114 protein-coding genes, 1 pseudogene and 1 riboswitch (2 of these 116 running past the window's edge) are annotated in these 109,571 nt (G+C 72.0%); of the genes and pseudogenes, 58 read left to right on the top strand and 57 right to left on the bottom strand.

Annotated elements, in window-relative coordinates; all coding sequences use genetic code 11:
* From RI578_RS33745 to RI578_RS33715, 7 genes are all read right to left on the bottom strand, one after another.
* On the bottom strand, positions 1-425 hold the start of the coding sequence (locus RI578_RS33745) for a carbohydrate ABC transporter permease (protein ID WP_383557469.1). 547 nt of this gene lie to the left of the window's left edge; the window shows 425 of its 972 coding nt (coding positions 1-425); the start codon lies at positions 423-425; its stop codon lies off the left edge, out of view.
* Between the two features lie 22 nt (positions 426-447).
* Positions 448-1,392, bottom strand: a complete 945-nt coding sequence (locus RI578_RS33740; RefSeq protein WP_310874592.1) for a sugar ABC transporter permease — start codon at positions 1,390-1,392, stop codon at positions 448-450.
* Between the two features lie 79 nt (positions 1,393-1,471).
* Entirely contained in the window at positions 1,472-2,806 is a 1,335-nt protein-coding gene (locus tag RI578_RS33735) for an extracellular solute-binding protein (RefSeq protein ID WP_310874591.1), read from the bottom strand.
* Between the two features lie 717 nt (positions 2,807-3,523).
* Positions 3,524-5,575: a beta-galactosidase gene (locus RI578_RS33730; protein ID WP_310874590.1), complete on the bottom strand. Its 2,052-nt coding sequence runs from the start codon at positions 5,573-5,575 to the stop codon at positions 3,524-3,526.
* Positions 5,576-5,627: 52 nt separating this feature from the next.
* On the bottom strand, positions 5,628-6,965 hold the full coding sequence (locus tag RI578_RS33725) for a sugar ABC transporter substrate-binding protein (RefSeq protein ID WP_310874589.1): 1,338 nt from the start codon (positions 6,963-6,965) through the stop codon (positions 5,628-5,630).
* A gap of 88 nt (positions 6,966-7,053) precedes the next feature.
* The gene (locus RI578_RS33720; RefSeq protein ID WP_310875926.1) at positions 7,054-7,995 is read right to left on the bottom strand and encodes a carbohydrate ABC transporter permease; all 942 of its coding nucleotides are present in this window, start codon (positions 7,993-7,995) and stop codon (positions 7,054-7,056) included.
* Between the two features lie 11 nt (positions 7,996-8,006).
* The gene (locus RI578_RS33715; protein WP_310874588.1) at positions 8,007-8,933 is read right to left on the bottom strand and encodes a sugar ABC transporter permease; all 927 of its coding nucleotides are present in this window, start codon (positions 8,931-8,933) and stop codon (positions 8,007-8,009) included.
* A 261-nt stretch (positions 8,934-9,194) separates the two neighbouring features.
* Here RI578_RS33715 and RI578_RS33710 point away from each other — a divergent pair, with 261 nt between their 5' ends.
* Positions 9,195-10,187 carry a LacI family DNA-binding transcriptional regulator gene (locus tag RI578_RS33710; RefSeq protein WP_310874587.1) on the top strand — a complete coding sequence of 331 codons (993 nt, stop codon included), beginning with the start codon at positions 9,195-9,197 and terminating at the stop codon, positions 10,185-10,187.
* Positions 10,188-10,232: 45 nt separating this feature from the next.
* On the opposite strand, the gene RI578_RS33705 is transcribed toward RI578_RS33710, so the two are convergent.
* Positions 10,233-10,625: an SgcJ/EcaC family oxidoreductase gene (locus RI578_RS33705; protein ID WP_310874586.1), complete on the bottom strand. Its 393-nt coding sequence runs from the start codon at positions 10,623-10,625 to the stop codon at positions 10,233-10,235.
* Positions 10,626-10,659: 34 nt separating this feature from the next.
* Entirely contained in the window at positions 10,660-11,061 is a 402-nt protein-coding gene (locus tag RI578_RS33700) for a DUF2071 domain-containing protein (RefSeq protein WP_310875925.1), read from the bottom strand.
* Between the two features lie 303 nt (positions 11,062-11,364).
* Between RI578_RS33700 and RI578_RS33695 the strand changes: the two genes are divergently transcribed.
* From RI578_RS33695 to RI578_RS33670, 6 genes and pseudogenes are all read left to right on the top strand, one after another.
* Entirely contained in the window at positions 11,365-12,465 is a 1,101-nt protein-coding gene (locus RI578_RS33695) for a MerR family transcriptional regulator (protein WP_310874585.1), read from the top strand.
* A 127-nt stretch (positions 12,466-12,592) separates the two neighbouring features.
* Positions 12,593-12,778: pseudogene (locus RI578_RS33690) on the top strand (AAA family ATPase); the annotation flags it as partial.
* Between the two features lie 102 nt (positions 12,779-12,880).
* The gene (locus tag RI578_RS33685) at positions 12,881-13,918 is read left to right on the top strand and encodes a LacI family DNA-binding transcriptional regulator (protein ID WP_310874584.1); all 1,038 of its coding nucleotides are present in this window, start codon (positions 12,881-12,883) and stop codon (positions 13,916-13,918) included.
* Positions 13,919-14,142: 224 nt separating this feature from the next.
* The gene (locus tag RI578_RS33680; RefSeq protein ID WP_310874583.1) at positions 14,143-15,279 is read left to right on the top strand and encodes a GH12 family glycosyl hydrolase domain-containing protein; all 1,137 of its coding nucleotides are present in this window, start codon (positions 14,143-14,145) and stop codon (positions 15,277-15,279) included.
* Between the two features lie 161 nt (positions 15,280-15,440).
* Positions 15,441-16,538 (top strand): lytic polysaccharide monooxygenase, encoded by a 1,098-nt coding sequence (locus RI578_RS33675; RefSeq protein ID WP_310874582.1) that lies wholly within the window; start codon positions 15,441-15,443, stop codon positions 16,536-16,538.
* A gap of 135 nt (positions 16,539-16,673) precedes the next feature.
* Complete coding sequence (locus RI578_RS33670) at positions 16,674-17,063, top strand: luciferase family protein (protein ID WP_310874581.1); 390 nt, start codon at positions 16,674-16,676, stop codon at positions 17,061-17,063.
* A gap of 51 nt (positions 17,064-17,114) precedes the next feature.
* Here the strand turns inward: RI578_RS33670 and RI578_RS33665 are convergent, their stop codons facing one another.
* Both RI578_RS33665 and RI578_RS33660 read right to left on the bottom strand, forming a co-directional pair.
* Complete coding sequence (locus tag RI578_RS33665; protein WP_310874580.1) at positions 17,115-18,716, bottom strand: DHA2 family efflux MFS transporter permease subunit; 1,602 nt, start codon at positions 18,714-18,716, stop codon at positions 17,115-17,117.
* A gap of 124 nt (positions 18,717-18,840) precedes the next feature.
* Complete coding sequence (locus RI578_RS33660; protein WP_310874579.1) at positions 18,841-19,314, bottom strand: MarR family winged helix-turn-helix transcriptional regulator; 474 nt, start codon at positions 19,312-19,314, stop codon at positions 18,841-18,843.
* Between the two features lie 129 nt (positions 19,315-19,443).
* Between RI578_RS33660 and RI578_RS33655 the strand changes: the two genes are divergently transcribed.
* Complete coding sequence (locus RI578_RS33655) at positions 19,444-19,812, top strand: DUF779 domain-containing protein (protein WP_310874578.1); 369 nt, start codon at positions 19,444-19,446, stop codon at positions 19,810-19,812.
* A 45-nt stretch (positions 19,813-19,857) separates the two neighbouring features.
* Here RI578_RS33655 and RI578_RS33650 read toward each other — a convergent pair whose 3' ends face one another.
* The 6 genes from RI578_RS33650 to RI578_RS33625 form a co-directional block, all read right to left on the bottom strand.
* The gene (locus tag RI578_RS33650; protein ID WP_121750342.1) at positions 19,858-20,052 is read right to left on the bottom strand and encodes a hypothetical protein; all 195 of its coding nucleotides are present in this window, start codon (positions 20,050-20,052) and stop codon (positions 19,858-19,860) included.
* A gap of 116 nt (positions 20,053-20,168) precedes the next feature.
* Entirely contained in the window at positions 20,169-21,032 is an 864-nt protein-coding gene (locus RI578_RS33645) for a phosphatidylinositol-specific phospholipase C/glycerophosphodiester phosphodiesterase family protein (protein WP_310874577.1), read from the bottom strand.
* A 183-nt stretch (positions 21,033-21,215) separates the two neighbouring features.
* The gene (locus tag RI578_RS33640; RefSeq protein ID WP_310874576.1) at positions 21,216-22,304 is read right to left on the bottom strand and encodes an acyl-CoA dehydrogenase family protein; all 1,089 of its coding nucleotides are present in this window, start codon (positions 22,302-22,304) and stop codon (positions 21,216-21,218) included.
* Positions 22,301-23,482 carry an acyl-CoA dehydrogenase family protein gene (locus RI578_RS33635; protein WP_310874575.1) on the bottom strand — a complete coding sequence of 394 codons (1,182 nt, stop codon included), beginning with the start codon at positions 23,480-23,482 and terminating at the stop codon, positions 22,301-22,303. The genes RI578_RS33640 and RI578_RS33635 overlap by 4 nt, the downstream gene beginning before the upstream one ends.
* Entirely contained in the window at positions 23,479-24,459 is a 981-nt protein-coding gene (locus tag RI578_RS33630) for an NADPH:quinone oxidoreductase family protein (protein ID WP_310874574.1), read from the bottom strand. Before RI578_RS33630 ends, RI578_RS33635 begins: the two co-directional genes overlap by 4 nt.
* Before the next feature lie 86 nt (positions 24,460-24,545).
* Entirely contained in the window at positions 24,546-25,118 is a 573-nt protein-coding gene (locus RI578_RS33625) for an XRE family transcriptional regulator (protein WP_310874573.1), read from the bottom strand.
* Between the two features lie 62 nt (positions 25,119-25,180).
* Between RI578_RS33625 and RI578_RS33620 the strand changes: the two genes are divergently transcribed.
* The 8 genes from RI578_RS33620 (at position 25,181) to RI578_RS33585 (ending at position 33,015) form a co-directional block, all read left to right on the top strand.
* Positions 25,181-26,152, top strand: coding sequence for an NAD(P)/FAD-dependent oxidoreductase (locus tag RI578_RS33620; RefSeq protein WP_310874572.1), 972 nt, complete (start codon positions 25,181-25,183; stop codon positions 26,150-26,152).
* 104 nt (positions 26,153-26,256) lie between these two features.
* Positions 26,257-27,795 (top strand): ATP-dependent DNA ligase, encoded by a 1,539-nt coding sequence (locus tag RI578_RS33615; RefSeq protein ID WP_310874571.1) that lies wholly within the window; start codon positions 26,257-26,259, stop codon positions 27,793-27,795.
* Positions 27,792-28,253: an NUDIX domain-containing protein gene (locus RI578_RS33610; protein WP_310874570.1), complete on the top strand. Its 462-nt coding sequence runs from the start codon at positions 27,792-27,794 to the stop codon at positions 28,251-28,253. Before RI578_RS33615 ends, RI578_RS33610 begins: the two co-directional genes overlap by 4 nt.
* A gap of 112 nt (positions 28,254-28,365) precedes the next feature.
* Positions 28,366-29,751, top strand: coding sequence for an NADP-dependent succinic semialdehyde dehydrogenase (locus RI578_RS33605; protein ID WP_310874569.1), 1,386 nt, complete (start codon positions 28,366-28,368; stop codon positions 29,749-29,751).
* Positions 29,752-29,776: 25 nt separating this feature from the next.
* On the top strand, positions 29,777-30,013 hold the full coding sequence (locus RI578_RS33600) for a DUF6213 family protein (protein WP_193776641.1): 237 nt from the start codon (positions 29,777-29,779) through the stop codon (positions 30,011-30,013).
* A 100-nt stretch (positions 30,014-30,113) separates the two neighbouring features.
* The gene (locus tag RI578_RS33595; protein WP_310874568.1) at positions 30,114-31,268 is read left to right on the top strand and encodes a type III polyketide synthase; all 1,155 of its coding nucleotides are present in this window, start codon (positions 30,114-30,116) and stop codon (positions 31,266-31,268) included.
* Positions 31,265-32,485, top strand: a complete 1,221-nt coding sequence (locus RI578_RS33590) for a cytochrome P450 (RefSeq protein WP_310874567.1) — start codon at positions 31,265-31,267, stop codon at positions 32,483-32,485. The genes RI578_RS33595 and RI578_RS33590 overlap by 4 nt, the downstream gene beginning before the upstream one ends.
* Entirely contained in the window at positions 32,482-33,015 is a 534-nt protein-coding gene (locus RI578_RS33585) for a cupin domain-containing protein (RefSeq protein WP_310874566.1), read from the top strand. The genes RI578_RS33590 and RI578_RS33585 overlap by 4 nt, the downstream gene beginning before the upstream one ends.
* Positions 33,016-33,118: 103 nt before the next feature.
* On the opposite strand, the gene RI578_RS33580 is transcribed toward RI578_RS33585, so the two are convergent.
* Positions 33,119-34,345 carry an acyl-CoA dehydrogenase family protein gene (locus tag RI578_RS33580; RefSeq protein WP_310874565.1) on the bottom strand — a complete coding sequence of 409 codons (1,227 nt, stop codon included), beginning with the start codon at positions 34,343-34,345 and terminating at the stop codon, positions 33,119-33,121.
* A gap of 169 nt (positions 34,346-34,514) precedes the next feature.
* Here RI578_RS33580 and RI578_RS33575 point away from each other — a divergent pair, with 169 nt between their 5' ends.
* Entirely contained in the window at positions 34,515-35,171 is a 657-nt protein-coding gene (locus RI578_RS33575; protein WP_310874564.1) for a TetR family transcriptional regulator, read from the top strand.
* A gap of 148 nt (positions 35,172-35,319) precedes the next feature.
* Here RI578_RS33575 and def read toward each other — a convergent pair whose 3' ends face one another.
* Positions 35,320-35,859, bottom strand: coding sequence for a peptide deformylase (def, locus tag RI578_RS33570; protein WP_310874563.1), 540 nt, complete (start codon positions 35,857-35,859; stop codon positions 35,320-35,322).
* A 169-nt stretch (positions 35,860-36,028) separates the two neighbouring features.
* Between def and RI578_RS33565 the strand changes: the two genes are divergently transcribed.
* The 6 genes from RI578_RS33565 (at position 36,029) to RI578_RS33540 (ending at position 42,264) form a co-directional block, all read left to right on the top strand.
* On the top strand, positions 36,029-37,267 hold the full coding sequence (locus tag RI578_RS33565; protein WP_310874562.1) for a MurT ligase domain-containing protein: 1,239 nt from the start codon (positions 36,029-36,031) through the stop codon (positions 37,265-37,267).
* A gap of 23 nt (positions 37,268-37,290) precedes the next feature.
* Positions 37,291-38,019 (top strand): type 1 glutamine amidotransferase, encoded by a 729-nt coding sequence (locus tag RI578_RS33560; RefSeq protein ID WP_121750328.1) that lies wholly within the window; start codon positions 37,291-37,293, stop codon positions 38,017-38,019.
* 190 nt (positions 38,020-38,209) lie between these two features.
* The gene (locus tag RI578_RS33555; RefSeq protein ID WP_310874561.1) at positions 38,210-39,235 is read left to right on the top strand and encodes a 6-phosphofructokinase; all 1,026 of its coding nucleotides are present in this window, start codon (positions 38,210-38,212) and stop codon (positions 39,233-39,235) included.
* Between the two features lie 201 nt (positions 39,236-39,436).
* Entirely contained in the window at positions 39,437-40,387 is a 951-nt protein-coding gene (locus RI578_RS33550; protein ID WP_310874560.1) for a cytochrome c oxidase assembly protein, read from the top strand.
* 58 nt (positions 40,388-40,445) lie between these two features.
* Positions 40,446-42,080 (top strand): septum formation family protein, encoded by a 1,635-nt coding sequence (locus RI578_RS33545; RefSeq protein WP_310874559.1) that lies wholly within the window; start codon positions 40,446-40,448, stop codon positions 42,078-42,080.
* Between the two features lie 13 nt (positions 42,081-42,093).
* Positions 42,094-42,264 carry a hypothetical protein gene (locus RI578_RS33540; RefSeq protein WP_107291848.1) on the top strand — a complete coding sequence of 57 codons (171 nt, stop codon included), beginning with the start codon at positions 42,094-42,096 and terminating at the stop codon, positions 42,262-42,264.
* Positions 42,265-42,288: 24 nt separating this feature from the next.
* Here RI578_RS33540 and RI578_RS33535 read toward each other — a convergent pair whose 3' ends face one another.
* From RI578_RS33535 to RI578_RS33520, 4 genes are read right to left on the bottom strand one after another with little or no spacing between them, the layout of a single operon-like run.
* Complete coding sequence (locus tag RI578_RS33535; RefSeq protein ID WP_310875924.1) at positions 42,289-43,494, bottom strand: histidine kinase; 1,206 nt, start codon at positions 43,492-43,494, stop codon at positions 42,289-42,291.
* Positions 43,495-43,502: 8 nt separating this feature from the next.
* Complete coding sequence (locus tag RI578_RS33530) at positions 43,503-45,281, bottom strand: cation acetate symporter (protein WP_310874558.1); 1,779 nt, start codon at positions 45,279-45,281, stop codon at positions 43,503-43,505.
* A gap of 28 nt (positions 45,282-45,309) precedes the next feature.
* Entirely contained in the window at positions 45,310-45,669 is a 360-nt protein-coding gene (locus RI578_RS33525) for a hypothetical protein (protein ID WP_310874557.1), read from the bottom strand.
* 3 nt (positions 45,670-45,672) lie between these two features.
* A complete protein-coding gene (locus RI578_RS33520; protein ID WP_310874556.1) occupies positions 45,673-46,431 on the bottom strand; it encodes a LytTR family DNA-binding domain-containing protein in 759 nt (252 codons plus the stop codon).
* 77 nt (positions 46,432-46,508) lie between these two features.
* On the opposite strand from RI578_RS33520, the gene RI578_RS33515 reads away from it, so the two are divergent.
* The 3 genes from RI578_RS33515 to rocD all read left to right on the top strand — a co-directional run bounded on the left by RI578_RS33515 (position 46,509) and on the right by rocD (position 49,219).
* Complete coding sequence (locus RI578_RS33515; RefSeq protein ID WP_310874555.1) at positions 46,509-47,036, top strand: Lrp/AsnC family transcriptional regulator; 528 nt, start codon at positions 46,509-46,511, stop codon at positions 47,034-47,036.
* Between the two features lie 126 nt (positions 47,037-47,162).
* Positions 47,163-48,002: a dimethylargininase gene (gene ddaH, locus RI578_RS33510; protein ID WP_310874554.1), complete on the top strand. Its 840-nt coding sequence runs from the start codon at positions 47,163-47,165 to the stop codon at positions 48,000-48,002.
* Positions 47,999-49,219, top strand: coding sequence for an ornithine--oxo-acid transaminase (rocD, locus tag RI578_RS33505; RefSeq protein WP_310874553.1), 1,221 nt, complete (start codon positions 47,999-48,001; stop codon positions 49,217-49,219). Before ddaH ends, rocD begins: the two co-directional genes overlap by 4 nt.
* An 18-nt stretch (positions 49,220-49,237) precedes the next feature.
* On the opposite strand, the gene RI578_RS33500 is transcribed toward rocD, so the two are convergent.
* Positions 49,238-49,693: an RpiB/LacA/LacB family sugar-phosphate isomerase gene (locus RI578_RS33500; protein ID WP_310874552.1), complete on the bottom strand. Its 456-nt coding sequence runs from the start codon at positions 49,691-49,693 to the stop codon at positions 49,238-49,240.
* A 153-nt stretch (positions 49,694-49,846) separates the two neighbouring features.
* Here RI578_RS33500 and proP point away from each other — a divergent pair, with 153 nt between their 5' ends.
* From proP to RI578_RS33485, 3 genes are all read left to right on the top strand, one after another.
* Positions 49,847-51,361 (top strand): glycine betaine/L-proline transporter ProP, encoded by a 1,515-nt coding sequence (gene proP, locus RI578_RS33495; protein ID WP_310874551.1) that lies wholly within the window; start codon positions 49,847-49,849, stop codon positions 51,359-51,361.
* 182 nt (positions 51,362-51,543) lie between these two features.
* Positions 51,544-52,266, top strand: coding sequence for a 1-acyl-sn-glycerol-3-phosphate acyltransferase (locus RI578_RS33490; protein WP_210959636.1), 723 nt, complete (start codon positions 51,544-51,546; stop codon positions 52,264-52,266).
* Positions 52,267-52,580: 314 nt separating this feature from the next.
* Positions 52,581-53,615 (top strand): NAD-dependent epimerase/dehydratase family protein, encoded by a 1,035-nt coding sequence (locus RI578_RS33485; protein ID WP_310874550.1) that lies wholly within the window; start codon positions 52,581-52,583, stop codon positions 53,613-53,615.
* A 66-nt stretch (positions 53,616-53,681) separates the two neighbouring features.
* On the opposite strand, the gene RI578_RS33480 is transcribed toward RI578_RS33485, so the two are convergent.
* From RI578_RS33480 to RI578_RS33445, 8 genes are all read right to left on the bottom strand, one after another.
* Positions 53,682-55,295, bottom strand: coding sequence for an alpha/beta hydrolase (locus RI578_RS33480; protein WP_310874549.1), 1,614 nt, complete (start codon positions 55,293-55,295; stop codon positions 53,682-53,684).
* 128 nt (positions 55,296-55,423) lie between these two features.
* Positions 55,424-56,194 (bottom strand): urease accessory protein UreD, encoded by a 771-nt coding sequence (locus RI578_RS33475; protein ID WP_310874548.1) that lies wholly within the window; start codon positions 56,192-56,194, stop codon positions 55,424-55,426.
* A complete protein-coding gene (ureG, locus tag RI578_RS33470; RefSeq protein WP_310874547.1) occupies positions 56,182-56,856 on the bottom strand; it encodes an urease accessory protein UreG in 675 nt (224 codons plus the stop codon). Before ureG ends, RI578_RS33475 begins: the two co-directional genes overlap by 13 nt.
* Before the next feature lie 166 nt (positions 56,857-57,022).
* On the bottom strand, positions 57,023-57,697 hold the full coding sequence (locus RI578_RS33465; RefSeq protein WP_310874546.1) for an urease accessory UreF family protein: 675 nt from the start codon (positions 57,695-57,697) through the stop codon (positions 57,023-57,025).
* Positions 57,698-57,705: 8 nt separating this feature from the next.
* Complete coding sequence (locus RI578_RS33460; RefSeq protein ID WP_310874545.1) at positions 57,706-59,427, bottom strand: urease subunit alpha; 1,722 nt, start codon at positions 59,425-59,427, stop codon at positions 57,706-57,708.
* Positions 59,420-59,731: an urease subunit beta gene (locus RI578_RS33455; RefSeq protein ID WP_310874544.1), complete on the bottom strand. Its 312-nt coding sequence runs from the start codon at positions 59,729-59,731 to the stop codon at positions 59,420-59,422. The genes RI578_RS33460 and RI578_RS33455 overlap by 8 nt, the downstream gene beginning before the upstream one ends.
* A 15-nt stretch (positions 59,732-59,746) precedes the next feature.
* Positions 59,747-60,049, bottom strand: a complete 303-nt coding sequence (locus tag RI578_RS33450) for an urease subunit gamma (protein WP_310874543.1) — start codon at positions 60,047-60,049, stop codon at positions 59,747-59,749.
* Between the two features lie 164 nt (positions 60,050-60,213).
* Positions 60,214-60,867 carry a TetR/AcrR family transcriptional regulator gene (locus RI578_RS33445; RefSeq protein ID WP_310874542.1) on the bottom strand — a complete coding sequence of 218 codons (654 nt, stop codon included), beginning with the start codon at positions 60,865-60,867 and terminating at the stop codon, positions 60,214-60,216.
* Between the two features lie 106 nt (positions 60,868-60,973).
* Between RI578_RS33445 and RI578_RS33440 the strand changes: the two genes are divergently transcribed.
* Positions 60,974-61,966 carry an ABC transporter permease gene (locus RI578_RS33440; protein WP_310874541.1) on the top strand — a complete coding sequence of 331 codons (993 nt, stop codon included), beginning with the start codon at positions 60,974-60,976 and terminating at the stop codon, positions 61,964-61,966.
* 101 nt (positions 61,967-62,067) lie between these two features.
* Here the strand turns inward: RI578_RS33440 and RI578_RS33435 are convergent, their stop codons facing one another.
* The gene (locus RI578_RS33435; RefSeq protein ID WP_310874540.1) at positions 62,068-62,349 is read right to left on the bottom strand and encodes a type II toxin-antitoxin system Phd/YefM family antitoxin; all 282 of its coding nucleotides are present in this window, start codon (positions 62,347-62,349) and stop codon (positions 62,068-62,070) included.
* Between the two features lie 107 nt (positions 62,350-62,456).
* Between RI578_RS33435 and RI578_RS33430 the strand changes: the two genes are divergently transcribed.
* The 4 genes from RI578_RS33430 (at position 62,457) to RI578_RS33415 (ending at position 64,921) form a co-directional block, all read left to right on the top strand.
* Positions 62,457-62,825: a VOC family protein gene (locus tag RI578_RS33430; RefSeq protein WP_310874539.1), complete on the top strand. Its 369-nt coding sequence runs from the start codon at positions 62,457-62,459 to the stop codon at positions 62,823-62,825.
* A 152-nt stretch (positions 62,826-62,977) separates the two neighbouring features.
* Positions 62,978-63,613 carry an ATP-dependent Clp protease proteolytic subunit gene (locus tag RI578_RS33425; protein WP_310874538.1) on the top strand — a complete coding sequence of 212 codons (636 nt, stop codon included), beginning with the start codon at positions 62,978-62,980 and terminating at the stop codon, positions 63,611-63,613.
* A gap of 7 nt (positions 63,614-63,620) precedes the next feature.
* Positions 63,621-63,929 carry a hypothetical protein gene (locus RI578_RS33420; RefSeq protein WP_310874537.1) on the top strand — a complete coding sequence of 103 codons (309 nt, stop codon included), beginning with the start codon at positions 63,621-63,623 and terminating at the stop codon, positions 63,927-63,929.
* A 370-nt stretch (positions 63,930-64,299) separates the two neighbouring features.
* Positions 64,300-64,444, top strand: a riboswitch (cyclic di-AMP (ydaO/yuaA leader).
* Between the two features lie 3 nt (positions 64,445-64,447).
* Positions 64,448-64,921: a C40 family peptidase gene (locus tag RI578_RS33415; RefSeq protein WP_310874536.1), complete on the top strand. Its 474-nt coding sequence runs from the start codon at positions 64,448-64,450 to the stop codon at positions 64,919-64,921.
* 90 nt (positions 64,922-65,011) lie between these two features.
* Here the strand turns inward: RI578_RS33415 and RI578_RS33410 are convergent, their stop codons facing one another.
* Positions 65,012-65,503, bottom strand: coding sequence for an ATP-binding protein (locus RI578_RS33410; RefSeq protein ID WP_310874535.1), 492 nt, complete (start codon positions 65,501-65,503; stop codon positions 65,012-65,014).
* A gap of 214 nt (positions 65,504-65,717) precedes the next feature.
* Between RI578_RS33410 and RI578_RS33405 the strand changes: the two genes are divergently transcribed.
* Together RI578_RS33405 and RI578_RS33400 are read left to right on the top strand one after the other, a co-directional pair.
* Positions 65,718-66,578 (top strand): helix-turn-helix transcriptional regulator, encoded by an 861-nt coding sequence (locus RI578_RS33405; protein WP_121750303.1) that lies wholly within the window; start codon positions 65,718-65,720, stop codon positions 66,576-66,578.
* Between the two features lie 9 nt (positions 66,579-66,587).
* Positions 66,588-66,830: a DUF397 domain-containing protein gene (locus RI578_RS33400; protein ID WP_310874534.1), complete on the top strand. Its 243-nt coding sequence runs from the start codon at positions 66,588-66,590 to the stop codon at positions 66,828-66,830.
* A gap of 42 nt (positions 66,831-66,872) precedes the next feature.
* Here RI578_RS33400 and RI578_RS33395 read toward each other — a convergent pair whose 3' ends face one another.
* Positions 66,873-68,000 carry an 8-amino-7-oxononanoate synthase gene (locus tag RI578_RS33395; protein ID WP_310874533.1) on the bottom strand — a complete coding sequence of 376 codons (1,128 nt, stop codon included), beginning with the start codon at positions 67,998-68,000 and terminating at the stop codon, positions 66,873-66,875.
* 150 nt (positions 68,001-68,150) lie between these two features.
* On the opposite strand from RI578_RS33395, the gene bioB reads away from it, so the two are divergent.
* The 4 genes from bioB to RI578_RS33375 all read left to right on the top strand — a co-directional run bounded on the left by bioB (position 68,151) and on the right by RI578_RS33375 (position 72,861).
* On the top strand, positions 68,151-69,410 hold the full coding sequence (bioB, locus tag RI578_RS33390; protein ID WP_310874532.1) for a biotin synthase BioB: 1,260 nt from the start codon (positions 68,151-68,153) through the stop codon (positions 69,408-69,410).
* Positions 69,403-70,689, top strand: a complete 1,287-nt coding sequence (locus RI578_RS33385; protein WP_310874531.1) for an adenosylmethionine--8-amino-7-oxononanoate transaminase — start codon at positions 69,403-69,405, stop codon at positions 70,687-70,689. Before bioB ends, RI578_RS33385 begins: the two co-directional genes overlap by 8 nt.
* A gap of 1 nt (position 70,690) precedes the next feature.
* On the top strand, positions 70,691-71,407 hold the full coding sequence (gene bioD, locus RI578_RS33380) for a dethiobiotin synthase (RefSeq protein WP_310874530.1): 717 nt from the start codon (positions 70,691-70,693) through the stop codon (positions 71,405-71,407).
* A 764-nt stretch (positions 71,408-72,171) separates the two neighbouring features.
* Entirely contained in the window at positions 72,172-72,861 is a 690-nt protein-coding gene (locus RI578_RS33375) for a class I SAM-dependent methyltransferase (RefSeq protein ID WP_310874529.1), read from the top strand.
* Here RI578_RS33375 and RI578_RS33370 read toward each other — a convergent pair whose 3' ends face one another.
* Both RI578_RS33370 and RI578_RS33365 read right to left on the bottom strand, forming a co-directional pair.
* Positions 72,862-73,236, bottom strand: coding sequence for a fic family toxin-antitoxin system, toxin component (locus RI578_RS33370; RefSeq protein ID WP_310874528.1), 375 nt, complete (start codon positions 73,234-73,236; stop codon positions 72,862-72,864).
* Between the two features lie 33 nt (positions 73,237-73,269).
* On the bottom strand, positions 73,270-73,497 hold the full coding sequence (locus RI578_RS33365) for a toxin-antitoxin system HicB family antitoxin (RefSeq protein WP_310874527.1): 228 nt from the start codon (positions 73,495-73,497) through the stop codon (positions 73,270-73,272).
* A 108-nt stretch (positions 73,498-73,605) separates the two neighbouring features.
* Between RI578_RS33365 and RI578_RS33360 the strand changes: the two genes are divergently transcribed.
* From RI578_RS33360 to mug, 7 genes are all read left to right on the top strand, one after another.
* Positions 73,606-74,496, top strand: coding sequence for an LLM class F420-dependent oxidoreductase (locus tag RI578_RS33360; RefSeq protein ID WP_310874526.1), 891 nt, complete (start codon positions 73,606-73,608; stop codon positions 74,494-74,496).
* A gap of 80 nt (positions 74,497-74,576) precedes the next feature.
* Entirely contained in the window at positions 74,577-75,002 is a 426-nt protein-coding gene (locus tag RI578_RS33355) for a GNAT family N-acetyltransferase (protein ID WP_310874525.1), read from the top strand.
* Between the two features lie 144 nt (positions 75,003-75,146).
* Positions 75,147-76,493 carry a hemolysin family protein gene (locus RI578_RS33350; protein WP_310874524.1) on the top strand — a complete coding sequence of 449 codons (1,347 nt, stop codon included), beginning with the start codon at positions 75,147-75,149 and terminating at the stop codon, positions 76,491-76,493.
* On the top strand, positions 76,490-77,548 hold the full coding sequence (locus RI578_RS33345; protein WP_310874523.1) for a hemolysin family protein: 1,059 nt from the start codon (positions 76,490-76,492) through the stop codon (positions 77,546-77,548). The genes RI578_RS33350 and RI578_RS33345 overlap by 4 nt, the downstream gene beginning before the upstream one ends.
* A 78-nt stretch (positions 77,549-77,626) precedes the next feature.
* A complete protein-coding gene (locus RI578_RS33340) occupies positions 77,627-78,409 on the top strand; it encodes an SGNH/GDSL hydrolase family protein (RefSeq protein WP_310874522.1) in 783 nt (260 codons plus the stop codon).
* Between the two features lie 85 nt (positions 78,410-78,494).
* A complete protein-coding gene (gene purB / locus RI578_RS33335; protein ID WP_310874521.1) occupies positions 78,495-79,937 on the top strand; it encodes an adenylosuccinate lyase in 1,443 nt (480 codons plus the stop codon).
* Positions 79,938-79,990: 53 nt separating this feature from the next.
* On the top strand, positions 79,991-80,491 hold the full coding sequence (gene mug / locus RI578_RS33330; RefSeq protein WP_310874520.1) for a G/U mismatch-specific DNA glycosylase: 501 nt from the start codon (positions 79,991-79,993) through the stop codon (positions 80,489-80,491).
* A 19-nt stretch (positions 80,492-80,510) separates the two neighbouring features.
* On the opposite strand, the gene RI578_RS33325 is transcribed toward mug, so the two are convergent.
* The 3 genes from RI578_RS33325 to RI578_RS33315 are packed head-to-tail and all read right to left on the bottom strand — an operon-like array spanning position 80,511 to position 82,657.
* A complete protein-coding gene (locus tag RI578_RS33325) occupies positions 80,511-80,951 on the bottom strand; it encodes a hypothetical protein (RefSeq protein ID WP_310874519.1) in 441 nt (146 codons plus the stop codon).
* Between the two features lie 57 nt (positions 80,952-81,008).
* Positions 81,009-81,734 carry an ABC transporter permease gene (locus RI578_RS33320; protein WP_310874518.1) on the bottom strand — a complete coding sequence of 242 codons (726 nt, stop codon included), beginning with the start codon at positions 81,732-81,734 and terminating at the stop codon, positions 81,009-81,011.
* A gap of 2 nt (positions 81,735-81,736) precedes the next feature.
* Positions 81,737-82,657 carry an ABC transporter ATP-binding protein gene (locus tag RI578_RS33315; protein ID WP_310874517.1) on the bottom strand — a complete coding sequence of 307 codons (921 nt, stop codon included), beginning with the start codon at positions 82,655-82,657 and terminating at the stop codon, positions 81,737-81,739.
* A gap of 108 nt (positions 82,658-82,765) precedes the next feature.
* On the opposite strand from RI578_RS33315, the gene RI578_RS33310 reads away from it, so the two are divergent.
* The 3 genes from RI578_RS33310 (at position 82,766) to RI578_RS33300 (ending at position 85,855) form a co-directional block, all read left to right on the top strand.
* Positions 82,766-83,923, top strand: a complete 1,158-nt coding sequence (locus tag RI578_RS33310; protein WP_310874516.1) for a histidine kinase — start codon at positions 82,766-82,768, stop codon at positions 83,921-83,923.
* A gap of 14 nt (positions 83,924-83,937) precedes the next feature.
* Positions 83,938-84,600, top strand: coding sequence for a response regulator transcription factor (locus RI578_RS33305; RefSeq protein WP_310874515.1), 663 nt, complete (start codon positions 83,938-83,940; stop codon positions 84,598-84,600).
* Positions 84,601-84,700: 100 nt separating this feature from the next.
* Positions 84,701-85,855, top strand: a complete 1,155-nt coding sequence (locus tag RI578_RS33300; RefSeq protein ID WP_310874514.1) for an ROK family transcriptional regulator — start codon at positions 84,701-84,703, stop codon at positions 85,853-85,855.
* 65 nt (positions 85,856-85,920) lie between these two features.
* Here the strand turns inward: RI578_RS33300 and RI578_RS33295 are convergent, their stop codons facing one another.
* Positions 85,921-86,682, bottom strand: a complete 762-nt coding sequence (locus RI578_RS33295; protein ID WP_310874513.1) for a GntR family transcriptional regulator — start codon at positions 86,680-86,682, stop codon at positions 85,921-85,923.
* A gap of 197 nt (positions 86,683-86,879) precedes the next feature.
* Positions 86,880-87,764, bottom strand: coding sequence for an RNA polymerase sigma-70 factor (locus RI578_RS33290; RefSeq protein WP_310874512.1), 885 nt, complete (start codon positions 87,762-87,764; stop codon positions 86,880-86,882).
* A gap of 206 nt (positions 87,765-87,970) precedes the next feature.
* Here RI578_RS33290 and RI578_RS33285 point away from each other — a divergent pair, with 206 nt between their 5' ends.
* Positions 87,971-88,849, top strand: a complete 879-nt coding sequence (locus RI578_RS33285) for an alpha/beta fold hydrolase (RefSeq protein WP_310874511.1) — start codon at positions 87,971-87,973, stop codon at positions 88,847-88,849.
* Here RI578_RS33285 and RI578_RS33280 read toward each other — a convergent pair.
* The 9 genes from RI578_RS33280 to RI578_RS33240 all read right to left on the bottom strand — a co-directional run bounded on the left by RI578_RS33280 (position 88,801) and on the right by RI578_RS33240 (position 97,102).
* Positions 88,801-89,670 carry an alpha/beta fold hydrolase gene (locus RI578_RS33280; RefSeq protein WP_310874510.1) on the bottom strand — a complete coding sequence of 290 codons (870 nt, stop codon included), beginning with the start codon at positions 89,668-89,670 and terminating at the stop codon, positions 88,801-88,803. The genes RI578_RS33285 and RI578_RS33280 overlap by 49 nt on opposite strands.
* Before the next feature lie 283 nt (positions 89,671-89,953).
* Positions 89,954-91,222, bottom strand: coding sequence for a beta-ketoacyl-[acyl-carrier-protein] synthase family protein (locus tag RI578_RS33275; RefSeq protein WP_310874509.1), 1,269 nt, complete (start codon positions 91,220-91,222; stop codon positions 89,954-89,956).
* Entirely contained in the window at positions 91,219-91,476 is a 258-nt protein-coding gene (locus RI578_RS33270) for a phosphopantetheine-binding protein (protein WP_310874508.1), read from the bottom strand. The genes RI578_RS33275 and RI578_RS33270 overlap by 4 nt, the downstream gene beginning before the upstream one ends.
* A gap of 103 nt (positions 91,477-91,579) precedes the next feature.
* Entirely contained in the window at positions 91,580-92,698 is a 1,119-nt protein-coding gene (locus RI578_RS33265; protein WP_310874507.1) for a 2-oxo acid dehydrogenase subunit E2, read from the bottom strand.
* Positions 92,695-93,708 (bottom strand): transketolase C-terminal domain-containing protein, encoded by a 1,014-nt coding sequence (locus tag RI578_RS33260; protein ID WP_310874506.1) that lies wholly within the window; start codon positions 93,706-93,708, stop codon positions 92,695-92,697. Before RI578_RS33260 ends, RI578_RS33265 begins: the two co-directional genes overlap by 4 nt.
* Positions 93,705-94,676, bottom strand: coding sequence for a thiamine pyrophosphate-dependent dehydrogenase E1 component subunit alpha (locus RI578_RS33255; protein ID WP_310874505.1), 972 nt, complete (start codon positions 94,674-94,676; stop codon positions 93,705-93,707). Before RI578_RS33255 ends, RI578_RS33260 begins: the two co-directional genes overlap by 4 nt.
* A 10-nt stretch (positions 94,677-94,686) precedes the next feature.
* On the bottom strand, positions 94,687-95,649 hold the full coding sequence (locus RI578_RS33250; RefSeq protein ID WP_310874504.1) for a ketoacyl-ACP synthase III: 963 nt from the start codon (positions 95,647-95,649) through the stop codon (positions 94,687-94,689).
* Positions 95,649-95,921, bottom strand: coding sequence for an acyl carrier protein (locus RI578_RS33245; RefSeq protein ID WP_310874503.1), 273 nt, complete (start codon positions 95,919-95,921; stop codon positions 95,649-95,651). Before RI578_RS33245 ends, RI578_RS33250 begins: the two co-directional genes overlap by 1 nt.
* A 62-nt stretch (positions 95,922-95,983) precedes the next feature.
* Complete coding sequence (locus RI578_RS33240; protein ID WP_310874502.1) at positions 95,984-97,102, bottom strand: thioester reductase domain-containing protein; 1,119 nt, start codon at positions 97,100-97,102, stop codon at positions 95,984-95,986.
* 451 nt (positions 97,103-97,553) lie between these two features.
* On the opposite strand from RI578_RS33240, the gene RI578_RS33235 reads away from it, so the two are divergent.
* The 6 genes from RI578_RS33235 to RI578_RS33210 all read left to right on the top strand — a co-directional run bounded on the left by RI578_RS33235 (position 97,554) and on the right by RI578_RS33210 (position 103,988).
* Entirely contained in the window at positions 97,554-98,135 is a 582-nt protein-coding gene (locus tag RI578_RS33235; protein WP_310874501.1) for an HD domain-containing protein, read from the top strand.
* A 49-nt stretch (positions 98,136-98,184) separates the two neighbouring features.
* On the top strand, positions 98,185-99,942 hold the full coding sequence (locus RI578_RS33230) for a tryptophan 7-halogenase (RefSeq protein WP_310874500.1): 1,758 nt from the start codon (positions 98,185-98,187) through the stop codon (positions 99,940-99,942).
* 90 nt (positions 99,943-100,032) lie between these two features.
* Positions 100,033-100,617 carry a sigma-70 family RNA polymerase sigma factor gene (locus RI578_RS33225; RefSeq protein WP_310874499.1) on the top strand — a complete coding sequence of 195 codons (585 nt, stop codon included), beginning with the start codon at positions 100,033-100,035 and terminating at the stop codon, positions 100,615-100,617.
* A 104-nt stretch (positions 100,618-100,721) separates the two neighbouring features.
* Positions 100,722-101,396 (top strand): hypothetical protein, encoded by a 675-nt coding sequence (locus RI578_RS33220; RefSeq protein ID WP_310874498.1) that lies wholly within the window; start codon positions 100,722-100,724, stop codon positions 101,394-101,396.
* Positions 101,397-101,488: 92 nt separating this feature from the next.
* Positions 101,489-103,066: an AarF/UbiB family protein gene (locus tag RI578_RS33215; RefSeq protein ID WP_310874497.1), complete on the top strand. Its 1,578-nt coding sequence runs from the start codon at positions 101,489-101,491 to the stop codon at positions 103,064-103,066.
* Between the two features lie 43 nt (positions 103,067-103,109).
* Positions 103,110-103,988, top strand: a complete 879-nt coding sequence (locus RI578_RS33210) for an SAM-dependent methyltransferase (RefSeq protein ID WP_310874496.1) — start codon at positions 103,110-103,112, stop codon at positions 103,986-103,988.
* 58 nt (positions 103,989-104,046) lie between these two features.
* Here the strand turns inward: RI578_RS33210 and RI578_RS33205 are convergent, their stop codons facing one another.
* From RI578_RS33205 to RI578_RS33185, 5 genes are all read right to left on the bottom strand, one after another.
* On the bottom strand, positions 104,047-105,288 hold the full coding sequence (locus tag RI578_RS33205; RefSeq protein ID WP_310874495.1) for a wax ester/triacylglycerol synthase domain-containing protein: 1,242 nt from the start codon (positions 105,286-105,288) through the stop codon (positions 104,047-104,049).
* 135 nt (positions 105,289-105,423) lie between these two features.
* Positions 105,424-106,746, bottom strand: coding sequence for an FAD-binding oxidoreductase (locus RI578_RS33200; protein ID WP_310874494.1), 1,323 nt, complete (start codon positions 106,744-106,746; stop codon positions 105,424-105,426).
* A complete protein-coding gene (locus RI578_RS33195; RefSeq protein ID WP_310874493.1) occupies positions 106,743-107,342 on the bottom strand; it encodes a flavin reductase family protein in 600 nt (199 codons plus the stop codon). Before RI578_RS33195 ends, RI578_RS33200 begins: the two co-directional genes overlap by 4 nt.
* Positions 107,314-107,781, bottom strand: coding sequence for an aromatase/cyclase (locus tag RI578_RS33190; RefSeq protein WP_310874492.1), 468 nt, complete (start codon positions 107,779-107,781; stop codon positions 107,314-107,316). Before RI578_RS33190 ends, RI578_RS33195 begins: the two co-directional genes overlap by 29 nt.
* Before the next feature lie 81 nt (positions 107,782-107,862).
* Positions 107,863-109,086, bottom strand: coding sequence for an aminotransferase class III-fold pyridoxal phosphate-dependent enzyme (locus tag RI578_RS33185; RefSeq protein ID WP_310875923.1), 1,224 nt, complete (start codon positions 109,084-109,086; stop codon positions 107,863-107,865).
* Here RI578_RS33185 and RI578_RS33180 point away from each other — a divergent pair.
* A complete protein-coding gene (locus RI578_RS33180) occupies positions 109,085-109,486 on the top strand; it encodes a hypothetical protein (RefSeq protein ID WP_310875997.1) in 402 nt (133 codons plus the stop codon). The genes RI578_RS33185 and RI578_RS33180 overlap by 2 nt on opposite strands.
* Here the strand turns inward: RI578_RS33180 and RI578_RS33175 are convergent.
* Positions 109,437-109,571: the final stretch of an SDR family oxidoreductase gene (locus RI578_RS33175; RefSeq protein ID WP_310874491.1), read on the bottom strand. It continues 987 nt past the right edge of the window; 135 of the gene's 1,122 nt are visible here — the last part of the coding sequence; its start codon lies off the right edge, out of view; its stop codon occupies positions 109,437-109,439. The genes RI578_RS33180 and RI578_RS33175 overlap by 50 nt on opposite strands.

Below are 109,571 nucleotides of genomic sequence, written 5' to 3'. Positions count from 1 at the left end.
GACAGTGCGTACGCGGCCGTCACATCCACCGCGAGGGCGAACAGCCAGGCGCCGACCGCGTAGAAGAGGGTGTTCTTCAGGAGCAGCCCGACGTCGAAGAGCTCCCACGCGTCCGCGAAAACCGAGAAGTCCGGGTCCTTCGGCCACAGCGTCGGCGGCATCTGGGCGATCTCCTCGCCCGACTTCATCGCGCCCGTGACCATCCAGTACAGCGGGAAGACGAACACGAACGTGAACACGGACAGGACGGCGGCGAGCACCGTCCAGTAGATCCGCCTCCCCCAGCGGGACTTGAGCTCGAGGGGCGAGACGATGGTGCGGGAGTGGCCGTCGGCCCAGGCGGCGCGGCGCCGCTTGCGCCGGCGGTGCGCGTCCGGCGGCGGCACCTCACGGGTGTCCACGGCGGTTTCCGGGTGGACTGTCATGTCGACTGTGTCGGTCACGGGACTACCTCTTCTCGTCGCGGGTCAGCCGGAGCTGGACTGCGGCGACCGCAAGGAGAACGATCATGAGCATCACGCCGAGCGCGCTGCCGGCGCCGTAGTTGCCGCCGTAGACGAAGGCGTACTGGTACATCAGGAAGGCGACGGTGACCGTCGCGTTCTCCGGTCCGCCGCCGGTGAGCATGTAGGGCTCGATGAACACCTGCATGGTGGCGACGATCTGGAGCATCAGCATGAGCAGCAGGATCAGCCGGGTCTGCGGGACGGTGACGTTCCAGATCCGCTTGAAGATGCCGGCTCCGTCGAGTTCGGCCGCTTCGTAGAGGTCACCGGGGATGTTCTGCAGTGCGGCGAGATAGATCAGAACCCCGGAGCCCATGTTCATCCAGGTGGAGACGATCACCAGGGAGATCAGCGCGGTGTCCGTGGAGTCCAGCCAGGACAGGCCCGGCAGGCCGACGAAGTCGAGTATCTGGTTGAACAGGCCGGGCCCGGGATCGTAGAACCAGCGGAAGAGCAGCACCGAGACGATCGGCGGCAGCATCACCGGCAGGTACACGACGAAGCGCAGGTACCCGCGTGCGTGCCGCAGTTCGTTGAGCACGATCGCCACCGCGAACGGGATCACGTAGCCGCACAGCAGGGCGAGGAAGGTGAAGGCGAAGGTGTTCTTCCAGGCCTGGCCGAACGCCGGGTCCTCCACCACCGTACGGAAGTTGTCCAGGCCCACCCACTTGGGCTCGTCGACCAGGTTGGTCTCCTGGAAGCTGAGCACGAGCTGCCGGATGATCGGCCACCAGGCGAACAGCGCGAAGCAGAACAGGGCCGCACACAGGAATCCGTAGGCGGTGATGTTGGTGCGAAGAGTCCTTCCATGACGTGAGGGACGTGCGGGTGGCCGGCGCCGCGGCCTCGGAGGCCGTTTCGCCTGCGCGGTGGATGTGTCCATGGTGATCTCCCGTTCCGCGCCGCGGGCCGGGGTGCCGCACTCCGTCACGATCGGATGCGGCACCCGTGGTCCGCGACGGTCAGCTCTTCGCCAGAATCGAGTTCGCCTTGCCCTCGGCATCGGCGAGCAGCTTGTCGATGTCGGCGTCCTCGCGGGTCAGGACCGCGGACATGGCCACGTCCAGCACCGCGTAGAGCTCCTGCGCGTTCGGCGGCTCCAGCTTCAACTCGACGTTCTTCGATCCGTCGACGTAGGGCTGGTAGTACTCGACCGGCAGGACCGCGTTCTTCTCGCGGAGTTCGGCGAGCTCCCGGCCCGTCGGCGAGTCACCCATGTAGTCGTTGTTCGGAACGCCCACGGCCTCACCGTTGGCCTTGCCGCGCGCGTAGTCGTGACGGCCCTTGCCCGGGGTGTTGAACTGGAAGTCGATCCACTGCAGGCCGGCCTTGGTCTCGGCGGCGCTCGCCTTCGGGTTGATCATGTAGGCCTCGCCACCGGTCAGCGACGCCTTGCTCTCCGGGATGGGGGCGATGCCGTAGTCCTCCTTGCCGCCCTGGAACTTCTGCACCAGGTCGGTGACGACGTCCGGGGCGCCGAGCATCATGCCCGTCTTGCCGGCCCCCATCTGCTGCATCAGCGCCTCCCAGCCGATCAGCAGCTTCTTGCCGACGCTGTCGTCCTCCCAGCGCATGTCGTGCAGCGTCTGCAGAACCGCCTTGCCCTCGGCGCTGTTGAAGGCCGCCTTGCCGTCCACGACCATCTCGCCGCCGCGACTGAAGATGGACTGCGCGAAGTGCCAGCCGCCGACGTTGCCGCCGCCGTACTCGCCGTATCCGACGTAGCCGTCACCCAGATCCGCGATCTTCTTGGCCGCGTCGCGGACCTCGTCCCAGGTCTTCGGCGGGGAGTTGGGGTCGAGGCCGGCCTGCTCGAAGAGCTTGCGGTTGTAGACCAGCCCGACGGAGTAGCTGACGTTGGGGATGCCGTAGACCTTGCCGTCCTTGGTGAGCATGTCCCGGACGTCCTGCCGGATGTCTCCGAAGTTCTTCACCAGATCCGTGGACGCGGTGATGTCCTTCGCCTGTCTCTTGGCTATGACATCGGCGTAGTTGGTGACAGGGGCCATGAAGACCGTCTCCATCTGGCCGCCGGCCAGCTTCGCGGCGAAGGTCTTCGGGTCGAAGCACGGCTGCTGGTCCGTGCTCTTGACCTTGACGCCCGGGTGCGCCTTCTCGAAGGCCTTGACGTCGTCGTCCCATGCCGTGCGCTGCTTGGGAGCGGTCTTCGCCGGCTGGCACGCCACGGTGATCGTGACATCCCCATCGGCTCCGGCGTCCGAGTCACCACCGCAAGCCGTGGCGGACAGGACGAGACCTGAAGAGATCAGAAAGATCGCGAGGTTGCGGGGCTTCATTGCGGCTCCTCCGAGGTGGCACCCAGGGCACTGCCCTGATCGGAGCGTCACATTAGGACGCAGAACAGAGCAGCGCAAGATTCTGACCCGATATTGCAAGATTAAGACTGCATCACGAGCGTCGTGGACTGATGGGCCGGCCCCGGGCGACTGCGCCCCACAGGAGAGGCGACGTCAGTCGCGTGCTTCAGGGCGCGCCGAACGACGGCGTGATCACGGGGAAGGTCACGGGCGCCAGATCGCGGCGCTGAACGGGTAGTCGCCGGCGCGCACTCGGGCGCGCCGGCGAACCTCAGTAGGTGGGCATCTCCGGGTCGATCCGCTCCGCCCAGGCCAGAATGCCTCCGCGTCGAGCAGTTCCTTCAGCTGCTCCACGGAGATGGTGGAAGCAGGGGGCGGGAGGCTTCGGGAACAGATCCCTGATGGCCGGGCCGTGCCGGTCCCAGAAGTTCGCGCGCGGGGGGCAGCTCGAACCAGCCCCTCCGTCACGGTGCGCACGGCCGGATGGGTGCGCCCGAGCGCGCGGGCCCAGGCCGTGGCCCGGTCCGCGGGTTCCGCGTCCGGCAGTCCGAGGTAGCGGTCCCACGGGTCCAGGGGCCGTCAGCACGTCGACCCGGAGCCGAACCCCATTGCGTGCGGGGGACGCGCGTGTGGGCCGCGCCGGCTTCAGGCGCTTTGTACGCGCCTCGGCGCGGCCCACACGTGTGACCGCCTCTGTCAGTGTGCCGCTTGGCGGACGACCACGACTCCGCGTGGCGGCAGGACGATGGGCTCGTCGGCCTTCGCGCCGACGAGTACGTCGCCGGTGAAGCCGGGCAGCGTCACCGGCGTGTCGCTCCGGTTGACCAGGAAGACGTAGCGGTTGTCCGCGTCACGCCGGACGACCTGTTCCACCTGGCCCCGGGCGTCCTCGGGAAGCTCACTGGTGACCCCGGCCGGGGCGAGCAGGTCCGGAAGCAGCCCGAGGAGGCCCGGAACACCGAGGCGGGTCGAGACATACGTGGCGGAACCCTGGCTCGTCGTCCGGCGGGTCACCGCGGGAAGCGCCGCGTACGGGCCGGTGCGGTAGCGGGCGAGAACCTCGACGTCGTGTCCGGTGACGGTGATCCGGTCGGTCCACAGGCTGCCGGTCGTGGCATTGTCGAGGTCCACCGTGGCGCCGTCGGGCAGGGGCCCGAACTCCTCGATCCGCAGGCCGAGGAGTTCGCGCAGGGCGCCGGGGTAGCCACCGAGCCAGATGTGGTCGTTCGGGTCGACGATTCCGGAGAAGTAGGTGGTGATGAGGTGGCCGCCGCCCTCGACGTATCGGGTGAGCTCCTTGGCGAGTTCCTGGGGCACCATGTGCAGGACGGGTGCGATGACGACGTCGTAGGAGGGGAGGTCACTGTGGTTCGCGGGTACGACGTCGGCGCGGATGCCGAGTCGTAGCAGCGCGGAGTACCAGTCGAGGGCCTCTTGGTGGTAGTCGAGGTGTGAAGTGGGGTGTGAGTCCTGCTCGCTCGCCCACCGCGAGTCCCAGTCGAACAGTACGGCGACCCGTGCCGGTTCACGCTCCGTCCCGGCGAGCGGCGACAGCGTCCGCAGTATCCGGCCCAGGTCCACGACGGAGCGGAAGAGATCGCTGTCGGCACCGGCGTGCGGCACCATGGCCGAGTGGTACTTCTCGGCGCCGGCGGCGGACTGACGCCACTGGAAGAAGCAGACGGCGTCGGCGCCGTGCGCGACGTGCAGCAGCGAGTCCCTCGCCAGCTCCCCCGGCAGCTTGGGCGTGTTGACCGGCTGCCAGTTCACGGCGCTCGTGGAGTGCTCCATCAGGAACCACGGCTGGTGGCTCGCGATGCCGCTGGTCAGGTTGGCGGAGAAGGACAGCTCGTCGCGGTCCTGGGGCCCGGGGATGACGTAATGGTCGTTCGCGACGAAGTCGACCGCGCCTGCGTCCGTCCAGTCCGCGTAGTCCATCCCCTTGGTGCCGCGCATCACCATGAAGTTCGTGGTGACGGGCACGTCGGGGGTCAGTTCCCGCAGCACGTCGCGCTCGGCCAGCAGGTGCTCCTTGAGCGCGTCGGAGGAGAAGCGCTTGAAGTCGAGCTGCTGCGTGGGGTTGGGGTGCGAGGCCGCGAGGCGCGGCGGCAGGATCTGGTTCCAGTCGCTGTAGCGCTGGGACCAGAAGGCGGTGCCCCATGCGTGGTTGAGTGATTCGAGGGTGGTGTACCGGTCGCGCAGCCAGTCCCGGAAGGCGCGGGCCGCGTCGTCGGAGTAGTCGTAGACGTTGTGGCAGCCGAGTTCGTTGTTGACGTGCCAGGCGACGAGAGCGGCGTGGCCGGCATAGCGCGACGCCAGTTTCCGTACGAGCCGGAGGGCGTGCGTGCGGAACACCGGTGAGGTGGGGCGCCAGTGCTGGCGTGCGCCGGGCCACAGGGTCTCACCGGTGGCGGTGACCGGCAGGATCTCGGGGTGTGCGGTGGTGAGCCACGGCGGCGGGGAGGCGGTGGCGGTGGCCAGGTCGACGCCGATGCCCGCCGTGTGCAGCAGGTCCATCGCCTCGTCGAGCCAGGCGAAGTCCCAGGTGTCGGCCGTGGGCTGGATCCTGGCCCAGGAGAAGATCGCCAGAGAGACGATGTTCACGCCGGCCTCTTGCATCAGCCGTACGTCCTCCGCCCACACCTCCCGAGGCCACTGCTCGGGGTTGTAGTCGGCGCCGTAGCCGAGCCGTCGGGTGCCGTCGCTGCCCTTGGGATGGGGGAAACGGGAGGTGAGGGGGGAGGTCATGGAGGTCCTTTCACGGGCCTGTTGGTCAGTGGAAGCTGCCGGCGCTCCCGCACTACTTGTCGATGGTGAAGCCCTGCTCGCCGCCGTACTGGAGGGAGGCTTCCTGCCAGTCCGCCAGCCCCTGCGACAGCTTCGTGCCGGATACGTAGGCCTTGCCGACGGTGTCGTTGAAGATCGAGTTGGCGTACACCTGGTACGGCAGGTACTTCCAGTCCGTGGGTACCTTCTCGGCGGACTCGGCGAAGATCTTGTTGGCCTTCTGGCCACCGAAGTAGGGGAACTCGGTGTTCTGGAACGCCTCGGAGTTCAGGTCCTTGGTGGTCGCCGGGAACGCGCCGTTCTTGATGCGGGTCTGTACGCCCTCACCGGAGTTGGCGTACTCGACGAAGGCGTAGGCGAGTTCCTTGTTCTTGCCGAGTTCGGGCAGCGCGAGCGAGCTGCCGCCGTTCTCGGAGCTGGTGTCGGCTCCCTCGGTCCACTGGGGCAGCGGGGCCACGCGCCAGTCGCCCGATCCGTCCTTGACCCCGGACACGAAGTTCGCGGGCATCCACGCGCCGATGGGCAGGGTGGCGATGGTTCCGTCGCCCAGGCCCTTGTACCAGTCGTCGCTCCAGCCCACGACGGGCATGAGGAGCTTCTCGTCGATGAGCTTCTGCCAGGTGTCGGTGTACTTCTTGGCGCCCGCGTCGGTGAAGTCGATGCCGACCTTGGTGCCGTCGACCTTGTAGGGGTGTGATCCCGCCTGCCACAGAAGGCTGGTGGCCAGGCCGGCGTCACCGACGTCGCTGGTGATGTACGCCTTCGGGTCCGCCTTGTGCAGCTTGCGGGCCGCCCCGACGTACTCGTCCCAGGTGGTCGGCACCGCGATCTTGTGCTTGTCGAAGACCTTCTTGTTGTAGAAGAGCGCCATCGGCCCCGAGTCCATCGGCAGGCCGTAGATGCCGTCGCCGGACTTCACCGAGTTCCACGGGCCCGGCGAGTACGAGCCGGCCAGTTTGTCGGCGCCGTACGCCTTGAGGTCCGTGACGTCCTTGGTCAGGGCGTACTGGCCGAGCGCGTAGTACTCGATCTGTGCGACGTCGGGGACGCCCTTCTTGGCGGAGATGGCGTTCTGCAGGGCCTTGTACTGGTCGTTGTTGGTGCCGGCGTTGACGAGGTTGATGTCGACCTTCGGGTACTTCTTCTCGAAGTCGGCGGCGACCTGCTTCAGGGTGGGCTCCCACGCCCATACGGTGACGCTGCCGCCCTTCTTCAGGGCGGCCTGGATGTCGGCGGCGCCCACCGCCTTCCGGTCGGAGTTGTCGTCGTCGGAGCCGCAGGCGGTCGCTCCCAGCGCCAGGACGCAGAGGAGACCGAGGCCGCGCAGCAGGCGGCGGGAGTGCTTGGGCATAGTGGCTTCTTCCAGTTCCTTTTGGTTCGGCGGGGACGGGCGGGCCCAGAAGCGGCCCTGCGGTGACTCTCCTTGACGCTTGCGGCGACTACTCCTTGACGCTTCCGGCTGCGAGACCGGACTGCCAGTACTTCTGAAGCAGGAGGAAGGCAGCGATGAGCGGCGCGATGGTGAGCAGCGAGCCGGTGACGACGAGATTGAAGACGGCCTCGCCGCCGGCTGTGGCGGCCTGCTTGTTCCAGGCGTCGAGACCGAGCGTCAGGGGGTACCAGTCGGGGTCCTTCAGCATGATCAGGGGCAGGAAGTAGTTGTTCCACGTCGCGACTGTGGTGAAGAGCAGCACCGTGACGGTTCCGGGCGCCAGCAGCGGCAGCGCGACCTGGAAGAAGGCGCGCAGCTCGCTCGCCCCGTCGATCCGGGCGGCCTCCATGAGCTCGGTGGGGACCGCCTCGGCGGCGAACACCCACATCAGGTACAGGCCGAACGGCGAGATCAGGGACGGGAGGATGATGGCCCAGGGGGTGTCGGTCAGACCGAGCTTGCTGAACATCAGGAAGGTCGGGACGGCGAGCGCCGTGGTGGGTACGGCGACGGCTCCGATGACGACGGCGAACACGGCGCGTTTGCCGGGGAAGTCGAACTTGGCGAGCGCGTAGCCGCCGAGGACGGCCAGGAGGGTGGCCCCGCCTGCTCCGACGACCACGTACAGGAGGGTGTTGAGCAACCAGCGGCCGAAGACGCCGTCCTGATAGGTGAAGGTCTCGGTGATGTTGTCCCAGAGGGCGAAGTCCCCGTCGAACCAGAGACCGAACGACCGGGCGAGGCCCTGTTGCGTCTTGGTGGCGCTGATCACCAGCCACAGCAGCGGTACGAGGCTGTAGAGCAGCATGACGCCGGTGAGCACGGTGAGCAGGATGCTGCGGCGGGGACGGCCGGGGCTGTGTGGGCGGCGTGGCGCGCGCAGCCGGGGGGCTGCGGATTTCGGCTTCGGTGCGGTTGTGGGCCGCCGTGCGTCGGTGGTCCCGCTCATCGTCATCGCGCTCACGCTCCCTTGCGCATGCCGCGCAGCTGGACGACATAGGCGACGATCATGGTGACCACGCCCATGACGATGGCGACCGTCGCGGAGTAGTTGTGCTGCTGGCCCGAGAAGGACAGCGAGTAGGTGTAGTAGTTCGGGGTGTAGTCGGTGGTGATCGCGTTCGGCGCGAGCTTCTGGAGGATGGCGGGCTCGTTGAAGAGCTGGAAGCTGCCGATGATCGAGAAGATCGTGGCGATGACGAGGGCGCCACGGATCGCGGGGAGCTTGATCGCGGTGATGACCCGCCACTGTCCGGCGCCGTCGATCTCGGCGGCCTCGTAGAGCGAGTGCGGGACGACGCGCAGCGCGGAGTAGAAGATCAGCATGTTGTAGCCGACGAACTCCCAGGTCACGATGTTGCCGATCGAGGCCAGGATCAGATCGGAGGAGAGCGGGTCGGGCAGCCGCACGCCGAAGGCGTCATTGATGTCGCCGACCAGGCCGAAGCGCGGGCCGTACATGAAGCCCCACATCAGGGTCGCGACGACGGCCGGCACCGCGTACGGCAGGAAGACGGAGATGCGGAAGAAGTCCTTGCCGAACAGGCGACCGCTGTCGATCGCCAGCGCCACGAGCAGGGCGAGGCCCAGCATGATCGGCACCTGGACCAGCAGAAACAGGCCGACCCGCAGCACGCCGTCCCAGAACCGGCCGTCCTGCAGAGCCTGCTCGTAGTTGTCGAGGCCTACGAAGGAGGTCCCGCCGATGAGCTGCGTCCGGAAGAGGCTCAGGTAGATCGAGTACGCGAGTGGCGCCAGGAAGACCAGCGCGAACACGAGCGCGAACGGGCCGATGAAGCCCCATCCCGTCCAGGAGCGGCGCGTCCGCCGCACCGGTGGTCCGGCCGGGCGGGCCCCTGCGGCCGCCGGCGATTGCAGCGTCGTCATCTCGCGCCCCTCGTTCGTCCTGCCGAACCCGAGGTTTACGCAAACGCCGGGCCTCGGAGGGAGATCAGCGGACCTTCCGACCAGGTGTTATGTTTACGTAAACATTCGATGGCGGCATGTCTACACTGCGTCCGTAGGGGCGGTCAAGAGTCGCTCGCGAAAGCAGGAGAGGAACCGGTGGACGGAACAGGCAGGAACTCCCCGACACCAGGCACACCGCTGCCTGCGACCCGGTCCCCGCGCCGTCGGCGGACCGTGTCGATGGCGGACGTCGCCCAGCTCGCGGGCGTCTCCTCGCAGACGGTCTCCCGCGTCTCCAACGGCTTCCCCGGCGTGAACGAACAGACGCGCCGGCAGGTCCTCACGGCCATGAAGGAGCTCGGCTACCGACCCAACAGTGCGGCGCGCGCCCTCAAGCGCGGAGAGTTCCGCACGATCGGCGTGATCACGTTCACGCTCGCGACGACGGGCAACGTGCGCACGCTGGAGGCCATCGCCACATCGGCCGCGCAGGAGGGGTACGCCGTCACCCTCCTGCCGGTCGCGGTACCCACCCAGGACGAGGTGCGCGGTGCCTTCTCCCGGCTGGGCGAGCTGGCGGTCGACGCGGTCATCGTCATCATGGAGGTCCACCTCCTCGACGCCGCCCAGCTGTCTCTGCCGCCGCACGTGAAGGTCGTGGTCGCCGACTCGGACGCCGGGGACCGCTTCACGGTGGTCGACACCGATCAGGCGGGCGGGACGCGGGACGCCGTGCGCCACCTGCTCGAACTGGGGCACCGCACGGTCTGGCACCTCGCCGGTCCCGAGGAATCGTTCGCCGCCCAGCGCCGCACGGACGCCTGGCGCACCGAGCTGGAGTCCGCCGGCCGCACGCCGCCGCCCCTCGTACGCGGTGACTGGTCGGCGGAGTCGGGCTACCGCGCGGGACTCCACCTGGCGGAACAGCAGGACTGCACCGCCGTGTTCGCCGCCAACGACCAGATGGCTCTCGGTCTCCTGCGCGCGCTCCACGAGCGCGGCCGCAGGGTCCCCGAGGACGTGTCCGTCGTGGGGTTCGACGACATTCCCGAGGCCGGTTCGTTCCTGCCCCCGCTGACCACGGTGCACCAGGACTTCGCCGAGGTCGGCCGCCGCTGCGTGGAAGGCGTCCTGCACCAGGTGCGGCAGAGCGAGCCGGCACACGGCACACGGCTTGTCCCCACCCAGCTCGTCGTACGCAGGAGCACCGCGCCTCCGCCTCGCCGGGGATGACGGCGCGCCGGTCCCAACTGCCCATGGGCGACCGGCGACTTCCCCTCAGTCGGCCCGTACTTCGGTGTTCTGGCAGGCGTGCAGGAGCCAGCTCCCGTCGTCCTGTTTGGTCATGACGTACAGCGGCGCGCCCTCCGTGTCGCCCTCGGCCGAGTGGTAGACCTGCCTGACCTTGACGGCCGCCACGTCGGGCCGCAGAAACTGGATGTGCACCACCTCGTAGGTGACGTCGCCGTCCCAGACGGAGCCGGGCAGCACGGCACGGGTGAACTCGGCGATCGCGTCGAAGCCCAGCAGGACCTTGCCGTGGCCGGTCGTCCAGAGGGCGTCGGAGTGGAAGAGGGCGAGGAATCCCTCGGCGTCCTTGGCACGCTGGGTGCGCTCGACGGTGGCCACGACCTGCTCGATGGCCTTGATGTCCGCGGTTTCGGTGTTCATACCGGCCACTCTGGGACCTCGAGCACGCTTGAGGTCAAGGGCCGAGCGGCGGAGAGGGCACGGGCCGGGCGGGGCGGCCGAGGCGGACCGGGACACCCGGTGAGTACAGGACGCTGACCGGGGCGTCCGTGGGGGCCGGGATTCCGGCGCTCGTGGCCAGGTCCTCGTCGCAGGTGGTGAGTTCGGCTCGGTACAGGGGCCAGCGGGGGTGGTTGGGCGGCCGCACGTTGGTCTCCGGGAACGAGCCGAAGTACGGCACCCCGGGCAGCCCCAGCCAGCCGACCCGGTGCATGCGGAAGGCGACGAGCCCGACGAACGTGAGCCCGTCATGCGTGTCGGGAACGGTGCCGCGCGGCAGCAGCCCCGCCACGGCGGCGGGCTCGACGGCCCAGTGGATGAAGGCAAGATCGAGCCACTCCTGAGTGAGGAGCGGCATCCGTATCACCGCCGGGGCGTCGGGGGTGACGGCGGTGGAGCCGGGGGTGGCGGCGGTGGGCTTCTGCACGGCGCAAGAATGGCAGAGGGACTGTGCGATTCGGTACGAGGTGTGTCACGGGCAGGGATGCGGCTCGGTCGGCGTACGGCGGCGGTGTTCTCGGCGGTGACGTGCGATGACGTGCGTCGGCGTGTGACGGTGGCGTGCTGCGGTGTGCGGGACGCCGGCACAGGGCGGGCCGCCGAGGCCGGGATTGACCCTCGACCTGGTCAAGGGCTCAGGGTTGCGGACGTGGAGAGCGAGATGCGCAGCATTGGGGAGATGGCCCGCGACAGCGGCCTGGGCGTGAGCGCCCTGCGGTTCTACGACCGTGCCGGTGTGCTGGTCCCCGCCTGGGTGGATCCGGTGAGCGGCTACCGCTGGTACTCCCCCGAACAACTCGACGAGGCCCGGCTGCTGGCCAGGCTGCGGCGGGCCGGCATGCCGCTGGCGGACATCCGGCTGGTGCTGGCCGGCTGGTCCGGTGCGGACACGGATCTGGTGCGCGGGCTTCTCCAGGCGCACCTGCGCCGTCTCGAACTGGGGCTGGCCGATGCCCGCAGCGAGTTCTCCACGCTCCGAGCAGCACTCGATCACAGGGAGAACCCCATGACCGCTTCGCCGTCCACTGCCGCCTTCCGCCTGTCCGTCCCCGCGTCGGAACTGGCCGCCGCGCTGGACGCGGTCCGTTTCGCGGTCGGCGCCGACCCCGAACTGCCGATGCTCGGCGGGGTCCTGTTCGACGTGGAGGGCGACGCACTCCACCTCGTGGCCACCGACCGGTACCGGATGGCCGTCGCGCGCGCGGATGCCGCCGGACCCGGCGGGCCGGGGGCACAGGTCCTCGTGCCCGCCCCGCTCGCCGACGCGATGCGCGCGCTGCTGAGCGGTGACGAGCCCGTCGGCTTCGCCGTGGACGGTGACCGGGTGACGCTGGAGGCCGGGGACCGTCAGGCGGCCGGACAGTGCCTCGCCCACGACTTCCCCGACTACCGCCGCCTCGTCCACCTGCCCTCCGGACGGCGCGCCCTCATCGACGTGCCCGCCTTCCGGAAGGCGTTGGAGACCGGCCCCGTCCGCGCGAACGAGGCGCAGGAGGGCGAGGGGCGCGAAGAGGGTGGCGCGTCGCACGACCTCAGTGTGCTCCGGGTGGCCGACGACGGCACGGTGACCGTCTGCGAGGACGGTGACGACGACCCGGGCAACGTCGCCGTCAACCGCCGTTTCCTGCTGGACGCGCTCTCCGCGGGGGGCAGGGACCGGCTGGTCCTGGAGTTCGGCGCCCCCACGGCCCCGCTCGCGATCCGCCGGACGGACGACGAGACGACGTTCTCACTGCTGATGCCGGTCCGCCTGGACGACTGACGGCGGGGCGCGTGCCACCGGCCGCCGGTTTCCCCAGGCGGCCGTTGGCACGCGCGGCGTTGTCAGTGGGCCGGCCTGGAGACTCCAGCACTTGATCACTGCGGTGCGGGGAGACACTCATGGGGCGGGCGACGGCGACGTGCTGGGGCTGCTCCCGGGGCGTCTCCTCGGCATGGTTCGCAAGGACGATCCCACCGACGCGGCGAGGCTGCGCGGTTACTGGGACGGCCCGGTCCGGCGCCGCGCGGAGCAGGGTTCGGCCACCTGGCGGACCCTGTGGGACCTGCGCACGGCCCTGGAGGGCCCCTGTTGAACCCCCGCCGAACCCCGTCGATCGCGCAACGCCCTCGCGATCTGCCCGCCGAGCCGAGCAGACCGCCGTAGTATCGGATGATCTCGTGGGGGGGAGGCGGACATGGGCAGGCAGCGTCCCGGTACGCCGACGCTGGAGGAGGTGGCCGCCCGCGCCGGTGTCGGGCGGGGCACCGTCTCGAGGGTCATCAACAACGCGGTCGGCGTACGGGACTCGACGCGCCGTGCCGTGCAACAGGCCATCGCGGAACTGGGGTACGTCCCGAACCTCGCGGCACGTTCCCTGGCCGGGCACCGCGCGGACGCCATCGCGCTGGTCATGACGGAGCCGGACTGGCGGCTGTTCGGGGAGCCGTTCTTCACCGAGATCGTCCATGCGGTCGGCGACGCCCTCACCGACACCCCGGTGCAGTTGCTGCTCACCCTCGTCCGCACCGATACCGAGCGGCGGCGCTTCGTGGAGTACGCGCGCGGCGGCCGGGTCGACGGCGTGCTGCTGATGTCCGTGCACGCCGAGGACCCGCTGCCGGACATGCTCGCCAAGGCGGGGCTGCCCACCGTCATGCTGGGGCGGCGTTCCGGCGACGAGGGCGTCACCTACGTCGACGCCGACAACGCCGGCGGCGCGCGCGGCGCGGTCACGCACCTGCTGAACGGCGGTCGGAGCACGATCGGGGCGATCAGCGGTCCGCTCGACATGTACGTCGCCCAGTGCCGGTTGCGCGGATACCGCGAGGCCCTGGAACTGGCGGGCGTCGAGGTCAGGTCCTCGCTGGTCGTCGAGTGTGCCGACTTCACGGAGGAGAGCGGGCTCCGGGCGGCGACCGACCTGATCGCCCGTCACCCGGAGCTCGACGCGGTCTTCGCCGCCTCGGACACCATGGCCGCCGGGGCGCTGCACGCGCTGCGCGCGGCGGGCCGGCGGGTGCCGCAGGACGTCGCGGTGATCGGTTTCGACGACTTCCAGCCGGCCCGGCCCACGGATCCGCCGCTGACGACGGTCCGGCAGCCGCTGGAGGAGATCGGCCGGACGATGGTGCGGCTGCTGCTGGAGGAGATGGAGGACTCGCTGGAGGACTCCCCCGTCGCCTGGCGGCACGTCATCCTCCGCACGGAACTGATACTCCGGGACTCCGCCTGATCGACCCGGCCGAGGTGACCGCCGGGAGCGCTCCCGACCTGACGTCTCCCACCTGGGAGTTCGAGATTTCTTCGACAACTCCCGCGCGCACAGCCTTGTCAGGAACATGAACCGCTTCTACAGTCACCCGCAACCGGTAAGTGGGAGCGCTCCCATCAGTGGGGAGTTGGGAGCGCTCCCGCACCGGCCCCTCCCTTCCCCCGCACCCTCCCGGAGAGGCCCCCATGAGACCGTCACGGCCCCAAGTCCGTACCCCGCGCGGCCTCTTAGGCGCGCTGCTCGCGACCTTCGCGGTCGTCGCGTCACTCATGACCGCGGCGGCGCCGGCCCAGGCGGACACCACGATCTGCGAACCGTTCGGGACGACGACGATCCAGGGTCGGTACGTCGTCCAGAACAACCGCTGGGGCTCCAGCGCCACCCAGTGCGTCACCGCCACCGACACCGGCTTCCGGGTCACCCAGGCCGACGGCTCGGTACCCACCAACGGGGCCCCGAAGTCGTACCCGTCGGTCTTCAACGGCTGCCACTACACGAACTGCTCGCCGGGCACCAATCTCCCCGCCCGGCTCGACACCATCGCCGAGGCACCCTCGAGCATCTCGTACGGCTATGTCGGCGACGCCGTCTACAACGCCTCGTACGACATATGGCTGGACCCGACTCCCCGGACGGACGGGGTGAACCAGACCGAGATCATGATCTGGTTCAACAGGGTGGGCCCGATCCAGCCCATCGGTTCCCAGGTCGGCACGGCCGCGGTGGGCGGACGGAACTGGGAGCTGTGGACCGGCAGCAACGGTTCCAATGACGTGCTGTCCTTCGTCGCCCCCTCGGCCGTCACCGACTGGAGCTTCGACGTCATGGACTTCGTCCGGGCGACCGTGGCACGCGGACTCGCCGAGAACGACTGGTACCTGACGAGCGTCCAGGCCGGCTTCGAGCCGTGGCAGAACGGCGCCGGACTGGCCGTCAACTCCTTCTCGTCCACCGTCGAGACCGGCGACACCCCGGGCAACCCCGACCCCGACCCGGGCGACCCGACGGCGTGCGAGGTGGCGTACGGCACGAACGTCTGGCAGAACGGCTTCACCGCGGACGTCACCGTCACCAACACCGGCGCAGCCCCCGTCGACGGCTGGCAGCTCGCCTTCACCCTGCCCTCCGGCCAGCGGATCACCAACGCCTGGAACGCCTCCGTCACCCCGTCCACCGGCACGGTCACGGCGACCGGCATGGGGCACAACGCCCGGATCGCTCCCGGCGGGAGCCTGACGTTCGGCTTCCAGGGCGCGTACAGCGGCGCGTTCGCCGAGCCGGACGGCTTCCGCCTGAACGACTCGCCCTGCACGACGGCTTAGCCGCCGCGCACGGTCCACGACCCCCCTCGCCCGTCCGGTCGACCCGCACTCCCCGGACGGGCGAGGGTTCCACGATTGTCATGAACCGATCATGAATACATGAATACCCGTAGAACCCAGACGACCGGAAGACCCAGCACCCGGAAACAGGAGACCCCCCTATGGCTCGACGCAGCAGATACATCTCTCTCGCGGCGGTACTGGCCACCCTGCTCGGCGCGCTCGGCGTGACCTTCCTGCTCGGGCAGGGGCGGGCCGACGCGCACGGCGTGGCGATGATGCCGGGCTCACGCACCTATCTGTGCCAGTTGGACGCCAGGACCGGCACCGGCGCCCTGGACCCGACGAACCCGGCCTGTCAGAACGCCCTCGACCAGAGCGGCGCGACGGCGCTGTACAACTGGTTCGCCGTGCTCGACTCCAACGCGGGCGGGCGCGGCGCCGGTTATGTGCCGGACGGCACCCTGTGCAGCGCCGGCGACCGGTCACCGTACGACTTCTCCGCCTACAACGCCGCCCGCGCCGACTGGCCCCGGACGCATCTGACGTCCGGCTCGACGATCCAGGTGAACTACAGCAACTGGGCGGCCCACCCGGGTGACTTCCGGGTCTATCTGACCAAGCCGGGCTGGTCGCCCACGTCCGAGCTGGGCTGGGACGACCTGGAGCTGATCGAGACGGTGACCGACCCGCCCCAGCGGGGCTCGGCGGGTGCCGACGGAGGCCACTACTACTGGGATCTGGCACTGCCGTCGGGCCGCTCCGGTGACGCGCTGATCTTCATGCAGTGGGTGCGTTCGGACAGCCAGGAGAACTTCTTCTCCTGCTCGGACGTCGTCTTCGACGGCGGCAACGGCGAGGTGACCGGCATCGGTGACTCGGGCGGCACCCCGACGCCGAGCCAGCCTCCGACGACCGAGCCGCCCACGACCCCGCCGCCCACGCACTCCGGTTCCTGCATGGCCGTCTACAACGTGGAGAACTCCTGGGGCGGCGGCTTCCAGGGCTCCGTCGAGGTGATGAACCACGGGACCGAGCCGCTGAACGGCTGGGCCGTGGAGTGGCAGCCGGGCAACGGGACCACGCTCAGCAGTGTGTGGAACGGCTCGCTGTCCAGCGGCACGGATGGCACGGTCACGGTCCGAAACGTGGACCACAACCGCGTCATTCCACCGGACGGCAGCGTGACCTTCGGCTTCACCGCCACGTCCACGGGCAACGACTTCCCCGTGGGGACGATCGGCTGCGTGGCGCCGTAGCGCGACCGGGGGAGGCACCGCGCGACCGGGCGCGGTGCCTCCCCCGGGTCTCCCGGGGCGTGCTCCGACCTCACGTGCCGGTTACAAATCGCTCAACCTCTGGTTGCGGCGCGGTGATCGGGCGACGATGGGGCCATGACTCTGGCCCAGCGCGCCTTTGAGCGGCTGCAAGCCTGGCCCGACCTCACCTCAGGTCCGGCCAGTTGCGGAACCGGACGGGCGCTGCGCTCCGTCCGCGACGAGATCGTCCACTTCCACTCGGACCGGGACGTGGACCTCCACCTCACCCACCGGGCCATCCAGCGTTTCCATTACGACCTCGGCGGCTCCAGTGCCATCCGCATGGTCCCGGGTTCCCGGTGGGTGACCGTGCACCTGGACTGCGACGCGGACGTCGACCTGCTGCTGAGCCTGGTGAGCATCGCGCTGAAGGCGCATCAGACGCGGCCTCCGGCGGACCTGCCCTCGAAGTGCAACTTCCACCGTGTGACGGTGCTCCCCCGCTCCACGGCCGGCGACCTCTGAGCGACGCCGACGGCGGTGCCCCGCACCTGCTGGGCACCGCCGCTCACGGCCTCAGTGGTCCGCCGGCTGCTCCGCGCCGCGCCTGATACCGGTCGCGGCGAGGACCGCGCCGAGCACGCAGAGGACGCCGGTGACGATCGCGGCCACGTGGACGCCGTTCATGAAGGCCTGTCCGCTGCCCTCCACCACGGCGGCCCGCAGGCCGGCCGGCATGTCGCCGGTGACGGGCGCCACGCCCATCGCCACGGCGTCCTTGGCCTCCCGCAGACCGTGGGCCATGGCCGAGGGCACGCCCGCGCCGGTCAGCTCCCCGGTGAGGGTGGCGCCGACCTTGCCGCTGATCAGGGAGACCAGCACGGACGTACCGAGCGCGCCGCCGATCTGCAGGGTCGTCGCCTGCAGACCGCCGGCCACACCGCCGTCCCGGACCGGGGCGTTGCCGACGATCGCGTCGGAGGAGGCGGACATCACCATGCCGACGCCGAGGCCGAGTGCGATGAACGGCGGCCACATCGTGGCGTAGGAGGAGTCGGTCTGCCAGGTGAGCATGCCGAAGCAGGAGGCCGCCTGGAGCAGCATGCCCAGCGGCATCGTCAGCCGGGGCCCGTAGCGCTGGGTCAGGGCCGCGCCCAGCGGGGAGGCGACCAGCGAGGCGAGGCTGAGCGGAAGCGTCCGCACGCCCGCCTCGACCGGCGTGAAGCCGCGTACGTTCTGCAGGTAGAGCATGACGAAGAAGATCACGCCGAGCATGACGAAGAAGTTCAGCGCGGTGATGATCGCGCCGATGGTCAGCGCTCGGCTGCGGAACAGGCGCATCGGCAGCAGCGGGTGCTCGACGCGGGTCTCGTACCAGCCGAACACGAGCAGGAGCACCAGCCCGGCGGCCATGGCGCCCAGGGTGCCGGCCGAGGTCCAGCCCCAGGTCTCGCCCTTGACGACGCCGAAGACCACGGCCGGCAGGCCGAGGGCGAGCAGGACGAGGCCGGGGATGTCGAAGCGTTCCCGTCCGCCTGCGTTGCGGCTCTCCGGGAGGACGAGGATGCCGAAGACGATGGCGAGGACGCCGATGGGGGCGTTGATGTAGAAGACGGACTCCCAGTCGACGTGCTCCACGAGGAGGCCGCCGACGATGGGCCCGAGGGCCGTCGCGACCGCGGAGACCATGGCCCAGATGCCCACGGCCATGCCGAACTTCTTCGGCGGGAACACGGAGCGGAGCAGGCCGAGGGTGTTGGGCATCAGCAGTCCGCCGAAGACGCCCTGGAGGGCGCGGAAGGCGACCACGCCCTCGATCGAGGAGGACAGGCCGATGGCGACCGAGGCGAGGGTGAAGCCGGCGACGCCCACGAGGTAGTAGGTGCGCCGGCCGAACCGGTCACCGAGCTTGCCGCCCAGGATGAGGGTGGCGGCGAGCGCGAGCAGGTAGGAGTTGGTCACCCACTGCAGCTCGGCGGTCGACGCGTGCAGGTCGCTGCCGATCGCGGGGTTGGCTATAGCGACGACGGAGCCGTCGAGCTGGACCATGAACAGTCCGAACGCGACGGCGAGGAGGGTCAGCCACGGGTTGGACCGCTTGGACCGCCGGCGGCCGGCCGCCGGCGGGGCGGTCTCGGCCGCGGGCGTGGTGGAGTGATCCACGGACGTGGACGGCATGGATGAGCCTTTTCTTCCAGGTTCAGGGGGGGGTGCGGGGGCGGGGCGGCCCACGGGCGCACGGCGGGCCGGCCGCGGGCACGACGGTGCCCGGGGCCGGCGGAAATGCCTGCTGTCCGCCCGGTCAGCGGGCGGCGGGGTGGAGGTGCCGCGTCAGCGCGTCGAGGGCGTCCAGGGCGGAGCCGAGCGCGCCCTGCTGGCCCTCGGTGAGGGAGGTCAGGGCGTGGCGGATGAACGCGGTCTCCAGTTCCCGCACCTCGGACAGCCGCTCCCGGGCCATGGCCGTGAGGTGGAGGTGGGCGACCCGCTTGTCGGCGCTGTCCCGCCTGCGCTCCAGGTCCCCCTGCTCGGTGAGCTGGGAGACCAGGGCGCTGACGTTGTTCGGCTTCATCAGCAGGGCCTCGGCGGCCTCGCGCACCGTGGCACCCTCGCGCTGGGCGACGAACCGCAGCAGCGCGAGCTGGCCCTCCGGGGGCTTGGGGTGCGGGTACTGGGCGGCGACCTGTCGGTCCAGCGCCCGGTGCAGCGCGGGAAGGCACACCGCGAGGCCGGAGGCCAGACGGTCGATGTCCCGGCGAGGGGTGCTGGAGTCGGTCACCCGAAGACAATAGGTATAGCTGGATAGGTATGTCAAAAGAGCAAACGCCGCCGACACGGACACCCGGTCTCGCGGGCCCCGCACCCCGCGCAACGCACTCGCAACCTTCCCCGTGCTGGGATGCGCCCCATGGGCGACACATACGAGGAGACCCCCCGCGTCGAGCTGACCCCCGAGGCCGCCGTACTGCTGCGGCGGCTCCGCGAGGCGCACGGCCCGCTGATGTTCCACCAGTCCGGCGGCTGCTGCGACGGCAGCGCGCCCATGTGCTACGCGGCCGGCGAGTTCCGCACCGGCGGCGCGGACGTCCTGCTCGGCGAACTGGTCGTCGAGGGCGTCGAGGAGCCGGTGGAGTTCTGGATGTCGCGCAGCCAGTACGAGGTGTGGAGCCACACCCGGCTGATCGTGGACGTCGTCCCGGGCCGGGGCAGCGGCTTCTCGCTGGAGGCGCCCGAGGGAGTGCGCTTCCTCATCCGCTCACGGGTCGTGGGCGCCTAGCTGTACACCCCGCGGCACAGTCCACGTCCACGTCTGTGTCTGCGTCTACGGTCTGAGGCTCCCCACGATGTCCGCCGTCGCGGTCAGTCCGCTGCTGATGGTCGGGGCGATGCTCGTGCTCGCCAGATAGAAGCCGAGCAGCAGGCACACCAGTGCGTGCGAGACCTTCAGCCCGCCGTTGCGCAGGAAGATCACCGCCAGGACTGACAGCAACAGCACCACAGAGATGGAAATGGCCATCGTCAACCTCCTCCGCCACGTCCACTTCGCGGCGTTCGGCCGTAAGTGTGGCGTAGCGGAGGGTTCGTCCGGGCGGCTGACCTGTCCTCCGAACGAGTGGTGTTCCCGGCGGTGTCCTACGCGTCCCGGTGGGCGTCGAGGAACGCCTCGAGACCGGCGAGGTCGTCGGTGTTGAGGTGGTCGACGCCGGCGGCGAGCAGTTCGGCCCATACGGCGTCCCGTGCGGGGCCGGCCACGTCGGGCGTGGCCCAGAACCGCACCCGCTGTCCGCGGGAGTGCGCCGCGTCGACGATGCCCCGCAGCCTGCGCCGCTCGGCCGCCGGGAACGCGCCGACGCCCCGCCAGGTGAAGTTGAGCGTCCAGTTGTCGCTGATCAGCGGGACGAAGGAGGCCGGTGCGGAGCTGCCGAGGTCGGTGAGGCGGCCGTCGTAGAAGGCGCGGCGGGTGCGCTGGGCCTCCATGGGCGCGCGGGCCGCCCGGTCGCCGGAGATCACCGCGGTGACCGCGCCGGGGAACACCCGTCCGTGGGCGTAGGTGGTGAACAGGTGCTTGTAGCGGCGCAGATGGCGGTCGAGTTCGAGGTACGTCGACGATCCCTCGGTCTTGATGTCGATCAGGAGCTGCAGGGCGCGGCGGTCCCGCCGGTACACCCGGCCGTGGTGGGCGCGGACGCGGGCGGCGAGGGGGTCGAGGTAGAGGGATTCCAGGGTGCGGGACGGGTCGAGGTCCTCGGGGTCGTGGGCGACGAGGAGTTGGCCGCCGACCAGGTAGATGTCGGCCTCGACGCTGCCGAAGCGGTGGTCGAGGGCGTCGAGGAGGGGGCGGGGGTGTTCGTAGTCGTTGTGGGCGTGGGCGCGCCACAACGGGCGCGGCCCGTGCCTGCCTTCGCTCGCCAGCGCGGTGCCGGCGGGCAGGGCCACGGCGCCCGCGAGGGCGGCGCCGAATGTGGTGAGGGCTCTGCGTCGGGTGGTGAGGGCCATGCTCTGCCTCCCTGGAAGTGCCGTACGGGACGCCTGTGAGTATGCGGTCCCGAGGCCGCCAGGAAGCAGAGCCGTGCGCGGAGTTGGCCGACGCGCCGCCGGTGGTTCATTTCGTCCGGGCTGCGGGCACGGAAAATGCCCGCCCCGATGGGACGGGCATCGCCCGGACAGGATGGACGGACGTCAGGGTGCTCGGAGGTCGACCAGTTCGGCCAGCCGCTCCCGGTGGGTGCCCGCCGCGCCGTAGGCGACCGAGTCGGCCTTGGCCCGCTTCAGGTACAGGTGGACCGGGTGCTCCCACGTCATGCCGATGCCACCGTGCAGTTGCAGCGCCTCCTCGGCGGCGTGGACGGCGACCTGACCCGCGTACGCCTGGGCCACGGCGACGGCCACCTCGGTGTCCTCGCCGGTCGCCAGCGCGTCGGCCGCGTTGCGGGCGGCGGCGCGCAGGCCCGCGACCTCCAGCCACAGCCCGGCGAGCCGGTGCTTGAGCGCCTGGAATCCGCCGACCTGGCGGTTGAACTGCTTGCGCTCCTTGAGATAGCGGACCGTCTCGGTCAGCAGCCAGTCGGCGAGGCCCAGTTGCTCGGAGGCGAGCAGCCCGGCGCCGGCCCGCAGGGCGCGTCGTACGGCGGCTTCGGCGTCACCCAGCCGGTGCCCGGAGACGCCGTCGAGGGTCACGCGCGCGACCGGCCGGGTCAGGTCCAGGGACACCTGCGGAGTGACGGTCGCGTCGGCGGCACGTACCGCGTACAGGCCCCCGTCGTCCGCCGGCACCAGCAACACGTCGGCGACGGCCGCGTCGGCGATGCCGGTCAACTCACCGTGCAGACGCCCCGCTTCGAGCCGTACCTGCGGGACGGCGCCGCCCGGCGCGACATGCAGGCCGACGGCGAGGGCGGCGACGGTGGTCGCGGACGCCAGCTCGGTGAGCAGGTCGTCGGCTCCGCAGGCCAGCAGCGCCTCGGTGGCGACGACGGCGCTCGTCAGGTACGGCACCGGCGCGACCGCGCGGCCCAGCTCCTCCAGGACGACCGCGGCTTCCCGGTGCGTGGCGCCCTGCCCGCCCAGTTCCTCGGGGACCAGGAGGCCCGCGAGGCCCATCGAGTCGGCGAGGGACTTCCACAGGGACACGTCGTGCGGGGTGGCCGACTCGGTGCGGGTGATGACGCCCGCCGGGTCGCAGTGGTCGGTGAGCAGGTCCCGGACGGCGGCGCGCAGCGCCTCTTCCTCCTCCGAGTAGAGCAGACCGGGTTCCGACTGTGCGCTCATCGGGCGAGGTCCTTCCATGCGACGTCCTTGTCGGTGCGCGGTTCGGCGGGCAGGCCCAGGACGCGCTCGGCGACGATGTTCAGCAGGACCTCGCTGGTCCCGCCCTCGATGCTGTTGCCCTTGGAGCGCAGGTAGCGGTACCCGGCGTCGCGGCCGGTGAAGTCCACGTGCTCGGGGCGGCGCATGGTCCAGTCGTCGTACAGCAGGCCCTCCTCGGCGAGGAGTTCGACCTCCAGACCGCTGATCTCCTGGTTGAGGCGGGCGAAGTTCAGCTTCATGCCGGCGCCCTCCGGGCCCGGCTGGCCGGCCACCAGCTGCTGGCGCAGGCGTACGCCGGTGAGGCGTGCGACCTCGGCCTCGACCCACAGGCCCAGCAGCCGCTGGTGCAGGTCGTGGGTGCGCAGTTCGGGGCGTTCCCGCCAGGTCGCGGCGATCTTGCCGATCATGCCGCCCTCGCGGGGGATCGCGGTCCCGCCGATGGCGACGCGTTCGTTGTTCAGCGTGGTCTGGGCGACCCGCCAGCCGTCGCCGGTCTCGCCCAGGCGGCGGGAGTCGGGGATGCGGACGTCGCTGAGGAAGACCTCGTTGAACTCGGCCTCACCGGTGATCTGGCGCAGCGGCCGGACCTCGACCCCGGGGTCGGTCATGTCGCACACGAAGTAGGTGATGCCCCGGTGCTTGGGCACGTCCGGGTCGGTGCGGGCGATGAGGATGGCCCAGCGGGCGAGGTGCGCGCTGGACGTCCACACCTTCTGTCCGTTGACGACCCAGTCCTCGCCCGCACGGACCGCCCGCGTGCCGAGGGCGGCGAGGTCGGATCCGGCGCCCGGCTCGCTGAACAGCTGGCACCAGACCTCCTCGCCGGTCCAGAGCGGGCGCAGGAGTCGCTGCTTCTGCTCCTCCGTGCCGTACTGGAGGATGGTCGGGGCGGCCATCCCGAGGCCGATGCCGATGCGCCGGGGGTCGTTGTCCGGGGCGCCCGCGGCCGTCAGTTCGGCGTCCACGACGGCCTGGAGGGAGCGGGGCGCGGCGAGTCCGCCGAGGCCCTCCGGGTAGTGCACCCAGGCCAGTCCGGCGTCGAACCGGGCCCGGAGGAAGTCCAGGCGTTCGGTGGCGGCCGGTGGATGCGCGGCCAGCAGTTCCTTCGTACGACGGCGCAGTTCCGCTGCGTCGGTCATGCGGCGGCTCCCTTCTCCAGCTGTTCCGGTACGACGGCCACCCGGCCGGTCGTCCTGCCGTCGGCGACGCGCTGCACGGCGTCGGCGGCCCCGCCGAGCGGTACCCGCTCGCTCACCAGCGGCTTGATGGCGCCCCGTGCGGCCAGCTCGGTGAGCTGTTCGTGGCAGTGCTGGACCAGCTTGGGGTTCTTGGTGTTGTACAGGCCCCAGTGCAGGCCGAGGATCGCGTAGTTCTTCACCAGGGCGTGGTTCAGCCCGGGGCTGGGGATCGTGCCGCTCGCGAAGCCGACGACGACGATCCGGCCCTCGAAGGCGACGACCTTGGTGGACTGGGTGTAGGCCTGGCCGCCCACCGGGTCGTAGATCACGTCGGCGCCCCGGCCGCCGGTGGCTTCCTTGACGGCGGCGACGACGTCCTCGCCGTGCCGGTCGACGACCACGTCGCAGCCCACTTCGCGGGCGACGGCCGCCTTCTCGGGGCCGCCGACGACACCGATGACGGTGGCGCCGGCGGCCTTGCCGAGCTGCACGGCCGCGCTGCCGACCCCTCCTGCGGCAGCGTGAACGAGCAGTGTCTCGCCGGCCTCCAGCCGGGCCCGGCGGTGCAGGCCGAACCAGCCGGTCTGGTAGCCGATGTGCAGGGCGGCGGCCTCGGCGTCGTCCAGGGCGTCCGGCGCGGGCAGCAGGGCGCGGGCGTCGGCGACGGCGTACTCGGCGAAGCCGCCGTGCGGCAGCGCGGGGTTGGCGAGGACGCGGCGCCCGTCCTCGGTCTCGCCGCAGATCTCCACGCCCGGCGTGAAGGGCAGCGGCGGCTTGACCTGGTACTGGCCCCGGCACATCAGCGCGTCCGGGAAGTTGATGTTCGCGGCGCGGACCCTCAGCAGGACCTGGCCGTCGCCGGGCGTCGGCGGCGCCAACTCCGCGAGGCGCATCACCTCGCCCGGCTCGCCGTTCTCGTGCACCTGCCATGCCTGCATGCGGGGCCTCCACCGACTGCGTCGTCCGACCGGGTCCCCCGCATACTAAGCGGTCGCTTGCCGATCAGGGAACAGGTTGCGCCCAGTCACCCCTGCGTGGGCCGCGCCCGTACGTGCATCCGCTCCCCCTGCGGGCCGAACAGGCTGAGGAACTCCGCCGGCCCCTCCCCCGTCGACCCGAACCAGTGCGGCACCCGGGTGTCGAACTCGGCGGCCTCCCCCGCCGACAGCACCACGTCGTGGTCGCCGAGCACGAGCCGCAGCCGGCCGGAGAGGACGTACAGCCACTCGTACCCCTCGTGGGTCCGCGGGTCCGGCTCCTCCTGCCGCGAGGGCTCCAGCACCTTGAACGCCTGGAGCCCGCCCGGCTGACGGGTGAGGGGCCAGTGGGTGCGGCCGTGGCGCACGATCGGCTTGGCGCGCACCCGGGGGTCGCCGACCGGCGGGGCGCCGACCAGTTCGTCCAGCGGCACCTGGTGGGCCTGGGCGATCGGGAGCAGCAGTTCGAGGCTCGGCTTGCGCAGGCCCGACTCCAGTCGCGACAGGGTGCTCACCGAGATGCCGGTCGACTCGGACAGCGCCGCCAGGGTCACCTCGCGCTCCTTGCGCACCTGGCGGAGCCTCGGTCCGACACCGGCGAGAACATCGTCTGCAGTCATGCCTTTATTGCAGAACCGGCAAATGTATTTGTCAATCCCGTACGGTCCGAGCGACCTTCTACGTGGAGGTGGTCACCGTGACCCAGAACAAGGACCTGACCGAGAAGTACGACGTGGTGGTGGTCGGCGGCGGTGCGGCCGGACTGTCCGCCGCGCTCGTCCTGGGCCGCGCGCGGCTGCGCACCCTGGTCGTCGACGCCGGTGAGCCGCGCAACGCGCCCTCGGACCACATGCAGGGCTACCTGACGCGGGACGGCATGTCGCCTGCCGAGTTCCTGGCGCTCGGCCGGGAGGAGATCGCGCGGTACGGCGTGGAACTCGTCCGCGACCGGGCGGTGGACGTGACGCGGGACGCGGACTTCGCCGTGGAGCTGGCCGGCGGGCGGACCGCGCACGCCCGCCGGCTGATCGTCACGACCGGGCTCAAGGACGAACTGCCGGCGGTGCCCGGAGTCGCCGAGAGGTTCGGCCGGGATGTGCTGCACTGCCCGTTCTGCCACGGCTGGGAGGTGCGCGACGAGCGCTTCGGCGTCCTCGCCACCGGCCCGCTCAGCGTGCACCAGGCGCTGATGGTGTCCCAGTGGTCGGACGAGGTGACCCTCTTCCTGCACACGGTCGCCGAGGAGGAACTGTCCGACGACGACCTGCGCCGGCTCGCCGCGGCCGGGGTCAAGGTGGTGCCCGGCGAGGTCGCCGGCCTGCGGGTCGAGGACGACCGGCTCACCGGCGTCCTGCTGGCGGACGGCACGGCGCACGACCGCTCGGTGGTGTTCGTCGCCCCCAAGGCGGCACCGCGGACCGGCCTGATGGAGCGGTTGGGCGCCGAACTCCAGGAGACCCCGTTCGGCGCGTACCCCGTGGTGGACCCGACGGGCCGGACCAGCGTGCCCGGCGTGTGGACCGCGGGCAACGCGATGGGGTTCGCCGAGCAGGTCGTCCACGCGGCGAGCGGCGGCTACCGCGCGGCGGCGGCCGTCGTCGGCGACCTGATCATGTCGGACCTGGACGCGGCCGTCGCGGGTCAGTACACCTAGGGGTCACCCAGGGGGTGTCGTCCGGATCTCGCCGGAGGATGCCGCCGCGCGGACAACGGGCCGACCGGTGTGTGGTCACGCCCTTGCCGGTGCACCATGGCTGCATGCTGCTTGCCCGGTTGGCCCACGTGTCCCGGGAGGTCGCCGCCACCTCGGCGCGGTCCCGGAAGACCGCCCTGCTCGCGGAGCTGTTCCGGGAGGCGGAGGCGGCGGACGTGCCGGTCGTCATCCCCTATCTGGCGGGACGGCTGCCCCAGGGCCGGATCGGTGTCGGTTGGAAGGTGCTCGGCCGCCCGGTCGCACCGGCCGCCGAGCCGACCCTGACCGTGCGTGACGTGGACGCCCGGCTCACGCGGCTCGGTGCGGTGTCCGGCGCCGGTTCGCAGGCCGAGCGGACGCGTCAGGTCGGCGAGCTGATGGGCGCGGCCACCGAGGACGAGCAGCGCTTCCTGATCGGGCTGCTGACCGGAGAGGTCCGGCAGGGCGCCCTGGACGCGGCCGCCGTCGAGGGCCTGGCGGCGGCGACCGGCGCGCCGCCCGCTGACGTACGGCGGGCGGTGATGCTCGCGGGCTCGCTGCAGACGGTGGCCGAGGGCCTGCTCGCCGACGGGCCCGGCGCCCTGGAACGGTTCCGGCTCACCGTCGGCCGGCCGGTCCTGCCGATGCTCGCCCACAGCGCCTCCTCGGTCGCCGAGGCGGTCGGCAAGCTCGGCGCGGCGGCCGTCGAGGAGAAGCTGGACGGCATCCGCGTCCAGGTACACCGGGACGGCGACGCCGTACGGCTCTACACCCGCACCCTGGACGACATCACCGACCGGCTCCCCGAGGTCACCGCCGCCGCCCTGGCACTGCCCGGCGAGCGGTTCATCCTGGACGGCGAGGTGATCTCCTTCGACGAGGGCGGACGCCCCCGCTCCTTCCAGGAGACCGCCGGGCGGGTCGGCTCCCGCACGGACGTGGCCACGGCCGCGCGGGCGGTGCCCGTCTCCGTCGTGTTCTTCGACGCGCTGTCGGTCGACGACCACGACCTGCTCGACCTGCCACTGACCGAGCGGCACGCGCGGCTGGCCCGGCTGGTTCCCGAGCCGACCCGGGTGCGCCGCACGCTGGTGCCCGGGCCGGAGGAGACGGAGGCCGCCGAGGAGTTCCTCGCCGAGACGCTGCGACGCGGCCACGAAGGCGTCGTGGTCAAGGGCCTCGACGCCCCCTACAGCGCGGGCCGGCGCGGCGCGTCCTGGCTGAAGGTCAAGCCCGTCCACACGCTCGACCTGGTCGTACTGGCCGCCGAGTGGGGCCACGGCCGCCGCACCGGCAAGCTCTCCAACCTCCACCTCGGCGCCCGCACCGCCGACGGCTCCTTCGCCATGCTGGGCAAGACCTTCAAGGGCATGACCGACGCGCTGCTGACCTGGCAGACGGAGCGTCTGAGCGAGCTGGCCGTCGAGGAGCACGGCTGGGGAGTGACCGTACGCCCCGAACTCGTCGTCGAGATCGCCTACGACGGCCTCCAGCGCTCCACCCGCTACCCGGCCGGCGTCACCCTCCGCTTCGCCCGCGTGGTCCGCTACCGCGAGGACAAGCGCCCCGAGGAGGCGGACACGGTGGACACCCTGCTCGCCGCGCACCCCGAGGCGGCCCCGTGAGGCGCAGCGCGGGCCTCCTGCTGCTCCGGCGTGGCCCCGACCAGGACCGTCAGGTACTCCTCGGCCACATGGGCGGCCCCTTCCACGCCCGCCGGGACGCCGGGGCGTGGACCGTCCCGAAGGGCGAGTACGACCCCATCGAGCCGGCCTGGGAGGCGGCCCGGCGGGAGTTCGAGGAGGAGCTGGGGCTGCCGCCGCCCGACGGCGAGGCCGTTCCGCTCGGCGAGGTCCGGCAGGCGGGCGGGAAGGTCGTCACGGTGTGGGCCGTAGAGGCCGATCTCGACCCGTCGGCGGTCGTCCCCGGCACCTTCCGCATGGAGTGGCCGCCGAGGTCGGGACGGATCGAGGAGTTCCCCGAGCTGGACCGGGTGGCGTGGTTCACGGTGGACCGGGCCCGTGAGGTGATCGTGAAGGCGCAGGCCGCGTTTCTCGACCGGCTGGCTGAGCACTCGCACTGACGAGAAGGCGACGAGGGCCTCGGGACGGCAACCCGCGGGACCCGTCCGCGTTGCGGCACCCCACGCCGCGCGCCAAGGTCGAAGCACGAGTCCGCACCCAGGGAGGTCGGCCATGCCCATCGCGACGGTGAACCCGGCGAACGGCGAGACGCTCAGGACGTACGAGGCCATGGGCGAGGAGGAGATCGAGCGCCGGCTCCAGCTCGCGGAGGCCACCTTCCGGACGTACCGGACGACGGCGTTCGACGAGCGGGCCCGGCTCATGCACCGTGCCGCCGACCTCCTGGAGGAGGACCAGGAGGAGATCGGCGAGGTCATCACCACCGAGATGGGCAAGCCGGTCAAGCAGGCCCGCGCGGAGGCCGCCAAGTGCGCCAAGGCGATGCGCTGGTACGCCGACCACGCGGCGGAGCTGCTCGCCGACGAGGAGCCCGCCGAGTCGGACGTGAAGGACTCCGGCGCGTCCCGGGCCCTGGTCCGCTACCGGCCGCTCGGCCCGGTGCTCGCGGTGATGCCGTGGAACTTCCCCCTCTGGCAGGTGATCCGGTTCGCGGCACCCGCGCTGATGGCGGGCAACGTCGGGCTGCTCAAGCACGCCTCGAACGTGCCGCAGACCGCCCTGTACCTGGAGGACCTGTTCCACCGGGCGGGCTTCCCCGAGGGCTGCTTCCAGACCCTGCTCATCGGCTCCGCCGCGGTCGACGACATCCTGCGCGACGAGCGGGTGCGGGCCGCCACCCTCACCGGCAGCGAGCCCGCCGGCCGTGCGGTCGCCTCCACCGCCGGGGAGATGATCAAGAAGACGGTGCTGGAGCTGGGCGGCAGCGACCCGTTCGTCGTCATGCCGTCCGCCGACGTCGGCCGGGCCGCACAGGTGGCGGTGACCGCGCGCACGCAGAACGCCGGGCAGTCCTGCATCGCCGCCAAGCGGTTCATCGTGCACACGGACGTGTACGACGCCTTCGTCGAACGCTTCACCGAGGGCATGAAGGCGCTGACGGTCGGCGACCCGATGGACGAGGAGACCGAGGTGGGTCCGCTCTCCAGCGAGCAGGGCGTGAACGACCTCGTCGAACTGGTCGACGACGCGCGGCGCGGCGGCGCGCAGGTGCTGTGCGGAGGCGAACGCCCGGACGGGCCCGGCTGGTACTACCCGCCGACCGTGCTGGCCGGCGTCACCCGCGACATGCGCATCCACCGCGAGGAGGCCTTCGGCCCGGTCGCCACGCTGTACCGCGCGGCCGACCTGGACGAGGCGGTGCTCATCGCCAACGACACGGACTTCGGCCTCAGTTCCAATGTCTGGACCCGCGACGACGCCGACGTGGACCGCTTCGTACGGGATCTGGAGGCGGGCGGCGTGTACGTCAACGGGATGACCGCGTCCCACCCGGCGTTCCCGTTCGGCGGGGTCAAGCGGTCGGGCTACGGGCGTGAGCTGTCCGGGCACGGAATCCGGGAGTTCTGCAACATCACCACCGTATGGCACGGAGCGTGAGCCTTCCGCGACTACGATCCCCTTTGTGAACCGCGAAGTGACCCTGCCTCTGATCGTCGACGACCGCGGTACTTTGCAGGTCGCCGCGTCCGACGTGAGCAAACTGCTGCGTACGGTGGGCGGGCGATGGCTGCGGCTGGTGGAGGCCGGCGAGGTGAGTCTGGACGAGGACACGGTCGCGGCCCTCACCATCGAGCTCGCCAAGCTGGCCGACCGGATCGACGTGGCGTGCATCGCCCACAGCAGCGGCCAGTCCTCCTGACGCCCCCCCCCCCGCGCCCGTCTCCCACCCGCCCGCGCCTGCCCGGTCCCCGAGACGGAGTAGCCCGGCGAGAGATCGCCGCCCCCGTGAGTGATCGTGGGTGAGCGCCCTGAAAAGGGCGCACCACTTTCCGGCCGGGGGGCGAGAGCCTTCCGCGAGGCGAAAGCAGGCACGGTTCATGGCGACTTTGTGCAGACCTTCGGTGTCCGTCCCAGAGCACGTGATCACGATGGAGGAGACGCTGGAGCTGGCGCGCGAGCGCCACACCGACCATCCCCAACTGCCGCTGGCCCTCCGGCTGATAGAGAACACCGGGGTACGCACCCGGCACATCGTGCAGCCCATCGAGGAGACGCTGAAGCACCCCGGCTTCGAGGACCGCAACCGGCTCTACGAGCGGGAGGCGAAGGCCCGGGTCCCCGCGGTGATCCAGCGGGCCCTCGACGACGCGGAGCTGCTCACCACCGACATCGACGTGATCATCTACGTCTCGTGCACGGGCTTCATGATGCCCTCGCTGACGGCGTGGCTGATCAACGAGATGGGCTTCGAGAGCACCACGCGGCAGATACCCATCGCCCAGCTGGGGTGCGCGGCCGGCGGTGCGGCGATCAACCGCGCCCACGACTTCTGCACCGCCTACCCCGAGGCCAACGCGCTGATCGTGGCCTGCGAGTTCTGCTCGCTGTGCTATCAGCCCACCGACATCGGCGTGGGCTCCCTGCTCTCCAACGGCCTGTTCGGCGACGGCATCGCCGCCGCGGTGGTCCGCGGACAGGGCGGCACCGGTGTCCGCCTGGAGCGCAACGGCTCGTACCTGATCCCCAAGACCGAGGACTGGATCATGTACGACGTGAAGGCCACCGGCTTTCACTTCCTGCTGGACAAGCGGGTGCCGGCCACGATGGAGCCGCTCGCACCGGCCCTCCAGGACCTGGCGGGCACCCACGGCTGGGACGCCTCCGACCTGGACTTCTACATCGTCCACGCCGGCGGGCCGCGGATCCTGGACGACCTCAGCAAGTTCCTCCAGGTCGACCGGCACGCGTTCCGGTTCAGCCGGGCCACGCTCACCGAGTACGGCAACATCGCCAGCGCCGTCGTCCTGGACGCGCTGCGCAGACTCTTCGACGAAGGCGGCGTCCACGACCGGGCGCGCGGGCTGCTGGCCGGTTTCGGCCCCGGCATCACCGCGGAGATGTCCCTGGGCCGCTGGCAGACCGCCGACGAGACGCAAGGCGTGAGGCAAGCGTGAGTGAAGAGACGATTCCCCGGGCCGACACCGCTCCGCCCGTCCGGGACTGGCCGGCCCTCGACCTGCCCGGCACCGACTTCGATCCCGTCCTGACCGAGCTGATGCGTGAAGGTCCCGTCACGCGTATCTCGCTGCCCAACGGCGAGGGCTGGGCCTGGCTGGTGACCCGGCACGACGACGTCCGCCTGGTCACCAACGACCCCCGGTTCGGCCGCGAGGCCGTCATGGACCGGCAGGTCACCCGGCTCGCCCCGCACTTCATCCCGGCGCGCGGCGCGGTCGGCTTCCTCGACCCGCCCGACCACACCCGGCTGCGCCGCTCGGTGGCGGCCGCGTTCACGGCCCGGGGCGTGGAGCGCGTGCGCGAGCAGTCCCGCGGCATGCTCGACGAACTCGTCGACGCCATGCTGAAGGCCGGCCCGCCCGCCGACCTCACCGAGGCCGTGCTGAGTCCCTTCCCCATCGCGGTGATCTGCGAGCTGATGGGCGTCCCGGCCGCCGACCGGCACAGCATGCACACCTGGACCCAGCTGATCCTCTCCTCGTCGCACGGCGCGGAGGTAAGCGAGCGGGCCAAGCACGAGATGAGCGCCTACTTCGCCGATCTCGTCGGGCTGCGGTCGGACAGCACCGGCGAGGACGTCGCCTCGCTGCTGGGCGCCGCGGTGGGCCGGGACGAGATCACCCTGGAGGAGGCCGTCGGGCTCGCCGTCCTGCTCCAGATCGGCGGTGAGGCGGTCACGAACAACAGCGGGCAGATGTTCTACCTGCTGCTGACCCGTCCCGAACTCGCCGAACGCCTGCGCTCCGAACCGGAGATCCGTCCCCGGGCCATCGACGAGCTGCTGCGCTGGATTCCCCATCGCAACGCGGTCGGGCTGTCCCGGATCGTCCTGGAGGACGTGGCGGTCGGAGGGGTGCGGATGCGGGCGGGGGACGCTGTCTACGTGTCGTACCTGGCCGCCAACCGCGACCCGGAGGTCTTCCCCGACCCGGACACGATCGACTTCGCGCGCAGCCCCAACCCGCACGTGTCCTTCGGCTTCGGCCCGCACTACTGCCCCGGCGGCATGCTGGCCCGGCTGGAGTCCGAGTTGCTCGTCGACACGGTCCTGGACCGGGTGCCGGGGCTGAAGCTCGCGGTGCCGCCCGAGGACGTGCCCTTCAAAAAGGGGGCGCTGATCCGCGGGCCCGAGGCCCTGCCGGTGACCTGGTGAGCGGCCTCGCGGCGGTGTCGGAGGGACTGCTGGTGCCACCGGGGCACGGGAGGGTCGTGCAGGCGCCCGCCCAGCACGTGACCTTCAAGGTGACCGGTTCGCACTCGCGCATGGCCTCCACCTTCGAGGTGATCGTGCCGCCGGGCTTCGACGTCGGCGCCCACGTGCACACCCGCAGCGAGGAGTTGTTCTACGTGCTGGAGGGCGAGCTGGACGTGCTCGCCTTCGAGCCGAGGGTCCGTACCCCCGACAACTGGCAGAAGTGGGAGTCGTCTTCGGGCAACCGGGTGGTGCGCGCGACCCCGGGCACGGTCATCGTCGTACCTCCCGGCTGCCCCCACGCCTTCGCGAACCCGACGGGCGAGCCCGCCAAGATGTTCTTCCAGGCGAGCCCGCCCCCGGACCACGAACGCTACTTCGAGGAACTCCTGGAGATCCTCGGGAGCGGGGGCCCGCCGGACCACGCGGCGATCGAGGCTTTACGAGCGAAGTACGACATCGAGCAACTGACCCCACTCCGGCACAGGTGAGCAACTCAGGGGCGCGGGACAGTATCGATGTGCGGCTCCGCCGCGTGGGCGCGACCAGCCACAGCGAACGGCAGACCCGCGTCGCTCCCCCGCCCCGACGGCGCTACCGAATCGGCATCCCGGCGAGGGTCCGCGCGATCACCAGCCGCTGGATCTCGCTGGTGCCCTCGAAGATGGTGTAGATGGCGGAGTCGCGGTGCATCCGCTCCACCGGGTACTCACGCGTGTAGCCGTTGCCGCCCAGGATCTGGATCGCCTGGGCGGTCACCTTCTTCGCCGTCTCACTCGCGAACAGCTTGGACATCGACCCCTCGGCCGCCGTGAACGGCCTGCCGTTGATCGCCATCCAGGAGGCCCGCCACACCAGCAGCCGCGCCGCGTCGATGGACGTCCGCATGTCCGCGAGCTGGAAGGCGACGCCCTGGTTGTCGATGATCGGCCGCCCGAACTGCTCCCGCGTCTGGGCGTACTCCAGCGCGACCTCGTACGCGGCCCGGGCGGTGCCGACCGCCATGGCGCCGACCGCCGGGCGGGACGCCTCGAAGGTGGCCATCGCCGCGTTCTTGACGCGCTCCCCGCCCTTCTTGGCCTTCTCCCGGGCGCGGGCCAGGCGCGCGTCCAGCTTCTCCTTGCCGCCGAGCAGGCAGGAGCCGGGGACGCGCACGTTGTCCAGGATCACCTCGGCGGTGTGCGAGGCGCGGATGCCGTGCTTCTTGAACTTCTGGCCCTGCGACAGCCCCGGGGTGTTCGGCGGGATGATGAACGAGGCGTGGCCCTTGGAGCCCAGCTCCGCGTCGACGACCGCGACCACGACGTGGACGTTGGCGATGCCGCCGTTGGTCGCCCAGGTCTTGGTGCCGTTGAGCACCCACTCGTCCTTGGCCTCGTCGTACACGGCACGCGTGCGCATGGAGCCCACGTCGGAGCCGGCGTCGGGCTCGGAGGAGCAGAACGCGGCGACCTTGACGTCGCTGGCGTCGCCGTACATCTGGGGGATCCAGGTGCCGATCTGCTCCTCGGTGCCGTTGGCGAGGACGCCGACGGCGGCCAGGCCGGTGCCGACGATGGACAGCGCGATGCCGGCGTCACCCCAGAACAGTTCCTCCATGGCCATGGGGATGCCGAGGCCGGTGGGGTCGAAGTACTGCTGGGCGTAGAAGTCGAGGGAGTAGATGCCGACCTTGGCGGCCTCCTGGATGACCGGCCAGGGAGTCTCCTCACGCTCGTCCCATTCGGCGGCCGCGGGGCGGATGACGTCGGCCGCGAAGCCGTGCAACCAGTCCCGGACCTCCTTCTGTTCGTCGTTGAGCTCCATGGTGAACTCGGCCATGTCCCCTCCAGTGACGCACGTGCGTGTTACTTGCGGTAACCCGAGTCTGTTACCGGTGGGTAGGAAAAGTCAACTCCCGAGGCCCCGTCGCCCTCCCGTTCGATGTCCGGTGCCCGCCGGGTGTTAGTTTGCGCAGGCGTCACCGAACCAGCACGGGTGGGGAGAGCACATGGACACCACGCAGCGGACCGATCAGCAGCGGTCCGCCGACCGCAGACGGCGCGAGCTGCTGGAGGCCGCCGACCGGGTGGTGCTGCGCGACGGCCCACAGGCCTCGATGAACGCCATCGCCGCCGAGGCCGGCATCACCAAGCCGATCCTCTACCGCCACTTCGGCGACAAGAACGGACTGTACGCCGCCCTGGCCGTGCGGCACACGGACGCCCTCCTCGCCTCGCTGCGGGCCGCCCTGGACGCTCCGGCGGAGCGGCGGCAACGCGTCGAGGCCACCCTGGACACCTATCTGGCGGCCATCGAGGCACGCCCGCAGGTGTACCGCTTCCTGATGCATCCGGCGGAGGGCACCACCACACCGGGCGACCAGGCCGACCAGGGCTTCGACGTCGGCAAGCACTCGGCTCCGCTACTGCGCCGCATGGGCGAGGAACTGGCCCAGGTCATCGAGGAGCGCCTCGACGTCGGTCCGGGCACCCAGCAGCTGGCCCGGGTGTGGGGGCACGGAATCGTCGGCATGATGCACGCCGCCGGGGACTGGTGGCTGGGCGAACGCCCCTGCTCCCGGGCGGAGTTGGTCCGCACCCTGGCCGACCTGCTGTGGGGCCGCCTCGCCGCGGCCGGGGACAAGGCGGGCGGCCCGGGCTTCTGACGGCCGCGGGCGGTGTCCACGGCCCCGGCGTGGCCGCGGGCCGGAGCCACCGCAGGCACGGCCCTCCGTCGGCGCCACCACGCCGATACGGTCCACTGCTTCAGCTTCGCCGCTGAAGCCGCCCCGCTGAAGCCCCCGGCCGGACCGCTCAGCGGTGCCAGGACGCCCGCGCCACCTGCCGCATCAGCTTCCGGTGCCGCCGGCCGGTCAGGCGGTCGGCGTACAACCGGCCCTCCAGGTGATCGCACTCGTGCTGGAGGCACCGGGCGAAGAACCCCGTCCCGTGCACGGTGACCGGCTCCCCCGTCACCGTGAAGCCCTCCACGACCGCGTGGTCGTGACGCTCGGTCCCGGCCTCCAGTCCCGGCAGCGACAGACAGCCCTCCGGCCCGCGCACCACCACCCCGTCCGTCTCGACGAGCCGCGGGTTCACCACGTGGCCGACGTGGCGCTCGTCCTCGTCGTCCGGGCAGTCGTACACGAAGACGCGTACCGGCTCGCCGACCTGGTTCGCGGCCAGGCCCACACCGTGGGCGGCGTACATGGTCGCGAACAAGTCCTCCACGAGCGCCGCGAGTTCCGGACCGAAGTCCGTCACCTCGTCGCAGGGTGCGTGCAGGACGGGGTCGCCGAGGAGGCCGAGGGGTCGGACGCGCCCGTGGGCGCCCGGGATGGAGCCGTGTCGCATGGCGGCAAGAGTAAGGTCCCTGTGTCCCCCGGCGGCCCGCGCCCACCGTCGGAACCCCGTGGCCGGTGCCGCGATTCGGGAGTGCGAACGGATCTCGATAGGCTGAGGTCCACACCACGTGGCCGTCAGGCTTCAGGCGCGGCGCGTACGCAAGGAGGATCGAGAACTGATGGCAGGCAACTCGGACCCGCTCACGCCCCGGGCCAAGATCGCCGTGACCGCGGGCAAGGCGGTCGCGGCGGCATCTCGTGCCGCGGGGCGCGGCAGCGGTTCGGTGATCGGCGGCAAGGTCGCGCTGCGACTCGATCCCGACCTCCTCGCCAGGCTCGCCCAGCATCTGGACGTGACCCTGGTCTCGGCGACCAACGGCAAGACCACCACCACCCGGCTCATCGCCGAGGCGCTCAAGGCGGCCGGACCGGTCGTCTCCAACGCGCTCGGCGCCAACATGCCGGCCGGCATCACCTCGGCGCTCGCGGCCGGCTCGGAGTCCCGGTACGGCGTCATCGAGGTCGACGAGAAGTACCTCGTCGGCGTCGCCCAGGCCACCGAGCCGAAGTGCATCGCCCTGCTCAACCTCTCCCGCGACCAGCTCGACCGCGCCGCCGAGACCCGGATGCTCGCCGAGAACTGGCGCGAGGGCCTGACCGGTTCCAAGGCGGTGATCGTCGCCAACGCCGACGACCCGCTGGTGGTGTGGGCCGCGTCCTCCTCACCCAACGTGATCTGGGTCGCCGCCGGTCAGATGTGGAAGGACGACGCCTGGTCCTGCCCGGCGTGCGGCGGCGTGATGCAGCGCCCCGGTGACGACTGGTTCTGCGGCGAGTGCGGCTTCCGGCGCCCGACGCCGAGCTGGGCGCTCTCCGGCGACCACGTCCTCGACCCGCACGGCTCCGCCTGGCCGATCCACCTCCAGCTGCCGGGCCGCGCCAACAAGGCCAACGCCGCCTCCTCGGCCGCCGTCGCCGCCGTCTTCGGGGTGCCGCCGCAGGTCGCCCTGGAGCGCATGTACCAGGTGCAGGCGGTCGCCGGACGCTACGACGTCGTGCAGTTCCAGGGCCGTGACCTGCGTCTGCTGCTCGCCAAGAACCCGGCGGGCTGGCTGGAGACCTTCTCCCTGATCGACCCGCCGCCGACCCCGGTGATCCTCTCGGTGAACGCGCGCGGCGCCGACGGCACCGACACCTCCTGGCTGTGGGACGTGGACTACACCCGGCTGACCGGCCACCCGATCTGCGTGGTCGGCGACCGGAAGCTGGACCTCGCGGTGCGCCTGGAGGTCGCGAACCAGCAGTTCCAGGTGTGCGAGGACCTCGACCAGGCGGTGCAGCTGTGCCCGCCGGGACGCATCGAGGTCATCGCGAACTACACCGCCTTCCAGGACCTGCGCCGCCGCGTCGGCAACTGACCGCGAGACTTCAGGGGACTTTCGTGAGCGACAACCAACTGCGGATCGTCTGGATCTACCCGGACCTCCTCAGCACGTACGGCGACCAGGGCAACGCCCTGGTCGTGGAGCGCCGGGCCCGCCAGCGCGGCCTCGACGTGGCCCGGCTCGACGTGCGCAGCGACCAGCCGATCCCGACCTCCGGCGACATCTACCTGATCGGCGGCGGTGAGGACCGCCCGCAGCGGCTCGCGGCCGAGCGGCTGCGCCGGGACGGCGGCCTGTACCGGGCGGTGGAGAACGGCGCGATCGTCTTCTCCGTCTGCGCCGGCTACCAGATCCTGGGCCAGGAGTTCATCAACGACCTGGGCCAGCGCGAGCCGGGCCTCGGCCTGCTCGACGTGGTCTCCACCCGCGGCGAGGGCGCCCGGTGCGTCGGCGACGTCCTCGGCGACATCGACCCGCGCCTGGGCCTGCCGCCGCTGACCGGCTTCGAGAACCACCAGGGCATCACGCACATCGGCCCCGGCGCCCGCCCGCTCGCCCAGGTCCGCTTCGGCAACGGCAACGGCACGGGCGACGGCACGGAGGGCGCGTACAACGACACGGTCTTCGGCACGTACATGCACGGCCCGGTGCTGGCGCGCAACCCGCAGATCGCGGACCTGCTGCTGAAGCTGGCCCTCGACGTGAACGCGCTGCCGCCGACCGACGACCGCTGGTACGAGGCGCTGCGCAACGAGCGCATCGCGGCCGCGCAGCAGCCTGCGTAGGCACAGCCGCGCAGCAGCTGCCTGACCTTCGTGGCGCCGGCCCGTCTGATGACTCATCCGCACAGGTGAGCGGGCACGTCCAGTAGGCGGACGCACGGTTCGGTCCCGCCCCCCGGTGCCGCTAGGGTGGCGGGGATCGAGCCGGACAGCGCGGTCCGGACCCGTGCCACTTGAGAAGGTATTTCGGGCTATGCGCATTGGTGTCCTCACGTCCGGCGGCGACTGCCCCGGCCTGAACGCCGTCATCCGGTCCGTCGTGCACCGTGCCGTCGTCGACCACGGCGACGAGGTCATCGGCTTCCGGGACGGCTGGAAGGGCCTCCTGGAGTGCGACTACCTCAAGCTCGACCTGGACGCGGTCGGCGGCATCCTGGCCCGCGGCGGCACCATCCTCGGCTCCTCCCGGGTCCGTCCCGAGCACCTGCGGGACGGCGTCGAGCGCGCCCGCGGCCACGTCGAGGAACTCGGCCTGGACGCGATCATCCCGATCGGCGGCGAGGGCACGCTGAAGGCGGCCCGGCTGCTGTCCGACAACGGCCTGCCGATCGTGGGCGTGCCGAAGACCATCGACAACGACATAGCGGTCACCGACGTGACCTTCGGCTTCGACACGGCCGTGACCGTCGCCACCGAGGCCCTGGACCGGCTGAAGACCACCGCCGAGTCCCACCAGCGGGTGCTGATCGTCGAGGTCATGGGGCGGCACACCGGCTGGATCGCGCTGCACTCGGGCATGGCGGCCGGCGCGCACGCCGTGGTCGTGCCGGAGCGGCCCTTCGACATCGACGAGCTGACCGCGAAGGTCGGCGAGCGGTTCTCGGCGGGAAAGCGGTTCGCGATCGTGGTCGCCGCGGAGGGCGCCAAGCCGAAGGCCGGCACCATGGACTTCGACGAGGGCGGCAAGGACGTCTACGGCCACGAGCGCTTCGCCGGCATCGCCCGCCAGCTCTCGATCGAGCTGGAGGAGCGGCTCGGCAAGGAGGCCCGGCCGGTGATCCTCGGACACGTCCAGCGCGGCGGCACGCCGACGGCGTACGACCGGGTGCTGGCGACGCGGTTCGGGTGGCATGCGGTGGAGGCCGTGCACCGGGGCGAGTTCGGGATGATGACGGCGCTGCGGGGGACGGACATCCGGATGGTGGCGCTCGCCGAGGCGGTGGAGTCGTTGAAGACGGTGCCGGATGCGCGGTACGCGGAGGCGGAGTGCGTGCTGTGAGTTCACGGGGCCGATAAGAGCTCGGGTCCGCTGGTCCGTCGCGGACTGCGGGTTCGTTGTGGTTGATCGCGCAGTTCCCCGCGCCCCTTCAGGGCGCGTTCACCGCCCCCGGTCGCAAGTGCGGCCGGGGGCGGTTCTACGCTTGCCTTCGGACAGACGGCGCTCAATCGCGCTCAACCCCCACGAAACAGGAGCCGGCGGATGGATCACAGCGGGCACGGCATGACGATGGATCTGCCGCCGTTCACGCTGGGGCGAGGTCTCGCGTGGTCGGCGGACCCCTTCTTCCTGATCGCCTGTCTCCTGGGACTGGCGCTGTACGGGTGGGGCGTCGTCAGGCTGACCCGGCGCGGTGACAAGTGGCCGGTGGGCCGGACCGTGTCCTTCGTCGTCGGTGTGCTGAGCATCGGGCTGATGATGTGCACCAAGCTCAACGACTACGGCATGGTCATGTTCAGCGTGCACATGGTGCAGCACATGATGATCAGCATGGTGTCGCCGATCCTGCTGCTGCTCGGCGCCCCGATCACCCTGACCCTGCGCGCGCTGCCCCCGGCGGCCCGTGGCAGCAAGGGGCCCCGCGAACTGCTGCTGATGCTGCTGCACAGCCGCTACATGCGGATCGTCACGCACCCCGCGTTCACCATCCCGCTGTTCATCGCGAGCCTGTACGGGCTGTACTTCACTCCCCTCTTCGACTTCCTGATGGGGTCCAAGGTCGGGCACATCGGAATGATGGTGCACTTCCTCGCCGTCGGGCTGGTGTTCTTCTGGCCGATCATGGGCGTCGACCCGGGCCCGCACCGGCCGGGCTATCTGATGCGGATGCTGGAGCTGTTCGCGGGCATGCCGTTCCACGCGTTCTTCGGCATCGCGCTGATGATGGCGTCCTCGCCCATGGTCGAGACGTTCAAGAACCCGCCCGCGTCGCTCGGCATCGACGCGCTCTCCGACCAGAACGCGGCCGGTGGCATCGCCTGGGCCTTCAGCGAGGTCCCGTCCGTGCTGGTGCTGCTCGCGCTGCTGTTCCAGTGGTACGCCTCGGAGGAGCGGCAGGCCCGACGCAGCGACCGGGCCGCCGACCGCGACGGCGACAAGGAACTTCAGGCGTACAACGCCTATCTGGCCTCACTGAACACACGCGGCGGCTGACCGGCGGTTCCGTTCAGTAGCATGTGGCGCGTCGGGGGAACCGCCCGGGGGGAGCGGTATGACACGTCATGTGGGCCGGGTCGTCGCCGGCCGCTATCTGCTGCTGCGCCCGCTCGGCGACGGCGGGTCGGACCGGGTGTGGCTCGCGCACGATCAGCGGCTGGGCTGCGAGGTCGCGCTGAAGGCCGCCCGCGCCGGGGTTCGGGACCTGCCACGGCCGCGCGAACATCCGCACGTGGTGACCGTTCATGACGTGGTGGAGCACGAGGGTGTGCCGTGGACGGTCATGGAGTACGTCGCGGGCGCCGTCGAGCTGAGGGAACTGGTGGCCCGGCGCGGTCCGCTGGCCCCGGCCGAGTGCGCCCGGATCGGGCTCGCCGTGCTCGACGCGTCGGCCGCCGGGAGCGAGCGGGGTGTGCCGCACGGGCGGGTGGGGCCGGCCGACATCCTGCTGGCACCGGACGGCGGCGGCGCGCCGTACGGCAGGATCCTGCTCCTGGACCACGTCGTCGCGGCGCCCGGGGACGACGACGGTCTCCTCGCACTGGGCCGCACGCTCCACTACGCCGTCGAGGGCCGCGAGCCCTCCGACCGCGAGGCGGCCGTTCCGCCCGTGCGGGCCGGTGCGCTCGGGCCGCTGCTGGAGAGACTGCTCGGCGGGGCCCCGGGGCCGCGCGTCACGGCGGCCGAGGCGGAGGCGGAACTGGCGTGGATCGTCACGCCGCAGACCGATGCGTACGTCCGGCCGCGCACCGACCCGGGATCGCAGCCGCCCTGGTCCGCGCCGCCCATGCCCGTGCCCCGCCCGGCCGCCGCCGATCGGCCGGCTGCCGCCACCACTCCCGCCACCGCCACCGCCCCCGCCGGGCACCGGCGCCCGCGTCCGCGGGTCCTGCGTGCCGCTCTGGCCGGCGGGCTCGGTCTGGTCCTCGCCCTGGGCGGCGTCTGGTACGCCCTGGCCGACCGGGCGGCCGACGGGACCGGGGCACCGTACGGCGACACCGCGGGGCTCGTGGCGCCGCTGGAGGACGGGGACTGCGTCCGCGCCCGGTGGCCGGGCGGCACCCGGTTCGCGGGGACGCCGCGCCTCACCGTGGACCCGGGCTGCCGGGGCGGGGCGCCCGACGGCCAGGTGATGGCGTTCGTGCCCGCCTCCTCCGCCGCGGAGGCCCGCGAGCTGGGACCGGCGCGGTGCGAGGAGCGGACGCGGGAGGTCCGGGGCCGGCTGGCCGGGGTGCGCGGTGTGGCGGTGGTGCCGGCCGACGGCGGATTCGAGACCGCCCGCAGGCGCACCGCCTGCCTGGTGCTGGGCGCGCACGGGCCGGTGTACGGGCCGCTCGGGCGGTATCGCGAGCCGGGTTCGGTGTTCGCGGACACCGCGACCATGCAGCGCCGGGACTGCCTGGACGTGCGCTCCGCGCGGGAGGCTCGGCTGGTGTCCTGCGCGGGCCGGTACGACGCCCAGGTGCTCGGATTCACCCGATTGGCCTCCGACGTCACGCTCGCCGAGGCGCCCGCGGCGGCGGACCGCGCGTGTGCGCGGGAGGTGCCGCCGCGCGACTACGGATTCGACCCCTCCGTGTACGAGGCCGCGTCCCGGACGGCCGCGGGGGCCTGGAAATCCGGCACACATCTCGCCGTCTGCACCGTACGGAGGCAGAACGGGGGCACCATGGAGGGGAACGGACCATGAGGAGGGTGTCGCGATGCCCGGTTCCACGGACAGTTCCACGAAGACGATGGGGGCGCTCACCATCGGCGGCCTGGTCGCGGTGACGGCCTACACGGTGGCGCTCGGGAGCAACGGCTGGCTGTGGTTCGGCTGGGTCGTGCTGGGCCTGATCACCCTGGGGATGGTGGCCACGCGCAGCGCCTGAGCCCCGCGCGGGGCGCACGACGACTCACTCGCGGCCGAGCCGGCCCGCCGAGTGCACGCCCGGCTGGTACTTCGGCAGCCGGACCGTGATCTTCATGCCCGCGCCGACGGCCGTCTCGATGACCAGGCCGTGGTCGTCTCCGTAGACCTGGCGGAGCCGGTCGTCGACGTTGGACAGCCCGATGCCGCCCGACGGGCTGACCTCGCGCGCGAGGATGCGGCGCAGCAGGCCGGGGTCCATTCCGGCGCCGTCGTCCTCGATGACGACCAGGGCCTCGGCGCCCGCGTCCTGCGCGGTGATCTGGATGCGGCACCGGTCGGACTTGCCCTCCAGGCCGTGCTTGACGGCGTTCTCGACGAGCGGCTGGAGGCACAGGAAGGGCAGTGCGACCGGCAGCACCTCGGGGGCCACCTGGAGGGTGACGGCGAGGCGGTCGCCGAAGCGGGCCCGCACCAGTGCCAGGTAGTGGTCGATGGCGTGCAGTTCGTCGGCGAGGGTGGTGAAGTCGCCGTGCCGCCGGAACGAGTAGCGGGTGAAGTCGGCGAACTCCAGGAGCAGCTCGCGGGCACGCTCGGGGTCGGTGCGCACGAAGGACGCGATGACCGCGAGCGAGTTGAAGATGAAGTGCGGGGAGATCTGGGCGCGCAGGGCCTTGATCTCGGCCTCGATGAGCCGGGTGCGGGACTGGTCGAGGTCGGCCAGCTCCAGTTGGACGGAGACCCAGCGGGCGACCTCGCCGGCGGCCCGGACCAGGACGGCGGACTCGCGGGGCGCGCACGCGACGAGGGCGCCGTGCACCCGGTCGTCGACGGTGAGCGGGGCGACGACCGCCCAGCGCACCGTGCAGTCGGGGGTGTCGCAGGTGAGCGGGAAGGCCTCGCCGCGGCCGGTCTCCAGCGGTCCCGCGAGGCGTTCCATGATCTCCGAGCGGTGGTGGGCGCCCACGCCGTCCCAGACCAGGACCTCCTTGAGGTCGGTCAGGCACAGCGCGTCCGTGCCGAGCAGGGAGCGCAGCTTGCGGGCCGACTTCCCTGCGGTCTCCTCGGTCAGGCCCCCGCGCAGCGGGGGTGTGGCAAGGGAGGCGGTGTGCAGGGTCTGGAAGGTGGCGTGCTCGACCGGGGTGCCGAGTCCGCCGAGGTTCTGCGGGCGGGCCGTGCGGCGCCCCAGCCAGAAGCCCGCGGCCAGCAGGGGCAGCACGGCAACGACCAGGCCCGCGAGGAAACCGCCCATGGAGCCGCTCACGGGGCCGCCTCCTTGCGCAGGTCCTCCGCGGCGCGCCGTTCGTCTCTGCGCAGGTCCTCCGTGCGCAGTTCCTCCGCGCGCAGCTCCTCCGGCAGGTGGAAGCGGGCCAGGATCGCCGCCGTCCCGGCCGGTACCCGGCCCGGGGTGGCCAGGGAGACCAGCACCATGGTGAGGAAGCCCAGCGGCACCGACCAGAGCGCCGGCCAGGCCAGCAGCGCGTGCAGCGCGCCGCCGCCGCCCGGGAAGCCGCCCATGGTGGCGGCGACGGCGAGCAGGGCGGAGCCGCCGCCCACCAGCATTCCGGCCGCCGCGCCGGGCGGGGTCAGCCGCCGCCACCAGATGCCGAGGACGAGCAGCGGGCAGAAGGAGGAGGCGGACACGGCGAAGGCGAGGCCGACGGCGTCGGCGACCGGCAGCCCGCCGACCAGCGCGCTCGCCGCCAGCGGTACGGCCATGGCGAGGACGGTGCCGAGCCGGAAGTGCGGCACGGCGCGGGACGGCAGCACGTCCTGGGTGAGGACGCCCGCGACGGCCATGGTCAGCCCGGACGCGGTCGACAGGAACGCGGCGAAGGCACCACCCGCCACCAGGGCGCCGAGCAGGTCGCCGCCCACTCCGCCGATCACCCGGTCGGGCAGCAGCAGGACGGCCGCGTCGGCGTCGCCGGTGAGGGTCAGCTCGGGGGCGTACAGGCGGCCGAGGGCGCCGTAGACGGGCGGCAGCAGGTAGAAGGCGCCGATCAGACCGAGCACGGCGACGGTGGTGCGGCGGGCGGCGACGCCGTGCGGGCTGGTGTAGAAGCGGACCACGACGTGCGGCAGGCCCATGGTGCCGAGGAAGGTGGCGAGGATCAGTCCGTACGTGGCGTACAGCGGGCGCTCGGTGCGGCTCTCGGCCCGGGAGGGCGACAGGGCGTCGTCGGCGCCGCGTCCGGCGGCCGGGACCGGGGTGTCCTTGGCGAAGGTGAGCCGGGTGCCGGACTCGATGTGATGGGTGCCGGTGGGCAGGCCGATCCGGGCGTCGTCGTGGGTGCGGCCGTCCACGGTGCCGTCGACGGTGACGGTCAGCGGGCGGTCGAGCTTGAGGGTGAGGCTGTCGTCGACCCGGACGGAGCGCTGCTCGCGGAAGGTGGCGGGTTCGTCGAAGGGGCGGCCGGGGGCGCCGTCGCCCTGCCAGGCCAGCACCAGGAAGAGGGCGGGGACGAGCAGGGCGGTGAGTTTCAGCCAGTACTGGAAGGCCTGGACGAAGGTGATGCTGCGCATGCCGCCGGCGGCGACGATGGCGGTGACGACGACGGCGACGATCACCCCGCCCAGCCAGTCGGGTGCCCCGCTCAGCACGGTCAGGGTCAGTCCGGCGCCCTGGAGCTGGGGCAGCAGGTACAGCCAGCCGACGCCGACGACGAAGGCCCCCGCGAGCCGCCGTACCGCCTGGGAGGCGAGCCGGGCCTCGGCGAAGTCGGGCAGCGTGTAGGCGCCGGAGCGGCGCAGCGGGGCGGCGACGAAGAGCAGCAGGACCAGGTAGCCGGCGGTGTAGCCGACGGGGTACCAGAGCATGTCGGGGCCCTGGACCAGGACCAGGCCCGCGATGCCGAGGAAGGACGCGGCGGAGAGGTACTCGCCGCTGATGGCGGCGGCGTTCAGGCGGGGGCCGACGGTGCGGGAGGCGACGTAGAAGTCGGATGTGGTGCGGGAGATGCGCAGGCCGAAGGCGCCGACGAGGACGGTGGCGACCACGACGAGGGCGACGGCGGGTATGGCGTAGCTGGAGTTCATGGCGCCTTCACAGCCTCGCTGGACAAGGTCATCGGTCCTCGACGAGGCGGACGAAGTCGCGTTCGTTGCGTTCGGCGCGGCGCACGTACCAGCGGGCGAGGAGGACCAGCGGGGCGTACAGGCCGAAGCCGAGGACGGCCCATTCCAGGCGGCGGGCGTCGGGCATCGCCGCGAACAGCAGCGGCAGCGGCCCGACGAGGAGTCCGAGGACCGCGAAGGCGGTGAGGCCGGCGCGCAACTGGCTGCGCATGAGGGAGCGGACGTAGGTGTGCCCGAGGGTGGTCTGCTCGTCGATCTCGGTGCGCGGGCGGTAGTAGCCGGAGGCCCGTCGGGTCCGCCTGGGCGGGCCGGTGACGGTGACGCGGCGCTCGGTGGGGTCCTGGGGCATGACTCACGGCCTCCGCATGAGCAGGTCCCGCAGTTCACGGGCGTGGCGTCGGCTGACCTGGAGTTCCTCGGTGCCGACCAGGACGCTCACGGAGCCCGCGTCCAGGCGGAGTTCGCCGATGTGGCGCAGGGCGACGAGGTGCCGGCGGTGGATGCGGACGAAACCGCGGGCGCGCCAGCGCTCCTCCAGGGTGGACAGGGGGATGCGGACGAGGTGGCTGCCCCGGTCGGTGTGCAGGCGGGCGTAGTCGCCCTGGGCCTCGACGTGGGTGATGTCCTCGACGGGGACGAAGCGGGTGACGCCGCCGAGTTCCACGGTGATGTGGTCGGGGTCGGGTTCGTGCACGGGTATGCGGGGAGCGGGGGTGGTGGTGCCCCGGCGTTCGGCGGCGCGGCGGACCGCCTCGGCGAGCCGTTCCCGGCGGACGGGTTTGAGGACGTAGTCGACGGCCTTGAGGTCGAAGGCCTGCACGGCGAAGTCCTCGTGGGCGGTGACGAAGACGACCAGCGGCGGCCGGGCGAACCCGCTCAGCAGCCGGGCCAGGTCGAGTCCGTCCAGGCCCGGCATCTGGATGTCGAGGAAGACGACGTCGATGGCGTCCGGCCCGTCGGGGCCCGACTCCAGGGCGCGGTTGATGCGGCGCAGCGCCTCGGTCGCGTCTCCCGCGCCCTCCGCCGTACCGATGCGGGGATCGGCGTTCAGCAGATACACGAGTTCCTCGAGCGTGGGGCGTTCGTCGTCGACAGCAAGGGCGCGCAGCATGAGGCTGGAGTGTAGGAGCAATCCGTACGCCTGCACACGTTCCCGTCGCGGACGTATCCGCTGGATACAGTGCCCGCATGAACAGCAGGCCCACGCCGTTCGACGAACTCGACCGGAAGATCGTCACCGCCCTGATGGCGAACGCCAGGACGTCCTTCGCGGAGATCGGCGCGGAGGTCGGGCTGTCCTCGACGGCGGTCAAGCGCCGGGTGGACCGGCTGCGCGAGACCGGGGTGATCACCGGGTTCACGGCGACGGTGCGCCCGTCCGCGCTGGGCTGGCGCACCGAGGCGTACGTGGAGGTGTACTGCGAGGGTGCGGCGCCGCCGAGACGGCTGGCGGAGGTCGCGCGCGGCTATCCGGAGATCACGGCGGCGATGACGGTGACCGGTGGGGCCGACGCGTTGCTGCATGTGCGGGCGCGGGACGTGGAGCACTTCGAGGAGGTGCTGGAGCGGATCCGGGCCGAGCCGTTCATCCGGAAGACGATCAGTGTGATGGTGCTGTCCCATCTGATCCAGGACGCTCCGGAGGCCGGTGCGAGCCTTCCGGCGCCCGAGGGCGGGGCACCCGGACCGGCCGAGGGCGCAGCAGACGTGCGCTGACCTGGCTCAGAACGCAGCGATACTGCGCCAACACGCAGCTCTTGTCGCTTGTCGTCCGTCTCCTTCGCTTCCTACCGTGGTGTCATCCCTCAGTCACAACCCGTAAGGAAGCGGAGGAACCCCTCTGTGCCCGAATCACGTGTGCCGCGCCGGCGGCGCTTCCTGGTCTGCGAACCCAGACACTTCGCCGTGCAGTACGCGATCAACCCGTGGATGAGCACCGGCCGACCGGTCGACGTCATCCGCGCCCTGGACCAGTGGCAGGCACTGGTCGACGCCTACCGCGCCCACGGCCACACCGTGGACACGATCGGGGCGGTCCCGGGCCTGCCCGACATGGTCTTCGCCGCGAACTGCGCGGTCGTCGTCGAGGGCCGGGTCTTCGGCTCCCACTTCCACGCGCCCGAGCGTCGTCCCGAGTCCGTGCCCTACGAGGCGTGGTTCAAGACGGAGGGCTTCGAGGTCCAGCACTCCGAGGCGGTCTGCGAGGGCGAGGGCGACCTGGTCCCGGCCGGCCGCTGGATCCTGGCCGGCACGGGATTCCGTACGACCCGTGAGGCGCATCGCGAGGTGCAGGAGTTCTTCGGCTTGCCGGTGATCTCGCTGACGCTCGTGGATCCGTACTTCTACCATCTGGACACGGCCCTGTTCGTGCTCGACGACGGCAGCGACGGGGCCGCCGGTAACGTCGCCTACTACCCCGGGGCCTTCTCGCCCGGCAGCCGCGAGGTGCTGGAGCGGCTCTACCCGGACGCGGTGATCGCCACCCGCGAGGACGCCATGGCGTTCGGGCTCAACTCCGTCTCCGACGGGCGGCACGTGTTCATCTCGCCCGGGGCCCGGGGACTCGCCGATCAGCTCGCCGGCCTCGGCTACGTCCCCGTCCCCGTCGACCTGTCCGAGTTCCACAAGGCGGGTGGCGGCATCAAGTGCTGCACCCAGGAGATCCGGGAGATCCACTCATGACCGCACCCGCCCGCGACCGCGGCTCCGAGGAACTGATCCGCGCGGAGGAGCCCGTCCTCGCGCACAACTACCACCCGCTGCCCGTGGTCGTATCCCGCGCCGAGGGCGCCTGGGTCGAGGACGTGGAGGGCCGCCGCTACCTGGACATGCTGGCCGGCTACTCGGCGCTCAACTTCGGCCACCGCCACCCGGCGCTGGTCGACGCCGCCCACCGCCAGCTGGACCGGCTGACCCTCACCTCGCGCGCCTTCCACAACGACCGGCTCGCGTCCTTCGCCGAGCGGCTGGCCGCGCTGACCGGCACGGACATGGTGCTGCCGATGAACACCGGCGCGGAGGCGGTGGAGAGCGGCATCAAGGTGGCCCGCAAGTGGGCCTACGACGTGAAGGGCGTCCCGGCCGACCGGGCGACGATCGTCGTCGCGGCGGACAACTTCCACGGCCGTACGACGACGATCGTGAGCTTCTCCACGGACGAGACGGCCCGCTCCGGCTTCGGCCCCTTCACACCCGGCTTCCGGGTCGTCCCGTACAACGACCTGGGGGCCATGGAGGCGGCGGTCGACGAGACGACGGCGGCCGTGCTGATCGAGCCGATCCAGGGCGAGGCGGGTGTGCTGATCCCGGACGACGGCTATCTGGCCGGCGTGCGGGAGCTGACCCGCCGGGCCGGGTGCCTCTTCATCGCGGACGAGATCCAGTCGGGTCTCGGCCGCACGGGGCGCACCCTCGCCGTCGAGCACGAGTCGGTCGTGCCGGACGTGGTGCTGCTCGGCAAGGCGCTGGGCGGCGGCATCGTCCCGGTGTCGGCGGTGGTCGGCAGCCGGGAGGTGCTCGGTGTGCTGCACCCGGGCGAGCACGGTTCGACGTTCGGCGGCAACCCGCTGGCGGCCGCGGTCGGCACCGCGGTGGTGGAGCTGCTGGAGACGGGCGAGTTCCAGCGCCGGGCGACCGAGCTGGGAGCGGTGCTGCGCGAGGGTCTGACCGCCCTGGTCGGCAAGGGCGTCGTCGGTTTCCGCGCGCGCGGGCTGTGGGCGGGCGTCGACGTCGACCCGGCGCTCGGCACGGGCCGCGAGGTCAGCGAGCGTCTGATGCGCGAGGGCATCCTCGTCAAGGACACGCACGGCTCCACGATCCGCCTGGCGCCGCCGCTGACCGTCACCGGTGAGGAGCTGGCAGGGGCGCTCGGGACGCTGGAGAAGGTCCTGACCTCCTGACCCCCGTCCCAGGTGCCGTCACGGAGCGGCTCGGCCCCGGTCGAGCCGCTCCACGTGCGTCACGTTGTCCCGGTCCTCGGCGTCCTCGCCGGGCTCGCCCGCGAACCAGGCGTCGAGGATCTCCCGCAGCAGCGGCGCCGACGTCAGCCGCAGACCGATCGCGAGCACGTTGGCGTCGTTCCAGCGACGGGCCCCGTCCGCCGTGTACGCGTCGGCGCACAGGGCGGCCCGTACGCCCGGCACCTTGTTCGCGGCGATCGACGCGCCCGTGCCGGTCCAGCAGCACACCACCGCCTGGTCGGCCGTGCCGTCGGCGACCTCGCGCGCCGCCCGCTCCGAGCACACCGCCCACCGCGGGTCCGCGCCGGGCCGCAGCGCGCCGTGCGTCAGCACCTCGTGGCCCCGTCCGCGCAGCTCCTCAACGAGGAGGCGGGCGACGGGTTCGTCCATGTCGGAGGAGACGGAGATGCGCATGCGCGCAGCGTACCCACCGCACCCGTCCGCGCGCCGCTCACCTCATCGGCTCAACCACATGACTGAAGTCACGACCATACCCAGGATGATCGGGGGAACGGTACGACCTGAGAAACGTACGACCGAGCAGCCCTCCGCCGGGAGCGACTGCCCGTGGAAAGGGAGTCCGCCACGTCCCCCACCGAGAACGGCCAAGAATCCGACGCCGCGGCGATCCGCCGCCACCCGGCCCTGTTCCGGGCGATCAAGCGTCGGCAGAACCCCCGCCTGCGCCGGTCGGACATCACCGTCACGGACGAGGCCGCGGTCAAGAGGGCGGTGAAGGCCGCCTCTCTGGGCAATGCCATGGAGTGGTTCGACTTCGGCATCTACGCCTATCTGGCCGGCACCATCGGCCGAGTGTTCTTCCCGTCCGGGAGTGACACCGCGCAGCTGCTCTCCTCGTTCGCCACGTTCGCCGTGGCGTTCCTGGTACGCCCGCTCGGCGGCATGGTCTTCGGTCCGATGGGTGACAAGGTCGGCCGCAAGAAGGTGCTCGCGCTGACGATGATCCTCATGGCGATCGGCACCGCCGCCATCGGGCTCATCCCCAGCTACGACTCCATCGGCTTCTGGGCCCCCGTCCTGCTGATCCTGTTCCGCCTGCTCCAGGGCTTCTCGACCGGCGGCGAGTACGGCGGTGCGTCCACGTTCATCGCCGAGTACGCGCCCGACAAGCGGCGCGGTTTCTTCGGCAGCTTCCTGGAGCTGGGCACGCTGGCCGGGTACACCGGCGCCGCGAGCCTGGTCACCGGGCTCACGACCTGGCTCGGCAGCGACACCATGGACGCCTGGGGCTGGCGCATCCCGTTCCTGGTCGCGGCGCCGCTCGGCATCGTCGGTATCTATCTGCGGCTGAGGCTGGACGACACGCCCGCGTTCCTGAAGCTTGAGGACTCCAACGTCCACATCTCGGAGGCGGCGACCGCGGTGGAGACCACCGCGCGGGGCGACCTCGCCAAGATCTTCCGCACGCACTGGCGCTCGCTGGTGCTGTGCATCGCGCTCGTCGGCGCGTACAACATCACCGACTACATGCTGCTGTCGTACATGCCCACGTATCTCTCGGACGAGCTGCACTACAGCGAGAGTCACGGCCTGATGATCCTGGTGGCCACCATGGTGCTGCTGATGCTGATCATCAACCAGGTCGGCCGCCTGTCCGACCGCTTCGGCCGCAAGCCCCTCCTCATGACCGGCATGATCAGCTTCTTCGTGCTGTCCGCCCCGGCCTTCGTGCTGGTGCAGGAGGGCAGTCTGCTCGCCGTCTCGGCCGGCATGCTGATGCTCGGTCTCTCCCTGGTCTGCCTGCTCGGCACGATGTCGGCGGCGCTCCCGGCGATGTTCCCCACCAACGTCCGGTACGGCTCCCTCTCCGTCGGCTACAACCTGTCCGCGTCGCTGTTCGGCGGTACCACGCCGCTGGTCATCACCGCCCTGATCAGCGTGACCGGCTCCGACATGATGCCCGCCTACTACGCGATGGCCGCGGCCCTGGTCGGTGTCGTGGCGGTGGCCTGCATGAAGGAGACCGCCCAGCAGCCTCTCGAGGGCTCCCCGCCCTCGGTGCAGAGCCAGGAGGAGGCGGCGGAGCTGGTCGAGTCGCAGGCCCCCACGCCGAAGTTCTGACGTCGCGTCGTCGGGCGGTGGGACCGGCACGTACCCCACCGCCCGGTCGATGCCTCGGTCGATCGAAGCGGGGCTGAACCGGGCCCGGCCCGATCGGCACGGTCCGGGCTACGATCGATCACCGGACGCGGACGTCCGGCGCGGAGCCGTGCCTTGCCTACCGGGAGAGCGGGAGACACACCGTGTTCTACTACGTGCTCAAGTACGTACTGCTGGGCCCGCTGCTGAGAGTCGTCTTCCGCCCCCGCATCGAGGGCCTGGACCACGTGCCGGCGTCGGGGGCGGCCATCGTCGCGGGCAACCACCTCTCGTTCTCGGACCACTTCCTGATGCCCGCGGTGCTCAGACGCCGCATCACCTTCCTCGCCAAGGCCGAGTACTTCACCGGGCCGGGTCTCAAGGGCCGGCTGACCGCGTTCTTCTTCCGCAGTGCCGGGCAGATCCCCGTCGACCGCACCGGCAAGGAGGCGGGGCAGGCCGCGATCCGCGAGGGGCTCGGTGTGCTGGGCAAGGACGAGCTGCTCGGCATCTATCCGGAGGGCACGCGCTCGCACGACGGCCGGCTGTACAAGGGGAAGGTCGGCGTCGCCGTGATGGCGCTGAGGGCCGGGGTGCCGGTCGTGCCCTGCGCGATGATCGGCACCTTCGAGGCGCAGCCGCCGGGCCGCAAGATCCCGAAGCTGCACCCCGTGGTGATCCGCTTCGGCGAGCCCCTGGACTTCTCCCGCTACGCCGGCCTGGAACGGGAGAAGGCCGTACTGCGCGCCGTCACCGACGAGATCATGTACGCCGTCCTGACGCTGTCCGGCCAGGAGTACGTCGACCGGTACGCGGCCGACGTGAAGGCGGAGGAGGCGGCGAAGGCGGCGAAGGGCCCGAGGTTCCCCCGGCTGCCGCACCGCTAGGGGGTGTCGTTCGGATCAGGCCGGCTCCGGGCAACGGTGCGTGGCAACTGACCCGAGCGGGGTCTGGTGCGTGCAGCTGCAAGGCGGAGGAGGGCGGCAGGGCGGAGCCCTGGCAACCGACGACAACGCCGCAGATGCGCGTGCCAGGCCCCGCGACCCCGGCAAGATCCGAACGACACCCCCTGGGGGCCGTTGCCTGCCCTCGGGGCTCGTTGCCTGCCCTCGGGGCTCGTTGCCCGCCGTCGGGGCTCCTCTCGTCTGCCGTCGGCAGAAGGGCGTGGCCGGGTGGCCGGGCGGGCGCCTACGGTCGCCGTATGACACGTGCTGTGGTGGTCGGAGCGACGGGACAGATCGGTCGGGTGGCGGTGGGGGCGCTGGCCCGCGACGGCTGGGAGGTGACGGCCGTCTCGCGAGGCGGCGAGCGGGACGGGGGCTGGCCCGAGGACGTACACGTGGTGCGGGCCGACCGGGAGGACGACGCGGCCCTGTCGGCGGCGGTGGGTGACGGCTGTGACGTCCTGGTGGACATGGTGGCCTACGGGGAGGGGCACGCGCGGCAGTTGGTCGGGCTCGCGGGACGGGTCGGCTCGGCGGTGGTGATCTCCAGCCTGTCGGTCTACGAGGACGACAAGGGCCGCAACTTCGACACGCAGGCCGAACCCGACGGCTTCCCCCACTACCCCGTGCCGCTCACCGAGGAGCAGCGCACGGTCCGCCCGGGCGACACCTCGTACCCCACCCGCAAGATCGCGCTGGAGCGGGAACTCCTCGCGGCGGGCGACCGGTTGCCCGTCACACTGCTGCGCGCGGGAGCGATCCACGGGCCGCACTGCCGGACCCCGCGCGAGCTGTACTTCGTCAAGCGCAACCTCGACGGCAGGCGCCGGCGCGTCCTCGCGTACGGCGGTGCGAGCCGCTTCCACCCGGCGAGCGTGCACAACATCGCCGAGCTGATCCGGCTGGCCGCCCCGCGGCCGGGTACGCGCGTCCTGAACGCGGTCGATCCGGACGCGCCGACGGTGGCGGAGATCGCGGCGGCGATCGACGCGGTGATGGGCGTGGAGGCCGAGGACGTGCTGGTGGACGGCCCGCCGCCCGCGGACGGCGTGGGCGACACGCCGTGGTCGGTGCCCGTGCCCGTCGTGTGCGACATGTCGGCGGCGGAACGGCAGTTGGGCTACCGCCCGGTGGTCCGGTACGCCGAGGCCCTGCCGGACACGGTCGCCTTCCTCGAGGAGCGGCTGGCCGGCCGGGACTGGCGGGAGGCGTACCCGAAGATGTTCCGGGCGTACGGCGACCTCTTCGACTACGCGGCGGAGGACACCTGGCTGGCGGCGCGGCAGGGCTGAGGACGCCGGAGGGGGCGGCCGGTAGGACCGGCCGCCCCCTCCTCGTACCCGGTGTACCCGGTGCCGTTACGGCTTGGGTGTGGCGTGCGGGGCGCAGGTCACGTCCCGGGCGTCCACCTTGCCGGTGAGCAGGTAGGTGTCCACCCGCTCGTTGATACACGGGTTGACGATGCCGGTGACGCCGTGCGAACCGGCGTCCCGCTCGGTGATCAGACGCGAGCCCTTGAACCGCTGGTGCAGTTCGACGGCGCCCGCGTACGGGGTGGCCGCGTCCCGCTCGGACTGGACGATCAGCACCGGCGGAAGACCCTTGCCGCTCTTCACGTTCACCGGGGTCTGCTGCTTGACCGGCCAGGTGGCGCACGGCAGGTTCATCCAGGCGTTGGCCCAGGTCATGAAGGGGTGGTCGCGGTGCAGCCGGGTGTTGTCCCGGTCCCAGGTGCGCCAGTCGGTGGGCCACTTGGCGTCTGCGCACTCCACGGCGGTGTAGACGGCGTTGCCGTTCTCCGCGGAGGCGTTGCCCGCGGTGTCGGACGGGTCGGGGGCGGCCGCGTCGACGAGGGCCTGGGTGTCACCGGCGACGTACTTGCTGAAGACGGTCGCGACCGGCACCCAGGCGGAGTCGTAGTACGGGGCGCTCTGGAAGAAGGAGATCAGCTCGGCCGGGCCGACCACCCCGCCGAGTGGTTCCTTCGCGGCGGCGGCGCGCAGCGTGAGCCACTGGTCCTGGACCTCGGCGCGGGTGTCGCCGAGGTGGAAGGTGGCGTCGTTCTTCGCGACCCAGTCCTGCCAGTCCTTCCAGCGCTGCTCGAAGGCGACGTCCTGGTCCAGGTTGGCCTGGTACCAGATCTTGTCGCGGGACGGGTTGACGACGCTGTCGACGACCATCCGGCGCACGTGGTCCGGGAAGAGGGTGCCGTAGACGGCGCCGAGGTAGGTGCCGTAGGAGACGCCGAGGAAGTTGAGCTTCTTCTCGCCGAGCGCGGCGCGGATGACGTCGAGGTCGCGCGCGGTGTTCGGCGTGGTCATGTGCGGGAGCATCTCGCCGCTGCGCTCGTAGCAGCCCTCGGCGTACTCGCGGGCGAGCTTGCGCTGGGCGAGCTTGTCGGCCTCGGAGCCGGGCACGGGGTCCATCTTGGGTGCCTTGACGAACTCCTGCGGGTCGACGCAGGAGATGGGCGCGGACTTGCCGACGCCGCGCGGGTCGAAGCCGACGAAGTCGTATGCCTCGGCCGCGTCGGCCCACACCGCGCTCTTGCCGGTGACGCGGGCCGGGAAGCGCAGGCCGGAGCCGCCCGGGCCGCCGGGGTTGTAGAGGAGCGCGCCCTGGCGCTCGGCCTTGGTGCCGGTGTTGCCTATGCGGTCGACGGCTATCTTGATCTGCTTGCCGAAGGGCTTGGCGTAGTCGAGCGGCACGGTGACGTAGCCGCACTGGATCGGCTTGGGCAGGTTCCAGTCGGCGGGGCAGTCCTGCCAGTCGATGCCGGCCCGTGCGGCGCGGGCCGCGGCGATGGCGGCGCCGCGGGCCTCGCGGTCCCAGCCCTTCGCGTATCCGTGGCCGGTGGACGGAGCGGCGCTCGCGGCGGGCGCCGCGACGGCGCCGGCCATCAGCGTGGCGGTGACCAGCGCTCCGGCCGTGCCGAACGCCGCCGTCCTCCGCCCCAGTCTGCTCTTCCTCAAGTGGCCCTCCCCGTACGTGATTGCGACAAGTACGGGGATCCTCGCGGCTGTGCGTTCCCTGAGAACAGAGGCGGTGCTACTTCTTTGCCAATCCGATAAACGGAGCAATATGTTCGGTCGTCGGGAACTCAGCCCAGCGCGTCCGACGCCTCCTCCAGCAGCCGCCTGAGCAGCAGCGCGTCCGGTGCCACGGCCGTCACCAGTACGGCGGGGCCGGCGAGCGGCATGACCGCGACGCCCTCGGCGAAGGCCCGCGCCGCCGGTGGGTCTGCGGCGAACTCCGGGCGTACGACGACGAGCTGTCCGACGGCACGGTGCCCCGCCAGCCCGGCCGGACCGTCCCAGCCGCCCGGGGCGCCGGGACCGCAGGCCAGTTCCTGGTCGAGTACGCACCGGCCGGCGATCCGTACGGTCAGACGGCTGGTGAGCCGCCCCGGTTCCTCGCCGGACCGGCCGAGCACCTGTTCCTCCCGCAGCAGGAAGCGGGCCTGGGCCGCGAGGTCGACACGCGTGGCGACGTGCAGGTCACTGCCGTGCGCGGAGATCAACTGCTCGGGCAGCCAGTGCAGTTCGGCGTCGTCGCCGACGGTGAGCCGGACGTCGTAGCGGGCGCCGGCCTTGTCCTGCCCGGGCAGGGCGAGGGTGGCGGCGGCCGAGCCGACCCGCAGCCGGGCGCCCCGGGCCGCCTCGGCGGCCACCGCGAAGTGGTCGCCGCCGAGCGGCCCGCTCATCGCGCCGACCAGCATGACGCGGGCCTCGGCACCTCTCCCCCGGGTCCGTCGCACCGCGAGCGGCCCCTCCCCCTCCAGCACGGGCAGGACGGTGCCGCCGCGTCCGTCGCCGTGGGCGAGCACGCGCGCCCTCGCCCGTACGCCGCCCGGAGTGGTCACGCGGTCCACGCGGCGATCCGGTCCCGCACCCAGTCCGCGACGTCCCGTACACCGTCCTCGCTCCGCAGCGACTGGAGGACGACGGGCAGTTCACCGCGCTGTGCCTTGGCGTCGGCCGCCATGCGCGCGAGGTCCGAGCCGACGTACGGGGCGAGGTCGACCTTGTTCACGATCAGCAGGTCGGCGGTGGTGACGCCGGGCCCGCCCTTGCGCGGGATGTCGTCTCCGCCGGCCACGTCGATCACGAAGATCTGGGCGTCGACGAGCCCCTTGGAGAAGGTGGCGGTGAGGTTGTCCCCGCCGGACTCCACCAGGACCAGGTCGAGCGGTCCGGCCTCGTCCTCCAGATCCTCGACGGCCTCCAGGTTGGCGGAGATGTCGTCCCGGATCGCGGTGTGCGGACAGGCCCCCGTCTCGACGGCACTGATCCGTTCCGGCGGCAGTACCGCCTCCCGGAGCAGGAACTCGGCGTCCTCACGGGTGTAGATGTCGTTGGTGACGACGGCGAGGGACAGCTCCTCCCGCAGCGCCCGGCAGAGCGCGGCGACGGTCGCGGTCTTCCCGGACCCGACGGGCCCGCCGAGCCCGATACGGAGGGCACGGCGGCGCCCGTCGGGCCGGTGGGCGTCGGCGGAGACGGCGGGGTGGTCGTGGTGATGGTCGAGATGCATGCTGCGACTCCTGTAACACTGAGGCCGGCTGTATTCAGCCCGTCCGGCGTTTGAGGACGAGGCCGTTCAGGCCGACGGGGGTCCAGGGGGCAGAGCCCCCTGGCGGGGTCGAAGGGGCAGAGCCCCTGGGGTCGGGAAAGGGAAGGGGCGGCGGGGGCGAAACCCCCTACGAGGCGAACAACCGCACAGGCAGCGCGGCATGCGCCTCCGCCCCGATCTCCAGCAGCGGCGCGGACCGCGCGGGCAGCACGTCGACCCCGTCGGTCACGGCCAGCCGCCCCGCCTCCACGGCGTCCCGGGCCACCAGGTCCACCTCGGACGCGAGCCGCGCGAGCACACCGGTCGCGTCGAAGGGGTCGAGGCTGAGCAGCCGCACCACGGCCGTCGCCGCCCCGCTCACCCCCTCGTACGCGGAGCAGTACGCCGCGTCCAGCGGCCCGAGCCCGGCCGCGCGGGCGGTCAGCCCGAGGACGACGGGCTGGTGGGCGCCCTTGGGAAACCGCTGTGCCAGTGCGTCCAGTTCGGGATGCGGCCAGGTGGCACGGGCAGCCCGCATGAGCTGCCGCCCGAGCCTGCGTGCTGCCAGCCGCAGCGCGGGTGACGGAGTGCGGGCGTCCGCGGCCAGGTCCAGCTCGCCGGGGTCGACGCCGAGGGCCGCGGCTGCCGCGAGGGAGGCCGCGACGGCCCCGCTCGTGTGCAGCCGCCCCCGGCAGAACTCCTCCAGGCTCGCGGCGTCCGTGATGCGCCCCGCCCGGACGGCGGCCTCCGCCCCGCCGGAGTGGGCGTGCCCTCCGGCGGGAAAGCGGCCGTCCGCGAGGACGAGCAGTGTCGCGCGGCTCATGCCGGCCCTCAGAAGAGGAAGTACCGCTGCGCGAGCGGCAGTTCGGCGACGGGTGCGGGTTCGACGAGTTCGCCGTCGATGGTCACCGCGAAGGAGTCCGCGGCGACCTCGACTCGCGGCAGGGCGTCGTTCTGCCGCATGTCGGCCTTGGTACGGCCGCGGGTCGACCGGATGGGCACGAACTCCCGCCCGAGACCGAGTCGTTCCGGCAGCCCGGCCTCGATGGTCGCCTCCGCCACGAAGGCGACCGAGTTGGCGGCGGGCGCCGTGCCGTGCGCGCCGAACATGGGGCGCGGCAGCACCGGCTGCGGCGTGGGGATGGAGGCGTTGGCGTCGCCCATCTGCGCGTACGCGATCTGGCCGCCCTTGAGCACCAACTGCGGCTTCACGCCGAAGAACCGCGGGTCCCAGAGGACCAGGTCGGCGAGCTTGCCGGTCTCGACGGAGCCGACCTCGTGCTCGATGCCCTGGGCGACGGCGGGGTTGATGGTGTACTTGGCGACATATCGACGGGCGCGCAGGTTGTCGGCGCGGGTGTCGCCGGGCAGGAAGCCCCGGCGCCGCTTCATCACGTGCGCGGTCTGCCAGGTCCGCAGGATCACCTCTCCGATGCGGCCCATGGCCTGGGCGTCGGACGACATGATGGAGATCGCTCCCATGTCGTGCAGGATGTCCTCGGCCGCGATGGTGCTGGGCCGGATGCGGGACTCCGCGAAGGCCAGGTCCTCGGGGACGGCGGGGTTCAGGTGGTGACAGACCATCAGCATGTCGAGGTGCTCCTCGACGGTGTTGACGGTGTGCGGCCGGGTCGGGTTGGTGGACGCCGGGAGCATGTTGGGCAGCGAGACCGCCGTGATCATGTCCGGTGCGTGGCCGCCGCCGGCGCCCTCGACGTGGAAGGCGTGCAGGGTGCGGCCGGCGACGGCGTCGAAGGTGTCGCCGACGAATCCCGCCTCGTTCAGGGTGTCGGTGTGGACGGCGAGCTGGACACCGGACTCCTCGCACACGTCCAGGCACGCGGAGATGACGGCCGGGGTGGCGCCCCAGTCCTCGTGGATCTTGAAGCCGAGGATGCCGGCGCGCAGTTGGTCGCGCATGGACTCCTTGGACATGGTGCTGCCCTTGCCCAGGAAGCCGATGTTGACGGGGCTGGACTCAAGAGCGGCGAACATCCGCGCGAGGTGCCAGGAACCGGGGGTGACGGTGGTCGCCTTGCTGCCCTCGGCGGGGCCCGTGCCGCCGCCGATGAGGGTGGTGATGCCGGAGGCGAGTGCCTCGTCGACGGCGGCCGGCGCGATGAAGTGGACGTGCGTGTCGATGCCGCCGGCGGTGAGGATCTTGCCGTTGCCCGCGATGACCTCCGTCTCGGGGCCGATGACGAGGTCGGGGTGGACACCGTCCATGGTGTCCGGGTTGCCGGACTTGCCGATGCCGGTGATCCGGCCGTCGCGGATACCGATGTCGGCCTTGACGACGCCCCAGTGGTCGATGACCACGGCGCCGGTGATGACGGTGTCGGGGGCGCCGTCGGCGCGGGTGGCACGGGACTGGCCCATGGACTCGCGCAGCACCTTGCCGCCGCCGAAGACGGCTTCGTCGCCGGAGCGGCCGGGGCCGCCCGAGCGGTCCTCCTCGATCTCGACGAGGAGGTCGGTGTCGGCGAGGCGGACGCGGTCGCCGGTGGTCGGGCCGAACAGGTCGGCGTAGGCGGGACGGGAGAGTTCAGGCATCGAGGGCACCTCCGGTCGCGCCGCGCAGACCCATGACGACGCGGGCACCCGCGAGGGGGACCAGTTCCACGTCGACCGGGATGCCGGGCTCGAACCGGACGGCGGTGCCGGCGGCGATGTTGAGCCGCATGCCGTGAGCCGCCTCGCGGTTGAGGTCAAGACCGGGGTTGGCCTCGGCGAAGTGGTAGTGGGAGCCGACCTGGACCGGCCGGTCGGCGGTGTTGAGCACGGTCAGACGGATGCTCGCGCGGCCCTCGTTGAAGGCGACCGGCTCGTCGGCGAAGAGGATCTCTCCGGGAATCATTGGCTGCCGTCCCCGTCAGATGATCGGATCGTGGACGGTGACCAGCTTGGTGCCGTCGGGGAAGGTGGCCTCGACCTGCACGTCGTGGACCATTTCGGGGATGCCCTCCATGACCTCGTCGCGCTGGATCAGCTTGCGTCCGGAGGCCATGAGTTCGCCGACCGTGCGCCCGTCCCGGGCGCCTTCGAGGATGTGCGAGGTGATCAGGGCGACGACCTCGGGATGGTTGAGCTTCACACCTCGTGCGCGGCGCTTCTCCGCCACGTCCGCGGCCACATGGATGAGCAGTCTCTCCTGCTCGTGCGGGGTCAGTTGCATTTACCACCTCACAGGGCATGACGCCGGGACCGGACGGTCCGGCTGCCGCGTCCACCGCGACGGCTCTAGATGTAACACACATCAATGCGCGGGAACGCGCACGCCGGTGACCCGAAAACCGCAGGTGGACGGGGTGAGAGTAGGGTTTCAGTGTTTCCGCCGCGTCACGCCTTTTTGACCGACTGATTACCGGTGCCGTCGGCGGCCTCCCGCATGCTCAACAATCCCCGCACGCCCGCCTGGAGAGCCTCCGGGGAGAAGCTGCCGAACAGCGCGTACTGGGCCCCGAAACCCTGCACCGTCGCCATCAGCGTCCGGGCCACGGCGTCCGGGTCGACGTCGTCGCGCATCATGCCCGCTTCCTGATAGCGGACGACGACCTTCGCCCAGGACGCGAGGACCTTGGCGAAGCCCTCGTCGAGGAGGGCGGCCAGCGTCTCGTTGCGCAGCGTCTCGGTCCAGGCCTGGATCATGAGCCGAGGGAACAGCCACCGGCCGTCCTCCGTCAGCGCCGGCCGCTCCCGCGCCATGTGCGCCAGGGTGCGGGCGATGAGCTCGTCGGGCATGGCCGGCGGGTCCTCCCGCGCCGCCCGCTCGTACACGTCCCGGATGGCGCCCAGCACCTCGGCGACGATGGCCTCGATCAACTCCTCCTTGCCGCTGAAGTAGCGGTAGACGGCTCCCGCCGAGAGGTCGACCTCTTTCAGCACGTCCTGCATCGACGTGGCGTGGAAGCCGTTGCGGGCGAAGCAGAGCGCGGCGCCGTCGAGGATCTGCCGGCGGCGGGCGTCGAGGTGTTCCTGGGATACGCGGGCCATGACACCCAACCTAAAACGAACGTTCCTTCTTGACAAGGACGCCGAGTCGGTCGCACGGTGGTGACACAGGCAAAACGAACGATCCTTCTTTTTGACAGGAGCCCTCATGGACAGCCGTCGTCGCGTGATCGCCGTGATCGTCCTGGTTCCCGTACTGGTGGGCCTGGCCCTGTGGGCCTTCGCCTGGCCCGCCGCCCGCACGGCGCCCCGCGACCTGCCGCTCGGCGTGGCGGGGCCACCCGCCGCGGTCGCGCAGGTGGAGCAGCGGCTCGCCCAGCGCGAGGGCGCCTTCGCGCTCCACCGCTACGCCGACGAGGACGCGGCTCGCGGCGCCATCGAGGACCGGACCGTGTACGGCGCGGTGATCGCCGGCGACCGGGGCCCGAAGCTGCTCACCGCGTCGGCGGCGAGCCCCGCCGTCGCCCAGCTGCTGCAGCAGGCGGTCGCCGGGCAGGCGTCCGCCGCGGGGGCCCCGGTCCAGGTCGTCGATGTGGTGCCCGCTCCCGGGACGGACCCGCGCGGCGCGGCCCTGGGCGCGAGCGTGCTGCCCCTGGCGCTGGCCGGGATCGCGACGGGCGCGGTGGCGACCCTGCTGGGGCTGCGCGGCGCCCGCGCGGCCGCCGCCCTGGTCGGCGCCGCCGCGCTGACCGGCCTGGTCGCGGCGGCGATCGCGCACAGCTGGCTCGGGGTGGTCACCGGTGACTGGTGGGCCGTGGCCGGCGTGTTCGGGCTGTCGACCCTGGCCGTCGGCGCGGGCATCGCCGGGCTCGGGGCGCTCCTCGGACGTGCCGGTCTCGGGCTGGGCGGTGCCGTGATGATGCTGCTGGGCAACCCCTTCTCGGGAGCGTCCTCGGCGCCGGAGATGCTGCCCCAGCCGGCCGGGGCGATCGGCCAGTGGCTGCCGCCGGGCGCGGGCGCGTCACTGCTGCGCTCGGTGTCCTTCTTCGACGGCGCCGCCGCCACCGGCCCCGCACTGACGCTCACGTGGTGGGCCGCACTGGGCCTGGGCGCGGTACTGCTCGGCGGCGCACTGCGACAGCGCACGCAGGGCGACTCGCCGGCACCCGACCGGGCACCGGCACCGGCAGCGGCCGCCTGAGCGAGTCCGGCCGGGTCAAGAGGGCTCGGAGCAATACGGCCGGCGCCGGGCGGCGGTGCCCTGCGACCGACCCGACCCCGGCAAGATCCGAACGACGCCCCCTACGTCGGATTCGGCCCCCGGTGTTTCGCCGCGATGCCGAAGCGGTGCGGCTCGCGGGGCGCGGAGGCGGCGGTGTCCCGGACTCCGGTGACCGAGGTGATCACCTGGTCCTCCGGCACTTCCCGGAGTGCCTCCAGACGCTCGAGGTCGGCGGCGGAGACGAGGGCGACGAGAGGCTTGCCGTGGCGCGTCACGACGACGCGTTCACCGCCGTACACCACCCGGTTGATCAGGTCGGCGAGCTCAGCCCTGGCTTGCGTCACCGGAATCTCGTAGGCCATGCCCCCAGCTTACGGTTCACCTCACGACGACCGGCTGCGCCGCCGTTCGGCGGGGAGGACGATGGAGACGGGGGCGAGCTCAGCCCACCGGCCCCGGGAGGTACCCCATGGCAGGCGAACCGTCCTTCTTCGAACTCGGCGTGGCCGATCCCGAACGCGGGCGCGTCTTCTACGGCAGCCTGTTCGACTGGGCTCTCGAAGCCGGCCCCACGGGGCGCGGGTTCTCCATCGGCACGGGCGGTGTGCCGGGCGGCCTGCACGGCGGTGACGCGGGCGCCTCCCCGTACGTCTTCTTCCGGGTCGACGACCTGGACGCCGCCGTGGCCAGGGTGCGGAAACTGGGCGGCTCGGTCCAGGACCTCGGCGAGGAGGGCGAGGAGGACGCGGAGTCGGTGGCCCGGTTCGGCCGGTTCGCGCTGTGCCGGGACGACCAGGGCTCCTCCTTCGGCCTGCACGAGCCGCCGAACGGGGGATGAACGCGGGCGCCCCACGCCCCCCTACGGCTCGCTTCCGCTGCCGGCGAACGCGCGATCCTCGCGACTCCTCACCCTCCGCAACGTACGTCCTGTACATTTTTTACAGGAGGCAGTGCAGCCGAACACGGTTCTGCCACGAGGAGGGGTTCGCCATGACCCGACCGTCCGCCCGTCACGTCCTGCCCGAGTTCACCGAGCGCACGAGTGCCGGGAGCCGGACGACGGACCCGTACTCGAAGCTGCTGGAGGAGCGGATCGTCTTCCTCGGGACACCGGTCGACGAGACCTCCGCGAACGACGTGATGGCGCAGTTCATGTATCTCGAACACCAGGCCCCGGACCGGGACATCGCGCTCTACATCAACTCGCCCGGCGGCTCCTTCACCGCGATGACGGCGATCTACGACACCATGCGCTACGTCGCCTGCGACGTGGAGACGACCTGCCTCGGGCAGGCGGGCGCGTTGGCCGCGGTACTGCTGGCGGCGGGCACGCCCGGCAAACGCGCTGCCCTGCCGGGCGCACGGGTGGTCATCCATCAGCCCGCGCTCACCGAGCCGGTGGAGGGGCCGACGAGCGACCTGGCCATCCAGGCCGGCGAGTTGATCCGCGTCCGCGCCCGCCTGGAGGAGATCCTCGTACGGCACACGGGCCGCAGTCCCGAGCAGGTGAGCGCGGACATCGAACGGCACACCGTCCTGGACGCGCAACAGGCCCTGGAGTACGGCCTGGTGGACCGGGTGGTGCCCAGCCGCAGGGTCACATCTCCGGCACCCGGCGCGAGGTGATCCGGCGATGCTGCCACCGGAACTGCCACCACTGCCCGCCCTGACCCGCGCCGAGGCCGAGCTGATCGACCGGTACCTGGACGTCGTCGACCTGCTCGGGCGCATCAACCCCGCGCGGGAGGGCGACACCTATCGCGGGCTGCGGGCCGCCCAGGCGCTGGTCGGCAAGGCTGCCGCCCTGCGCGACGCGCTGGCGCTGATGCACCGGCGGCGCGAGACCGAGCTGCACGCCACCACCCTGGCCCGGGCGCTGCGCGTGCTAGACGGTGAACGGCGGACGGCGCGAGTCGGCCTTCCGCCCCGTTCCGGCCGTTGAGGCAACCGGAGTCGAAACGGACCAAACGGCGTACCGCCTTTCGGCGTAGGGAAACCTCCGATTTCCGACCGGCCGAGCTTGCGCGACCCGCGTGTCCGGACAGCGCAATGAGCCACTGCGTCGCTGGTCCCGGGGTCGTCACCACACGCACCGGCTGGTCGAACACAGAGGTGTCCACCCGAACGGGTGAGTGGTGAGTAACAACACAAAGGGCACGTTCCGTTGGGATTTTCCCATGGGGCGAGACAAGATCCGTGACTGACGACAAGCCCCCGCCGCAGCGGCGGGGCGGTCCGGGCGGACGCCGAGTCCTGCCGCCGCCCGGACGACCGGTCGACAGGAGTGGATCGGCAGGAGTGGAGGACCCGAGCACGACGGGTCGCCGGAACGGTCGTCTCCGCTGGAGCCGCGCCGGGCCGAGCAGCCCTTGGGGTGAAGCCGCACTCGTGCGGCCGGGCAACTTCGCCAGCCCGAATCCGACAGGTCATCCTTCACAGGCGGCTGACGAAGGGTTGCGCATGTCCGCGCTCAATCGTGTCCCGTCGCTGATGGCCCGTGCCGGTACGGCCTCGGCCCTCACCCTCGCCGCCGTGGGCGGTTCCGTAGTGGTCCCCGGCGTCGCCTCCGAGGCGGTCGCGGCGAGCCATGCGACGAAGGCCCTCAAGATCGCTGCCTCCAAGAAGGGCGCGCCATACAAATGGGGCGCCGTCGGACCAAGCAGGTTCGACTGCTCGGGGCTGACGCTGTACTCGTTCAAGAAGGCCGGCAAGAAGCTGCCACGCACCGCCGCCCAGCAGTACAACAAGACCCGTCACATCTCCGCCAAGAACCGCAAGACCGGGGACCTGGTGTTCTTCCACTCGGGTCGCAGCATCTACCACGTCGGCATCTACGCCGGGAAGGGCAAGATCTGGCACGCCCCGAAGACCGGGGACGTGGTGCGTCTGCAGAAGATCTGGACCGGCAGCGTCTGGTACGGCCGGGTCAAGTAGCCCGCCCGAGGGGGTGACGGCGTCCTGACCCGCCGTCACCCCCTCGGGTGCGTGGTATGCGCCTGCGGCGCGCCGGGGACCGTCGGCGACTCACCGCTGCGGCTCCTGGCTTCCCACGGCCCGCCCGACGGCCGAGGCCGGTTCGGCGGGCACCGGACCGGCCGGCGGTGCCCAGGGCAGTTCGATGGAGACGGTCTTGCCGCCCTCGCGCGTGGGCCGCACTCTCAGCTTGCCGCCGCACTCCGCCGTCAGCCAGCGGATGATCACCATGCCCCGGCCGTTGTCCTGCTGGACGGCGGCGGGCAGGCGCTTGGGAAACCGCGGATGGCTGTCGGTGACACCGATGCGCAGCCGCTCGTCACGGTCGAGCACGAGGTCCACGGTGAAGGTGGGTGACTGTCCGAACGTGTGCTGGACCGCGTTGGTCGTCAGCTCCGAGACGATGAGCCGAACGGTGTCGGACACGTCGGTGTCCGGCGGCAGGCCCCACTCCGCCAGTGTGCCGACCACATAGGTGCGCGCGGCGGCCACCGAGGCGGGATCGCTCGGCAGAGTGACGGATGCTTCCAGATGGTCTGCCATGGCGACGTCGTCCCTTTCCCACGGGACCGCAGCCGGACACGGAGCGGATGGTTCGAGTACGGTCCCGGACTGGTGCTTCGCCGCCAGACTGCCATCACCAGGCCGGTGCGGGGCGGCGATCCACCAAGATATGCATATATCTGTCGCTCAAAGCGGTGAACTCTGCGACGGCAGAGCGTATTTGGGCGGCCCATAAGGAGTAAGGGAGTGGCCCATGCAGCACGGTCCCGTGGTGCGCCGCCGGAAGCTGGGCGCGGAACTGCGCGCCCTGCGCACGTCGGCGGGTATCACCAGCGGCGAGGCGGCCCGGCTGGTGGGCTGGCACCAGTCGAAGGTCAGCCGGATCGAGACCGGGACGAGCGGGGCGAAACCGGCCGACGTGCGGTTACTGCTGGACGCCTACGGCGTGGACGACGACCAGTTGCGGGAGCTGCTGGTGATGCTGGCGGGCTCCGACGACGCGGGCGGCCGGAACCACTGGTGGCACGCCTATCGCGGGGTACTGCCCCCGACCTACCGCGACTTCATCAGCCTGGAGTCCCAGGCCAGCGCGATGCGCACGCTGGAGACCACGGTGGTCCCCGGGCTGTTGCAGACGCCGGAGTACGCCCGCGCGGTGACGCGCGCCGCGGCGGACGGGCTGCCGGAGGAGCGGCTGGACACGCTGGTGGAAGTACGGCTGGCCCGGCAGGACGTACTGCGGGCGCAGCCGCCGCTGCTGCTGAGCGCGGTCCTGGACGAGGCGGTGCTGCGCCGGGAGGTGGGCGGCCCCGGTGTCATGTCCCGTCAGCTGGCGCGACTGGTCGAGGCCGCGCGTCTCCCCCATGTCCGGCTCCAGGTACTGCCGTTTGCCGCCGGGGCGCACATCGGTGTCACCGGCCCTTTCGTAATCTTCTCTTTTTCGAGCACTTCTGATCTGGACGTGGTTGTTCTCGACCACTTGACGAGTAGCCTGCATCTCGAACGGAAAGAAGACCTAGAGGCCTATACCGAGGCCTTCAACGCCCTTCTGATCCATGCCCTTTCGCCCGAGGACTCGTTGGACTTCATCGCCGCGACCGCGGCAGGCGCGTAAGGAGGCACCATGTCAGGCTCACCGTCCGCACTCTGTCGGAACATCCCTGCCGGCACCGATCTGCACGACGTGCGGTGGCTGCGCAGCAGCTACAGCACCGGAGCGAACAACTGCGTGGAGACGGCCCGGCCGTCGGTCGGCCCCTGGGCCGGACTGCTCGCCGTGCGGGACTCCAAGGTCCCGGCCGGGCCCGCACTGCTCTTCTCCCCCGGGAGCTGGGCGACGTTCACGGCCGCCGTCCACCGCGGCTGAACCGGTTGGGCACCGGGCGGAGCACGGCCGTGTCACGCCGACTCATGGTCGCGTTTCGCCGATCACCCGTACAGCGCGTTCGATCTGTTCCCCGGAGAGGTCCGCACGAGCGGTCAGCCTGAGCCGTGAGACGCCGTCGGGTACGGAAGGAGGGCGGAAGCAGCCCACGGACAGGCCGGCCGCACGGCAGTCGGCCGCCCACCGTACGGCCCCCTCCGGGGAGGGAGCGCGCACCGAGACCACCGCGGCGTCCGGACGTACCGCCGACAGCCCGAGGGCAGTCAGGCGTGCGTGCAGCTCCGCCGCCACCTCGCGTGCCCGGGCCGCCCGCTCGGGCTCTCGGCGCAGCAGGGTGAGCGCCGCCAGCGCCGCGCCCGCCGCCGCGGGGGCGAGGCCGGTGTCGAAGATGAACGTCCGGGCCGCGTTGACCAGATGGTCGATCACCCGGGCGGGGCCGAGCACGGCGCCGCCCTGACTGCCGAGCGACTTGGACAGCGTCACCGTCACGACGACGTCGTCGGCGCCCGCGAGTCCCGCCGCGTGCGGGGCGCCCCGGCCGCCGTCGCCGAGGACCCCGAGGCCGTGGGCGTCGTCGACGACCAGCCCGGCACCGTGCTCCCGGCACGCCTCGGCGAGCCCGGCCAGCGGCGCGGCGTCGCCGTCGACCGAGAAGACCGTGTCGGAGACGGTGACGGCGGGCCCGTCGTGCGTCGCCAGTGCCTTGCGTACGGCGTCCGGGTCGGCGTGCGCCACGACCTGGGTCGTCCCGCGCGCGAGCCGGCAGCCGTCGATCAGCGAGGCGTGGTTGCCCGCGTCGGAGACGACGAGGGAGCCGTGCGGCGCCAGCGCGGTGACCGCGGCGAGGTTGGCCGCGTAGCCGGAGGAGAAGACGAGCGCGGCCTCGAATCCGCAGTGGGCGGCCAGTTCGTGTTCCAGCTCGGCGTGGAGTTCGGTCGTGCCGGTCACGAGCCGGGAGCCGGTCGCGCCGCCGCCCCAGGTCCGAGCGGCCCGGACCGCCCCCTCGGTGACCTCCGGGTGCCGGGCCAGGCCGAGGTAGTCGTTGCTCGCCAGGTCCAGCAGCGGCGAGTCGGCCGGACGCGGGCGCAGAATCCGTACGAGCCCGGCCCGGCGGCGCGCCTGGGCCTGCTCGTCGATCCAGCCGAACGCCATGGGTCGGTCCTCCGTCGTTTTGTAGGCAGTGGACAGACATTAGCGGCACGGCAGCGCCCGCGAGGTGTGGCAATACCCACACGGTGATCTGTCAGTGTTGTGCAAACTCTCCTTGGCCCCGGGCGGCCCCGTAGGACAGGATCGGCTCTCATGGACCTGCTGAACACGCTGGTGGACAAGGGGCTTCGGCGCGAGTCGCCGACCCGCGAGGAGGCTCTTGCCGTCCTCGCCACTTCCGACGACGACCTGCTCGATGTGGTGGCCGCGGCCGGCAAGGTGCGCCGCCACTGGTTCGGCCGACGGGTGAAACTCAACTACCTCGTCAACCTCAAGTCGGGCCTGTGCCCCGAGGACTGCTCCTACTGCTCGCAGCGGCTCGGCTCCAAGGCCGAGATCCTCAAGTACACCTGGCTCAAGCCCGACCAGGCCTCCCAGGCCGCCGCCGCCGGCGTGGCCGGGGGCGCCAAGCGGGTGTGCCTGGTGGCCAGCGGACGCGGTCCGACCGACCGGGACGTGGACCGGGTCTCGGACACCATCAAGGCCATCAAGGAGCAGAACGAGGCCGTCGAGGTCTGCGCCTGTCTGGGCCTGCTCTCCGACGGCCAGGCGGAGCGGCTGCGCGAGGCGGGCGCCGATGCCTACAACCACAACCTCAACACGTCCGAGGCGACGTACGGGGACATCACGACCACGCACACGTACGCCGACCGGGTGGACACGGTGAACAAGGCGCACGCGGCCGGCCTGTCCGCCTGCTCCGGTCTGATCGCGGGCATGGGCGAGAGCGACGAGGACTTGGTCGACGTGGTCTTCTCGCTGCGCGAGCTGGACCCGGACTCGGTGCCGGTCAACTTCCTGATCCCGATGGAGGGCACGCCGCTGGCCAAGGAGTGGCACCTCACCCCGCAGCGCTGCCTGCGCATCCTGGCGATGACGCGGTTCGTCTGCCCGGACGTCGAGGTGCGCATCGCGGGCGGGCGCGAGGTCCACCTGCGCACGATGCAGCCGCTCGCCCTGAACCTGGCCAACTCCATCTTCCTCGGCGACTACCTCACCAGCGAGGGACAGGCGGGCCACGCCGACCTGGAGATGATCGCGGACGCCGGGTTCGAGGTGGAGGGCGCCGGCGAGGTGACCCTGCCGGAGCACCGGGCGGCCGAGCGGGGCGGGTGCGGGTCGCACGCAGGCGGCTCGTGCGGGTCGCACGCGGACGGCGGTGCCTGCGGATCGCACGCCGAGGGCGGGGGCTGCGGGTCGCACGCCGACGGCGGTGCCTGCGGGTCCGTCCCGGCCGGGGCCCGCCGCGGGACCGGCGCGCCCGCCGAACCGGCGGCGGCCGGCGAAGCCCGTACGGACCTGGTCGCCGTACGCCGCCGTGGTGCCGGCACGGACCTCGCGCCCAATGCCTGAGCCCGCGCTGACCGTGGATGAGCTGCTGGCCCTCGACCGGCGGCACGTCTGGCATCCGTACGGCCCCATGCCCGGCCGGCAGGACCCGCTCGTCGTGGCGTCGGCGAGCGGGGTGCGGCTGTGTCCGGCCGACGGCTCGGGCGAACTCGTCGACGGCATGTCGTCCTGGTGGTCGGCGATCCACGGCTACAACCACCCGGTGCTGAACGAGGCCGCGCGCGACCAGCTGGACCGGATGAGCCATGTGATGTTCGGCGGGCTCACCCACGAGCCCGCCGTGCGGCTGGCGAAGCTGCTTGTCGACATGTCACCCGAGGGCCTCGAGCACGTCTTCCTCGCCGACTCCGGGTCGGTGTCGGTCGAGGTCGCGGTCAAGATGTGCCTCCAGTACTGGCGATCACTGGGCCGCCCCGCGAAACGTCGCCTGCTGACCTGGCGCGGCGGCTATCACGGCGACACCTGGCAGCCCATGTCCGTGTGCGACCCCGAGGGCGGGATGCACGAGCTGTGGGCGGGCGTCCTGCCGAGCCAGGTCTTCGCGGACGCGCCGCCGGCGGAGTACGAGGAGTCGTACGCGGATCACCTGCGCGCGCTGATCGAACGGCACGCCGACGAACTGGCCGCGGTGATCGTCGAGCCGGTGGTGCAGGGCGCCGGGGGGATGCGGTTCCACTCCCCCGCGTATCTGCGGGTACTGCGGGAGGCGTGCGACGCGCACGGCGTGCTGCTGGTGTTCGACGAGATCGCGACCGGGTTCGGGCGTACGGGCGCGTTGTTCGCGGCGGAGCACGCGGCGGTGACGCCGGACGTGATGTGCGTGGGCAAGGCCCTGACCGGCGGCTATCTGACGATGGCGGCCACGCTGTGCACGTCACGGGTGGCCGACGGCATCTCGCGGGGCGAGGTGCCGGTGCTGGCCCACGGGCCGACGTTCATGGGCAACCCGCTGGCGGCGGCCGTGGCGTGCGCGTCGATCGGGCTGCTGCTCGGGCAGGACTGGCTCGCGGAGGTCAAGCGGATCGAGGCGGGGCTGCGGGACGGTCTGGCGCCCGCCGCCGCGCTGCCGGGCGTGACGGACGTACGCGTCCTCGGGGCGATCGGGGTGGTCCAGCTCGACCACGCCGTCGACATGCGGGCGGCGACGGAGGCGGCCGTGCGCGAGGGCGTGTGGCTGCGGCCGTTCCGCGACCTGATCTACACCATGCCGCCGTACGTCACGGGCGACGCGGACGTGGCACGGATCGCCCGCGCGGTGTGCGCGGCGGCACGGGAGGGATGACATGCCGGTACTGGTGATCACGGGCACGGGCACGGAGATCGGCAAGACGGTCGTGACGGCCGCCGTCGCCGCGGCGGCGCTGGCGGGCGGCCGGTCGGTGGCCGTGCTGAAGGCCGCGCAGACGGGCGTACGGCCGGACGAGCCGGGGGACGCCCAGGAGGTGGCGCGCCTCGCGGGCGCCGTGACGGCGGCGGAAGTGGCGCGGTATCCCGAGCCGTTGGCGCCGGGTACGGCCGCGCGCCGGGCCGGCCGGGCGCCGGTGCACCCGCAGGAGGTGGCGGAGGCCGCGGACAAGCTGGCGACCGAGCACGACCTGGTGCTGGTCGAGGGCGCGGGCGGCCTGCTCGTGCGCTTCGACGCGGCCGGCGGGACGCTGGCGGACGTCGCCGGGCTCCTCGGAGCGCCGGTGCTGCTGGTGGCGTCGGCCGGGCTGGGCACGCTCAACACGACGGAACTGACGGCGCGTGAACTGCGCTCCCGCGGGCTGGAGCTGCCGGGCGTCGTGATCGGCAGCTGGCCCGGGGCCCCGGACCTCGCCTCGCGCTGCAATCTCGCGGACCTCCCGGTCGTGGCCGGAGCTCCCCTGCTCGGCGCCCTGCCCGCCGGAGCGGGCGCCCTCCCGCCGACCGTCTTCCGATCGACGGCCCCACACTGGCTGGCACCCCGGCTGGAGGGCACATGGGACGCGGACGGGTTCCGGAACCGGGAGGCGCCCTGACCGGGCGCTTGCAGGTCGGCCACCTCCACGTGCGGGGCCCCGCGCCGGCGGCGGCACCGGGGCACCTGACCGGCCCCGGGGCCGACCGGCGCGGCCGACCTTCACCGGCCGGAGGCCCCGCACCGGCGGCACGCCACCGGGTCCCGGACCGATTCCGGAGCCGACAGGCACGCCCACCGGCGCGACCGACCCCACCGGCCAGAGAGGCCCGCACGGCGGCACGCCACCAAAGCCCCAGCCCCACTCCGGAGCCGACAGGCACGCCCACCGGCGCGACCGACCCCACCGGCCAGAGAGGCCCGCACGGCGGCACGCCACCAAAGCCCCAGCCCCACTCCGGAGCCGACAGGCACGCCCACCGGCGCGACCGACCCCACCGGCCAGAGAGGCCCGCACGGCGGCACGCCACCAAAGCCCCGGCCCCGTTCCGGAGCCGACAGGCACGCCCACCGGTGCGGCCCGCCCCACCGGTCGTCTTCCGGTCGACGGCACCGCGCTGGCCCGCACCCCCCGGCCGGGACACCCGCGCCCCGGAGTCGCTCTCGACTCGGAGGCGCCCCGACCGGCGGTACGGCTTGGGGCGGTCGTCGGCCGGGGCGCGGCGGGCAGGGGGCCGGCCGTCTCCTGCCCGCCACCCGGGGGACGTGGAGCACGCCACCGCCGTCGGTCGGCACGTCGTCGGAAACGAGCCGTCCGCGCGGTGGGTGCGCGGGGCTCGTACGGGGGACAATCGCGGTAAGGCACCACCTCGTGAAGGAGGTCCCATGGCGCTGCGATCCGCCCGTGCCCGCGGGGTGCCGCGGGACGCCGTGCACCATCCGGTGTTCGCCCGCTGCTACGCCCGGTTCAGCGTGAGCGCCGAGACCCGGATGGGGATGGGGAGCGTGCGCGAGCGGCTGCTCGCCGGACTGTCCGGTCGGGTGATCGAGGTCGGTGCGGGCAACGGGCTGAACTTCGCGCACTACCCGGGCACCGTCTCGGAGGTCGTCGCCATCGAACCGGAGCGCGTGCTGCGGCAGTTGGCCGTGGAGGCGGCGCTGCGCGCCCAGGTGCCGGTCGACGTGGCGCCGGGCGCGGCGGAGGCCCTCCCGGTCAAGAGCGAGGCCTTCGACGCCGCCGTGGTCTCGCTCGTACTGTGCAGTGTCCGCGACGTACCGCGGGCGCTCGGGGAGCTGCGGCGGGTGCTGCGGCCCGGCGGGCAGGTGCGGTTCTTCGAGCACGGCCGGGGCGGTGGGCGGGTGATGACCTTCACCCAGCGCGCGCTGGACCGGACGCTGTGGCCTCCGCTGTCCGGCGGCTGCCACCTGTCCCGCGAACCGGTGGCCGCGCTGCGGGACGCGGGGTTCGCGCTCGGGCCCTACCGGCGGGTGATGATGCCGGAGAACGGGCCGGCGCTGCCGAGTTCGTACTGCGTGCTCGGCACGGCCTGGCGGCCGCCCGAAACCGAGGCGTAGTCACCCGCTCCAGCGGCGCAGCTCGTCCGCGATGTCGTCGACGGAGGCCTCACCGCTCTTGACCAGCAGGGCGAGGTCCCGCACCCGCTCCGGCGTGGTGGCGACCTCGACCCCGCTGGCGACCAGGTAGGCGTAGGCGACCGCGGAGGCGAACAGGGCGTTGGAGCGCTCCAGCGCCGGGACATGGATCAGCAGCTGGAGCAGGGCGGCGGCGCGGGCGTGCGGGCCGTCGTAGACGAGGGTGTCGAATATCTCGGCCCGGTGGCGGGCGACGGCCGCGACGAGCGCTCCCCAGTCGGTGACCTGGGGGTCTCCCGGCGTGCGCTGTTCGGCGAGCATCAGCAGCCAGGCGAGGTCGATGGTGAGGTCTTTCATCCGTGGTCATTCACGCGGGACGCCTCCGCCGGTTCAGCGGCGGCCGTCGCCGACCTCCTCGGTGAACACCTTCTCGTACTGCCGCATGAAGTCGGCGGCGGCCTCCACGAAGGTGTGGCCGGCCTCGCCGGTGTCCTGCCGGACCAGTTCCTCGATGTAGCGGTTGACGCTCATCCCCCGGGCCAGGGCCTTCTCGCGGGCCGCCCGGGCGGTGCCCTCGTCCACCCGCACGTTCAGCTGGGCCTTCCGGGTCTTCGCCATACCTCGAAGCTAGCGCCGGAACGCTAGCAACGGCAAGGGCGTGGCGGCCACCGCGCGCGGGTGATTGACTCCGGGTGGTCCGAAGTCCCCTGCCCGCGAGGAGAGTTCATGTCGCGTCCGTTCCGTTTCGGCGTCAACCTCATGGCGTCCGCCCCGGCCGACGAGTGGAGCGCGAAGTGCCGACGGGCCGAGGAGCTGGGGTACGACGTGATCCTGGTCCCGGACCATCTCGGCATGCCGGCGCCGTTCCCGGCGCTGGTCGCGGCGGCCGGGGCCACCGAGCGTCCCCGCCTGGGCACCTTCGTGCTCAACGCGGGCCTCTGGAACCCGGCCCTGCTGGCCCGGGAGGTGGCGACCACGGACGCCCTGACGGGCGGGCGGCTGGAGCTCGGGCTCGGCACCGGCTACGTACGGGCGGAGCACGACGCGGCGGGGCTGCCGTTCGGCTCGCCGGGCGAGCGGGTGGACCACTTGCGGCGCACCGTCGAGGAACTGGAGCGGCTGCTGGCCGACGAGGAGTACCAGCCGCGGCCGGTGCAACGGCCCGGGGTGCCGCTGCTGATCGGCGCCAACGGCGACCGGATGCTGGAGCTGACGGCCCGGCACGCCGCCGTCGCCGCCTTCACGGGCGCGCGTACGGTGCGGGGCAGCGCGACGGGACAGCCGGCCCCCATCACGGCCGAGGAGCTCGACGGGCGCGTGGCCCGGTACCGGGAGCTGGCGGCGGGCCGCGAGGAGCCGGCGGAGCTGAACCTGCTCGTCCAGACGGTCGTCGTGACCGAGGACCGCGAGGCCGCCGTCCGCCCCCTCCTGGAGCACGTGCCGCACCTGACCACCGACCAGGTGCTGGAGCTGCCCATCTTCCTGGCCGGGACCCTGGAGCAGATCACCGCGCAGGTACGGGCGCAGCGCGAGCGGTACGGATTCACCTATCTGACGGTGCTGGAGCCGTACATGGAGGCCTTCGCTCCGGTGATGCGGGCGCTGCGCGAGGTCTGACGGGCGGCGGGAGCGCGGGAGTGGCGGTCCGCATGCCGGAATGTCGAGTGGCGGCCGGGCGCGCGTGATGGGATCGCCGCATGAGCGAACCGCGCATACGGGCCGCCGGGCCCGAGGATCTGGACGCCGTGCTGGCCTTCTGGAAGGTGGCCGCCGAGGGGACGAGCATCAGCGACGACCGGGAGGGCGTGGAGCGGATGGTGGCCCGCGACCCCGAGGCGCTGCTCCTGGCCGAGCGGGGCGGGGACCTGGTGGGCACGGTGATCGCGGGCTTCGACGGCTGGCGCTGCCATCTGTACCGGCTGGCGGTGCACCCGGACCACCGGCGTCAGGGCATCGGCTCGGCGCTGCTCACGGCCGCGGAGGAGCGGTTCGTACGGCTGGGCGGGCGCCGCGGGGACGCGATGGTGCTGCGGCGCAACGAGCGGGCCCAGCATGCCTGGCGGGCGGCCGGGTACGCGCCCGAGGAACAGTGGCGACGCTGGGTGAAGCCCCTCATCGGCTGAAAGGTGTGAGCACCGGCGCATGAGCGAGTCCGCATCGGCGATCCCCCGGACGCCCACCCCGGCGCCACACCTGGAGCCTCCCCCCGGCGCACGACGTCGCGCGATCCTCCACGTCCTGGCCGATCATGGACCCGAGGTGACCCGATGACCGAAGTGCTCCTGCTGCTGGTGGCGATCGCGCTCTCGCTCGTGTGCGGCGCCTTCGTCGCGGCCGAGTTCTCGCTGACCACCGTCGAGCGCGGCGAACTGGAGCGGGCGGCGGCGCGCGGCGAGCGGGGCGCGGCGAGCGCCCTGAAGGCCGTACGGAACCTGACCTTCCAGCTCTCCGGGGCGCAGCTCGGCATCACGGTCACCAACCTGGTGGTCGGCATGCTCGCCGAGCCCTCGGTCGCGGCGCTCATCTCGGGCCCGCTGGAGAGTGTGGGGGTGTCGCGCTCGGCGGCCTCCTCGCTGGCGCTGGTGCTGGGCACGGCCCTGTCGACGGTCTTCCTGATGATCGTCGGCGAGCTGGTGCCGAAGAACTGGGCGATCTCCTCACCGCTGGCCGTCGCCAAACGGGTGGGCGGCCCGCAGCGGTGGTTCAGCGCCTCCTTCCGGCCCTTCATCACTCACCTGAACAACACGGCCAACCGCATCGTGCGCGTCTTCGGTGTGGAGCCAGCCGAGGAGCTGGCCTCCGCGCGTGGGCCGCAGGAGCTGGCGGCGCTCGCCCGGCACTCGGCCAAGGAGGGCGCGCTGGAGGCCGACACCGCCGAGTTGTTCGTACGGACCCTGAACCTGGCCGACCTGACGGCACAGAACGTGATGACCCCGCGCGTGCAGGTCGTCGCCCTCGACGCCCGGGCGACGTGCGAGGACGTGGCGAACGCGACGCGGGCGACCGGGCTGTCCCGGTTCCCCGTCTACCGGGACACCCTCGACGCCGTGGTGGGCACCGCGCACGTCAAGGACGTCCTTGCGGTGCCCGCCGAGCGGCGGCCCGGTATGCCGGTCGCCGAGCTGATGCGCGAGCCGCTGCTCGTCCCGGAGTCACTGACCGTCGACCGGCTGCTGGACCGGCTCTCCGGGCGGCGCACGATGGCCGTCGTGATCGACGAGTACGGCGGGACGGCGGGCGTGGCCACGCTGGAGGACATCGTCGAAGAGGTGGTCGGCGAGGTGCGGGACGAGCACGATCCGCACGAGACGCCCGAGCTGGACACGGCCGGCACGGACGAGCAGGGGCACGCCCTGTACTGGGCCGACGGCGCGGCCCGCGTGGACCGGCTGTCGCGCCTGGGACTCAGGGTGCCCGAGGGGCCGTACGAGACGGTCGCCGGGCTGGTCGCGGCCGGTCTTGGGCACATCCCCGCCGTCGGCGACACCCTCGAGGTCGCCGGCTGGCGGCTGGACGTCGTGGACGCCACGGGTCGCAGGGCGGCCCGGGTACTGCTGCACGCGCCGCTCGACGACGCGCGCGCCATCGAGGGCGAAGGGGAGGCCGGCCGGTGACCGCCGTACAGCTGCTGATCGGTCTGGCGACGCTCGTCGCCAACGCGTTCTTCGTGGGCGCCGAGTTCGCGCTGATCTCCGTGCGCCGCAGCCAGGTGGAGCAGTACGTAGAAGCGGGGGCGGCAGCGGCAGCAGGGACAGCGGGGACAGCGGGGGTGGAGGGCGACCGGCGTGCGAAGAGCGTGCTGTGGGGTCTGGAGCACGTGTCGGCGCTGATGGCGGCGGCCCAGCTGGGCATCACGCTGTGCACGCTGGTCCTCGGTGTGGTCGCGGAGCCGGCGATCGAGCACCTGCTGGAACCGGTGTTCCACGCGGTGGGCATGCCGTCCGGCGCGGGGCACGCGTTGTCCTTCGTGATCGCCCTCGCGCTGGCGACGTATCTGCACATGCTGCTCGGCGAGATGGTGCCGAAGAACATCGCGCTGGCCGAGCCGGTGCGCAGTGCGCTGCTGCTCGGGCCGCCGCTGGTGGCGCTGTCCCGGGCGCTGCGCCCGGTGATCTTCACGGTCAACGCCTTCGCGAACGCGCTGCTCAAGCTGCTCAGGGTCGAGACGAAGGACGAGGTGTCGGCGACCTTCACGGACGCGGAGCTGGCCGAGATCGTCAAGGACGCCAGTGAGGCCGGGCTGATCGACGACCGGGCCCAGGAGCGGCTGCACGACGCACTGGAGCTGGGCCGGCGGCCGGTGCGGGACGTGGTGCTGCCGCTGGAACGCGTCGTCCACGCGCGCGTGGGCATCACTCCGGAGCAGTTGGAGCGGCTGTCGGCGGAGTCCGGGTTCTCGCGGTTCCCGGTGGTGGACGACGGGCGGCGGATCGTCGGCTACCTGCATGTGAAGGACGCTTTGGACGCCTCGCCGCGGGACCTGCCGTTCCGGCTGCGGGACATGCGGTCCATCGCGCGGGTCCGGGAGCGGACCCCGCTGGACGACGTGCTCACCGCGATGCGCCGCAGCCGTACCCATCTGGCGGCCGTGATCGGCTCCGACGGGCGGCTGGCGGGTCTGGTGACCATGGAGGACGTGCTGCGGGAGCTGTTCGGGCAGCGGACGTGAGCCTCCCCTGGAGTCTCTCAGGCCCGGCGGAGGGCGACCGACCGACGGGTATGTGCAGGCGCTACCATTTCTGTCGCCATGCAGACGAATCCCACTCACGCCAGCCTTGTCACCGTCGGTGACTCCTTCACCGAGGGCATGTCGGACCTGCTGCCCGACGGCTCCTACCGGGGCTGGGCCGACCTCCTCGCCGCTCGGATGGCCGCCCGGTCCCCCGGTTTCCGGTACGCGAACCTCGCGGTGCGCGGGAAGCTGATCGGGCAGATCGTCGACGAGCAGGTCGACGTGGCGGCGGCCATGGGAGCCGACGTGATCACGCTGGTCGGCGGGCTCAACGACACACTGCGGCCCAAGTGCGACATGGCCCGGGTGCGGGATCTGCTGACGCAGGCCGTGGAGCGGCTCGCGCCGCACTGCGAGCAGCTGGTCCTGATGCGCAGTCCGGGCCGTCAGGGTCCGGTGCTGGAGCGGTTCCGGCCGCGCATGGAGGCGCTGTTCGCGATCATCGACGACCTGTCCAAGGAGCACGGCGCCGTGGTCGTCGACCTGTACGGGGCGGACTCGCTGGCCGACCCGCGCCTGTGGGACGTGGACCGGCTGCACCTGACCGCCGAGGGGCACCGCCGGGTCGCGGAGGCCGTGTGGCAGTCGCTCGGCTACGAACCCGAGGATCCCGAGTGGCACGCGCCGATCCCGGCGACGCCGCCGCCCGGTTGGATCATGCGCCGGACCGCGGACGTCCGGTTCGCGCGGCAGTACCTGCTGCCCTGGATTGGCCGCAGGCTGACGGGCCGGTCGTCCGGGGACGGCCTGCCGCCCAAGCGTCCGGAGCTGCTGCCGTACGAGGATCTGGCGCCGTGATCCCCGGGGTCGCACGCCCTTCGTAGGTTCCGACGAAGGGCCCCGTGGGGCTGGCCTGCAGGAATCGCCAGTAGAATCCGTTCACGTGACTTCCGCTCCCGCCAAGCCCAGCATCCCGAACGTCCTCGCCGGACGCTACGCCTCCGCCGAGCTCGCCACGCTCTGGTCGCCCGAGCAGAAGGTGAAGCTCGAGCGGCAGCTCTGGCTCGCCGTGCTGCGGGCCCAGAAGGACCTCGGCATCGAGGTGCCCGACGCCGCGCTCGCCGACTACGAGCGCGTCCTCGACCAGGTCGACCTGGCCTCGATCGCCGAGCGCGAGAAGGTCACGCGGCACGACGTGAAGGCGCGGATCGAGGAGTTCAACGACCTCGCCGGGCACGAGCACGTGCACAAGGGCATGACCTCCCGCGACCTGACGGAGAACGTCGAGCAGCTCCAGGTCCGGCTCTCGCTCGAGCTGATCCGCGACCGCTCGGTGGCCGTCCTGGCCCGCCTCGGCAAGCTGGCGGGCGAGTACGCCGAGCTGGTCATGGCCGGCCGCTCCCACAACGTCGCCGCTCAGGCCACGACGCTGGGCAAGCGCTTCGCCACCGCGGCCGACGAGCTGCTGGTGGCGTACGGCCGGGTGGAGGAGCTGCTGGGCCGCTACCCGCTGCGCGGCATCAAGGGCCCGGTCGGCACCGCCCAGGACATGCTGGACCTGCTCGGCGGGGACGCGGGCAAGCTCGCGGAGCTGGAGCAGCGGATCGCGGGGCACCTGGGCTTCTCGCAGGCGTTCACCTCGGTCGGCCAGGTCTACCCGCGCTCGCTGGACTACGAGGTCGTCACCGCGCTGGTGCAGCTGGCGGCGGCGCCGTCCTCGCTGGCGAAGACGATCCGGCTGATGGCCGGGCACGAGCTGGTCACCGAGGGCTTCAAGCCCGGCCAGGTCGGCTCCTCGGCGATGCCGCACAAGATGAACACCCGCTCCTGCGAGCGCGTCAACGGCCTGATGGTCATCCTGCGCGGCTACGCGTCGATGACCGGCGAGCTGGCGGGCGACCAGTGGAACGAGGGCGACGTCTCCTGCTCGGTGGTGCGCCGCGTGGCCCTGCCCGACGCGTTCTTCGCCCTGGACGGGCTGCTGGAGACGTTCCTGACCGTGCTCGACGAGTTCGGTGCCTTCCCGGCCGTCGTGGCCCGGGAGCTGGACCGCTACCTGCCGTTCCTCGCCACCACCAAGGTGCTCATGGGCGCGGTCCGGGCCGGTGTCGGCCGCGAGGTCGCCCACGAGGCGATCAAGGAGAACGCCGTGGCCTCCGCGCTGGCGATGCGCGAGCAGGGCGCCGAGCGCAACGAGCTGCTCGACAAGCTGGCCGCCGACGAGCGCATCCCGCTGGACCGGGCCGGGCTGGACGCGCTGATGGCCGACAAGCTGTCCTTCACGGGCGCCGCGGCCGACCAGGTCGGCGTCCTCGTCGGCCGGATCGAGGAGATCGTCAAGCAGCACCCGGCGGCCGCGGGCTACACCCCGGGAGCCATCCTCTGACGCGCTTCACCAGGGCCGAGCTGGAGGCCGCCCGCGACCGTCTCGTACCGGACGTGGTCGCGGACGGTCTCCGCGTGCTGTTCTGCGGGATCAATCCGGGTCTGATGACCGCGGTGACGGGCCACCACTTCGCCCGCCCCGGCAACCGCTTCTGGCCGGTGCTGCATCTGTCCGGCTTCACGCCTCGGCTGCTGAAGCCGTCGGAGCAGGGCGAGCTGCCGTCGTACGGGCTCGGGATCACGAACGTCGTCGCGCGGGCCAGCGCGCGGGCGGACGAGCTGACCGCCGAGGAGTACCGGGAGGGCGGCCGGCTGCTGGCGCTGAAGGTGGCGCGGCTGCGGCCCCGGCGGCTGGCCGTGGTCGGTGTCACCGCGTACCGCGCGGCGTTCGACGACCGGAAGGCGCAGGTGGGTCCGCAGGAGCGGATGATCGGGGACACGCGGGTGTGGGTGCTGCCGAACCCCAGCGGGCTCAACGCGCACTGGACGGCGCAGACGATGGCGGAGGAGTTCGCGCGACTGCGGGTCGCGGCGGAGGCGGAGACAGAGGCGTAGGTGTGGGCGTGGCGAGCGGTCACGGTGGCGCCTGCTCCGTGACGACGGCCAGCAGCCGCACCTCGTCCGTCTCGTCCCGGTCGGCGACGGCCACCGCGACCCAGCGGCCGGTGCCCGCCGCCTCCCACAGGTACGCCACGCCCGCTCGGGCGCTGAGACCGGCCCACGGCTCGGGTATCTCCTCCTCGTCGGTCCGCAGCAGGACCGTCTGCAGGTTCCAGGGGTCCGTCTCCCCCCAGCGCCGGGCGAGGCGCTCGTAGAGTCCGTCGCGGTACTTCTCGTACTGCTCCACCGTCACCGCCCGCTCCCCCTGGTCGCCGCCGCGCAGGCCGTGGCTGCTCTCCAGGACCGCCACAAAGTGGCCCGGCCCCCCGGCGCCCCCGGTCGACGGGCCGTGCTCCGCCGGGAAGGGCCGGAAGCACAGCTCGTCGATGAGGGCGATGTGCCGCGCGATGTCCATGCGGTCCAGTAAACCGGCCGGCACTGACAATTGGCGGGGCGTCAGCCTCGGACGGTGTCAGGCGTCCCGGCGGCGCAGCCGCCAGGCGCCGGCGAGGAGGGCCGCCGCCGCCCACAGCGCGGTCACCGCGAGTCCGGCCCAGGGCCCCAGAGTTCCCTCGTGCGTCTGGTACAGGACGACTTGCCCCGCCCTGTCCGGCAGGAAGTCGGTGGCGCCGCCCGCCGCGTCCCCGATCACGAAGGACACGATGAGGATGAACGGGATCAGGGTCGACAGAGTGGCCATGCCGCTGCGGAACAGGGCGGTGAGTCCGGCCGCGAGCAGCGCCATCAGCATGAAGTAGATTCCGCAGCCCACGACGCCCCGCACCTGCTCCCCGGTGGTGAGTCCGTCCGCCGCCGAGCCGAGGCCCGCCCGGGCCGCGACGAGGGCGGCGAACGCGGTGAGCAGACCCACGGCGAGGGCCGGTACGGCGACGACGACGAGCTTCGCCGCGAACCACCGCCCGCGCCGTGGAACGGCTGCCAGGGAGAGCCGGATCCCGTTGCCGTGGTACTCGGACGAGACGACCATGGCCCCGAAGGCGACGGCGGCGATCTGGCCGGGCATGACGCCGGAGAGGGACATGAACAGCGGGTCGAACTCCGGGTCGGAGGTGTCGGAGACCCCGGCCAGTGCGGAGAAGGCGGTGGTGACCGCGAACAGGGCCAGCAGGGTGCCGCACAGCGAGCGCAGGGTGCGGACCTTGAGCGCCTCGGAGCGGAGTACGGGCGTGAAGTACATGGTCAGGCCTCCTGGGGCTGTGCGGTGAACTCGGCCTCGGCGGCCGTCAGGTCGAGATAGGCCTGTTCCAAGGTGCCTTCGTCCGGTGCCAGTTCGAGGACGGGTACGCCCGCGCCGGACACGATCCGGCCGATGTCGTCCACGCGCGCGTGGTGCACGGTCCAGTACCCGTCGTCGTGTTCCACGGCGTCGTGGCCGTGCCGGGCGAGAGCGGCCTTCAGCGCGGTGGCGTCCGGCGTACGGATGCGGACACGCGGCCGCACGCGCGCGTCGATGAACTCCCGCATCGGCGTGTCGGCGAGCAGCCGGCCACGGCCGAGGACGATCAGGTGGTCGGCGAAGGACGCGGTCTCGTTCATCAGGTGGCTGGAGACCAGGACCGTGCGCCCCTCGGCCGCGAGCCGGCGCAGCAGTCCGCGGATCCAGATGATGCCCTCGGGGTCCAGCCCGTTGGAGGGCTCGTCCAGCATCACCACCTCGGGGTCGCCCAGCAGCGCGGCGGCGATGCCCAGCCGCTGTCGCATGCCCAGGGAGTACGCCTTCACCCGGTGGCGTGCCACCGACGCGATGCCCGTCTCCTCCATCACCTCGTCGACCCGGCGAGACGGTACGCGGTTGCTCGCCGCCAGGACGCGCAGGTGGTCCCGCGCGGTGCGCGAGCCGTGCGCGGCGTGCGCGTCGAGCAGGGCGCCGACGTGCCGCAACGGCTCGTGGAGGGCGGCGTAGGGGTGGCCGCCGACGGTCGCGGTCCCGGAGGTGGGCCGGTCGAGGCCCAGGACGAGCCGCATGGTGGTGGACTTTCCGGCGCCGTTGGGGCCGAGGAAGCCGGTGACGCGGCCGGGGCGCACGGTGAAGGTGAGGTCGTCGACGGCTCGTCGGGTGCCGTACTCCTTGGTGAGGTTCTGGACGTCGATGCTGGTCATGACCGCAGCGTGCCGGTTGGAACGGGGCCGGGTCCTCCCCCGCCGGTGGAGATCGCCTCCCCCGCGCGGGGGAGGCCCGCTGTCAGTGGCGGCTGGCACGATGACGCAATGGTCCGCTTGCTGCGCCCGCTGTTCCGGGGGACGACGTACACACGGCTGCTGCACCTGTGGGTGCCCATGCTCGTGGTGAGCGTGTGGGCGCTCATCGACGACACCAAGCTGTGGGTGCCCGCGGCGGTGCTGGTCCCGGTCGGCTTCATCCCGGCGGTGCGGACCGGCGAGGGCGTGCAGGCCCGTCTGCTTCTCACGCCCGGCCCCGAGGACTCCGCCTTCTCGGTCGCGCCCTCGGCGACCTGGCGGGACCGGCTGCGCACCGTGCTGTGGCTGGAACTGCGCATGCTGCTGGGCGCCTTGACCTCGGGCGTCTGCGTCTGGCTGCCCATTCTCACCGTCGAACTGGTCCGGCTCGCCCTGGGGCACCGGATCGACGACATTCCGGTCCTGCGCGACGCCGCGCCGCACTGGGCGTACGCGCTCCTCGCGCCGCTCCCTCTCCTCGCCATGTACGGCGCCGTGGTCGGCCTCGGCGTCCTGGCGACGGCGGGCGCCCGCACGTTCCTCGGACCGTCCGCCGCCGAACGGCTCAGCGCCCTTGAGGAGCGCACCGAACAGCTCCTGGAGCGCAACCGCATCGCCCGCGAGCTGCACGACTCCATCGGCCACGCGCTGACCGTCGCCGTCGTGCAGGCTGGGGCCGCCCGCGCGGCGAACAGCGCCGAGTTCACCGACCGGGCCCTGACCGCGATCGAGGAGACCGGCAGGGCGGCCCTGGAGGACCTGGAGCGGGTGCTCGGCGTCCTGCGGGAGGCGGAGAAACCCGTGAGCGCCAGACCGACCCTGGCGGACGCCGACCGTCTCCTGGAGTCCGCCCGCTCGTCGGGGGCCAAGGTCGACGCCGACGTCACGGGCCCGCTGGAGACCCTGCCGGGCCCCGTCTCCCGCGAGGGCTACCGCATCCTCCAGGAGGCGCTGACCAATGTGCTGCGGCACGCGGGGGCGGTGCCCGCGCGGGTCCGCGTCGAGGTGGCGGACGGCGCGCTCACCCTGGAGGTGCGCAATCCGCTGCCGGACGGGAGGGTCGCGCCCGGACGCGGCAGCGGGCTGCGCGGCATACGCGAGCGGGCCGCTGTGCTGGGCGGGCGGGCGCACACGGGGCCCGACGGCGCCGGTGACTGGCAGGTGCGCGTCGAGCTGCCGCCGGGCTGATCTACGCTGGCCGGATGCCGGTCAGAGTGCTCCTCGTCGACGACGAACCCCTCGTACGCGCAGGCCTGCGGGCCGTGCTGGAGGCGCAGCCGGACATCGAGGTGGTCGGCGAGGCGGCCGACGGGGCGGCGGTCATTCCGCTGGTGCGGCAGGTACGGCCGGACGTGGTCGCCATGGACGTCCGGATGCCGCTGATGGACGGCATCGAGGCCACGCGCGCGCTGCTGCGGACGGTGGCCGATCCGCCGAAGATCCTCGTCGTGACGACCTTCGAGAACGACGAGTACGTGTACGAGGCGCTGCGCGCGGGCGCCGACGGGTTCCTGCTGAAGCGGGCCCGGCCGGCCGAGATCGTGCACGCGGTGCGGTTGATCGCCGAGGGCGAGTCCCTGCTGTTCCCGGCCTCGGTGCGGCAGCTCGCCGCCGAGTACGGCGACGGCGGCGGGAACCGGGCGGCGCGCGCCGTGTTGGAGCGGGCGCGGCTGACCGAGCGGGAGGGCGAGGTGCTGCGGCTGATGGCGCGCGGGTTGTCGAACGCGGAGATCGCCGCCCGGCTGGTCGTCGGCACGGAGACGGTGAAGTCGCACGTGAGCTCGGTGCTCGCGAAGGTGGGGGCGCGGGACCGCACGCAGGCGGTGATCACGGCGTACGAGTCGGGGTTCGTGGCGCCCGGCTGAGGCACCCGGCAGGCAGCCGCACGGGCGGACCGGCACTCGCCGGGGCGGAGCGGGCCGAGTACGATCCGGCCAACACGCGCACGAGCTGGGAGGACGGACGTTGGGCGGGCTGACCGGCGGGGATCCGTCGCTGCTGCGGAGGATCAACTCCGCTGTGGTGCTGCACGCGTTGCGTGCCACGGACTGCGCGACGCTGACCGAGATCACCCGGGTGACGGGGCTGTCCCGGCCGACCGTCGAGGGCGTCGTCGAGGGGCTCATCGAGGCCGGTCTCGTCGTCGAGGCGGCCGCCGACGAGGGCACGGCCCGACGGCAGGGGCGGCCCGCGCGGCGGTTCAGGTTCCGGGCGGAGGCCGGGCATCTGCTGGGTCTCGAGATCGGGCCGCACCGCGTCGCCGCGCTCCTGTCCGACCTGGACGGCCGGGTCATCGGCGCCCAGGCCAAGGACGTCGACGAGACCGCCCCGGCGGACGAGCGGCTGGAGCGACTGCGCACCGCGGTCGCCGAACTGCTGCGCCGGGCCGGTGTCGCGCGCGGCTCGCTGCGGGCCGTGGGGGCGGCGACGCCCGGGATCGTCGAGGCGGACGGCACGGTGCGGCTGAGCACCGCGCTGCCCGAGTGGACGGGGCTGCGCCTGGGCGAGCGGCTGAGCCGTTCCTTCAAGTGCCCGGTGCTGGTCGAGAACGACGCGAACGCGGCGGCGGTCGCCGAGCACTGGAAGGGCGCCGCCACCGAGTCCGACGACATCGTGTTCGTGCTGGCCGGGCTGAGCCCGGGCGCCGGGGCGCTGATCGGCGGGCGGCTGCACCGGGGTTACGGCGGGGCGGCCGGCGAGATCGGCGCGCTGCATCTGCTGGGCCGGGACGTGACGCCGGAGACGCTGCTGTCCACCACGGGCCGACCGCTGCACCCGCTGGACGAGCAGGCGGTCGCCAGGGTGTTCGCCGAGGCCCGTGAGGGCGACCAGCGGGCACGCGCGGCCGTCGAGCGTTTCATCCAGCGGCTGGTGCACGACGTGGCGGCACTGGTGCTGGCCCTCGACCCGGAACTCGTCGTCGTCGGCGGCTGGGCGGCCGGGCTGGACGGCGTACTGGAGCCGCTGCGCCGGGAGCTGGCCCGCTACTGCCTGCGCCCGCCGAAGGTGACCCTGTCGCTCCTCGGCGAGGCCGCCGTGGCGACGGGCTCGCTGCGGCTGGCCCTCGACCACGTGGAGGAGCAGTTGTTCGCGGTGGAGGGGGCGACGGCCCGGCGCTGAGCCGCGCCGATCCACAGCGGAGGCGGGGTCCGGTCTTCAGGAGGTGTCCGGGGCCGTCCAGGAACTCAGGAGGCGCGGGTCTCGGGGCCGTGGTGGATCTCCACGTCGCCGGAGTCCCCGAACGTCAGCCGGCAGGTGTCCGCGCGGTAGGTGGCGACGGAGAGGGCGGCGGTGCGGCCCCCGGCGAGGTAGCGGGTGGTGACCACGAGGACGGGCGCTCCCGGGAGCCGGTCGAGTTCCTTCGCGTCCTCCGCTCCGGCCGACCCCAGCTCCACGGCGCTCTCCCGCCGCTCCAGTTCTCCGCGCTGCAGTTCGCGGAGCACGACCCGCGCGCGTGCGACGCCGGAGGGGGCGTCGATGGCGGTGAGGTCGGGCACGGAGGACGGCGGGATGTAGAGCAGCTCCGCCGCCACGGGCTGGCCGTGCGAGACCCGGGAGCGGCGGACGATGTGCACGGGCTCGTCCCTGCCGGTGCCCAGGACCTCGGCGACGGCCGCGGGCGGAGCGGCCGGCACGCAGTCGGCCGGTTCCCAGGCGTCCTCGGCCGTTCCCGGCCAGGCGTGCCGCTCGGTGCCGACGGCCACGCCGACGCGCGGCGGGGCGACGGTCGTACCGACGCCTCGGCGGCGCTGGAGCCTGCCCTCCAGTTCGAGCTGTTCCAGGGCCTGCCGGAGCGTGGCGCGGGCGACGCCGAAGCGGGCGGCGAGGTCTCGCTCGTTGGGCAGGACCTCGCCCACCGAGAACTCCGAGTCCAGGGCCTCGCTGAGCACGGTCCTGAGATGCCAGTACTTCGGTTCCGGCACCGATTCCAACTGCGTGGTCCCCACCCTGTCCTCCGCAATCGCCGTGGTCCGGCGGCGTTTTGACGCCCTTGTTTATTAAAGGTTGTTGCAGTTCTCTGCGACCATAAAACGGCCCACACCCTTGGTCAAGACCAATCCCGCGACAGGACGGCGAAGCCCCCGTCGTGGGACGGGGGCTCGATCCGTGGCGGATGGGCGGGTGGCGCTGCTGGGGGCCTGCCCTAGAGGGTGTCCAGGGCGCGCAGTTTGTCGGGGTTGCGAATGATGTACACCGACTGGATGCGCCCGTCGGCCACGTCCAGCTGGAAGACGGAGTCGGGCCTGCCGCCGGACAGGGCCAGCAGGGCCGGGCCGCCGTTGAGCTCCAGGAAGCGGAACGAGAAGTCCGGGATCCCCTTCTGTGCGGCGCCGAGCAGGAAGCGGCCCACCTTGTCGGCGCTCTCCAGCACGCGCAGCGGCGCCTTGGACTTGCCACCGCTGTCGCCGACCAGCCGGACGTCGGGCGCGAGCAGCGCCATCAGCCCGTCCAGGTCGCCGTCGGCCGCGGCGGCGAGGAAGCGTTCGGTGAGGGCCCGGCGCTGCGCCGGGTCGACGTCGTAGCGGGGCCGCCGCTCGTCGACGTGCTTGCGGGCCCGCCCGGCGAGCTGGCGCACCGCGGCCTCCCCGCGCTCCAGCATCGCGGCGATCTCGGCGTACGGGTAGCCGAACGCCTCCCGCAGGACGAAGACCGCCCGCTCCAGCGGTGACAGCGACTCCAGGACGACAAGAACGGCGAAGGACACCGAGTCGGCGAGGACGGCCCGCTCGGCGGTGTCCGGTACGGCGTCCCCGAAGTCGGTGGCGTAGGGCTCCGGCAACCAGGGGCCGACGTACGTCTCGCCCCGCGACTTGATCTGGCGCAGCCGGTCGATGGCGAGGCGGGTGGTGACGCGTACCAGGTATCCGCGCGCCTCCCGGACGCCGGACCGGTCGGCGCCGGACCAGCGCAGCCAGGCCTCCTGGACCACGTCCTCCGCGTCGGCGAGGCGGCCCAGCATGCGGTAGGCGACCCCCAGGAGGACGGGGCGGTGCTCTTCGAAGACATCGGTCGCGGTTTCGGTGGTCACCGTTCCATCCCAGCGGACGCGTGCGGCCGTGTCCAGGCGGAATCGCCCCCGCCCGAGGCCGACCGGCGACCGGGGGCTACCCGTCGGTAGCTCTTACTGACAAGGTGTCTACGCAACGTCGTCGTTCATCCGTTCCCGACGACATGTGTTCCCCAAACGTGTGTTCCCACAACAGGTGTTCCCGACAATGAGCAACAAGGAGCCCCATGTCCGCAACGCTCTCCTTCACGGCCCCCACCGAGCACGGCCCGCAGGACATCACCCTCGCCTACGCGCGCGTGGGTGAGGGCGAGCCGCTGCTGCTGCTGCACGGCATAGGTCACCACCGGCAGGCCTGGGACCCGGTGGTCGACATCCTCGCGACCGAGCGCGAGGTGATAGCCGTGGACCTGCCGGGGTTCGGGCAGTCGTCCGCGCTGCCGCACGGCCTGCCGCACGATCTGCCGACGACGAACGCGGTACTCGGCGCCTTCTGCGCGGCGCTGGGGCTCGACCGGCCGCACGTGGCCGGCAACTCGCTGGGCGGTCTGCTGGCCCTGGAGCTCGGCCGCGAGAACCTGGTGCGGTCGGTGACGGCCCTGTCCCCGGCCGGCTTCTGGACGCAGGCCGAGCGGCGCTACGCCTTCGGCGTCCTGATGGGGATGCGCCGGACCGCCCGGAGCCTGCCCCTCCCCCTGGTCGAGCGGCTGTCCCGCACCGCGGTCGGCCGCACCGCGCTGACGAGTACGATCTACGCCCGTCCCGGCCGCCGCTCCCCCGAGGCGGTCGTCGCCGAGACGCTGGCGCTCGCACACGCGCAGGGGTTCTCCGAGACGCTCCGGGCCGGACGGAGCGTGCTGTTCACCGACGACGTGCCCGGCGTCCCCGTCACCGTGGCGTGGGGCAACCGGGACCGGCTGCTCCTGCCCCGGCAGGGCATACGCGCCAAGCACGCCATTCCGCGGGCCCGCCTGGTGCGGCTGCCCGGCTGCGGCCACGTCCCGATGAACGACGACCCGGCGCTGGTCGCCCGCGTTCTCCTGGACGGCAGCAGGGCTCAGTCGGCCAGGGCCTTGAGGACCTCCTTCAGCACGGTGGCGTTGTAGGGCATGCTCACGTGCGGGGTGTGGTCGTCCGGGTCGATGTCCTGCAGGACGATGTTGTTCACGTAGCGACCCTCGGTCTTCGCGAGGGCGCACGACGTGTACGGAGTGACCACGTCGTCGTACTGGGTGGCGATGACGGTGTGGCGGACGCCTTCCGTCGTCTCCCCGAGATCGGCCAGCTCACGCTGGAAGGGGTGGTCGTGCTGGAGTTGCGGCCAGGCCGGCACGACCTCCCCGACGGGGCCCTGTTCGAGGAGTTCCACCGCGCCGGGAATCTGCCGGGCGAGGTTCATCAGCCCCTGGGCCGTGACTCCGTGGTTGCTGGGCGCGATGCCGACGAAGTTGCGCACCTTGGGTCCTCCGCCCAGGGCGTTCAGGTAGTAGCGCGGCATCATGCCGCCCTGCGAGAAGCCGACCACGTCGACCTCCTGGGCGCCGGTCCGCCGCAGCACCTCGTCGACGAAGTCCGCGAGCTGCCGGGCGGAGTGCTTGATGTCGCCCAGGCCGAAGATCACGGGGTTGCCGTGCTGGCCGTAGTCGAGCCGGAAGACCCGGTGACCATGCTGCCGCAGCAGCGGTGTCGCCGTGTTCCAGGTGTAGCCCCGGTTGCCGAAGGTGCCGTGCACGAGCACCACCGGACGCGGATGCTCCTCGGTGGGCGGGACGTTCCAGTCGTCCTCTCCCGCCTGTACGTCGACGGTCGCGATGACCTGAGCTCCGCCGGCTTGCGCGACCGCACTCAGGCGGTGCGGGGCCTCGGTGATGTCCGTGACGACGTCGTCCGAGTTGGCACCGGGGACGCGGGGGTTGAGGAAACTCACGGTCTTCACCCTTTCGTTGGGGAATGGCGCGGAGTTCGATCCGACTTCCCATTCTCCCGTCCATTGAATTCCGCAACTATCCCTCGACCAGGTGAAAGAATTCACTCCATCACGGCAGCTGCATATGCGGCTGCGTTGTGTGTTGAGGCTGGTCAGCGAGATGGCGGGGAGTCTGCGGGCATGGGTACGGCCACCGTCCGTACCTACCTCCGAGCCTTCTCCGAGCTGTCCCGGTCGGCTGTGCACGGAGCCGAAAGAAACTCCTGCCGCCGCCTGGAGATGCTCACGGTGAAGGAGCGGCGGGCTCCCGGGCCGGTTCGGTGGGGCAACTTCTGAAGGCGAGTACGGCGTTGTGGCCGCCGAAGCCGAAGGAATGGCTCAGGGCGAGGTCGACGGGCTGCGCCCGGCTGGTGCCGGTGACGGCGTTGATCTCGGCGTCCCCTTCCTGTTTTTCGAGGTTGGCCACGGGAGGCACCCGGCCGTGGGCCACGGACAGGGCGGTGATCGCCGCTTCGACCGCCCCGGCCGCGCCGAGCAGGTGGCCCAGGGTGCCCTTGACCGAGGTCACGGAGGGCTGGTGAGGGAAGAGGCGACGGATCAGACGGGCCTCGGCGGCGTCGTTGAGCGGCGTGCTGGTGCCGTGCGCGTTGATGTGCTGCACGTCCGCGGGGCGGGCGCCGGCGTCGTCGAGGGCCCGCCGCACGGCGAGGGCGGCGCCCTTGCCCTCGGGGTCGGGTGCCACGGGGTGGTGGGCGTCGGACGATGCTCCGTAGCCCGCCAGCAGGGCGTAGCCGGGGCGTCCGCGGGCCCTGGCCGCACTCGCCGGCTCCAGGACCAGGGCCGCACCGCCCTCCGCCATGACGAAGCCGTCCCGGGCGGTGTCGAAGGGCCGGGAGGCGGCCCGCGGGTCGTCGCCGCGCCGGGACAGTGCGCCCATCCGGTCGAAGCCGGTGACCCAGAAGGGCTGTACGACCGCGTCGGAGGCGCCCGCGACGGCGATGTCGCAGGCCCCGGAGCGCAGGAGTTGCAGGGCGGTGCCGATGGCGGTGGCGCCGGAGGCGCAGGCGGTGACCGTGCACAGCGCCGGGCCCCGGGCACGCAGGTGGATGGTGAGCTGCCCGGTGGCCATGTTGGGCAGGAACATCGGCAGCAGCAGCGGTGAGACGCGCGCCGTGCCCAGTTCGAGCAGTTTGCGGTGCTGTTCCAGCATGGTGCCGGTGCCGCCGGCCGAGCTGCCGAAGACCACCGCGACGCGGTCCGCGTCCCAGTCGGCCGGGTCCAGGCCGGCGTCGGAGACCGCCTCCAGGGCGGCGTAGAGGGCGAACTGGGTGAAGCGGTCGTACTGCCAGGGGCGTGAGCCGGGGACGTGACCGCGGGGGGAGAAGTCCGGTACGAGGCAGGCGAAGTCGACCGGGAGACCCTTGAGTTCGGGGACGTACCGGGCGGTGGGGCGGCCCGCGCACACGCCGTCCCAGGTGGCCTCGCGGCCGGTGCCGGCGGGAGTGACCAGGCCGATCCCGGTGACGGCGACGTCGGGCCGGGCGCCGGTCACGGCTTGACGGCCTGGGCGATGAGGTCGGCCACGCCGGCCAGGGTGAGGTCCGGGTCGGCCTCGCCGTCCTGTACTTCGATGCCGAGTTCCTCGGTGAGTACGACGAAGAGCTCCACCACGGCCAGCGAGTCGAGGTCCAGCTGTTCGAAGGTCGCGGTGGGGACGATGGCCTCGGGGGGCACTTCGAACTTCTCGCTGAGAACCGAGGCGAGCAGGTCGTAGGCGCGGCTGTGGGGAGTGGTGTCGGTGGTCATGTCAGAGGTGTCCTTTCCGGTCCGACGGGCGGTACCCCGGGGTGGTGGGGTTCCGTGTGGTGGGGTCCTGCGGTGGCGGGGTTCCGTGGTGGCGGGTCGGCGGTCAGCCGAGCGCGGCCGGTGCCTCCAGCTCCGCCTTGACGTCCTCGAGCAGGGCCATCGCGTCCCTGCCGTTGACCACCCGGTGGTCGTAGACCAGGCCGAGATGGACGAACCGGTGGGTGCGAGGGGTGCCCTGCGCGTCCAGGAGCACCTGGTCGTCGACGGCGCCGATGGAGATCACGCAGGTCTGGCCGGGGAAGACGATGGGGGTGGCCAGGACCATGCCCTCCGTGGTGTGCGGGGCGACCATGATGTTGGCCCCGGCGAGTTCGGCGGCCTGGAACGTGCCCCGGAACGCCTTGCTCCGGAAGCCGGTCAGCAGGTCGGCGATCCGGTCGCCGCTCAGCTCGGCGGCGTCGTGCACCACCGGGGTGTACAGACCTCGGCCCGCGTCCATGGTGACGCCCACATGGGCCCGTTCGCTCTCGCGTACCGCGCCGTCGTCGGTGAGCGCGGCGAACATCAGGGGGTGTGCCGCGTGCCGGCGCGCCACCGCCTTGATCAGCAGGACGGGCAGGGAGACGAAACTGCCGGTGCGCTCGGACAGCTGCCGGGCCAGTTCCTCCGCCTGTCCGACGTCGACCTTGGCGTAGGCGGCCGCGGCCGGAACGGTCCGCATCGACTCGGTCACCACCGCCCCCACCGTCCGCTGTCGCTTCGACAGTTGGCGCTGGGGGGCGGGGGGCGCCGACGCGGCCCGCCGCACCAGGGCCTCGACATCGGCCGTACGGATCACCGTGCGCCCGAGACCGCACAGCTCGGCCTCGGACACGCCGTGGCGGTCGGCGAGCGCACGGGCCGCGTTGGTGATGCTCAGCTCCGCGCCGGGGGGTGCGGATGTCGCCGCCGGGGCGGCGGCCGACGCCCGGTAGGAGTCGCGCTCCTCGGCCGACTCGAAGAGGTAGGCGATGGTCTGCCCCGGCCTGCAGTCCTGGCCGCCGACGACGAGGACGTGCAGGATACCGGGGCCGGTGCTCTCGATCTCCTCACTGGCCTTGGAGGTCTCCACGACCGCCAGCGGTTCCTCGCCCTCGATGCTGCTGCCGTCGGGGACTAGCCACTCGACCAGGGTGTAGCTGGAGTCGTTCGTGTTGAGCGTGGGCAGCTCGATGCCGATCACTTCGTCGCCTCCATGATCGCGCGGTGGATGGTGGACGGCTGGAGCAGCACGTCCTGCTCCAGGTGCGCCGCGGTCGGTACGATGCTCGGCTCGGCACTCAGCGGCAGCACCGGGCGGGCCAGTCGGCTCCACAGCTGCTCGTGGAGTTGCTGTGCGAGCAGCTCGCCCCAGGTCCCGTCGGCCGTGGAGTCCTCCATGACACAGATGCGGTCGGCACGGGACAGCACCGGGAGCAGCGCCTTGCTGTCGAAGGGGTAGAGCTGGGAGGGCACCAGCAGTTCACACGTGATCTCCTCTTCGAGGAGCAGGGTGCGCAGGGCGGTGACGGCCCGTTCGGTGAGCCCGCCCGGGGCCAGGACGATCCAGTCGGGGGGCCCGCAGTCCGGCGCGAACACCCGGGCGGTCTCGCTGGGATCGGCCAGCACCTCGTAGCGGAAGAGGTCGTCCACGACCCCCTCCTGGTACATGGCGCGGGTGTAGAGCACCTTGTCCTCGAAGAGCACACCGGGCTCCTCGCGGTCGAGCATCGCGGTCAGTACGCGCTGGTTGTCGTGGAACGGGGAGACTTCCCGCAGGTGCAGCGAGGGAATGCCGAGGAAGTGCTTCTGCAGGCTCTGGCTGTGCGTCGGGCCGTACCCCCGGTTGCCGCCGGTGGGGCAGCGGACGACCATGCTCATCGGGACCCTGCGGCCGTACATCGACACGGACTTGGCGGCGAAGTTCAGCAGCGGGTCGAAGGCCAGCGCGGCGAAGTCCGAGAACATCATCTCGACCACGGACCGGTTGCCGGCCAGGGCCAGGCCCGCGCCCACGCCGGCGATGCCGCCTTCGCTCAGCGGTGAGGACAGCACCCGGTCCGGGAAGCGGTCGGAGAGCCCCCGGGTCACCTTGAACGCCCCGCCGTAGGGGTCGGCGACGTCCTCGCCGATCAGATACGTGCCGGGGTGGGCGCCGAGGACGTGGTGCAGTGCGCTGTTGAGGTTCTCGGCCACGCGCTGGCGCCTGGTCATCGGGCCTCCCATCGGGACGCCGGACGCGCGCCGACCTCTCGTACGACGGCGGCGACGGCCTCCGCCTGTGCCTGGTCGGCGGCGGCGAACTGCGCGGGATGGTCCTGTCGGTAGCGGCGGTACCAGTCGTGCCGGGCCGCTCGCTCACGGACCTCGGCCGCGCGGGTGTCGTCCCCCTTGCTGTGCGGGCCCACACGGTGGGTGACGCACTCGACCACGTACGGCCGGTGCTGGTCGCGGACCTGTTCGACCACAGGGGCGAGGGCGGCGCGTACGTCGGTCACGTCCACGGAGTCGATCCGCAGGTGGCCGACACCGAAGGCCGCCGCCCGGGTCGCGATGGTGCCGGACATCTGCCGCTCGGTCGGTGTCGACTGGGCGATCCCGTTGTGCTCCACCACGACGAGCACCGGGACCTGCCACAGCTGCGCCATGTTGAGCGCCTCGTACACGGCGCCCTCGCCCCAGGTGCCGTCGCCGATGTGGACCACCGCGATCCGACCCGGCTCGGCCCGCTTCAGGTGCAGGCCGACTCCCACGGCGACGGGCAGGCTCTGGCCCTGTACGCCGGTCGACAGGTAGCGGTCGCGGTAGATGTGCTGGCTGCCGCCTACACCGTGGCAGACGGCACCGGCCCGCCCCATGATCTCCGCGAGCAGGCCGTGCGGGTCGTGGAAGCGGGCCAGGTAGTGGCCGTGCCCGCGGTGGTTGCTGAAGACGTAGTCGCCCTCGTCCAGCAGCGGGTAGAGCGCGACGGGGATGTACTCCTGGCCGAGGCAGGTGTGGGTGGTGCCGTGCAGCCGGCCCTGGGAGAACAGCTCCAGCACGGCCAGTTCGAAGTGGCGGATCATCAGCAGGGTGCCGAGATCGGCGTCGGACAGACGGGACAGGGGACGGGCCACGACACCGGCTTCGGGTTCGCCGGCGGGCCCGAGGTCGACCGCGGGGGACGCGGACGTGACGTTCATGAGGTGCTCCTTACGGAAGTTCGACCACCTGGGCGCACCAGGTCAGCCCGGCGCCGAAGCCCAGGAGCAGCGCCTTGTCGCCGGGCCGTACGGTGGCCGAGGCGAGCAGCGACTCCAGAGCCAGCGGGATGGACGCCGAACTGGTGTTGCCGTCGGTGACGATGCTGCGGGCGATCGCCACGTGCGCGGGCGGGCGCAGTCGGCGCGCCATCGCGTCGATCAGCCGCCCGTTGCACTGGTGCGGCACGAAGGCGCCGATGTCGTCCCAGGTGAGCCCGGCCGCGTCGAGTGCGTCCCGGGCCACTTGCGGCATGTGCGAACCGAACCAGCGGACCACCCGGGTGCCGTCCATGTGCATGTACGGGCGGGCGGCACCGGGTTTGGGCGGGGCGCTGGTCATCCAGGGCTCACCGGGGCCGTGGGTTCCCCACACCGCCGGTCCGATCCCGCCGTGCTCCGCGGCGCTGACCACCGCGGCCCCGGCGGCATCGCCGAAGACCATGACGGTCCCGCAGTCGTCGGGGTCGGTGATGTCGCTCAGCCGCTCGGCGGCGACGACCAGGATCTGACGCGCCTGCTGTGCGGCGATGAGTCCGGAGGCCAGGGTCAGCCCGTAACTGAACCCGGCGCACCCGCCGTTGACGTCGAACCCGCCGGCCCGGCCGGCTCCGATGCGGTGGGTGAGACTGGCGGCCCGGCACGATGCCTGGCCGACGCTGCTGGCTGAGGAGAACAGGACACAGTCCAGGTCCTCGGCGAGCACTCCCGCATGGGCCAGCGCCTTGTCCGCCGCCTGCGCGGCCATCTCGACGAAGGTGTCGTCGGGGTCGGCCTTCAGCCTGGTCCGGATTCCGGTGATCTGCTCGATCCAGCCTTCCTCATGGCCGAACCTGGTGTCGAGTTCGGCGCTGGTGAGCAGGCCACCGGGGCGGTAGACGCCGATGCCGGTCAGCCGTCCCGCGCCCCGGGCCATCAGCGGGCTCCGTCCGCCGCGGCGACGGCTGCCTGGCCGTTCACGTAGTCGAGGGTCCGCCGGACGGTGCGCAGGTCGTGCACCGCCTCGTCCGGGATGGGAATGCCGTAGCGCTCCTGGATCCGCTCGGCCAGTTCGATGACGGCCATCGAGTCGAACCCCAACGACGTGAAGGGCGCGTCGGCCGACTGCTCCGAGATCGCCCGGGCCGCTTCGGCGCCGGCGATCTCGGCCACCATCGCCGCCAGGTCTTCCAGAGTGAAAGGGGACATGCGGAAACTCCAGCTGATGAGATGCGGGGAGGGGTGCACGGGAGGAGAGGACCGCGCGTGGGTCACTGGGCGGGCAGCATGACGTCGCCGCTCAGGAAGGCGAGCACCCTGCGGAAGTAGTCGGAGTCGAGCACGGGCGGGGCGCGGTGCGCGGACGCCGCGGTGGGGCCGGCGGTGTCCTGCCCCGGGGCCGGGATCATCTGCCGGAGGATCTCGCCGGCCAGCCGCATGGTGCTGCGGGGGACCTCGTCGCCCAGGTCGCGAAGCCGCTCCAGCCAGGTGTCGAACGGAACGAGCGGAAGGTCGACACCCGCGTCCGCGAAGCCCTGGAAGTACGACCGGAAGGGCAGCGGTTCGGGATCGATCACGTGGAACACCTGTCCTCGGGCACGTCGGCTCAGGGACAGGTCGACGATGGCGCGGCTGGTGAAGTCGACCGTGCCCACCGGCAGGAGACCGGGGTGGTCGGGGGCGCAGCCGGCGCGGATGCTCGCCGTCGTCAGGTGGACGAACCAGTCCGACTTCCCCACCAGGCCGGTGCGCGAGTCCGCCAGGATCACACCGGGCCGGTGCACCATCGTGGGCGATCCGCGGTCCGCGGCCTGCGCGACCAACTGCTCGGCGACCCATTTGGTGGCGCAGTAACCGGAGACACCGGTCCCGGCCTCTCGGGCCGCCGGGATCACCCCCATCGTCGAAATGTAGTGCACGGGGATTCGACGGGTCCGGGTCGCCAGTCTCAGGATTTCCCGGGTTCCCGACACATTGCAACCGCGCAGGATCGGGTAACTCGCCAGAAGATTGACCCAAGCACCGCAGTGGTAAATGACGTCGATGCCGCGCGAGAGGCCGGAGAACTCCTCGTCGGTCAAGCCGAACCGCGGCTTCGCCAGGCTGCCGGGCACGACGTCGACCCGGGACATGTGGTGCACCGGCACATCGCGGGCGCGTAACTGACCGGCGAGCCGCTCCCGGGCCTGAGCGGCCGACTCCGCCCTCACCAGGCAGTGGATTCGAGCGTCGGTCGCCTCCAGCAGGTCGGCGAGCAGGAAACCGCCGAGGAATCCCGTGGCTCCCGTCAGCAGAATTCTCTCGGGCGGCCCTTCGGGAACATCCGTCAGAGACGACGCATCGATTTCCGCCGGAAGTCGCAAATCGTCGGTGATCGGGAAACTGACCATACCAACACCGCATTTCAGCACAGGCGAGATTCGGTCCTGCCCTGAACACTCCCCGCACCTCACGAGGTTTACTACAGGAATCTTCCACCAGTGGGAGCGCAGGGCGCATCCTCCTGGCCGTCACCCGCGCCCGCACCGCCACAACGGGTGAGTAGGGCTCATTCATTCGAACAGGCCACGGCTCCGAATGGACGGCCGGGGAACGTACGCCCGGAGCGCGTTACCGGTATCGCGCGCCGTCGGTTGCGCGCCAACGCGCTTACGCGGACGGAGCGTTGCGAAACGGGAGGCGGGGGGCGGGGGCGGCCCGAGCGTAAAGACAGATGAGACCGACACAGCCAATGGGTCGCGAGGCAGGGGGGGTTAAGCCATGGCCGCAGGGCCTGATGAGGTGCCGGAGGTCCCCGATCCCGTTGGGAGCGGGGCGAGTTCACACTCCGTTCCACCGAAGGTGTTGCCCGAGACATGGCAGCCTCTGCTCGGCCGCCCGGCCCTCGCGGAGCTGCTCGGGCACCCCCTCGCGGGCGCCGCGCTGACGGAGATGTGCCGGCTCCTGCCACCCCACGTCGCCGTGCACTCCCTGCGGACGTTCCTGCTGGCCGACGCCTGTGCGCGGACCCACGGAACCGCCTACGACCGGGTCGGCCTGCTGGCCGCCGCGGCGTTCCACGACACCGGGCTGGTAGGGCGCACTCCGCTCGGTCGCGGTGGATTCCCGTGCCGCTCGGCCCAGTTGCTCGACCACTTCCTGGCCCGGCACCAGGTGGGCACGGTGCGGCGCACGACCCTCACGCGTGCGGTGCGCGAGCACATGCGGCCGTTCCCCGCTCGCGACGCCGGACCCGAGGCGCGGCTGCTGCACTTCGGCGTGTGGCTGGACGTCACCGGACGCGGCGAGCGGCAAGTGCCCGGTGACCGCCGCTTGTTGGCCGAACTGGCGCCCACCCCCCGGTTCGCCGTGTCCTTCTCCGCCCGGGTGGTGGCCTGCGGGCTGCGCCGGGTGCTGCCGGGCTCCCCGGTCACCCACCGGTGACCAGGGAGCCCGGCGACTCGCCCTTCCCGTCGCGAAAGGAACCGCAGACATGCAAGAAGACCAGCGTGTTTTCGATGTCGCCATCGTCGGAGGCGGCATCGGCGGGACGATGCTGGGGGCCGTACTCGCACGTCACGGCGTGCGCGTGCTGCTGCTCGAAGGCAGCGGCCACCCCCGGTTCGCCATCGGAGAGTCCACCGTCCCCGAGACCACGTTCGGTCTCCGAGTCCTGGCCCGCCGCTACGACGTCCCCGAGCTCGAGCACCTGGCGACCAACGCGGCACTGCGCCGCCACGTGTCGTCGAACAGCGGGGTCAAGCGGAACTTCAGCTTCATCTACCACCGGGAAGGTGAGCCCACCCGGGCCGACGAGTGCACCCAGTACCCCACCTGGGGACCACCGCTCGGTCCCGACTCGCACTACTTCCGGCAGGACGTGGACGCGTACATGTTCCATGTCGCCGTGTCCTACGGCGTGACCGCTTACACCCACACCATGGTCGACGACGTGAAGTTCGAGGAGGACGGCGCGACTCTCGTCACCCGGGACCGGGGCACCTTCCGGGCCTCGTACGTGGTCGACGCCGGCGGCATGCGGGCGGTCCTGCCCGAGCGCCTCGGGCTGCGGCAGGAACCGCCCTACCGCACGAGGTCGCGCACGATCTTCACGCACATGGTGGACGTGCGCCCCTTCGACGCCGTGGCGCCTTCGCGTGAACAGCACGGCATGCCCAGCCCGTTCAGCCAGGGAACGCTCCACCACATGTTCCCGGGCGGATGGTTCTGGGTCATCCCGTTCGACAACCAGTCGACCAGCACGAACCAGTTGTGCAGCGTCGGCATCAACCTCGATCTCGACCAGCACCCCCGCCCGGAGGACATCTCGGCGGAGGAGGAGTTCTGGCAGTACGTGCGCCGATTCCCCAGCGTGGCCCGCCAGTTCGAGCGAGCGCGGGCGGTCCGGCCGTACGTGTCCACCGACCGCACCCAGTTCGCCTCGCAGAAGGTGGTCGGCGACCGGTGGTGTCTGCTGCCGCACGCCAGTGACTTCATCGACCCGCTCTTCTCCAGCGGTCTCGCCGTCACCGTGATGGCACTGAACGCGCTGAGCCACCGGCTGATCGACGCGGTGCGCCAGGACGACTTCGACACCTCCCGGTTCGCGTACCTGGACCACTGGACCAAGCGCATGTTCCGGTTCTACGACGACCTGGTGTCGTGCAGCTACATCGCGTTCGACGACTTCGACCTGTGGAACGCCTGGAACCGTGTGTGGACCATCACCACGCTGTACGGCACGAACGCCCAGAACCAGGTCGCCGTGACGTTCGAGAAGACGCACGACCCGGCCTGTTTCGACACGCTGGAGCTGCCGCCGTACCGAGGTCTCCAGGGTATGGACAACCCCTGGGTGGAGCGGATGTTCGACCAGTCGCGGGACGCCGTACTCGCCTACCGTGCGGGCGAGTTGACGAAGGAGCAGGCGATCGCACGCATCTACGAGCTGCTGGGCGAGAGCGGACTGGTCCCGGCGGTGTGGGGCACCCTGGACCCCGACAACCGGTGCCCGTCCGGGGTGTTCACCCTCTGGCCGCTGATGAAGATCCTGCTGTGGGGCAAGTACCGCTCACCGCGGCACGTCCGGGGCTCCTACTTCACCGGCGGGGCGCGGCTGGTGGGCAAGGAGGCGGTCCAGGCGTACACCACCGAGCTGCGCGCCGGCAGCTCCCAAGTGCACCAGACCGTACGGGACATGTGGCTCAACTGGAACCGCGACTGGGCGCGGCGGCCCGCTCCTCGGAAATGAGCACGGAAAAACATTCCTGCCGACTGGCGGAGGTGCATATTCCGGTTTGCCGCTCCAGGGCCTCGGGTAGGAAAACCACATGGCCGACAAATGGAAAGTCGGCCGCGGTTCTCCCTGCTCAATCCGAGAGACAACGGGCTGCAATCCACGATGGTGCGACATTCCACCTGCCAATCGCCCGCTGAATGCTCCTGGGAAGACATCTTCCAGCATCAGGACCGCCTCATGCGGCTGGTTCGGCGAAGACTACCGAGTTTTCAGGACGCCGAGGACTGCGTTCAGGAAACCATGGCCCGGGCAGCCGCCCACGCCGCGTTGGACAGGAATCGACTCGGTGCCTTTCTGACGTCCGTGGCGCTTCGCCTCTGCATCGACTTCTACCGTGACATGGACCGTCGCAGCAGACTCCTCCAGCGTGCGGCGCTCGCGGAAACCCCGGGTACGACTGAGGAGGACGTCTGCGACGAGGACTTCGGCAGATGGCTTCTGGGCCAGGTACAACACCTGCGGGGGCGGGAGCAGGAGGTCATACTCGCCCGCGCCAAGGGTATTTCCACTGCGGAATTCGCCCGCATACACAACATCTCCGTCAAGGCGGCCGAAGCCGCCTTCACCAGGGGCCGCGCACGATTGAAGAACGTCTGCGCGAAAGCCTTGGAAGGCTGCGCCCGATAACACCCGAAAACCGCACCTCTCCCATCGCAGAGAAACGGAAAGGGACCACACTCATGGGCAATAGCAAGAACATCCAAGACATCGTCAAGGATTTGGTCGGTGATATGACCGACAGCTGGAAGGAGGCTTTCGACGACCTCCTGAACCGAGACGACGACTCAGGATCGTCGCGCGGCTCCGGCAATGCCGTCAACACGCTGGCCGGGCTGCCCCCGAACGCCCTCGCCGCACTGGCCGGGGCCGTCAACCCGGCGTCCGCGCTCGCGGGTGTCGCCAATCCGTTGGCCGCCCTCGGCGGGATCGGCGCGGCCGGCAACCCTCTCGCCGGCCTCGCCTCGGGGGCCGCGGGCCCGCTGGGGAACATCGCAGGCGCGGCGCAGAACCCCCTGGCCGCGCTCACCGGTGCCGCGGGCGGCGGCAACCCGCTCGCGGCCGCGCTGGGCGGAGCGGGCAACCCCCTGGCCGCGCTGGGCGGGGCGGCCAATCCGCTCGCCGCGGTCGGCGGCGCGGCCGGTGCGCTCGGCGGGCTCGGTCAGCTGGCCGGAGGCCTCGGACACGCGGCGAGCGGGGCGGGCGACCTGATGGCGCTCCCGACCCAGCTCGCCCAGCTCACCCAGGTGCTCCCCAAGCTCCTGGAGGCGGTCCAGGCCCTGCAGAACCTGACCAACCTGCCGGCCCAGGCCGGTCAGCAGGGGCTGGCGGCCCTGCAGGGCCTGACCGGTCAGCAGGGGCAGGGCGGGAAGCCGTCCCCGGGCGGACAGTCCTCGACCTCGGGCTGACCGGCCGTGCCACCGTCCCGTCCGGCCGTCTCCGTGGTGCACGCCGACCGCCGTTCCGTACCCGGGTCCCGATCTGAGGAGGATCACACACGATGACGTCTGTCGTCGGCGATCGGCTGCGTCTCGTGGTCAGGGTCCTGGGCAGCCTCGTGGCCGACGAGGTGGGACAGGCGGCCCGGCTGCGGAGGCGTACGAAGCGGGACACGCGGTCCCCGGCGGAGGGCCTCGTCGGCTCCGCCGGGTCCGCGGCCGAGGCCACCGCCGGGGCGGAGCAGCGTCGCGCCAAGGCGGTACGGCATGCTCTGGAGAGCCTCGGTCCCTTCTATGTGAAACTCGGCCAGGTCCTCTCCACCCGGCCCGACATGGTCCCCCAGTCCATCCGGGACGAACTGCAGAACCTGCACGACGAGGTCGACGTCCAGCCGTTCTCGGAGTTCGAGCCGGTACTGGCCCGGGACCTCGGGCCGAACTGGAAGCTGCGCTTCGACGACATCGAGACCGTCGCCCCGCTGGGGGCGGCGTCCCTCGCCCAGGTCTACCGCGTGACGCTGCCCGGCGGGCGCGCGGCCGTGGTCAAGATCCAGCGACCCGGCATCCGCGAGGGCGTACTCGCGGACATGGCCCTGATGCGCCGGGCGTCGAAGATCGTGGCCCGCGTCGCGCCCCGGTTCAACGAGGTCATCGACATCGAGGCGATGCTCGGCTCGGTCTTCGACGCCATGGAGCCGGAGCTGGACTTCACCGGCGAGGCCCGCAACATGGACGAGGCCCGCGAGCACGTCCGGTCGTTCCGTTCGCTGGAGGTGCCCCGGGTACTGCACGCCAGCCCCCGGGTCCTCGTCCAGTCGCTGGCCGACGGGAAGTCGGTGCGGCACGTCGACCGCGCCCACTTCACGGACGACGAGCGCGTGGAGATCGGCAAGGACCTGCTGCGGTTCATGTACCACGGGTACTTCGTCCATCGCTTCTTCCACGCCGACCCGCACGCCGGCAACGTCTTCGCCGCTCCCGGCGGACCCGCGACGCTGATCGACTGGGGCATGGTCGGCCGCCTGGACCGCAGGACCAGTCTTCAGCTGCTGCCGCTGTTCATGGCCTTGGCGCAGAGCGACGGGGCCGGGACGGCGCAGCACTGGGCGGAGATGGGCCGGATGACGCCGTGGGCCAACATGCCCGCGTTCGCCGCCGACATGGCCGCGTTCGTGCCCAGCGTCTCCCATCTCTCACTGGAGGACATGAACTTCGGTGTCGCGCTCACCACCGTGCTGGCCAAGGCGACCAAGCGCGGGATCGGTTCGCCGCCGGCCGTCTCACTGCTGGGCAAGTCCTTCGCGAACCTCGACGGTTCGGTGCGGTGCATGGCTCCCGAGATCACGCTGCCCGAGGTGTTCCAGGCTGAGGTGCCGAAGATCCTTTTCGCACTGGGCCGCGAGTTCCTCGGCCGCAACCAGTTCGCCCGGAACTCCATGGAGCTGCTGCTGGCCGCCGTCACCAGTCCCGAACAGGTCCGGGGCGTCCTCTCCGACGTGGCCAACCGTCAGTTCGCACTGAACATCCACGAGCCGCGCACCCCCGCCGCGATGGGCGGCCAGCGGCCCACCCGCCCCTCCGGAAGCCTGCTCGCGCTGGGCGCCGCGGCCTTCCTGCTGGGCCGACGCCGCTCGGGATGATCCGGGTCCGCACAGCCACCCCGCCCCACCTCAAGGAGATCCCATGCCGGAATCCACACGTCAGCAGTCACCGTTCGCGCCGGCCGCCGCAACCCCGCACGGCATTTCGCGGGCGGCGCTCTGGACGGCCGCCGCGCACGCGGCGGAGCACCTCCGGCCCGCGCCGCTCGTCCGCGACCCGTGGGCCGCCGACTTCCTCCACGCGGCCGGGTTCGACGGGGGTCCGCCCGGTGACGGACCGATGCAGCGCCTGCTGCCCGACTATCAGGTGGTACGCACCCGCTTCTTCGACGACTACCTTCTCGCCGCGGCCCGTTCGGGCTGCCGCCAGGTGGTGCTGCTCGGCGCCGGGCTGGACACCCGTGCCTTCCGGCTCGACTGGCCGACCGGGGTGCACGTCTTCGAGGTGGAGGACGCGGCCGTACATGCCTTCAAGGAACGGGTATTGGACTTGAGCCGGCTCTCCTGCGGACGCCGCACCGTCGTCGAGGCCGACGGCACGGCATCCTGGAGAGAGGAACTCAGGGCGGCGGGATTCGATCCCGGCAGGCCCACCGCATGGCTCTGCGAGGCACCCTTGTACTTCCTTCGGCCCCCGGAGGTCGAGGCCGTCGTCGCCGCGATGACCGAACTCTCCGCGCCCGGCAGCATGTTCGGCGCCGAGTGCGTGAACTCCGCGACCATGTCCTCCCCGCTCGTCGCGCCCTTCATGGACGCCCTGTCGACGATCGGACTGGCCTGGAACTGGCAGCTCGCCGAGCCCGAGCGCTGGTGGGCGGAGCACGGCTGGGACGCGGGGGTCGCCGACCTGTTCACGCTGCCGTACGCGGTCGAGCGCCTCTCCCCGTATCTGCCGCTGATCGGCACGGCCGCCGCGGAGAGCGTCTTCCTCACCACCGGAACGCTGCGCGGCACTCCCTGACACGGCACCACGCGCAGGCCCCGGACGCACCGTCCGGGGCCTGCGCGTGGTGCCGTGGCTACGGCCGCTCCAGCTCCAGCAGCGCCGCGAGCCACAGGTCGGGGAGTTCGTCCGCGGTCGCCAGGGCCTCGTCGTGAACGACGGTCAGGCACGCGGTGTCGTGCTGGCTCGTCAGCGTCGTCACACACCGGATGCCTGACGCTACGCCGGCGAAGGCGGCCGCACGACGGGCCGCGACCCCCTGGTGGACCAGGGCCGTGCCGAAGTTCACGCTGCTCACCGGCCCGGCCACGAACGCCCCGCGGACCAGGCGGGTGCCGACGGTGGCGCCGAGCGTCCGCGGGGCGGCGGACAGCAGCAGGCGCATGGCGTCGCGCCGCCGGCTCTCCCGCAGCCGGCGCGTGCGGGCGACGACCCGGTCCAGGGCCCGCTGGGGTGACTCCTCGTCGCAGGGCAGCAGGAGCCGGGCGGTGACCATGCGGTTGCCCGGGGCGTACTCCTCCCCCGGGGCCCGGACCGACATCGGGATCGACACGGGCAGCGGCGGATGGGCCGAGCCGGTGTCCTTCAGGTACCAGGTGCGGACGGCGTGGGACAGGGCCGCGAGATAGACGTCCGTGACCGTGCCGCCGTGGGCGCGGGCGATGGCGCGCAGCCGGGCCAGCGGGGTGTCGGCGTGGCAGACGTCGACGCGGCCCGTGGATTCTCCGTCGAACGCGGGTTTCGGGGTGGGCGCGCGGAAGGCGGCCACGACCTCGCCCAGGGCGTCCGCGAGGCCGTGTGCGGTGGGCCGGGCTGGATGCTGCGGGGCCGGTCCGCCCTCGGGGTGGTCTCCGAGGAGAGCGCGGGCGGTGTAGGCGGCGCCCATGCCGTCCTGGAAGGTGTGGTCGGTTCGGTAGACCAGGGTGTGGCGGTCCGCCGGGCCGTGGACCAGCCACACGTCCCAGGGCGGCCGGTCGTCCGTGCTCATCGGCCGGGACAGCATCAGGCGGCTGGTCGCCGACCCGTCGGTGTCCTCGGGCAGCCACGCCTCGTGCACATGCCGGTCCACCGCGATCCGGTCCACTCGCCGGAACTTCCTGCGGTCCCGTGCGATGCGGTAGCGCAACGTCGGGACGCGGTGGACGCGTTCGGCGACCCGCGCGCGTACGGAGTCCAGAGTGGGGGCCCGGCCATCGAACCCGAACGTGAACGCGAGGGGCACAGGGTTGCCGCCCGTCGCCAGGTGGAAGGCGACATCTACGGTTCCCATGGACAGGGCCGACGGCAGGCGGCCGTTCGTACCGAGGTGGGGTCGCATTGTGGAACCTCCTGGTCGGGTTCTGAGGGTCTGTGGGGCTGCGAGGCTGGGGTCTGCGGAGCTGGGGCCCGCGGTCTGCGGAGCTGGGACCCGCGGTCTGCGGAGCTGGGGTACGGATGCGGGCAGTGCCCGCCGTCAGCATGCATGCCGCACGATTCGCCCCATTGCGTCCACGTACGCCCGCAGCAAGGGTCGAACGGGTCCGCGTGCGGGCAGGCGCGGGGCCCGGGAGCGGTGCCACGGGAGCGGTTCGCCGGGTTCCGGCTCACCCAGCAGGGCCGCGGCCACGTGCGCGCCGTGCGCCACGGACAGGGCGAGTCCGTGCCCGCAGCAGCCGCCGATGTACCAGACGTCGTCGAAGCCCGGCACCGGCCCCACCACCGGCAGGTCGTCGCCCGTCATGCCGATGCGGCCGGACCAGCGGTGGGTGACCCGTACCCGGGCGAGGTCCGGATGCAGGGACCGCAGCCACCTCTCCAGCCGGGCCCAGGCACGCTCCCTGACGGCCTGCAGACGGGGCGCGCCGATACCCGCCGGGACCGTGGCGGTACCGCCGCCCGCCACCAGGCCCCGGTCCGGGAGCAGCCGGAAGTACGGCGCCAGCGGGACGGCGTCGACGACGGAGTGTCCGGCGCGCCCGCCCAGGGCCTCGTAGGCCGGGGCGCTCAGCGGTTCGGTGGCGACGGCGTACACCTCGAGCGGCAGGACGGTGCCGACCGGCAGGTCCAGTGCCTGCGCGGCGGAGTTGACGGCCAGCACCGCCTGACCGGCGTAGAGCCTGCCGTGCGGGAGGACCAGCTCGGGGCCGACCAGGTCGCCGGGGCGGAGGGCCAGCAGCGGGCTGCGGCCGTAGAACCGCACGCCCTTGTCGGCGCAGGCACGGGCGAGGGCGCAGGTCAGGGCGGCCGGGTCGAGGGTCGCGGCGGGGCGGTGCAGGAGTGCCGCCCGGTAGGGCACGCCGACCCGGTCGCGGATGCCGGCCGGGGTGAGGACGGGGACGTCCAGACCTAGTTCGCGGCAGGCGCGGGCCTGGCGGGCGAGTGCCACCAGGCCCGCGGACGACCGCGTGGCCACCAGCTGCTCGCCGGGCCGCAGCCCGCAGGGCACGTCGAGCCGGGCGCACAGGGCGAGGACGTCCCGCACCGCCCGCTCGCTGGCCCGGTGCATCCTGCGCGCCGTCTGCGGGCCGAAGCGGCGCACCGCGCGGTCGACCGCGGGGCCGGCCCGGGGGCCCAGCAGACCGGTGCCCCGGCCGCTGGCGCCGGCGGCCGGGTGCTCGGCGTCCACCACCGCGATGTCGAGCCCGGGAGCGCGTTCCGCCAGGTGGTAGGCGCAGGACAACCCGGCCAGGCCGGCCCCGACGACGGCCACGTCGGCGGTGACCACGCCGTGCAGCTGGGGCTGCGTCGGCAGTTCCGCGGGGTCCCAGTACGGCGTCCCGGCCGATGGCCTGGTCATCCGGCGGCGTCCGGCACCGGCTCGGTCAGCGCACCGAACCGGCGGTCGTGCCACAGCAGCGGGCGTCCGCCGCCCACGTGCACGGCGGCGACCCGGCCGACGACGAGGTGGTGGTCGCCGTAGCGGCGCACGTCCTCGGTCAGGCACACCGACCAGGCGAGCGCGCCGGCCAGCACGGGGACGCCCAGCACCTGCCGGGTGTCGGTCCCGGCGAACCGCTCCGCCGCGGTCGTAGTGGGGGACGCGAACCGGCCCGCGAGCTCCCGCTGTTCTTCGCGCAGCAGGTGCACGGCGAAGGCCCGCCGGCCGCGAACGGCGGCGAGGGTGCGGGAGCCGTCGCGCAGACAGGCCAGCAGCAGCGGCGGGCGGGCGGAGAGCGAGGTGACGGCGGACACCGTCATACCGAGCGGGCCGTCCGCGCCGCGGGCGGTCACGACGGTCACCCCGGCGGCCAGCTTGGCGTACAGGCCGAGGCAGCGGGCGGCGCCCGGCCCCGGTTCCTCGTGCAGCGGCTCCTCGTGCGGCGGATCGGCGGCCGGGGGCGGGGCGCCCGCGACGGCCGCCCGGTCAGCCACCAGCCGCAGCCGCGCGCTCATCGATCACCTCCGCGCCCGCAAGGCCCCGCAGCACGCGGACGATGTTGGTCCGCAGGGTCGACTCGGCCACCGGGTCGAGGATCATGGCCAGGGAAGGGATGCCGAGGTCGAAGGCCGCGGTGAAGACGACGAGCGTGCCGCCGTCCCTCGCTTCGCAGCGCCAGCTCCCCTCGAAGGTCTGGAAGTCGCCGCTGATCTGTTCGAAGGCGATGGAGTACGTCTCGGGCGAGTAGGTGTCGCGTTCCCGCCACCGCATCAGGCCGCCCCGGAACTTGACGGTCCAGTCCGAGACCGTGGAGCCGTCGGGCAGCGGAGGCGCGACGTGCACCTCGCGGAAGGTGTCGCTGTACTCGGGATAGCGGCGGAAGTCGCTGATGCGGCCGTAGACGTCGGCGGGTGCCAGTCCGTCGGCGAGGGCGTGCAGGACCACGTGGCGCATGGGTCGTTCGGTTCCTTCCCGGAGGGTTTCCGGACGCTGGTGTCCGGAGCTGGTGGCTGGCGCCGGCGCCAGTTGCCGGTGTCAGCCGGTCATACGGTCGGCCGTGCTGCGCAGGGCCGCGCCGAGGGTGGTGAGGAACAGGTCGAGCGCGGAGTCCTCGACCACGGCCGGCGGGGTCAGCCGCAGCACCCGGGTGGAGTTGAGGGAGTTGTTGACGAGCACACCGCGGGAGATGAGTTCCAGCAGGAGTTCGCCGACCGCCTGTTCCTCGGCGAACTCGATACCGATCAGCAGACCCCGGCCGCGCACTTCGCGGACCAGTCCGCCCTCGTACGGCGCGCACACGTCCCGTACGGCGGTGAGGATGCGCCGGCCGAGCGCGGCGGCCCGGGCCACGGTGTCCTCCTCCTCCATCGCCCGTACGGCGGCGAGGGCGGCGGCGCAGGCGATCGGCGAGGCGCCGAAGGTGGAGGTGTGCAGGTAGGGGTCGCGGCTGAAGGGGGCGTAGGCCTCCGCGGTGGCGACCATCGCGGCGACCGGTACGACACCGCCGCTGAGTCCCTTGCCGACGAGCAGCACATCCGGACGCACGCCCTCGGCGTCGACGCCCCACCAGGTGCCCAGCCGTCCCATGCCGGTCTGGATCTCGTCGACGACCAGGAGTGCGCCGTAGGCACTGCACAGCGCGCGCACCTGGCTGAGGTAGCCGTGGCGGGGGATGCGTACGCCGCCCTCGCCCTGGACGGGTTCGACGATGACGCAGGCCCGGTCGCGGCGGGCGGCCAGCGCCTGTTCGAGGTCGGCCGGGTCGTCGTAGGCCACCTGGGTGACGTCCGGGAGCAGGGGCTGGAAGGGCGTCTGGTACGTGGCGTTGGCGGTGACGCTCAGCGCGCCGAGGGTCTTGCCGTGGAAGCCGCTGCGGGTGGTGATCACCGAGGTGAGCCCGTGGGCGCGGGCCAGTTTCAGGGCCGCTTCGGTGGCCTCGGCGCCGGAGTTGACGAAGTGGACGTAGTCGAGGCCGGGCGGGGTGTGGGCGGCCAGGGCCTGGGCGGCCCGGGCGGCGACGGGTTCGAGGAAGACGCGGCTGGCCAGCGGGTGGGTGTCGATCTGCCGGTGCACCGCCTCGACGACGGCCGGGTGGCGGTGACCCAGGATGAAGACGCCGTAGCCGCCGAAGTCCAGGAAGCGGCGGCCGTCGTCGGCGTGGATCCAGGCACCCTCGGAACGGACCTCGGCCATCCCGCCCATGACGCGGCCCATCACGGCGCGTCCGGAGCCGATGTGCTTGAGGTAGAGGTCCACGATGTCGGGCGGGTCGGTCGGCGCGGCGGCCCCGGCGCGCGGGGTGGAGGACTCGGAGGCCGGGGCGGAGGACCCGGAGGACGGCGTGGGGGTCTCGGAGCCCGGTCCGGCAGCCTCGGAGGCGGACCCGGTAGCCCCGAAGCCGGAGGACGGGGCGGTGGTCCCGGGGGACGCCGTGGCGGTCCCGGAGCGCGGCCCGGCAGCCCCGGAGGACGAGGCGGGGGACCCGGAGGACGAGGCGGGGGACCCGGAGGACGAGGCGGGGGACCCGGAGGACGAGGCGGGGGACCCGGAGGACGAGGCGGGGGACCCGGAGGACGGCCCGGTGGTACCGGTGGACGGGGGCGACACGGTCATGACGCCACCTCCATCGGAGCGGCCGAGGCGGTCCGGTTCCGGGTGAGCAGGCCGGCCCTGTCCCCGGCCCAGCTCTCCGCGTTGCGTACGAGCGCGGCCCGGATGTCGGACCGGGTCAGGCGGGTGCCGCA

This window comes from Streptomyces sp. BB1-1-1 (genome assembly GCF_031597775.1).
GTDB classification, from domain to species: domain Bacteria; phylum Actinomycetota; class Actinomycetes; order Streptomycetales; family Streptomycetaceae; genus Streptomyces; species Streptomyces thinghirensis.
This window is presented reverse-complemented; position numbering and strand designations above follow the sequence as displayed.

What these genes read in the sequence shown, in the direction of transcription:
- RI578_RS33205 (WP_310874495.1), bottom strand. Translation starts at nt 105,288, where the DNA reads ATGCGACCCCACCTCGGTACGAACGGCCGCCTGCCGTCGGCCCTGTCC.
- RI578_RS33405 (WP_121750303.1), top strand. Translation starts at nt 65,718, where the DNA reads ATGCAGCACGGTCCCGTGGTGCGCCGCCGGAAGCTGGGCGCGGAACTG.
- RI578_RS33360 (WP_310874526.1), top strand. Translation starts at nt 73,606, where the DNA reads ATGTCGCGTCCGTTCCGTTTCGGCGTCAACCTCATGGCGTCCGCCCCG.
- RI578_RS33725 (WP_310874589.1), bottom strand. Translation starts at nt 6,965, where the DNA reads ATGCCCAAGCACTCCCGCCGCCTGCTGCGCGGCCTCGGTCTCCTCTGC.
- RI578_RS33615 (WP_310874571.1), top strand. Translation starts at nt 26,257, where the DNA reads ATGCTGCTTGCCCGGTTGGCCCACGTGTCCCGGGAGGTCGCCGCCACC.
- RI578_RS33500 (WP_310874552.1), bottom strand. Translation starts at nt 49,693, where the DNA reads ATGCGCATCTCCGTCTCCTCCGACATGGACGAACCCGTCGCCCGCCTC.
- RI578_RS33545 (WP_310874559.1), top strand. Translation starts at nt 40,446, where the DNA reads ATGACACGTCATGTGGGCCGGGTCGTCGCCGGCCGCTATCTGCTGCTG.
- ureG (WP_310874547.1), bottom strand. Translation starts at nt 56,856, where the DNA reads ATGCATCTCGACCATCACCACGACCACCCCGCCGTCTCCGCCGACGCC.
- RI578_RS33220 (WP_310874498.1), top strand. Translation starts at nt 100,722, where the DNA reads ATGACCGACAGCTGGAAGGAGGCTTTCGACGACCTCCTGAACCGAGAC.
- RI578_RS33250 (WP_310874504.1), bottom strand. Translation starts at nt 95,649, where the DNA reads ATGGCCCGGGGCGCGGGACGGCTGACCGGCATCGGCGTCTACCGCCCC.
- RI578_RS33310 (WP_310874516.1), top strand. Translation starts at nt 82,766, where the DNA reads ATGGTCCGCTTGCTGCGCCCGCTGTTCCGGGGGACGACGTACACACGG.
- RI578_RS33715 (WP_310874588.1), bottom strand. Translation starts at nt 8,933, where the DNA reads ATGACGACGCTGCAATCGCCGGCGGCCGCAGGGGCCCGCCCGGCCGGA.
- RI578_RS33580 (WP_310874565.1), bottom strand. Translation starts at nt 34,345, where the DNA reads ATGGCCGAGTTCACCATGGAGCTCAACGACGAACAGAAGGAGGTCCGG.
- RI578_RS33365 (WP_310874527.1), bottom strand. Translation starts at nt 73,497, where the DNA reads ATGGCGAAGACCCGGAAGGCCCAGCTGAACGTGCGGGTGGACGAGGGC.
- RI578_RS33395 (WP_310874533.1), bottom strand. Translation starts at nt 68,000, where the DNA reads ATGGCGTTCGGCTGGATCGACGAGCAGGCCCAGGCGCGCCGCCGGGCC.
- RI578_RS33695 (WP_310874585.1), top strand. Translation starts at nt 11,365, where the DNA reads ATGCGCAGCATTGGGGAGATGGCCCGCGACAGCGGCCTGGGCGTGAGC.
- RI578_RS33375 (WP_310874529.1), top strand. Translation starts at nt 72,172, where the DNA reads ATGGCGCTGCGATCCGCCCGTGCCCGCGGGGTGCCGCGGGACGCCGTG.
- RI578_RS33675 (WP_310874582.1), top strand. Translation starts at nt 15,441, where the DNA reads ATGGCTCGACGCAGCAGATACATCTCTCTCGCGGCGGTACTGGCCACC.
- RI578_RS33655 (WP_310874578.1), top strand. Translation starts at nt 19,444, where the DNA reads ATGGGCGACACATACGAGGAGACCCCCCGCGTCGAGCTGACCCCCGAG.
- RI578_RS33485 (WP_310874550.1), top strand. Translation starts at nt 52,581, where the DNA reads ATGACACGTGCTGTGGTGGTCGGAGCGACGGGACAGATCGGTCGGGTG.
- RI578_RS33740 (WP_310874592.1), bottom strand. Translation starts at nt 1,392, where the DNA reads ATGGACACATCCACCGCGCAGGCGAAACGGCCTCCGAGGCCGCGGCGC.
- RI578_RS33385 (WP_310874531.1), top strand. Translation starts at nt 69,403, where the DNA reads ATGCCTGAGCCCGCGCTGACCGTGGATGAGCTGCTGGCCCTCGACCGG.
- RI578_RS33635 (WP_310874575.1), bottom strand. Translation starts at nt 23,482, where the DNA reads ATGACCGACGCAGCGGAACTGCGCCGTCGTACGAAGGAACTGCTGGCC.
- RI578_RS33315 (WP_310874517.1), bottom strand. Translation starts at nt 82,657, where the DNA reads ATGACCAGCATCGACGTCCAGAACCTCACCAAGGAGTACGGCACCCGA.
- RI578_RS33705 (WP_310874586.1), bottom strand. Translation starts at nt 10,625, where the DNA reads ATGAACACCGAAACCGCGGACATCAAGGCCATCGAGCAGGTCGTGGCC.
- RI578_RS33210 (WP_310874496.1), top strand. Translation starts at nt 103,110, where the DNA reads ATGCCGGAATCCACACGTCAGCAGTCACCGTTCGCGCCGGCCGCCGCA.
- RI578_RS33515 (WP_310874555.1), top strand. Translation starts at nt 46,509, where the DNA reads ATGAACAGCAGGCCCACGCCGTTCGACGAACTCGACCGGAAGATCGTC.
- RI578_RS33535 (WP_310875924.1), bottom strand. Translation starts at nt 43,494, where the DNA reads ATGGGCGGTTTCCTCGCGGGCCTGGTCGTTGCCGTGCTGCCCCTGCTG.
- RI578_RS33575 (WP_310874564.1), top strand. Translation starts at nt 34,515, where the DNA reads ATGGACACCACGCAGCGGACCGATCAGCAGCGGTCCGCCGACCGCAGA.
- RI578_RS33190 (WP_310874492.1), bottom strand. Translation starts at nt 107,781, where the DNA reads ATGCGCCACGTGGTCCTGCACGCCCTCGCCGACGGACTGGCACCCGCC.
- RI578_RS33605 (WP_310874569.1), top strand. Translation starts at nt 28,366, where the DNA reads ATGCCCATCGCGACGGTGAACCCGGCGAACGGCGAGACGCTCAGGACG.
- RI578_RS33565 (WP_310874562.1), top strand. Translation starts at nt 36,029, where the DNA reads ATGGCAGGCAACTCGGACCCGCTCACGCCCCGGGCCAAGATCGCCGTG.
- RI578_RS33700 (WP_310875925.1), bottom strand. Translation starts at nt 11,061, where the DNA reads ATGCCGCTCCTCACTCAGGAGTGGCTCGATCTTGCCTTCATCCACTGG.
- RI578_RS33305 (WP_310874515.1), top strand. Translation starts at nt 83,938, where the DNA reads ATGCCGGTCAGAGTGCTCCTCGTCGACGACGAACCCCTCGTACGCGCA.
- RI578_RS33340 (WP_310874522.1), top strand. Translation starts at nt 77,627, where the DNA reads ATGCAGACGAATCCCACTCACGCCAGCCTTGTCACCGTCGGTGACTCC.
- RI578_RS33650 (WP_121750342.1), bottom strand. Translation starts at nt 20,052, where the DNA reads ATGGCCATTTCCATCTCTGTGGTGCTGTTGCTGTCAGTCCTGGCGGTG.
- RI578_RS33530 (WP_310874558.1), bottom strand. Translation starts at nt 45,281, where the DNA reads ATGAACTCCAGCTACGCCATACCCGCCGTCGCCCTCGTCGTGGTCGCC.
- RI578_RS33630 (WP_310874574.1), bottom strand. Translation starts at nt 24,459, where the DNA reads ATGCAGGCATGGCAGGTGCACGAGAACGGCGAGCCGGGCGAGGTGATG.
- bioB (WP_310874532.1), top strand. Translation starts at nt 68,151, where the DNA reads ATGGACCTGCTGAACACGCTGGTGGACAAGGGGCTTCGGCGCGAGTCG.
- RI578_RS33245 (WP_310874503.1), bottom strand. Translation starts at nt 95,921, where the DNA reads ATGTCCCCTTTCACTCTGGAAGACCTGGCGGCGATGGTGGCCGAGATC.
- RI578_RS33420 (WP_310874537.1), top strand. Translation starts at nt 63,621, where the DNA reads ATGCTGCCACCGGAACTGCCACCACTGCCCGCCCTGACCCGCGCCGAG.
- RI578_RS33285 (WP_310874511.1), top strand. Translation starts at nt 87,971, where the DNA reads ATGTCCGCAACGCTCTCCTTCACGGCCCCCACCGAGCACGGCCCGCAG.
- def (WP_310874563.1), bottom strand. Translation starts at nt 35,859, where the DNA reads ATGCGACACGGCTCCATCCCGGGCGCCCACGGGCGCGTCCGACCCCTC.
- RI578_RS33520 (WP_310874556.1), bottom strand. Translation starts at nt 46,431, where the DNA reads ATGCTGCGCGCCCTTGCTGTCGACGACGAACGCCCCACGCTCGAGGAA.
- RI578_RS33645 (WP_310874577.1), bottom strand. Translation starts at nt 21,032, where the DNA reads ATGGCCCTCACCACCCGACGCAGAGCCCTCACCACATTCGGCGCCGCC.
- RI578_RS33465 (WP_310874546.1), bottom strand. Translation starts at nt 57,697, where the DNA reads ATGAGCCGCGCGACACTGCTCGTCCTCGCGGACGGCCGCTTTCCCGCC.
- RI578_RS33215 (WP_310874497.1), top strand. Translation starts at nt 101,489, where the DNA reads ATGACGTCTGTCGTCGGCGATCGGCTGCGTCTCGTGGTCAGGGTCCTG.
- RI578_RS33255 (WP_310874505.1), bottom strand. Translation starts at nt 94,676, where the DNA reads ATGAACGTCACGTCCGCGTCCCCCGCGGTCGACCTCGGGCCCGCCGGC.
- RI578_RS33355 (WP_310874525.1), top strand. Translation starts at nt 74,577, where the DNA reads ATGAGCGAACCGCGCATACGGGCCGCCGGGCCCGAGGATCTGGACGCC.
- RI578_RS33710 (WP_310874587.1), top strand. Translation starts at nt 9,195, where the DNA reads ATGGCGGACGTCGCCCAGCTCGCGGGCGTCTCCTCGCAGACGGTCTCC.
- RI578_RS33525 (WP_310874557.1), bottom strand. Translation starts at nt 45,669, where the DNA reads ATGCCCCAGGACCCCACCGAGCGCCGCGTCACCGTCACCGGCCCGCCC.
- RI578_RS33550 (WP_310874560.1), top strand. Translation starts at nt 39,437, where the DNA reads ATGGATCACAGCGGGCACGGCATGACGATGGATCTGCCGCCGTTCACG.
- RI578_RS33320 (WP_310874518.1), bottom strand. Translation starts at nt 81,734, where the DNA reads ATGTACTTCACGCCCGTACTCCGCTCCGAGGCGCTCAAGGTCCGCACC.
- RI578_RS33685 (WP_310874584.1), top strand. Translation starts at nt 12,881, where the DNA reads ATGGGCAGGCAGCGTCCCGGTACGCCGACGCTGGAGGAGGTGGCCGCC.
- RI578_RS33445 (WP_310874542.1), bottom strand. Translation starts at nt 60,867, where the DNA reads ATGGCCCGCGTATCCCAGGAACACCTCGACGCCCGCCGCCGGCAGATC.
- RI578_RS33555 (WP_310874561.1), top strand. Translation starts at nt 38,210, where the DNA reads ATGCGCATTGGTGTCCTCACGTCCGGCGGCGACTGCCCCGGCCTGAAC.
- RI578_RS33540 (WP_107291848.1), top strand. Translation starts at nt 42,094, where the DNA reads ATGCCCGGTTCCACGGACAGTTCCACGAAGACGATGGGGGCGCTCACC.
- RI578_RS33425 (WP_310874538.1), top strand. Translation starts at nt 62,978, where the DNA reads ATGACCCGACCGTCCGCCCGTCACGTCCTGCCCGAGTTCACCGAGCGC.
- RI578_RS33435 (WP_310874540.1), bottom strand. Translation starts at nt 62,349, where the DNA reads ATGGCCTACGAGATTCCGGTGACGCAAGCCAGGGCTGAGCTCGCCGAC.
- RI578_RS33400 (WP_310874534.1), top strand. Translation starts at nt 66,588, where the DNA reads ATGTCAGGCTCACCGTCCGCACTCTGTCGGAACATCCCTGCCGGCACC.
- RI578_RS33730 (WP_310874590.1), bottom strand. Translation starts at nt 5,575, where the DNA reads ATGACCTCCCCCCTCACCTCCCGTTTCCCCCATCCCAAGGGCAGCGAC.
- RI578_RS33430 (WP_310874539.1), top strand. Translation starts at nt 62,457, where the DNA reads ATGGCAGGCGAACCGTCCTTCTTCGAACTCGGCGTGGCCGATCCCGAA.
- RI578_RS33455 (WP_310874544.1), bottom strand. Translation starts at nt 59,731, where the DNA reads ATGATTCCCGGAGAGATCCTCTTCGCCGACGAGCCGGTCGCCTTCAAC.
- RI578_RS33410 (WP_310874535.1), bottom strand. Translation starts at nt 65,503, where the DNA reads ATGGCAGACCATCTGGAAGCATCCGTCACTCTGCCGAGCGATCCCGCC.
- RI578_RS33260 (WP_310874506.1), bottom strand. Translation starts at nt 93,708, where the DNA reads ATGACCAGGCGCCAGCGCGTGGCCGAGAACCTCAACAGCGCACTGCAC.
- RI578_RS33460 (WP_310874545.1), bottom strand. Translation starts at nt 59,427, where the DNA reads ATGCCTGAACTCTCCCGTCCCGCCTACGCCGACCTGTTCGGCCCGACC.
- RI578_RS33240 (WP_310874502.1), bottom strand. Translation starts at nt 97,102, where the DNA reads ATGGTCAGTTTCCCGATCACCGACGATTTGCGACTTCCGGCGGAAATC.
- RI578_RS33450 (WP_310874543.1), bottom strand. Translation starts at nt 60,049, where the DNA reads ATGCAACTGACCCCGCACGAGCAGGAGAGACTGCTCATCCATGTGGCC.
- RI578_RS33200 (WP_310874494.1), bottom strand. Translation starts at nt 106,746, where the DNA reads ATGACCAGGCCATCGGCCGGGACGCCGTACTGGGACCCCGCGGAACTG.
- bioD (WP_310874530.1), top strand. Translation starts at nt 70,691, where the DNA reads ATGCCGGTACTGGTGATCACGGGCACGGGCACGGAGATCGGCAAGACG.
- RI578_RS33270 (WP_310874508.1), bottom strand. Translation starts at nt 91,476, where the DNA reads ATGACCACCGACACCACTCCCCACAGCCGCGCCTACGACCTGCTCGCC.
- RI578_RS33370 (WP_310874528.1), bottom strand. Translation starts at nt 73,236, where the DNA reads ATGAAAGACCTCACCATCGACCTCGCCTGGCTGCTGATGCTCGCCGAA.
- RI578_RS33720 (WP_310875926.1), bottom strand. Translation starts at nt 7,995, where the DNA reads ATGAGCGGGACCACCGACGCACGGCGGCCCACAACCGCACCGAAGCCG.
- RI578_RS33625 (WP_310874573.1), bottom strand. Translation starts at nt 25,118, where the DNA reads ATGACTGCAGACGATGTTCTCGCCGGTGTCGGACCGAGGCTCCGCCAG.
- RI578_RS33225 (WP_310874499.1), top strand. Translation starts at nt 100,033, where the DNA reads ATGGAAAGTCGGCCGCGGTTCTCCCTGCTCAATCCGAGAGACAACGGG.
- RI578_RS33735 (WP_310874591.1), bottom strand. Translation starts at nt 2,806, where the DNA reads ATGAAGCCCCGCAACCTCGCGATCTTTCTGATCTCTTCAGGTCTCGTC.
- RI578_RS33670 (WP_310874581.1), top strand. Translation starts at nt 16,674, where the DNA reads ATGACTCTGGCCCAGCGCGCCTTTGAGCGGCTGCAAGCCTGGCCCGAC.
- RI578_RS33680 (WP_310874583.1), top strand. Translation starts at nt 14,143, where the DNA reads ATGAGACCGTCACGGCCCCAAGTCCGTACCCCGCGCGGCCTCTTAGGC.
- RI578_RS33325 (WP_310874519.1), bottom strand. Translation starts at nt 80,951, where the DNA reads ATGGACATCGCGCGGCACATCGCCCTCATCGACGAGCTGTGCTTCCGG.
- RI578_RS33640 (WP_310874576.1), bottom strand. Translation starts at nt 22,304, where the DNA reads ATGAGCGCACAGTCGGAACCCGGTCTGCTCTACTCGGAGGAGGAAGAG.
- RI578_RS33415 (WP_310874536.1), top strand. Translation starts at nt 64,448, where the DNA reads ATGTCCGCGCTCAATCGTGTCCCGTCGCTGATGGCCCGTGCCGGTACG.
- RI578_RS33230 (WP_310874500.1), top strand. Translation starts at nt 98,185, where the DNA reads ATGCAAGAAGACCAGCGTGTTTTCGATGTCGCCATCGTCGGAGGCGGC.
- RI578_RS33665 (WP_310874580.1), bottom strand. Translation starts at nt 18,716, where the DNA reads ATGCCGTCCACGTCCGTGGATCACTCCACCACGCCCGCGGCCGAGACC.
- RI578_RS33180 (WP_310875997.1), top strand. Translation starts at nt 109,085, where the DNA reads ATGTCGGGCGGGTCGGTCGGCGCGGCGGCCCCGGCGCGCGGGGTGGAG.
- rocD (WP_310874553.1), top strand. Translation starts at nt 47,999, where the DNA reads ATGACCGCACCCGCCCGCGACCGCGGCTCCGAGGAACTGATCCGCGCG.
- RI578_RS33350 (WP_310874524.1), top strand. Translation starts at nt 75,147, where the DNA reads ATGACCGAAGTGCTCCTGCTGCTGGTGGCGATCGCGCTCTCGCTCGTG.
- RI578_RS33440 (WP_310874541.1), top strand. Translation starts at nt 60,974, where the DNA reads ATGGACAGCCGTCGTCGCGTGATCGCCGTGATCGTCCTGGTTCCCGTA.
- RI578_RS33195 (WP_310874493.1), bottom strand. Translation starts at nt 107,342, where the DNA reads ATGAGCGCGCGGCTGCGGCTGGTGGCTGACCGGGCGGCCGTCGCGGGC.